The 110,453-nt window shown below is 70.2% G+C and carries 112 protein-coding genes and 4 tRNA genes (2 of these 116 running past the window's edge); 53 read left to right on the forward strand and 63 right to left on the reverse strand.

The window, feature by feature from the left end:
- On the forward strand, positions 1 to 269 hold the 3' portion of the coding sequence (locus tag ACFYZB_RS16015) for an RDD family protein (RefSeq protein WP_388758742.1). Its footprint begins 1,450 nt before the window's first position; the window shows 269 of its 1,719 coding nt (coding positions 1,451-1,719); its start codon lies beyond the left edge, outside the window; it ends in the stop codon at positions 267 to 269.
- Positions 270 to 409: 140 nt separating this feature from the next.
- The gene (locus ACFYZB_RS16020) at positions 410 to 1,177 is read left to right on the forward strand and encodes an RDD family protein (protein ID WP_388758744.1); all 768 of its coding nucleotides are present in this window, start codon (positions 410 to 412) and stop codon (positions 1,175 to 1,177) included.
- A gap of 81 nt (positions 1,178 to 1,258) precedes the next feature.
- Here ACFYZB_RS16020 and ACFYZB_RS16025 read toward each other — a convergent pair whose 3' ends face one another.
- On the reverse strand, positions 1,259 to 1,516 hold the full coding sequence (locus ACFYZB_RS16025; protein WP_388758746.1) for a hypothetical protein: 258 nt from the start codon (positions 1,514 to 1,516) through the stop codon (positions 1,259 to 1,261).
- 1,075 nt (positions 1,517 to 2,591) lie between these two features.
- Here ACFYZB_RS16025 and ACFYZB_RS16030 point away from each other — a divergent pair.
- Positions 2,592 to 2,915, forward strand: coding sequence for a hypothetical protein (locus ACFYZB_RS16030; protein WP_388758748.1), 324 nt, complete (start codon positions 2,592 to 2,594; stop codon positions 2,913 to 2,915).
- Positions 2,916 to 3,031: 116 nt separating this feature from the next.
- Here ACFYZB_RS16030 and ACFYZB_RS16035 read toward each other — a convergent pair whose 3' ends face one another.
- The gene (locus ACFYZB_RS16035; protein ID WP_388758751.1) at positions 3,032 to 3,625 is read right to left on the reverse strand and encodes a nicotinamidase; all 594 of its coding nucleotides are present in this window, start codon (positions 3,623 to 3,625) and stop codon (positions 3,032 to 3,034) included.
- Positions 3,626 to 3,721: 96 nt separating this feature from the next.
- Positions 3,722 to 5,068 carry a nicotinate phosphoribosyltransferase gene (locus ACFYZB_RS16040; protein WP_388758753.1) on the reverse strand — a complete coding sequence of 449 codons (1,347 nt, stop codon included), beginning with the start codon at positions 5,066 to 5,068 and terminating at the stop codon, positions 3,722 to 3,724.
- A 57-nt stretch (positions 5,069 to 5,125) separates the two neighbouring features.
- Here ACFYZB_RS16040 and clpS point away from each other — a divergent pair, with 57 nt between their 5' ends.
- The 9 genes from clpS (at position 5,126) to ACFYZB_RS16085 (ending at position 12,910) form a co-directional block, all read left to right on the forward strand.
- Positions 5,126 to 5,443: an ATP-dependent Clp protease adapter ClpS gene (clpS, locus tag ACFYZB_RS16045; protein ID WP_046423157.1), complete on the forward strand. Its 318-nt coding sequence runs from the start codon at positions 5,126 to 5,128 to the stop codon at positions 5,441 to 5,443.
- A gap of 42 nt (positions 5,444 to 5,485) precedes the next feature.
- On the forward strand, positions 5,486 to 6,091 hold the full coding sequence (locus tag ACFYZB_RS16050; protein ID WP_351207140.1) for a DUF2017 domain-containing protein: 606 nt from the start codon (positions 5,486 to 5,488) through the stop codon (positions 6,089 to 6,091).
- Between the two features lie 351 nt (positions 6,092 to 6,442).
- Positions 6,443 to 7,879, forward strand: a complete 1,437-nt coding sequence (locus ACFYZB_RS16055; protein WP_388758755.1) for an amino acid permease — start codon at positions 6,443 to 6,445, stop codon at positions 7,877 to 7,879.
- 159 nt (positions 7,880 to 8,038) lie between these two features.
- Positions 8,039 to 8,461, forward strand: a complete 423-nt coding sequence (locus ACFYZB_RS16060) for a Mov34/MPN/PAD-1 family protein (RefSeq protein WP_388758757.1) — start codon at positions 8,039 to 8,041, stop codon at positions 8,459 to 8,461.
- Positions 8,462 to 8,540: 79 nt separating this feature from the next.
- Entirely contained in the window at positions 8,541 to 8,636 is a 96-nt protein-coding gene (locus ACFYZB_RS16065; RefSeq protein ID WP_388758759.1) for a putative leader peptide, read from the forward strand.
- An 86-nt stretch (positions 8,637 to 8,722) separates the two neighbouring features.
- Positions 8,723 to 9,001: a MoaD/ThiS family protein gene (locus tag ACFYZB_RS16070; protein ID WP_153533642.1), complete on the forward strand. Its 279-nt coding sequence runs from the start codon at positions 8,723 to 8,725 to the stop codon at positions 8,999 to 9,001.
- A 17-nt stretch (positions 9,002 to 9,018) separates the two neighbouring features.
- On the forward strand, positions 9,019 to 9,969 hold the full coding sequence (locus ACFYZB_RS16075) for a PLP-dependent cysteine synthase family protein (protein ID WP_055708393.1): 951 nt from the start codon (positions 9,019 to 9,021) through the stop codon (positions 9,967 to 9,969).
- A 285-nt stretch (positions 9,970 to 10,254) separates the two neighbouring features.
- The gene (locus tag ACFYZB_RS16080) at positions 10,255 to 12,321 is read left to right on the forward strand and encodes a putative Ig domain-containing protein (protein WP_351207149.1); all 2,067 of its coding nucleotides are present in this window, start codon (positions 10,255 to 10,257) and stop codon (positions 12,319 to 12,321) included.
- Between the two features lie 139 nt (positions 12,322 to 12,460).
- Positions 12,461 to 12,910 carry a hypothetical protein gene (locus tag ACFYZB_RS16085; protein WP_388758762.1) on the forward strand — a complete coding sequence of 150 codons (450 nt, stop codon included), beginning with the start codon at positions 12,461 to 12,463 and terminating at the stop codon, positions 12,908 to 12,910.
- 1 nt (position 12,911) lies between these two features.
- On the opposite strand, the gene ACFYZB_RS16090 is transcribed toward ACFYZB_RS16085, so the two are convergent.
- Positions 12,912 to 13,370 (reverse strand): type II toxin-antitoxin system PemK/MazF family toxin, encoded by a 459-nt coding sequence (locus ACFYZB_RS16090; RefSeq protein ID WP_388758764.1) that lies wholly within the window; start codon positions 13,368 to 13,370, stop codon positions 12,912 to 12,914.
- 227 nt (positions 13,371 to 13,597) lie between these two features.
- On the opposite strand from ACFYZB_RS16090, the gene ACFYZB_RS16095 reads away from it, so the two are divergent.
- Positions 13,598 to 14,350, forward strand: a complete 753-nt coding sequence (locus tag ACFYZB_RS16095) for an MBL fold metallo-hydrolase (protein WP_351207155.1) — start codon at positions 13,598 to 13,600, stop codon at positions 14,348 to 14,350.
- A gap of 68 nt (positions 14,351 to 14,418) precedes the next feature.
- On the opposite strand, the gene ACFYZB_RS16100 is transcribed toward ACFYZB_RS16095, so the two are convergent.
- Together ACFYZB_RS16100 and ACFYZB_RS16105 are read right to left on the reverse strand one after the other, a co-directional pair.
- Complete coding sequence (locus ACFYZB_RS16100) at positions 14,419 to 15,684, reverse strand: PTS transporter subunit EIIC (RefSeq protein WP_388758766.1); 1,266 nt, start codon at positions 15,682 to 15,684, stop codon at positions 14,419 to 14,421.
- Positions 15,685 to 15,849: 165 nt separating this feature from the next.
- Positions 15,850 to 17,166: a PTS transporter subunit EIIC gene (locus tag ACFYZB_RS16105; RefSeq protein WP_351207159.1), complete on the reverse strand. Its 1,317-nt coding sequence runs from the start codon at positions 17,164 to 17,166 to the stop codon at positions 15,850 to 15,852.
- Between the two features lie 201 nt (positions 17,167 to 17,367).
- Between ACFYZB_RS16105 and ACFYZB_RS16110 the strand changes: the two genes are divergently transcribed.
- From ACFYZB_RS16110 to ACFYZB_RS16120, 3 genes are all read left to right on the forward strand, one after another.
- Positions 17,368 to 17,601, forward strand: coding sequence for a glucose PTS transporter subunit EIIB (locus ACFYZB_RS16110; protein ID WP_069780600.1), 234 nt, complete (start codon positions 17,368 to 17,370; stop codon positions 17,599 to 17,601).
- Between the two features lie 92 nt (positions 17,602 to 17,693).
- Complete coding sequence (gene rph, locus ACFYZB_RS16115) at positions 17,694 to 18,431, forward strand: ribonuclease PH (RefSeq protein WP_351207161.1); 738 nt, start codon at positions 17,694 to 17,696, stop codon at positions 18,429 to 18,431.
- A 122-nt stretch (positions 18,432 to 18,553) separates the two neighbouring features.
- Positions 18,554 to 18,943 carry a hypothetical protein gene (locus ACFYZB_RS16120; protein WP_388758769.1) on the forward strand — a complete coding sequence of 130 codons (390 nt, stop codon included), beginning with the start codon at positions 18,554 to 18,556 and terminating at the stop codon, positions 18,941 to 18,943.
- Positions 18,944 to 18,958: 15 nt separating this feature from the next.
- Here ACFYZB_RS16120 and ACFYZB_RS16125 read toward each other — a convergent pair whose 3' ends face one another.
- Genes ACFYZB_RS16125 through ACFYZB_RS16140 form a run of 4 tightly spaced genes read right to left on the reverse strand, consistent with a single transcriptional unit; the run spans position 18,959 to position 22,239 of the window.
- Positions 18,959 to 19,651 (reverse strand): DUF1707 domain-containing protein, encoded by a 693-nt coding sequence (locus ACFYZB_RS16125; RefSeq protein ID WP_388758771.1) that lies wholly within the window; start codon positions 19,649 to 19,651, stop codon positions 18,959 to 18,961.
- Positions 19,652 to 19,660: 9 nt separating this feature from the next.
- Complete coding sequence (locus ACFYZB_RS16130) at positions 19,661 to 20,623, reverse strand: ATP-binding cassette domain-containing protein (protein ID WP_388758773.1); 963 nt, start codon at positions 20,621 to 20,623, stop codon at positions 19,661 to 19,663.
- A gap of 1 nt (position 20,624) precedes the next feature.
- Positions 20,625 to 21,401 (reverse strand): ABC transporter permease, encoded by a 777-nt coding sequence (locus ACFYZB_RS16135; RefSeq protein ID WP_388759065.1) that lies wholly within the window; start codon positions 21,399 to 21,401, stop codon positions 20,625 to 20,627.
- Positions 21,402 to 21,438: 37 nt separating this feature from the next.
- A complete protein-coding gene (locus ACFYZB_RS16140) occupies positions 21,439 to 22,239 on the reverse strand; it encodes an ABC-2 family transporter protein (RefSeq protein WP_351207171.1) in 801 nt (266 codons plus the stop codon).
- A 1,374-nt stretch (positions 22,240 to 23,613) separates the two neighbouring features.
- Here ACFYZB_RS16140 and ACFYZB_RS16145 point away from each other — a divergent pair.
- On the forward strand, positions 23,614 to 26,145 hold the full coding sequence (locus ACFYZB_RS16145; protein ID WP_388759067.1) for a transglycosylase domain-containing protein: 2,532 nt from the start codon (positions 23,614 to 23,616) through the stop codon (positions 26,143 to 26,145).
- A gap of 12 nt (positions 26,146 to 26,157) precedes the next feature.
- Here ACFYZB_RS16145 and ACFYZB_RS16150 read toward each other — a convergent pair whose 3' ends face one another.
- The 3 genes from ACFYZB_RS16150 to ACFYZB_RS16160 form a co-directional block, all read right to left on the reverse strand.
- On the reverse strand, positions 26,158 to 26,478 hold the full coding sequence (locus ACFYZB_RS16150) for a multidrug efflux SMR transporter (protein WP_351207173.1): 321 nt from the start codon (positions 26,476 to 26,478) through the stop codon (positions 26,158 to 26,160).
- A 165-nt stretch (positions 26,479 to 26,643) separates the two neighbouring features.
- Entirely contained in the window at positions 26,644 to 27,003 is a 360-nt protein-coding gene (locus ACFYZB_RS16155; protein WP_031159553.1) for a co-chaperone GroES, read from the reverse strand.
- 43 nt (positions 27,004 to 27,046) lie between these two features.
- Entirely contained in the window at positions 27,047 to 27,376 is a 330-nt protein-coding gene (locus tag ACFYZB_RS16160; protein ID WP_388758776.1) for a DUF3618 domain-containing protein, read from the reverse strand.
- Between the two features lie 103 nt (positions 27,377 to 27,479).
- On the opposite strand from ACFYZB_RS16160, the gene bcp reads away from it, so the two are divergent.
- Together bcp and ACFYZB_RS16170 are read left to right on the forward strand one after the other, a co-directional pair.
- Positions 27,480 to 27,947 carry a thioredoxin-dependent thiol peroxidase gene (bcp, locus tag ACFYZB_RS16165; protein ID WP_388758778.1) on the forward strand — a complete coding sequence of 156 codons (468 nt, stop codon included), beginning with the start codon at positions 27,480 to 27,482 and terminating at the stop codon, positions 27,945 to 27,947.
- Positions 27,948 to 28,175: 228 nt separating this feature from the next.
- A tRNA-Leu gene (locus ACFYZB_RS16170) sits at positions 28,176 to 28,260 on the forward strand.
- Positions 28,261 to 28,301: 41 nt separating this feature from the next.
- On the opposite strand, the gene rdgB is transcribed toward ACFYZB_RS16170, so the two are convergent.
- The gene (gene rdgB / locus ACFYZB_RS16175) at positions 28,302 to 28,904 is read right to left on the reverse strand and encodes an RdgB/HAM1 family non-canonical purine NTP pyrophosphatase (RefSeq protein ID WP_388758780.1); all 603 of its coding nucleotides are present in this window, start codon (positions 28,902 to 28,904) and stop codon (positions 28,302 to 28,304) included.
- Between the two features lie 27 nt (positions 28,905 to 28,931).
- Complete coding sequence (locus ACFYZB_RS16180) at positions 28,932 to 30,266, reverse strand: SGNH/GDSL hydrolase family protein (RefSeq protein ID WP_388758782.1); 1,335 nt, start codon at positions 30,264 to 30,266, stop codon at positions 28,932 to 28,934.
- Between the two features lie 223 nt (positions 30,267 to 30,489).
- On the opposite strand from ACFYZB_RS16180, the gene ACFYZB_RS16185 reads away from it, so the two are divergent.
- Positions 30,490 to 31,806, forward strand: coding sequence for a DUF445 domain-containing protein (locus ACFYZB_RS16185; protein WP_388758784.1), 1,317 nt, complete (start codon positions 30,490 to 30,492; stop codon positions 31,804 to 31,806).
- A gap of 72 nt (positions 31,807 to 31,878) precedes the next feature.
- Positions 31,879 to 33,372 (forward strand): MFS transporter, encoded by a 1,494-nt coding sequence (locus ACFYZB_RS16190; RefSeq protein WP_388758786.1) that lies wholly within the window; start codon positions 31,879 to 31,881, stop codon positions 33,370 to 33,372.
- Positions 33,373 to 33,405: 33 nt separating this feature from the next.
- Here ACFYZB_RS16190 and ACFYZB_RS16195 read toward each other — a convergent pair whose 3' ends face one another.
- Complete coding sequence (locus ACFYZB_RS16195) at positions 33,406 to 33,852, reverse strand: hypothetical protein (protein ID WP_388758788.1); 447 nt, start codon at positions 33,850 to 33,852, stop codon at positions 33,406 to 33,408.
- A 161-nt stretch (positions 33,853 to 34,013) separates the two neighbouring features.
- Between ACFYZB_RS16195 and ACFYZB_RS16200 the strand changes: the two genes are divergently transcribed.
- Entirely contained in the window at positions 34,014 to 34,967 is a 954-nt protein-coding gene (locus ACFYZB_RS16200; protein ID WP_388758790.1) for a GlxA family transcriptional regulator, read from the forward strand.
- 48 nt (positions 34,968 to 35,015) lie between these two features.
- On the opposite strand, the gene ACFYZB_RS16205 is transcribed toward ACFYZB_RS16200, so the two are convergent.
- From ACFYZB_RS16205 to ACFYZB_RS16255, 11 genes are all read right to left on the reverse strand, one after another.
- Positions 35,016 to 35,327, reverse strand: coding sequence for a hypothetical protein (locus tag ACFYZB_RS16205; RefSeq protein ID WP_388758792.1), 312 nt, complete (start codon positions 35,325 to 35,327; stop codon positions 35,016 to 35,018).
- 343 nt (positions 35,328 to 35,670) lie between these two features.
- Positions 35,671 to 35,952, reverse strand: a complete 282-nt coding sequence (locus ACFYZB_RS16210; protein WP_388758794.1) for a hypothetical protein — start codon at positions 35,950 to 35,952, stop codon at positions 35,671 to 35,673.
- Between the two features lie 299 nt (positions 35,953 to 36,251).
- Complete coding sequence (locus ACFYZB_RS16215) at positions 36,252 to 36,719, reverse strand: hypothetical protein (RefSeq protein ID WP_388758796.1); 468 nt, start codon at positions 36,717 to 36,719, stop codon at positions 36,252 to 36,254.
- A gap of 79 nt (positions 36,720 to 36,798) precedes the next feature.
- Complete coding sequence (locus ACFYZB_RS16220; RefSeq protein ID WP_388758798.1) at positions 36,799 to 37,023, reverse strand: DUF397 domain-containing protein; 225 nt, start codon at positions 37,021 to 37,023, stop codon at positions 36,799 to 36,801.
- A 391-nt stretch (positions 37,024 to 37,414) separates the two neighbouring features.
- Entirely contained in the window at positions 37,415 to 37,630 is a 216-nt protein-coding gene (locus ACFYZB_RS16225) for a hypothetical protein (protein WP_388758800.1), read from the reverse strand.
- Between the two features lie 62 nt (positions 37,631 to 37,692).
- Entirely contained in the window at positions 37,693 to 38,541 is an 849-nt protein-coding gene (locus ACFYZB_RS16230) for a DUF5753 domain-containing protein (protein ID WP_388758802.1), read from the reverse strand.
- A 29-nt stretch (positions 38,542 to 38,570) separates the two neighbouring features.
- A complete protein-coding gene (locus ACFYZB_RS16235) occupies positions 38,571 to 39,083 on the reverse strand; it encodes a DUF6879 family protein (RefSeq protein ID WP_388758804.1) in 513 nt (170 codons plus the stop codon).
- Positions 39,061 to 39,288, reverse strand: a complete 228-nt coding sequence (locus ACFYZB_RS16240; protein WP_388758806.1) for a hypothetical protein — start codon at positions 39,286 to 39,288, stop codon at positions 39,061 to 39,063. Before ACFYZB_RS16240 ends, ACFYZB_RS16235 begins: the two co-directional genes overlap by 23 nt.
- 97 nt (positions 39,289 to 39,385) lie before the next feature.
- Positions 39,386 to 39,973 carry a DUF5753 domain-containing protein gene (locus tag ACFYZB_RS16245; protein WP_388758808.1) on the reverse strand — a complete coding sequence of 196 codons (588 nt, stop codon included), beginning with the start codon at positions 39,971 to 39,973 and terminating at the stop codon, positions 39,386 to 39,388.
- 191 nt (positions 39,974 to 40,164) lie between these two features.
- Positions 40,165 to 40,359: a hypothetical protein gene (locus ACFYZB_RS16250; RefSeq protein WP_388758810.1), complete on the reverse strand. Its 195-nt coding sequence runs from the start codon at positions 40,357 to 40,359 to the stop codon at positions 40,165 to 40,167.
- On the reverse strand, positions 40,359 to 41,219 hold the full coding sequence (locus ACFYZB_RS16255) for a helix-turn-helix domain-containing protein (RefSeq protein ID WP_388758812.1): 861 nt from the start codon (positions 41,217 to 41,219) through the stop codon (positions 40,359 to 40,361). Before ACFYZB_RS16255 ends, ACFYZB_RS16250 begins: the two co-directional genes overlap by 1 nt.
- 265 nt (positions 41,220 to 41,484) lie before the next feature.
- Here ACFYZB_RS16255 and ACFYZB_RS16260 point away from each other — a divergent pair, with 265 nt between their 5' ends.
- Positions 41,485 to 42,144 carry an ATP-binding protein gene (locus ACFYZB_RS16260; RefSeq protein WP_388758814.1) on the forward strand — a complete coding sequence of 220 codons (660 nt, stop codon included), beginning with the start codon at positions 41,485 to 41,487 and terminating at the stop codon, positions 42,142 to 42,144.
- A 100-nt stretch (positions 42,145 to 42,244) separates the two neighbouring features.
- On the opposite strand, the gene ACFYZB_RS16265 is transcribed toward ACFYZB_RS16260, so the two are convergent.
- The 9 genes from ACFYZB_RS16265 to ACFYZB_RS16305 all read right to left on the reverse strand — a co-directional run bounded on the left by ACFYZB_RS16265 (position 42,245) and on the right by ACFYZB_RS16305 (position 55,444).
- Complete coding sequence (locus tag ACFYZB_RS16265; protein ID WP_388758816.1) at positions 42,245 to 43,597, reverse strand: DNA cytosine methyltransferase; 1,353 nt, start codon at positions 43,595 to 43,597, stop codon at positions 42,245 to 42,247.
- Between the two features lie 9 nt (positions 43,598 to 43,606).
- A complete protein-coding gene (locus ACFYZB_RS16270; protein ID WP_388758818.1) occupies positions 43,607 to 45,451 on the reverse strand; it encodes a DUF6339 family protein in 1,845 nt (614 codons plus the stop codon).
- Entirely contained in the window at positions 45,451 to 46,347 is an 897-nt protein-coding gene (locus ACFYZB_RS16275; RefSeq protein ID WP_388758820.1) for a hypothetical protein, read from the reverse strand. Before ACFYZB_RS16275 ends, ACFYZB_RS16270 begins: the two co-directional genes overlap by 1 nt.
- Positions 46,344 to 48,323 carry a hypothetical protein gene (locus tag ACFYZB_RS16280; RefSeq protein ID WP_388758822.1) on the reverse strand — a complete coding sequence of 660 codons (1,980 nt, stop codon included), beginning with the start codon at positions 48,321 to 48,323 and terminating at the stop codon, positions 46,344 to 46,346. The genes ACFYZB_RS16275 and ACFYZB_RS16280 overlap by 4 nt, the downstream gene beginning before the upstream one ends.
- Positions 48,320 to 49,345 carry a PD-(D/E)XK motif protein gene (locus tag ACFYZB_RS16285; protein ID WP_388758824.1) on the reverse strand — a complete coding sequence of 342 codons (1,026 nt, stop codon included), beginning with the start codon at positions 49,343 to 49,345 and terminating at the stop codon, positions 48,320 to 48,322. Before ACFYZB_RS16285 ends, ACFYZB_RS16280 begins: the two co-directional genes overlap by 4 nt.
- Positions 49,342 to 51,897 carry a Z1 domain-containing protein gene (locus ACFYZB_RS16290; RefSeq protein WP_388758826.1) on the reverse strand — a complete coding sequence of 852 codons (2,556 nt, stop codon included), beginning with the start codon at positions 51,895 to 51,897 and terminating at the stop codon, positions 49,342 to 49,344. Before ACFYZB_RS16290 ends, ACFYZB_RS16285 begins: the two co-directional genes overlap by 4 nt.
- Positions 51,898 to 52,016: 119 nt before the next feature.
- Complete coding sequence (locus ACFYZB_RS16295) at positions 52,017 to 52,511, reverse strand: very short patch repair endonuclease (protein ID WP_388758828.1); 495 nt, start codon at positions 52,509 to 52,511, stop codon at positions 52,017 to 52,019.
- Between the two features lie 349 nt (positions 52,512 to 52,860).
- The gene (locus tag ACFYZB_RS16300) at positions 52,861 to 53,877 is read right to left on the reverse strand and encodes a hypothetical protein (protein ID WP_388758830.1); all 1,017 of its coding nucleotides are present in this window, start codon (positions 53,875 to 53,877) and stop codon (positions 52,861 to 52,863) included.
- A gap of 91 nt (positions 53,878 to 53,968) precedes the next feature.
- Positions 53,969 to 55,444 carry a beta-1,6-galactanase gene (locus tag ACFYZB_RS16305; RefSeq protein WP_388758832.1) on the reverse strand — a complete coding sequence of 492 codons (1,476 nt, stop codon included), beginning with the start codon at positions 55,442 to 55,444 and terminating at the stop codon, positions 53,969 to 53,971.
- Positions 55,445 to 55,649: 205 nt separating this feature from the next.
- Between ACFYZB_RS16305 and ACFYZB_RS16310 the strand changes: the two genes are divergently transcribed.
- On the forward strand, positions 55,650 to 56,438 hold the full coding sequence (locus tag ACFYZB_RS16310) for a class E sortase (RefSeq protein ID WP_388758834.1): 789 nt from the start codon (positions 55,650 to 55,652) through the stop codon (positions 56,436 to 56,438).
- Positions 56,439 to 56,444: 6 nt separating this feature from the next.
- Here the strand turns inward: ACFYZB_RS16310 and ACFYZB_RS16315 are convergent, their stop codons facing one another.
- On the reverse strand, positions 56,445 to 57,839 hold the full coding sequence (locus ACFYZB_RS16315; protein WP_388758836.1) for an MFS transporter: 1,395 nt from the start codon (positions 57,837 to 57,839) through the stop codon (positions 56,445 to 56,447).
- Between the two features lie 122 nt (positions 57,840 to 57,961).
- Here ACFYZB_RS16315 and ACFYZB_RS16320 point away from each other — a divergent pair, with 122 nt between their 5' ends.
- Entirely contained in the window at positions 57,962 to 58,489 is a 528-nt protein-coding gene (locus ACFYZB_RS16320) for a winged helix-turn-helix transcriptional regulator (protein WP_388758838.1), read from the forward strand.
- Between the two features lie 16 nt (positions 58,490 to 58,505).
- Here ACFYZB_RS16320 and ACFYZB_RS16325 read toward each other — a convergent pair whose 3' ends face one another.
- Positions 58,506 to 59,342 carry a serine hydrolase domain-containing protein gene (locus ACFYZB_RS16325; RefSeq protein ID WP_388758840.1) on the reverse strand — a complete coding sequence of 279 codons (837 nt, stop codon included), beginning with the start codon at positions 59,340 to 59,342 and terminating at the stop codon, positions 58,506 to 58,508.
- Between the two features lie 112 nt (positions 59,343 to 59,454).
- On the opposite strand from ACFYZB_RS16325, the gene ACFYZB_RS16330 reads away from it, so the two are divergent.
- The 3 genes from ACFYZB_RS16330 to ACFYZB_RS16340 all read left to right on the forward strand — a co-directional run bounded on the left by ACFYZB_RS16330 (position 59,455) and on the right by ACFYZB_RS16340 (position 61,579).
- Positions 59,455 to 59,766 (forward strand): DUF6412 domain-containing protein, encoded by a 312-nt coding sequence (locus ACFYZB_RS16330; RefSeq protein WP_351207222.1) that lies wholly within the window; start codon positions 59,455 to 59,457, stop codon positions 59,764 to 59,766.
- 101 nt (positions 59,767 to 59,867) lie between these two features.
- Entirely contained in the window at positions 59,868 to 60,593 is a 726-nt protein-coding gene (locus ACFYZB_RS16335) for a YidC/Oxa1 family membrane protein insertase (protein ID WP_388758843.1), read from the forward strand.
- Between the two features lie 128 nt (positions 60,594 to 60,721).
- Entirely contained in the window at positions 60,722 to 61,579 is an 858-nt protein-coding gene (locus ACFYZB_RS16340; RefSeq protein WP_351207226.1) for a fumarylacetoacetate hydrolase family protein, read from the forward strand.
- 129 nt (positions 61,580 to 61,708) lie between these two features.
- Here ACFYZB_RS16340 and ACFYZB_RS16345 read toward each other — a convergent pair whose 3' ends face one another.
- The 3 genes from ACFYZB_RS16345 to ACFYZB_RS16355 all read right to left on the reverse strand — a co-directional run bounded on the left by ACFYZB_RS16345 (position 61,709) and on the right by ACFYZB_RS16355 (position 64,257).
- The gene (locus ACFYZB_RS16345) at positions 61,709 to 62,581 is read right to left on the reverse strand and encodes an LLM class F420-dependent oxidoreductase (protein WP_388758845.1); all 873 of its coding nucleotides are present in this window, start codon (positions 62,579 to 62,581) and stop codon (positions 61,709 to 61,711) included.
- Positions 62,582 to 62,665: 84 nt separating this feature from the next.
- Positions 62,666 to 63,178 carry a heme-degrading domain-containing protein gene (locus tag ACFYZB_RS16350; RefSeq protein WP_351207230.1) on the reverse strand — a complete coding sequence of 171 codons (513 nt, stop codon included), beginning with the start codon at positions 63,176 to 63,178 and terminating at the stop codon, positions 62,666 to 62,668.
- Complete coding sequence (locus tag ACFYZB_RS16355; RefSeq protein ID WP_388758848.1) at positions 63,178 to 64,257, reverse strand: Gfo/Idh/MocA family oxidoreductase; 1,080 nt, start codon at positions 64,255 to 64,257, stop codon at positions 63,178 to 63,180. The genes ACFYZB_RS16350 and ACFYZB_RS16355 overlap by 1 nt, the downstream gene beginning before the upstream one ends.
- Before the next feature lie 184 nt (positions 64,258 to 64,441).
- Here ACFYZB_RS16355 and ACFYZB_RS16360 point away from each other — a divergent pair, with 184 nt between their 5' ends.
- Positions 64,442 to 65,596: an ROK family protein gene (locus ACFYZB_RS16360; RefSeq protein ID WP_388758850.1), complete on the forward strand. Its 1,155-nt coding sequence runs from the start codon at positions 64,442 to 64,444 to the stop codon at positions 65,594 to 65,596.
- 181 nt (positions 65,597 to 65,777) lie between these two features.
- Here ACFYZB_RS16360 and ACFYZB_RS16365 read toward each other — a convergent pair whose 3' ends face one another.
- Positions 65,778 to 66,188: a VOC family protein gene (locus ACFYZB_RS16365; RefSeq protein ID WP_388758852.1), complete on the reverse strand. Its 411-nt coding sequence runs from the start codon at positions 66,186 to 66,188 to the stop codon at positions 65,778 to 65,780.
- Between the two features lie 164 nt (positions 66,189 to 66,352).
- Between ACFYZB_RS16365 and ACFYZB_RS16370 the strand changes: the two genes are divergently transcribed.
- The 13 genes from ACFYZB_RS16370 to ACFYZB_RS16430 all read left to right on the forward strand — a co-directional run bounded on the left by ACFYZB_RS16370 (position 66,353) and on the right by ACFYZB_RS16430 (position 77,830).
- Positions 66,353 to 66,724, forward strand: a complete 372-nt coding sequence (locus ACFYZB_RS16370) for a hypothetical protein (protein ID WP_351207238.1) — start codon at positions 66,353 to 66,355, stop codon at positions 66,722 to 66,724.
- A gap of 84 nt (positions 66,725 to 66,808) precedes the next feature.
- A complete protein-coding gene (locus tag ACFYZB_RS16375; RefSeq protein ID WP_388758854.1) occupies positions 66,809 to 67,639 on the forward strand; it encodes a hypothetical protein in 831 nt (276 codons plus the stop codon).
- An 86-nt stretch (positions 67,640 to 67,725) separates the two neighbouring features.
- Entirely contained in the window at positions 67,726 to 68,481 is a 756-nt protein-coding gene (locus tag ACFYZB_RS16380) for a GntR family transcriptional regulator (RefSeq protein ID WP_388758856.1), read from the forward strand.
- 153 nt (positions 68,482 to 68,634) lie between these two features.
- Entirely contained in the window at positions 68,635 to 69,759 is a 1,125-nt protein-coding gene (locus tag ACFYZB_RS16385) for a TIGR03364 family FAD-dependent oxidoreductase (RefSeq protein WP_388758858.1), read from the forward strand.
- A gap of 8 nt (positions 69,760 to 69,767) precedes the next feature.
- Positions 69,768 to 70,478, forward strand: coding sequence for an HAD family hydrolase (locus ACFYZB_RS16390; RefSeq protein WP_388758860.1), 711 nt, complete (start codon positions 69,768 to 69,770; stop codon positions 70,476 to 70,478).
- A gap of 1 nt (position 70,479) precedes the next feature.
- Positions 70,480 to 71,523, forward strand: a complete 1,044-nt coding sequence (locus ACFYZB_RS16395; protein WP_388758861.1) for an ABC transporter ATP-binding protein — start codon at positions 70,480 to 70,482, stop codon at positions 71,521 to 71,523.
- The gene (locus ACFYZB_RS16400; RefSeq protein WP_388758863.1) at positions 71,520 to 72,302 is read left to right on the forward strand and encodes a 2-aminoethylphosphonate ABC transporter permease subunit; all 783 of its coding nucleotides are present in this window, start codon (positions 71,520 to 71,522) and stop codon (positions 72,300 to 72,302) included. The genes ACFYZB_RS16395 and ACFYZB_RS16400 overlap by 4 nt, the downstream gene beginning before the upstream one ends.
- Positions 72,289 to 73,086 carry an ABC transporter permease gene (locus ACFYZB_RS16405; protein ID WP_388758865.1) on the forward strand — a complete coding sequence of 266 codons (798 nt, stop codon included), beginning with the start codon at positions 72,289 to 72,291 and terminating at the stop codon, positions 73,084 to 73,086. Before ACFYZB_RS16400 ends, ACFYZB_RS16405 begins: the two co-directional genes overlap by 14 nt.
- 47 nt (positions 73,087 to 73,133) lie before the next feature.
- Positions 73,134 to 74,189, forward strand: a complete 1,056-nt coding sequence (locus tag ACFYZB_RS16410) for a 2-aminoethylphosphonate ABC transporter substrate-binding protein (RefSeq protein ID WP_388758867.1) — start codon at positions 73,134 to 73,136, stop codon at positions 74,187 to 74,189.
- 306 nt (positions 74,190 to 74,495) lie between these two features.
- Entirely contained in the window at positions 74,496 to 75,275 is a 780-nt protein-coding gene (locus ACFYZB_RS16415; RefSeq protein WP_388758869.1) for an HAD-IIA family hydrolase, read from the forward strand.
- A 170-nt stretch (positions 75,276 to 75,445) separates the two neighbouring features.
- Entirely contained in the window at positions 75,446 to 76,012 is a 567-nt protein-coding gene (locus tag ACFYZB_RS16420) for a hypothetical protein (RefSeq protein WP_351207258.1), read from the forward strand.
- Between the two features lie 9 nt (positions 76,013 to 76,021).
- Complete coding sequence (locus ACFYZB_RS16425; protein WP_388758871.1) at positions 76,022 to 76,684, forward strand: class F sortase; 663 nt, start codon at positions 76,022 to 76,024, stop codon at positions 76,682 to 76,684.
- A gap of 123 nt (positions 76,685 to 76,807) precedes the next feature.
- Positions 76,808 to 77,830: a glycoside hydrolase family 6 protein gene (locus tag ACFYZB_RS16430; protein ID WP_388758873.1), complete on the forward strand. Its 1,023-nt coding sequence runs from the start codon at positions 76,808 to 76,810 to the stop codon at positions 77,828 to 77,830.
- Positions 77,831 to 77,837: 7 nt separating this feature from the next.
- Here the strand turns inward: ACFYZB_RS16430 and ACFYZB_RS16435 are convergent, their stop codons facing one another.
- The 4 genes from ACFYZB_RS16435 to ACFYZB_RS16450 all read right to left on the reverse strand — a co-directional run bounded on the left by ACFYZB_RS16435 (position 77,838) and on the right by ACFYZB_RS16450 (position 83,009).
- A complete protein-coding gene (locus ACFYZB_RS16435) occupies positions 77,838 to 79,772 on the reverse strand; it encodes a galactose oxidase-like domain-containing protein (RefSeq protein ID WP_388758875.1) in 1,935 nt (644 codons plus the stop codon).
- Positions 79,769 to 81,739: a glycosyltransferase family 2 protein gene (locus tag ACFYZB_RS16440; RefSeq protein WP_388758877.1), complete on the reverse strand. Its 1,971-nt coding sequence runs from the start codon at positions 81,737 to 81,739 to the stop codon at positions 79,769 to 79,771. Before ACFYZB_RS16440 ends, ACFYZB_RS16435 begins: the two co-directional genes overlap by 4 nt.
- A 270-nt stretch (positions 81,740 to 82,009) precedes the next feature.
- Positions 82,010 to 82,759 carry a FadR/GntR family transcriptional regulator gene (locus tag ACFYZB_RS16445; RefSeq protein WP_388758879.1) on the reverse strand — a complete coding sequence of 250 codons (750 nt, stop codon included), beginning with the start codon at positions 82,757 to 82,759 and terminating at the stop codon, positions 82,010 to 82,012.
- Positions 82,760 to 82,935: 176 nt separating this feature from the next.
- A tRNA-Lys gene (locus tag ACFYZB_RS16450) sits at positions 82,936 to 83,009 on the reverse strand.
- Between the two features lie 185 nt (positions 83,010 to 83,194).
- Between ACFYZB_RS16450 and ACFYZB_RS16455 the strand changes: the two genes are divergently transcribed.
- From ACFYZB_RS16455 to ACFYZB_RS16475, 5 genes are all read left to right on the forward strand, one after another.
- Positions 83,195 to 84,334: a peptidoglycan-binding protein gene (locus ACFYZB_RS16455; RefSeq protein ID WP_388758881.1), complete on the forward strand. Its 1,140-nt coding sequence runs from the start codon at positions 83,195 to 83,197 to the stop codon at positions 84,332 to 84,334.
- Positions 84,335 to 84,341: 7 nt separating this feature from the next.
- On the forward strand, positions 84,342 to 85,520 hold the full coding sequence (locus ACFYZB_RS16460) for an SPFH domain-containing protein (protein ID WP_388758883.1): 1,179 nt from the start codon (positions 84,342 to 84,344) through the stop codon (positions 85,518 to 85,520).
- Positions 85,521 to 85,631: 111 nt separating this feature from the next.
- Positions 85,632 to 86,237 carry a lytic polysaccharide monooxygenase auxiliary activity family 9 protein gene (locus ACFYZB_RS16465; RefSeq protein WP_351207273.1) on the forward strand — a complete coding sequence of 202 codons (606 nt, stop codon included), beginning with the start codon at positions 85,632 to 85,634 and terminating at the stop codon, positions 86,235 to 86,237.
- A 119-nt stretch (positions 86,238 to 86,356) separates the two neighbouring features.
- Entirely contained in the window at positions 86,357 to 86,824 is a 468-nt protein-coding gene (locus tag ACFYZB_RS16470) for a DUF3592 domain-containing protein (protein WP_388758885.1), read from the forward strand.
- A gap of 40 nt (positions 86,825 to 86,864) precedes the next feature.
- Entirely contained in the window at positions 86,865 to 88,502 is a 1,638-nt protein-coding gene (locus ACFYZB_RS16475; RefSeq protein ID WP_388758887.1) for an AMP-binding protein, read from the forward strand.
- Positions 88,503 to 88,558: 56 nt separating this feature from the next.
- Here ACFYZB_RS16475 and ACFYZB_RS16480 read toward each other — a convergent pair.
- The 6 genes from ACFYZB_RS16480 to ehuB form a co-directional block, all read right to left on the reverse strand.
- Positions 88,559 to 88,632, reverse strand: a tRNA-Lys gene (locus tag ACFYZB_RS16480).
- 95 nt (positions 88,633 to 88,727) lie between these two features.
- Positions 88,728 to 89,486, reverse strand: a complete 759-nt coding sequence (locus ACFYZB_RS16485) for an IclR family transcriptional regulator (protein ID WP_388758889.1) — start codon at positions 89,484 to 89,486, stop codon at positions 88,728 to 88,730.
- Positions 89,487 to 89,696: 210 nt separating this feature from the next.
- Positions 89,697 to 90,479, reverse strand: coding sequence for an ectoine/hydroxyectoine ABC transporter ATP-binding protein EhuA (ehuA, locus tag ACFYZB_RS16490; protein WP_351207281.1), 783 nt, complete (start codon positions 90,477 to 90,479; stop codon positions 89,697 to 89,699).
- Complete coding sequence (ehuD, locus tag ACFYZB_RS16495) at positions 90,469 to 91,119, reverse strand: ectoine/hydroxyectoine ABC transporter permease subunit EhuD (RefSeq protein ID WP_351207283.1); 651 nt, start codon at positions 91,117 to 91,119, stop codon at positions 90,469 to 90,471. The genes ehuA and ehuD overlap by 11 nt, the downstream gene beginning before the upstream one ends.
- Entirely contained in the window at positions 91,116 to 91,835 is a 720-nt protein-coding gene (ehuC, locus tag ACFYZB_RS16500; protein WP_388758892.1) for an ectoine/hydroxyectoine ABC transporter permease subunit EhuC, read from the reverse strand. Before ehuC ends, ehuD begins: the two co-directional genes overlap by 4 nt.
- Entirely contained in the window at positions 91,832 to 92,758 is a 927-nt protein-coding gene (gene ehuB / locus ACFYZB_RS16505; RefSeq protein WP_388758894.1) for an ectoine/hydroxyectoine ABC transporter substrate-binding protein EhuB, read from the reverse strand. Before ehuB ends, ehuC begins: the two co-directional genes overlap by 4 nt.
- Before the next feature lie 47 nt (positions 92,759 to 92,805).
- On the opposite strand from ehuB, the gene ACFYZB_RS16510 reads away from it, so the two are divergent.
- A complete protein-coding gene (locus tag ACFYZB_RS16510; RefSeq protein WP_351207289.1) occupies positions 92,806 to 93,300 on the forward strand; it encodes a DUF3830 family protein in 495 nt (164 codons plus the stop codon).
- Here ACFYZB_RS16510 and ACFYZB_RS16515 read toward each other — a convergent pair.
- Positions 93,281 to 94,684, reverse strand: a complete 1,404-nt coding sequence (locus tag ACFYZB_RS16515) for an amidase (protein WP_388758896.1) — start codon at positions 94,682 to 94,684, stop codon at positions 93,281 to 93,283. The two genes, ACFYZB_RS16510 and ACFYZB_RS16515, sit on opposite strands and share 20 nt — an antisense overlap.
- 50 nt (positions 94,685 to 94,734) lie before the next feature.
- The gene (locus ACFYZB_RS16520; RefSeq protein ID WP_388758898.1) at positions 94,735 to 95,685 is read right to left on the reverse strand and encodes a D-2-hydroxyacid dehydrogenase; all 951 of its coding nucleotides are present in this window, start codon (positions 95,683 to 95,685) and stop codon (positions 94,735 to 94,737) included.
- Positions 95,686 to 95,868: 183 nt separating this feature from the next.
- Between ACFYZB_RS16520 and ACFYZB_RS16525 the strand changes: the two genes are divergently transcribed.
- From ACFYZB_RS16525 to ACFYZB_RS16535, 3 genes are all read left to right on the forward strand, one after another.
- Positions 95,869 to 96,669: a decarboxylase gene (locus tag ACFYZB_RS16525; protein ID WP_388758900.1), complete on the forward strand. Its 801-nt coding sequence runs from the start codon at positions 95,869 to 95,871 to the stop codon at positions 96,667 to 96,669.
- Complete coding sequence (locus tag ACFYZB_RS16530) at positions 96,666 to 97,403, forward strand: decarboxylase (RefSeq protein ID WP_351207297.1); 738 nt, start codon at positions 96,666 to 96,668, stop codon at positions 97,401 to 97,403. Before ACFYZB_RS16525 ends, ACFYZB_RS16530 begins: the two co-directional genes overlap by 4 nt.
- A gap of 63 nt (positions 97,404 to 97,466) precedes the next feature.
- Positions 97,467 to 98,573 carry an LLM class flavin-dependent oxidoreductase gene (locus ACFYZB_RS16535; protein WP_388758903.1) on the forward strand — a complete coding sequence of 369 codons (1,107 nt, stop codon included), beginning with the start codon at positions 97,467 to 97,469 and terminating at the stop codon, positions 98,571 to 98,573.
- Here the strand turns inward: ACFYZB_RS16535 and ACFYZB_RS16540 are convergent.
- Positions 98,552 to 100,354 carry a putative bifunctional diguanylate cyclase/phosphodiesterase gene (locus tag ACFYZB_RS16540; protein ID WP_388758905.1) on the reverse strand — a complete coding sequence of 601 codons (1,803 nt, stop codon included), beginning with the start codon at positions 100,352 to 100,354 and terminating at the stop codon, positions 98,552 to 98,554. The genes ACFYZB_RS16535 and ACFYZB_RS16540 overlap by 22 nt on opposite strands.
- Before the next feature lie 331 nt (positions 100,355 to 100,685).
- Here ACFYZB_RS16540 and ACFYZB_RS16545 point away from each other — a divergent pair, with 331 nt between their 5' ends.
- Positions 100,686 to 101,948 carry a M6 family metalloprotease domain-containing protein gene (locus tag ACFYZB_RS16545; RefSeq protein WP_388758907.1) on the forward strand — a complete coding sequence of 421 codons (1,263 nt, stop codon included), beginning with the start codon at positions 100,686 to 100,688 and terminating at the stop codon, positions 101,946 to 101,948.
- Between the two features lie 67 nt (positions 101,949 to 102,015).
- On the opposite strand, the gene ACFYZB_RS16550 is transcribed toward ACFYZB_RS16545, so the two are convergent.
- The 7 genes from ACFYZB_RS16550 to ACFYZB_RS16580 all read right to left on the reverse strand — a co-directional run bounded on the left by ACFYZB_RS16550 (position 102,016) and on the right by ACFYZB_RS16580 (position 108,357).
- Positions 102,016 to 102,089, reverse strand: a tRNA-Lys gene (locus tag ACFYZB_RS16550).
- A complete protein-coding gene (locus ACFYZB_RS16555) occupies positions 102,080 to 102,649 on the reverse strand; it encodes a bifunctional DNA primase/polymerase (protein ID WP_388758909.1) in 570 nt (189 codons plus the stop codon). The genes ACFYZB_RS16550 and ACFYZB_RS16555 overlap by 10 nt, the downstream gene beginning before the upstream one ends.
- Before the next feature lie 156 nt (positions 102,650 to 102,805).
- Positions 102,806 to 103,174: a hypothetical protein gene (locus tag ACFYZB_RS16560; protein ID WP_351207307.1), complete on the reverse strand. Its 369-nt coding sequence runs from the start codon at positions 103,172 to 103,174 to the stop codon at positions 102,806 to 102,808.
- 231 nt (positions 103,175 to 103,405) lie between these two features.
- Positions 103,406 to 104,743 carry an AAA domain-containing protein gene (locus ACFYZB_RS16565; RefSeq protein WP_388758911.1) on the reverse strand — a complete coding sequence of 446 codons (1,338 nt, stop codon included), beginning with the start codon at positions 104,741 to 104,743 and terminating at the stop codon, positions 103,406 to 103,408.
- Positions 104,740 to 106,338: a hypothetical protein gene (locus tag ACFYZB_RS16570; RefSeq protein WP_388758913.1), complete on the reverse strand. Its 1,599-nt coding sequence runs from the start codon at positions 106,336 to 106,338 to the stop codon at positions 104,740 to 104,742. Before ACFYZB_RS16570 ends, ACFYZB_RS16565 begins: the two co-directional genes overlap by 4 nt.
- On the reverse strand, positions 106,329 to 107,516 hold the full coding sequence (locus ACFYZB_RS16575; protein WP_388758915.1) for a hypothetical protein: 1,188 nt from the start codon (positions 107,514 to 107,516) through the stop codon (positions 106,329 to 106,331). The genes ACFYZB_RS16570 and ACFYZB_RS16575 overlap by 10 nt, the downstream gene beginning before the upstream one ends.
- A complete protein-coding gene (locus tag ACFYZB_RS16580) occupies positions 107,413 to 108,357 on the reverse strand; it encodes a phosphatase PAP2 family protein (RefSeq protein WP_351207313.1) in 945 nt (314 codons plus the stop codon). The genes ACFYZB_RS16575 and ACFYZB_RS16580 overlap by 104 nt, the downstream gene beginning before the upstream one ends.
- 186 nt (positions 108,358 to 108,543) lie before the next feature.
- Here ACFYZB_RS16580 and ACFYZB_RS16585 point away from each other — a divergent pair, with 186 nt between their 5' ends.
- Positions 108,544 to 109,140, forward strand: a complete 597-nt coding sequence (locus tag ACFYZB_RS16585) for a histidine phosphatase family protein (RefSeq protein WP_351207315.1) — start codon at positions 108,544 to 108,546, stop codon at positions 109,138 to 109,140.
- Positions 109,141 to 109,154: 14 nt separating this feature from the next.
- Here ACFYZB_RS16585 and ACFYZB_RS16590 read toward each other — a convergent pair whose 3' ends face one another.
- Positions 109,155 to 110,453, reverse strand: partial view of a hypothetical protein gene (locus ACFYZB_RS16590; protein ID WP_388758917.1) — the 3' portion only. It continues 165 nt past the right edge of the window; the window shows 1,299 of its 1,464 coding nt (coding positions 166-1,464); its start codon lies beyond the right edge, outside the window; it ends in the stop codon at positions 109,155 to 109,157.

Below are 110,453 nucleotides of genomic sequence, written 5' to 3' on the forward strand. Positions count from 1 at the left end.
GCGTCCTGCTGCTGGCCGGGGTCGGGTACGAGGTGGTGCCGACCGCCAGGTGGGGCCGCACCCTCGGCAAGAAGCTGCTCGGTCTCGAGGTCCGGGACATCGAGGCGCACGAGCCCCCGGCCTTCGGCGCGGCGCTGCGCCGCTGGCTGGTCTACAGCGTGCCCGGACTGCTCGGCATCGGGATCGTGGGCGTGCTGTGGTGCCTGTTCGACCGGCCGTGGCACCAGTGCTGGCACGACAAGGCGGCGCACACCTTCGTGGCGGGCTGAGCGCGTCCGCGACGGGCTGGGGCGCGGGGCGCGGCCGCCGTCCGGACAGCGGTACTCCGGACGGCGGTACTCCGGACGGCCGTACTCCGTAAGGCCGTCCGCCGGATGCGGAGCCGGGGCGTTCGCGGTCCACTCGGGCCATGAGCAGCGAACCGCCCCCCGGCTCCGGAGAGCAGCCCCCCGAGGACGACCCGTTCAGGAAGCGGCCCCCGTCGGACCAGGGGCAGGGCTCGCCGTACGACACCCCGTACGGCGGCGCCCAGCAGCCCCCGCCACCGGGCGGCGGGCAACCCCCGGGCGGCGGACAGCCACCCCCGTACGGGAGCGGCGAGCCCCCGCCGCCGTACGGCGCCGGCCAGCCCCCTCCCTATGGCGGCGCCGGCCCCTACGGGGGCGGGCCCTACGGCACGGGCCCCTACGGTGCGGGCGCCGGTGGTTACCCCGCCGACCCGCTCGCCGGTATGCCCCCGCTCGCCGACAGCGGCAGGCGGACGCTCGCGAGGATCATCGACATGATCCTCGTCGGTATCGTCGTGTGGCTGCTCACCTGGGCGTTCGGAGTGCGCGAGTACCAGATCAACGGCGATCACGTCTCGGTCGGCAAGACCGTGGGACAGTCCTTCATCACGGCCGTGCTGTACATCGCGTACGACACGTTCATGATGACCCAGTACGGCCAGACCCTCGGCAAGAAGTGGCTGGGCATGCGGGTGGCGAACCTGGACAACGGCGCCACCCCCTCGGCGCAGACCAACCTGATCCGCGCCGTGGTGCTGTGGGTGCCGTACGCCTTCTGCTGCTTCTGCATCTGGACGGCGATCTGCGGCGGCTGGAGCTACTTCGACAGGCCCTACAAGCAGGGGCTGCACGACAAGGCGGCCAAGACGGTGGTGGTCAGCACCGGTTGAGACAGGCGGTGGGGGTGCCCATACGAAAGCGGCGGGTCCGTGGGATCGGGGTCACGGGCCCGCCGCTTTCGTGCGCACCGTTCACAGCGCGGTGGACACCGGCTGCTCCTGGGGCGCGGGCTCGGCGGCTTCGGCCGTCGCCTCGGCCGGTGCCTCGGTCGTAGGGGTCCTCGGCAGCGGCACCGTCATCGCCACGAGCAGCCCGAGGGCCAGCGCCGCCAGGGCGATGACGGTGACCCCGAGGCCCGAACTCGTCTGGGACAGCAGCAGCATGGCGAGCGTCGAGAAGATCACGGTGCACGAACCGTAGACGAACTGTGCGGCAGTCGGACGAGGCATGACAATCGTGTCCTCGGAAGTCTTCGGGGATTCTTCGGATGGGGCGTGCCATTCGACTCTCTTCGCGTGCATGCCCGAAGGGCGCGCCCGGTAAGCGTGACCTAACCCACGGTACCGGTGCACAGGGGGCGCACGGAGTCATGGGTCCAGGAAGCGGTCGCCCTCTTGCGCTGGTTGAGCGGCGGGAGCTTTTCGTGAAAGAGAGTCAGCTCTTCATGATGCACTTGCCCTGAGCGCTGAAGACGGGCCCCTGCAACCCCGGCTTCGTGAGCCGTCCGGACTGGGTGGAGCACTACTGTTCCTAAGGTCCTTGGCCAGTGTCGGCCAATTCGCTGTGAACCAGACCAACGGTGGTCCGGTGGCCCTCCGAACGGTCTTGAGGGCCTGGGAACAGCGCGAGCTGGTCACTGCGGCACGGTCGGGTCTTGCCGCCCCGAAGGGGCGTGCCCGCTGTCCTGGATGGGCTCGCGGTCCCGCACGCCCTCGGCTGGGATACGGCCTGGCCGGTAGCTCTCCCCACGCTCATCCTCCGGTGGCGGGGACCTGACCGATCCTCACGCGCTCGGCCAGATCGGCCCGTTGATGATGGCCGAGAAACTCGCCCACCAGGCGCAGCACAGTCGTGTCCATCGAGCCCAGGTGCAGCCGGTCCCTGATGCGAGCCCCTGACGGCGGGGCCACCGTGAACGGATCTGCCAGTACACGCAGTTGCCGCCTCTGTCCCCGACTGCGTGCCACTGGCCACCCCCCTCCCTCGGGTCACCTAGAACTCAGCCAGCACTACCGATCATGAGTTCCAAAGGCTGGCGTGATCACTGAAACCATCCTCGTTCACCCATACCGAGGACGATTTGGATGCCGGGCTTCACTGACACCAACACCAAGATCGCGATCGTCAAGGAGGCCAGGGACGGCTCGACGATCTTGCTCAAGGTTGGTCCCGCGGTGAAGTAGTCGGCATTTCCGCAGGTCAGGCGCGTATCGGCGGCGACCCCTTGGCGGGTCGCCGCCGATCGTGTTTAGGTGCGTCCTGTGGACCGCTTATTGACACCGACCGAAACGGGGATGTGACCGCATGGCCGCTGGAGGCTTCTGCAAGCTGCCGAACGGCACGGTTGTGGTGGCGCTGAACCTGCCCTACGGCTCCGCCGGGGTGCGGGTGCTGGTGCACGCCCAGAACCGGGCCCGAGCCCTGACCAGGCTCCGCAACCTGGGGTTGCGCCCGATCTACCTCCGGGGGAACACCGCACCCCCGACGCCGGACGAGGTCACGGCGGTGCTGCACCACCCCGACGGCCTGATATGGCGCACGGCACCCGCCGACAACGGTGTCATCATGACCGAGCTGTGGCATCCGATCCGGGCGTTGCTGAGGCCTCCGGTGGTTCAGCAGGGGTGACGCAGGTTGCGGGGGTGGTGGCGGTGCGCGGGCGCCTGCGGGACCGTCGTGGTCGCTCGCGCCCGCGCGGCGGAGCCGCACATCGACACAGCCCCGCGCCCCTTCGGGGCGCTGCCCTAACCGCTCACCACGGGCTTGCCCGTGAGCTCCACGCCCGCCTCGCGCAGCTCCTCCAGGGCCCTCTCCGTCGTCTCCGGGGCCACGCCCGCCGTGAGGTCCAACAGGACCTGGGTCCGGAAGCCCTCTCTGGCCGCGTCCAGGGCGGTGGCCCGTACGCAGTGGTCCGTGGCTATGCCGACCACGTCGACCTCGTCGATGTGGCGGGCCCGCAGCCAGTCGGCCAGGGGCGTGCCGTTCTCCTCCTGGCCCTCGAAGCCGCTGTAGGCCGCCGAGTACTCCCCCTTGGAGAACACCGCGTCGACCGCGCCGGAGGCGACGGCGGGGGCGAAGTTGGGGTGGAAGCCCACCCCCTCCGTGCCCGCGACGCAGTGCGCGGGCCAGGAGCGGACGAAGTCGGGGTTGTCGGCGAAGTGGCCGCCGGGTGCGATGTGGTGGTCCCGGGTGGCCACCACATGACGGTATCCGGTGCCCGCCGCCTGGCCGATCAGCTCGGTGATGGCGGCGGCCACGTCCGCGCCCCCGGCCACCGCGAGGCTGCCCCCCTCGCAGAAGTCGTTCTGCACATCTACGACGATCAAGGCGCGGCGCATGGTGGGTGTCCTTCGACTGAGGATTGAGTAACTGAGCCTAGAGACTTACGGCCCCGTAGGGGAGGGGGCGTGGGCAGGACTGACGCTGGTCTCGCTCTAGCTACCCGAGCGCCCGTGGACGTACTCCGTCGGAATGACGGGTTCCCCTCGGGAGAGCTGGGTGGCGGAGAGCGGCAGGTTGGCGCGGGCGGCGATGTGGCGGTCCCGGGGCACGTCCAGGGGCTCGCGGGCGACGACGTCGCCGCCCTTGACCAGCTGCACGAGGAGCTGCCGGTCGGTGAGCTCCGCCGGGACCGCGCCGGTGCCGACGACCTCGGCCTCCGCCACCCCGTCCTCGTCCAGCCGCCGTGCCGCCCACTTGCGGCCCCCGATCGAGGTCTTGCCGCCGCTGGACTTCTTCGCGACCGGCACCAGGGGCGCGGCCGGGTCGCCGGACTCGGCGCGGGCGACCAGCTTGTAGACCATGGAGCAGGTCGGGTGCCCGGAGCCGGTGACCAGCTGGGTGCCGACGCCGTACGCGTCCACGGGGGCGGCGGCGAGGGAGGCGATGGCGTACTCGTCGAGGTCGGATGTGACGACGATCCTGGTGTCGGCGGCACCGAGCTCGTCCAGCTGCTGGCGCACCCGGTGGGCGACGAGCAGCAGGTCGCCGGAGTCGATGCGGACCGCGCCCAGCTCGGGGCCGGCCACCTCCACCGCCGTACGGACGGCCTCGGCGACGTCGTAGGTGTCCACCAGCAGCGTGGTGCCCCGGCCGAGGGTGTCGACCTGGGCCTGGAAGGCGTCCCGCTCCCGGTCGTGCAGCAGGGTGAAGGCGTGCGCGGAGGTGCCGACCGTCGGGATGCCGTAGCGGAAGCCCGCCGCGAGGTCGGAGGTGGTCGCGAAGCCGCCGACGTACGCGGCGCGCGAGGCGGCCACGGCGGCCAGTTCGTGGGTGCGGCGGGCGCCCATCTCGATCAGCGGGCGGTCACCGGCGGCGGAGGCCATCCGGGAGGCGGCCGCGGCGATCGCGGAGTCGTGGTTGAGGATGGAGAGGATCACCGTCTCCAGCAGCACGCACTCGGCGAAGGTGCCCTCCACGCGCATGATCGGTGAGCCGGGGAAGTAGACCTCGCCCTCGGGGTAGCCCCAGATGTCCCCGCCGAAGCGGTAGTCGGCGAGCCACGTCAGGGTCTCCTCGTCGACGATCTGCCGCTCGCGCAGGAAGCCGAGGACGCCCCCGTCGAAGCGGAAGTTCTCCACCGCGTCCAGCACCCGCCCGGTGCCCGCCACCACGCCGTAGCGGCGCCCCTCCGGCAGCCGCCGGGTGAAGACCTCGAACACGCTCCGCCGTTCGGCCGTACCGGCCTTCAGCGCGGCCTGCAGCATCGTCAGCTCGTACTGGTCCGTGAAGAGCGCCGTCGAGGGAACATCCACCGGCAGCCCAAGGTCCGCTGTGTTCATGGCAACGGATCCTACTCCCTTTTCGTCGGTGTGACGATTTCCGGGCCGCGTGGCAGCATGGTCACTGTGACGTCACCCGCGCCCGTAGAGATCGAACGCACCGAGTCGGCGGAGGAGGTCTTCGCCGTACCCGAGCCCGACGTCCCCTGGGTCACGATCGTGCACAACGACCCGGTCAACCTCATGAGCTATGTGACGTACGTCTTCCAGACGTACTTCGGCTACTCCAAGGACAAGGCCACCAAGCTCATGCTCGACGTCCACCACAAGGGCAGGGCGGTCGTCTCCAGCGGGACCCGCGAGGAGATGGAGCGCGACGTGCAGGCGATGCACGGCTACGGCCTGTGGGCCACCCTCCAGCAGGACCGGAAATGACCCGCCCCCGCTCGCAGGACCGGAAGTAGCTGACCCACTTAGATGCCCGGACACTTCGAACCGCTTCCCGGCGGCGGCGCGGCCGTCGCGCTCGACGACGTCGAGATCTCCATCATCCGCTCGCTGGCCGTCCAGCTGCTGGAGCTCATCGGCCCCGGGCCGGGCGCCGACAGTCCGAAGGACCCGCTCGCCGAACTGTTCGCGGAGGGCCCGAGCGAGCCGCCCGCCGACCCGGTGCTCAGGAGGCTCTTCCCGGAGGCCTACAGCGACCCCGAACAGGCCCCGGACTCGCCCGCCGAGGCCGAGGAGCAGCAGGCCCACTCCGCCGAGTTCCGCCGGTACACCGAGAACGACCTGCGGGCCGGCAAGCGCGAGAACGCACTCGCGGTGATCCGTGCCCTGGACGCGCTGTCCCCGGTGGACGAGGGCGGGGCCGTGCTGAAGCTGGAGCCGGGGCAGTCCCGGCAGTGGCTCGGCGCCCTCAACGACCTGCGGCTCGCGATCGGCACCCGGCTGGACATCACCGACGAGGACGACACCGATCTGCTCTACCGGCTGCCGGACGAGGACCCGCGCAAGCCGATGGTGATGGCCTATCTGTGGCTCGGCGGACTCCAGGAGACCTTGGTCAACACCCTTATGCCCTGACGTGCTGGGATTTGCGGTGCACGAGTGTTCGCTCAGCGGACGCTCAAATCCGGATAACGATCGCGTTACCGTTGCGGCCTGGTTTGCCGCATTCGCACGCTCTTTGTCCGCTTTTACCTGTGAACCGTGCCACAGCAACTCTCGGTGATCGACATTGCGGCCGTGATAAATCTTCACGACCGCCCGGCCGACACCACCCACGTCCGGCCGGGTGCGCCACCGAGCCGACGACCGTCGGCCAGGCAGGGGCGGGATCGTGAATCCCGCCCAGCTCCATCAATCCGGGGGGATCGAAACCCGATCCGCGGCCGACGAAGGCCCGGGTCGGCATGGAGAAAGGCGCACCAACACATGACCTCATCGCGGGTCGACCAGCTTCGCGACGGCAATGAGGCCGCACGGGTCGCGGACAGCGAGGGCGGCGAGGGCTACCAGCGGGGGCTCGGCTCCCGCCAGATCCAGATGATCGCCATCGGCGGTGCCATCGGCACCGGCCTGTTCCTCGGCGCGGGCAAGGGCATTTCCAAGGCGGGCCCCAGCCTGATCCTGGCCTACGCCATCGCGGGCCTCGTCATCTTCCTGATCATGCGGGCCCTCGGCGAGCTGCTGATGTACCGCCCGGTGTCGGGCTCGTTCTCGGAGTACGCGCGCGAGTTCATCGGCCCCTTCGCGGGCTTCGTGACCGGCTGGACGTACTGGCTGTTCTGGGTGGTCACCGGCATCACCGAGGTCACGGCCGCGGCCGCCTACATGACGTACTGGTTCGACATCCCGCAGTGGGTCTCGGCCCTGGTCTTCACGATCGTGCTGTACGGCGCCAACCTGATCTCCGTGAAGCTCTTCGGTGAGCTGGAGTTCTGGTTCTCCATGGTCAAGGTCACCGCGATCATCGGCATGATCCTGATCTGCGCCGGCATCCTCACGATGGGCTTCTCCGACGCCGGCAGGACCGCCTCGGTCAGCCATCTGTGGAGCGACGGCGGCTTCTTCCCGCACGGCGTCGGCAACACGCTGATGACCCTGCAGATGGTCATGTTCGCCTTCCTCGCCGTCGAGCTGGTCGGGGTCACCGCGGGCGAGTCCAAGGACCCCAAGAAGGTGCTGCCGAAGGCGATCAACACCGTGCCGTGGCGCATCGCCGTCTTCTACGTCGGCGCGCTGATCATGATCCTCTCGGTCGTGCCGTGGACCGAGTTCCACCCGGGTGTGAGCCCCTTCGTCGCCGCGTTCCAGAAGATGGGCCTGTCCGTCGGCGCCGGCATCGTCAACTTCGTCGTCCTGACCGCCGCGCTGTCCTCCTGCAACTCCGGCATGTACTCCACCGGCCGCATGCTGCGCGACCTGGCGCTCAACAGCCAGGGCCCGAAGGTCTTCACCAAGCTGACCCGCAGCGGTACCCCGCTGGTCGGCACGACGTTCTCCGCCGCGCTGATGCTGGTGGGTGTCTGGATCAACTACCAGTGGCCGGGCAAGGCGTTCGACTACGTCGTCTCCTTCGCGACCATCTCCGGCATGTGGGCCTGGATCGTCATCCTGGCCTGCCAGATCCGCTACCGGTTCAAGGCGAACCGCGGGCTGCTGCCGCAGAGCGAGTTCCGCGCGCCGGGAGCGCCGTACACGAGCGTCTTCGCGCTGGCGTTCATCTTCATGGTGATCGTACTCATGGGTATCGACAAGGACGCCCGGGTGTCGCTTTACTGTGCTCCGCTGTGGGCCGCGATCCTCGGCGTCTCCTACTGGGTGCTCAGGCGCCGCAACCCGGAGGCGGCGGCCTTCCGCAGGCGCTGACCCGCGCGAAAGCGACCGGAAAGCCATCGGAAAAACGGACGTCCGGCCGTCGGGAGCACTCGTGGCGCCCCCGGCGGCCGCCGCTCAGGACGTCCGCGATGTGGGCCGTCCCGTACCACACCTCGGTACGGGACGGCCCCTCTGCTTATCCTGACCGACATGCTGACCATCACCCAGGCCCTGTACGACCAGATCGTCGCCCACGCCCGCAAGGACCACCCCGACGAGGCGTGCGGGGTCGTCGCGGGCCCGGCGGGCTCGGACCGCCCCGAGCGCTTCGTCCCGATGCTGAACGCGGCCATGTCGCCCACCTTCTACGAGTTCGACTCCGGCGACCTGCTCAAGCTCTACCGCGAGCTGGACGACCGCGACGAGGAGCCGGTGGTCATCTACCACTCCCACACCGCGACCGAGGCCTACCCCTCGCGCACCGACATCTCCTACGCCAACGAGCCCGGCGCCCACTACGTCCTGGTCTCCACCGCCGACACCGACGGGCTCGGCGCATTCCAGTTCCGCTCCTTCCGGATCGTGGACGGCGAGGTCACGGAGGAGGAGGTCAAGGTCGTGGACGCCTACTGATCTCGCCCACCGGACGAAATCCGTCCGGCATACGGAATCACACTCCGAGACCCGGACCGGGAATCGATACGATGAGCCCATGGTTCTGTACGACGTGAGCGAGAAGGCGCCGGGCGTGCTGCTCGTGGCGCGGCTGCACGTCGACCTGTGCAGGCTGAACAGCGCCATCTGTTGACGTTTCCTGCCGCCGTACGGCCGTGTGCCGGGGCGCGCCGCCGCACGCCCGAATCGACGAACCCTTTCCGACAGGAGCCCTGAGCCATGGCCATCGAGGTCCGCATCCCGACCATCCTCCGCACCTACACGGACGGCCAGAAGGCGGTGGAGGGCAGCGGAAACACCCTCACCGAGCTGTTCGCCGACCTCGAGACCCGGCACGCGGGCATCCAGGCGCGCATCGTGGACGAGGGCAAGCTGCGCCGCTTCGTCAACGTGTACCTGAACGACGAGGACGTCCGCTTCATCGACGGCATCGACACCAAGCTGTCCGACGGCGACACCGTGACGATCCTGCCGGCCGTCGCCGGCGGCATGCGCTGATCGGTCGCTGAGCAGCGATGCGCTACGACTCCCCGCTGGCCGCGGTGGGCAACACCCCTCTGGTGCGCCTGCCGCGGCTCTCGCCGTCCGCCGACGTCCGCATCTGGGCCAAGCTGGAGGACCGCAACCCGACCGGCTCGGTCAAGGACCGTCCCGCGCTGCACATGATCGAGCAGGCGGAGAAGGACGGCCGGCTCACCCCGGGCTGCACCGTCCTGGAGCCCACCTCGGGCAACACGGGCATCTCGCTCGCCATGGCGGCCAAGCTCAAGGGCTACCGCATGGTGTGCGTGATGCCGGAGAACACCTCGCAGGAGCGCCGGGACCTGCTCGGCATGTGGGGCGCCGAGATCATCTCCTCCCCGGCCGCGGGCGGTTCCAACACCGCCGTGCGCGTGGCGAAGGAGCTGGCCGCCGAGCACCCCGACTGGGTGATGCTCTACCAGTACGGCAACCCGGACAACGCCGGCGCCCACTACGCCACCACCGGCCCGGAGATCCTGGCGGACCTGCCGTCGATCACCCACTTCGTGGCCGGCCTCGGCACCACCGGCACCCTGATGGGCGTCGGCCGCTATCTGCGCGAGCACAGGCCGGGCGTGCAGATCGTCGCCGCCGAACCGCGCTACGACGACCTGGTGTACGGCCTCAGGAACCTGGACGAGGGCTTCGTCCCCGAGCTGTACGACGCCTCGGTCCTCACCAGCCGCTTCTCGGTCGGCTCGGCCGACGCGGTCACCCGCACCCGTGAACTCCTGCAGCAGGAGGGCATCTTCGCGGGCGTCTCGACCGGCGCCGCCCTGCACGCGGCGATCGGCGTCGGGAAGAAGGCGGTCAAGGCGGGGGAGTCCGCCGACATCGTCTTCATCGTGGCCGACGGCGGCTGGAAGTACCTGTCCACCGGCGTCTACACGGCGGCCACCACGGAAGAGGCCATCGAGACACTGCAGGGCCAGCTCTGGGCCTAGCACGGTTTCCGTAACACCGCATTAACGCGGATCAAGCGGTCACCAGCCCCCTCCTATGAGGGGGCTAAGCCATTCCTATGGCAAGGCAAAGAAATTCTTTCACCACTGCCAGTGGTGCTCAGGCCAGAGCTACCGTCCTCCCGCACCCTGTCATGTCACGCTCACCAGGCGATGACAGGTGCCTGAGAATGTCATGCTCATGACTGCGCGGTCCTGCCGCCGCTACGCGCGTCACGGGCCTGCCAATCCAGTGCGAATCCCCACGTCAACCGGAGGCAGTACCCCATGCGTGAGTCACGCCCGAGCAGCCGGAGACGGAGTCTGCGAAGACTCGTCGCCGTCGCCTTCCCCGCCCTCGCCCTGACCGTCGCCGGATTCACCGCGGCGCCCACGGCGGGGGCGCAGCCCACCAGCGCGCACCCGCACACCACCAAGGTCACGCAGAACGCCAAGGCGCTGACCGCCCCCCAGCGGCAGACCTTCCACTCGACGGGCAAGGCCGGCCAGAAGGTGCCGACCCAGCACCTGTGCGCCAAGGCCGCGCCGGGCCACGCGTCCTGCTTCGCCCAGCGCCGCACGGACATCAAGCAGCGGCTCGCCTCGGCACTCGCCGCGGCCGCGCCCTCCGGCCTCTCCCCGGCCAACCTGCACAGCGCCTACAACCTGCCCACCACGGGCGGTTCGGGCATGACGGTCGCCATCGTCGACGCCTACAACGACCCGAACGCCGAGTCGGACCTGGCCACCTACCGCTCGCAGTACGGTCTGTCCGCGTGCACCAAGGCCAACGGCTGCTTCAAGCAGGTCAGCCAGACCGGCTCCACCACCTCGCTGCCGACGAACGACACCGGCTGGGCCGGTGAAGAGATGCTCGACGTCGACATGGTCAGCGCGGTCTGCCCGAACTGCAGCATCATCCTGGTCGAGGCCAACTCGGCGAACGACACCGACCTCGGCATCGCCGAGAACGAGGCCGTCTCGCTCGGCGCCAAGTTCGTCTCCAACAGCTGGGGCGGCTCCGAGTCCTCCTCGCAGACCAGCGAGGACACCTCGTACTTCAAGCACCCCGGCGTCGCCATCACCGTGTCCGCGGGTGACTCCGCCTACGGCGCCGAGTACCCGGCGACCTCGCAGTACGTGACCGCCGTCGGCGGCACCGCGCTGACCCAGTCCTCCAACTCCCGGGGCTGGAGCGAGTCCGTCTGGAACACCAGCTCCACCGAGGGCACCGGCTCCGGCTGCTCCGCCTACGACCCGAAGCCGAGCTGGCAGACCGACACCGGCTGCTCCAAGCGCATGGAGGCCGACGTCTCGGCGGTCGCCGACCCGGCCACCGGCGTCGCGGTCTACGACACCTACGGCGGCTCCGGCTGGGGCGTCGTCGGCGGCACCAGCGCCTCCTCGCCGATCATCGCGAGCGTGTACGCCCTCGCGGGCACCCCGGGCTCCAGCGACTACCCGGCGAAGTACCCGTACTCCCACACCAGCAACCTGTACGACGTGACCAGCGGCCACAACGGCTCCTGCTCCACCTCGTACTTCTGCACCGCCGGCACCGGCTACGACGGCCCGACCGGCTGGGGCACCCCGAACGGCACCGCCGCCTTCACCTCCGGCTCCAGCACCGGCAACACGGTGAGCGTCACCAACCCCGGCAGCCAGTCCACCACGACCGGCGGCTCGGCGAGCCTGCAGATCCAGGCAAGCGACAGCGCGGGCGCGACCCTCACCTACAGCGCCTCCGGCCTGCCTACCGGCCTGTCCATCAACAGCTCCACCGGCCTGATCTCCGGTACGGCGTCCACCGCGGGCACCTACCAGGTCACGGTCACCGCGAAGGACTCCACCGGCGCCTCCGGCTCGACCTCCTTCACCTGGACCGTCGGCTCCTCCGGCGGCACCTGCTCCGGCTCCCAGCTGCTGGCCAACCCGGGCTTCGAGTCGGGCAACACCGGCTGGAGCGCGTCCAGCGGGGTCATCACCAACGACACCGGTGAGGCGGCCCACGGCGGCTCGTACTACGCCTGGCTCGACGGCTACGGCTCCTCGCACACCGACACCGTGTCCCAGTCGGTGACGATCCCGGCCGGCTGCAAGGCCACGCTCACCTTCTACCTGCACATCGACACCGCCGAGACCGGCAGCACCGCGTACGACAAGCTGACGGTGACCGCCGGTTCGACCACCCTGGCGACGTACTCGAACGTCAACGCCGCCTCGGGTTACGCGCAGAAGACCTTCGACCTGTCCTCGCTGGCGGGCCAGACGGTCACCCTGAAGTTCAACGGCGTGGAGGACTCCTCGCAGCAGACCAGCTTCGTCGTGGACGACACCGCCCTGACGACCAGCTGATCCGCCGCCCGTGAGCACCGGATCCCGCATGCGGAATATTTCCTTCCGCGTGCGGGATCCTTTTTGGCGGCCGGCACGTCTCATCTGCACCAGGCGGCCGACCTCCCTCACGGCCACGCACGGCAGAAAGGCGAACCCCATGCGCCGTACGACCCTCTGCGCCCTCGCGGCGGCAGCGCTGCTCCTCGCCGGCTGCGGCTCCCAGAGCGGCAAGGCCGGCGCAGGCGGTGACAGCAAGGTGTCACCGTCCGCGTCCCCGACCGGCACCCGCTGCGCCCCCCTCGTCCAGCTCAAGGTCTCCGACAGCGGCCGTACCGTGTGCGTGGCCAAGGGCGGCGAGGTCCGCCTGGCCCTCAACGGCACCAAGTCCCGCCACTGGAAGCCGGTCATGGCCGAAGGCACCGCGCTGAAGGGCATCAACGCCGGTTTCGTCATCCAGCCGGGCCAGGCGACGGCGGCGTACCAGGCGGTGAACACCGGCACGGAGAAACTGACGTCCTCCCGGCCCCTGTGCGCCGAGCCGACGGCACCGGGCCAGGTCTCCTGCAAGGGGATCCAGGAGTGGACGGTCACGGTGACCGTGAAGTAGGTCAGCCTGCGAGGTGCCGCACCTGGTCCCACAGAACGGGGTCGACCACACCCACCCGGCGCCGGAAGTCGCCCACCGGCACCTCACGCAGCTCGTCCGTCTCCAGGAAGCTCGGCCGGCCCCGGGCGTCGCCGACCGCGCCCGGCGGCAGCGGGATCACGCCCGCGCGCTCGTCGTGGTACTTGCTGGTGATCTTGGCGACCGTGGCCCGGTTCCCGCGCACGGCCAGCACCAGACACGGCCGGTCCTTGGCCTCGGTCCGGTCCTCGTAAGGGACGTCCGCCCACCAGATGTCCCCGGGGGCCGGCCGGGCGGCCTCGGCCGGGCGCGTTCCCGCGCGGCCGAGCGGCCTCAGACGCCGTCCGGCGTACCGCCGGCCGCGCCCCCAGCCGTCGATGAGCGTGGCGACCAGCGCGAGCAGTATCACCGCCGCGAGTGCCAGCCACCAGGACGTGTCCATACGACGACGTTACCGGCGCGCGCCGATGAGCGCGCGCCCTCTGCGGAACCTTCTGCGCCCCCGGTCCAGCCGAACCGGTGACAGCACAGGTGAGTTCGCCCACAACGGCCCCTGGCGGAGGAGCGACCCGTGCTTTTGCGCCTTACGCTCGACAAACCGCACGACCCCCGTTCCCCGCCCTTTCGATCTTGCCGTTCGATCTTTCCGCCAACGGAGGTTTCTGCTTCATGAAGCTCACCGTCGTCGGCTGCTCGGGGTCGTTCCCGTCCGCGGAATCGGCCTGCTCGAGCTACCTCGTAGAGGCCGACGGCTTCCGGCTGCTTCTCGACATGGGCAACGGCGCCCTGGGCGAGCTGCAGCGCCACTGCGGTCTCTACGACCTCGACGCGATCTTCCTGAGCCATCTGCACGCCGATCACTGCATCGACATGCTCGGGTACTTCGTCGCGCGCTACTACCGCCACGACGGAGGCCGCTGCGACCCCATCCCGGTGTACGGCCCCGAGGGCACCGAGCACCGCCTGACCACGGCCTACGCCGACACGCCCTCCGCCTCCTCCATGAGCGAGGTGTTCGACTTCCACACCGTGAAGCCGTCCACGTTCGAGATCGGCCCCTTCACGGTGCACACCGAGCGGGTCCGCCATCCCGTGGAGGCGTACGCCATCCGTGTCGAGCACGGCGGGCGGTCGCTGACGTACTCCGGCGACACGGGGGTCACCGAGGCGCTGGACCAGCTGGCCCGGGACACCGACCTGTTCCTGTGCGAGGCCGCGTTCACGCACGGCAAGGAGACCATCCCCGACCTGCACCTCAACGGCCGTGAGGCGGGCGAGACGGCCGCCAGGGCCGGTGCCCGGCGCCTGGTGCTCACCCACATTCCGCCGTGGACCGACCCGCGGGCCAACCTGCGTGACGCGCGCGAGGTGTTCGGGGGGCCGGTGGAGCTGGCGGTGCCGAGGGCGACGTACGAGATCTAGCCGTCGCGGACGGCGCGAAGGCCCCGGAACCCATGCGTTCCGGGGCCTTCGACGTGTGCGGGGAAGGGCTACTTCGCCTCGGCCTTCTGCAGCTCGGCGAGTTCCTCGTCCGACTCCCGGCCCGGTGTGGGCAGGTTGAACCTGATGATCGCGAACCGGAAGACGCCGTAGTAGACCGCCGCGAAGCACAGGCCGACCAGGACCAGGCCCCAGGGGTTGGTCGCGATGCCCAGGTTCAGGCCGAAGTCGACCGCTCCGGCCGAGAAGCCGAAGCCGTCCTTCATGCCCAGCGCCCAGGTCAGCGCCAGCGAGACACCCGTGAGCACCGCGTGGATCGCGTACAGCACCGGCGCGATGAACATGAACGTGAACTCGATGGGCTCGGTCACGCCCGTGACGAACGAGGTCAGCGCGATGGAGAACATCATGCCGCCGACCACCTTGCGGCGCTCCGGACGGGCGCAGTGCACCATGGCCAGGCACGCCGCCGGCAGACCGAACATCATGATCGGGAAGAAGCCGGTCATGAACTGGCCCGCGTGCGGGTCGCCGGCCAGGAAGCGCGCGATGTCACCGCTCTTGCCGTGGTAGTCGCCCGCCTGGAACCAGGGGAAGGAGTTCAGCAGGTGGTGCATGCCGATCGGGATCAGCGCACGGTTGGCGACACCGAAGATGCCCGCGCCGACCGCGCCCGACTTGACCAGCCACTCACCGAAGTTGTGCAGGCCCGTGCCGAGGACCGGCCAGATGTAGCCGAAGACGATGCCGATGACGAGACCGGCGAAGGCGGACAGGATCGGCACCAGGCGGCGGCCGCCGAAGAAGCCCGCCCAGTCGGGCAGCTTGGTGCGGTAGAAGCGCTGGTACAGCAGCGCCACGACGATGCCCATCACCACACCGCCGAGGACCTTGGCGTCCACCGGGGCGTTGACCATGACGACCTTGCCGTCGACGGCGGTCGCCACCTTCGGCAGGTTCTTGTCGGTGAACGTGCCCAGCACGTTCTTGAAGACGAGGTAGCCGACGACCGCGGCGAGCGCGGTGGAGCCGTCCGACTTCTTCGCGAAGCCGATCGCGATGCCCACGGCGAACAGCAGCGCCATGTTGTCGAGGATCGCGTTGCCGCCGGCCGCCATGAACGACGCGATCTTCGTCAGGAACGTCGGGAAGGACGGGCGGCCCAGCATGTCGGTGTTGCCGAGGCGCACCAGGAGGGCGGCGGCCGGCAGCACCGCCACCGGCAGCATCAGGCTGCGGCCGATGCGCTGCAGCACAGCCATCACGCCGGCGCCCTTCTTCTTCTCGGCCGCGGGAGCGGCGGTCGCCGTGGTCACAAGTTCCTCCTGGGGGCATGCAAGGCGCCGCCCGTGGAATCATGGGGGAGGGGACGGCAGCGTCTCTGGTCTACACCACTTGGTGGTGTAGACCTGTTGTAGCACGATGAAGGCGGCGTAAGGAACCCGCGAATCCGCTACTGCTGTGCTACGCGCTGTAGACCCTCAGGCCTTGGTGATGTCCTCGACCTCGTCCTCCGGCTCGCGGCCCGGCGTCCTCAGGTCGAACCTGGTGATCGCGAACCGGAAGACGGCGTAGTAGACCGCCGCGAAGCACAGGCCGATCGGGATGATCAGCCAGGGTTTCGTCGCCAGCCGCCAGTTGATGACGTAGTCGATCAGGCCGGCCGAGAAGCTGAACCCGTCGTGCACCCCGAGCGCCCAGGTCACCGCCATCGAGACACCGGTGAGCAGCGCGTGGACGGCGTACAGCAGCGGCGCGATGAACATGAACGAGTACTCGATCGGCTCGGTGATGCCGGTCACGAACGACGTGAGCGCCACCGACAGCATCAGACCGCCGACCTCCTTGCGACGGCCGGGCCTCGCGCAGTGCGTGATGGCCAGCGCGGCGGCCGGCAGCGCGAACATCATGATCGGGAAGAAGCCCGAGGTGAACTGGCCCGCGTGCGGGTCGCCCTGGAGGAACATGTTGATGTCGCCGTGCACCACCGTGCCGTCCGGCTTGGTGTAGCTGCCGAACTGGAACCAGATGGGCACGTTCAGGAACTGGTGCAGCCCGACGACGAGCAGCGCCCGGTTCGCGACGCCGAAGACGCCCGCACCCCAGGAGCCCGCGTCCCGCAGCCACTTGCTGAAACCCTCCAGGCCGCTGCCGATCGGCGGCCAGATCCACAGGCACAGCGCCGCGAAGAGGATGGCGACGAACGCCATGATGATCGGCACCAGCCGGCGGCCGTTGAAGAAGCCCAGCCAGTCCACCAGCCTGGTGCGGTGGAACCGGGCCCACAGGAAGGCGGCCATCAGGCCCAGCACGATCCCGCCGAAGACGCCCGGGTTCTGGAAGGTGAAGGGCGTCACCGAACCCGTGCCCGCACCGACGGTCACCTGGCAGCCGACCTGCGGGATCGCCGTGGAGCCGCCGGGGCAGGACTGCGGGAACTGGTGCAGCACCCCGTAGTAGACGAGGAAGCCCGTCACCGCCGCCAGCGCCGTCGAGCCGTCCGCCTTCTTCGCCATGCCGATCGCCACGCCCACGCAGAACAGCAGCGGAAGCCCGATCGAGCCGTCGAGCAGGGCGCCGCCCGCGCCCGCCATGACCTTGGAGACGTTCGTCCAGCCCAGCCCGTCCTTGCCGAACACGTCCGGCTGGCCCAGCCGGTTGATGATGCCCGCCGCCGGCAGCACCGCGATCGGCAGCTGCAGACTGCGTCCCATCTTCTGCAGGCCCTGGAACAGGCGGTTCCAGCGCTCCCGCGCCGGGCCGGCCGTGCTGTCGGCGGGCGCGCTGTCGGCGCTCATGGCGTCCTCCCGGCCACTCGACTCGGACGCGGTTTGGCGACCGTACCGGCCGTGGTGTAGACCAGTTCGCGGGACGGCTCCGCTGTCGTGACTCGTGACCGCCATCATTCGGCACACACGGCAAGACCGCTCGCGAAGTTGGGCCAACTGTGGGTTACTGCGACAAAGCGGTTCGGATCAGGGAATTCAGGGAGACAGGACATGGCCAGCAAGGCTGAGAAGATCGTCGCCGGCCTCGGCGGTATCGACAACATCGAGGAGATCGAGGGCTGCATCACCCGGCTGCGCACCGAGGTGTCCGACCCCTCCCTGGTCGACGAGACCGCCCTGAAGGCCGCCGGCGCCCACGGCGTCGTCAAGATGGGCACGGCCATCCAGGTCGTCATCGGCACCGACGCCGACCCGATCGCCGCGGAGATCGAAGACATGATGTGAGCCCCGCCGGCTCGCCTCGGAAGGGGCTCCCCCCACACACAGGAACACCTGCGGGAGGAGCCCCTCCCACGGGTACGGCTAGGCTCCTTGCCATGTCTCGCATCGACGGCCGTACCCCCCAACAGCTCCGCCCGGTCACCATCGAACGCGGCTGGAGCAAGCACGCCGAGGGCTCCGTCCTCGTCTCCTTCGGCGACACCAAGGTGTTCTGCACCGCATCCGTGACCGAGGGCGTCCCCCGCTGGCGCAAGGGCAGCGGCGAGGGCTGGGTCACCGCGGAGTACGCCATGCTGCCCCGCGCCACCAACACCCGCGGCGACCGCGAGTCCGTCAGGGGCAAGATCGGCGGCCGCACCCACGAGATCTCCCGGCTCATCGGCCGCTCCCTGCGCGCCGTCATCGACTACAAGGCGCTCGGCGAGAACACCGTCGTCCTCGACTGCGACGTCCTCCAGGCCGACGGCGGCACCCGTACGGCAGCCATCACCGGCGCGTACGTCGCGCTCGCCGACGCCGTCTCCTGGGCCCAGGGCAAGAAGCTGATCAAGGCCGGCCGGCAGCCGCTGACCGGCACCGTGAGCGCCGTCTCGGTCGGCATCGTCGGCGGAGTGCCCCTGCTCGACCTCTGCTACGAGGAGGACGTGCGCGCCGAGACCGACATGAACGTCGTCTGCACCGGCGACGGCCGCTTCGTCGAGGTCCAGGGCACCGCCGAGGCCGAGCCCTTCGCCCGCGACGAACTGAACGCCCTGCTCGACCTCGCCGTCACCGGCTGCGCCGAGCTCACCGCCCACCAGCGCGCGGCCCTGGAAGCCACGCTCGCGAAGTAGACAGCCGGGTAAAGAGCCGGGTAAAGGGCGGACCAACAAAGGGAGGGCGTGCGGGCAACCCGCACGCCCTCCTCGGCGTCCTAGGGGTACAGCGCAGCCTTACCAGGGGAGGAACCACCACCATGGCCGTCAGCCGACGCCGTCTCACCGCCGTCGCCGTGGCGAGCGTCGCGCTCACCGCCGCACTCACCGGCGGATGCGACGCCGTGAACAAGGCCCTGGACTGCGTGCAGACTGCCGACTCCATCGCCGACAGCGTCACCGACCTGCAGCAGGCCGTGGAGAACGCAGCGAACGACCCCGCTCAGGCGGACAGCTCCCTGGACTCCATCGAGAAGAACCTCGACAAGATCGGCGACAAGACCGACAACGCCGACGTCAACAAGGCGGTCGACGACCTGCGCAAGGCCGTGGGCAACGTCCGTACGGCCATCAGGAACGGCGACCGGACCCCGGACCTGGGCCCGGTGACGGACGCGGCGGGCGAACTGACCAAGGTGTGCTCGAAATAGGCAGCCCGGCGCGCCTCAGTCCAGCTCTTTCCTGGACTTCCGCTCCAGCTTCTCCAGCCGGCGCTGCTCCTTCAGCCGCTGCTGCTCCGCCCGGGTGATCTTGCGGGTCACATCCACCCCGCCCCAGAACGCCAGACCCCCGATGATCACCCGCGGAGCGCCCGGTTCGGGCGGCCCGTCGTCCCGCGGATGGTCGAAGCCGCCCATGATGCCGATGCCACGGACGACGACCTCGACCCCCGGCGGCACGACGACCTGCACACCGCCCATGATCGCCACGCAGTTGATCTCGACCTCGCGGTCCGCGAAGTCCGCCTCCCGCAGGTCGATCTCGCCGCCGCCCCAGAACGCGAAGCAGTTGAACTGCTTCGGCACCGTCCAGCGCCCCTTGCGCTGGAAGCCGGACATGATGGCGACCGCACCCGCCGAGGACCCCTCGCCCCCCACGATCCGCCCCGCCCAACCCCCGCCCTGCGCCGGTTCCTTGGTGAAGGAGACCGCAGTGGGCGCCGGTGCGTGGGCCGTCGGCAGATCGCGGGTGAGCGGCGCGAGCTCGCCGTACGTACGCGCCTTGTACGCAGCCTCCAGCCGCTCCTCGAACTCCTGCATGTCGAGCCGGCCCTCGGCCAGGGCGTCCCGCAGGACTTCGGCGACCCGTTCACGGTCGGCGTCGGACGCCCGGAGGTCCGGACTTGCGTCGTCGGTCATGACAGAAGCCTACGAGACCGCCTTCTCCGCGTACATCTTGGCGATGACGGCCTCGATGTCCGGCTCCCGCACCGACAGGTCCACCAGCGGATACTCCGCCGCGAGATGCGCCACGAGCGGCGCCGCCGACTGCCCCGCCGGGAACGCCAGCCACTGCCGCGGACCCTCCACCCGCACCACGCGCGCCGACGGCACCCGGACCGGCGGCAGCTCCCGCTCCAGGTCCACCACCAGCGTCCGCTCGCTCTCCCCGGCCTCGTGCAGCCCCGCCAGCGGGCCGTCGTACACCAGCCGGCCGTGGTCGATCACCATCACCCGCGAGCACAACTGCTCGATGTCCTGCAGATCGTGCGTGGTCAGCAGCACGGTCGTGCCCCGCTCGGCGTTCAACTCCCGCAGAAAACCACGGACCTTCGACTTCGACACGACATCCAGGCCGATCGTCGGCTCGTCCAGGTACAGCACCTCGGGGTCGTGCAGCAGGGCCGCCGCGATGTCCCCGCGCATCCGCTGCCCGAGCGAGAGCTGCCGCACCGGCACGTCCAACAGGGCCTCCAGCTCCAGGAGTTCCACGCACCGGTCCAGGTTCTCGCGGTAACGGGCCTCAGGGATCCGGTACATGCGGTGCGCCAGCCGGTAGGAGTCCATCAGCGGCAGGTCCCACCACAGGGTCGTACGCTGCCCGAACACCACCCCGATCCGGTGCGCGAGGCGCCGCCGCTCCCGGGACGGGTCGATCCCCGCCACGCGCAGCCGCCCCGCACTCGGCGTCAGGATCCCCGTCAGCATCTTGATCGTGGTCGACTTCCCCGCGCCGTTCGGCCCGATGTACCCGACCATCTCCCCGCGCGCCACGGTGAACGAGATCGAGTCCACCGCCCGCACCCCGCGCCGCTCCCGCTTCAGGAACCCGGTCTTCCTGCGCACCTCGAAGACCTTCTCGACCCCGTCGAGAACGATGAAATCACCCACGCTAGCTCCCCGTGCTCCGGTACGAACGAAGTCCCGCCCGCCAGGCCAGCCCCGCCAGCGCACAGCACCCCACCGCCACCAGCGGAGGTGCGAACGCCGTCCACCGCGGCAGTCCCAGCGGATACGGCCGCCCCAGCACATAGGTCGCGGGCAGCCAGTTGACGAAGGCCAGCGGCAGCACGAACGTCACCCCGCGCACCAGCTCCTTCGCGAACACCGTCGGCGGATACTGCAGCAGCGTCGTCCCGCCGTAGGTGAAGGCGTTCTGCACCTCCGAGGCGTCCTGCGCCAGGAACTGGAACGCCGCCCCCGCCACGAACACCGCGCAGAAGATCCCGCAGCCGCTCACCAGGATCACCGGCATCAGCAGCAGCCTCAGCGGCGTCCAGTCGATGTCCAGCCGGGCGACCGCCCACCCCAGCACCAGCAGGCCCTGTGTCACCCGGCCCAGCCGCCTGAGGGCGAACTGGTCGGCCGCCACCTGCGCCAGCACCGGCGCCGGACGCACCAGCAGCGTGTCCAGCGTGCCGTCACGCACCCGCCGCCCCAGCCGCTCCATCGAGCCGATCACCAGGTCGGCCAGGCCGAAGGCCGTCCCCGACAGGCCGTACAGGAAGGCCACCTCGGGCAGCGACCAGCCGCCCAGGGCGTCCACCCGCGAGAACATCAGCATGATCGCGACGAAGTCGAAGAAGGTCGCCGCGAAGTTCCCGAACGTGGTCATCACGAACGAGGCGCGGTAGGCCATCGTGGACCTGATCCACATCCCGGCGATCATCAGATAGGCCCGCAGGCCCTCCCTCAGCCGACCGCTCTCACCCACCCTGGACCACCACCCGCCGCGTCGCCGCCGACTGCACCAGCCGCCCCGCACCCAGCAGCACCACCGCCCACGCCCCCTGGAACACATACGTGCCCAGCGGGTCCGCGTGCCCCAGCAGGATCTGCGCCGGCGCCTGGAGCAGCGAGGACCACGGCAGCACCCGTACGACCTCGCCGAGCGCCCCCGGGAAGATGTTCAGCGGCAGCAGCATGCCCGAGCAGAAATAGCCGACGAGCCAGGACATCTGCGTCACACCCGTACCGTCCAGGAACCAGAACGTGCTCAGCGCCACCAGATACCGGATGCCGAACCCGACGATCATCGCCAGCAGCACGGCGACGAAGAAGGCGACCCAGGTGCCCACGTCCGTCGGTAAGTAGACGGGGAAGCACAGCGCACCGAAGACGAAGGGAACGAGCCCCCGCCCGACCAGCTGGAAGAACGCCCGGCCCAGGTCCGTCGCCAGCCACCACAGCTGCAGATCGGCGGGCCGGTACAGATCGATCGCCACGTCCCCCGTACGGATGCGTTCCATCAACTCGTTCTCGACGCCCCCGCCGCCGATCGCGAGCGTCGACAGGAACGCCTGCCCCAGCCACACATACGTCACGACCTGCGCCTGATCCCATCCGCCGAGGTGGGGCCGCTCGTCCCACAGCGCGCGATAGGTATAGACGAGGATCAGTCCGAAGACCGTGTTCGTGAACACCCCTGCCGCAGTGGCGGCCCGATACGTCGCGTACCGTCTGAATCCCCCCGCCGCGACGGCCACGTACAACCGTCCCGCGCCCACGCCAGTCCACCTCCCGGGACCGCTCGACACCGAAGCGCAGGAGCCTAGTCCCGGGACCGCCGACCGGCCACGCAATTTCGTGCCCGAAGCGTGCTGGAATCCGGGAACGGAACGCCAGGTGCGAGAGTCTTCAAACGGGGGGCGCAGAAGCGTACGAGGCGTACGGGAACGTACGACGCGAAACAGGAGTCCGTGCACGACATGAGCGACGAGCCGCAGCCGCAGCAGCCGACCGAAGGCGTGCCGCCGAGAAGGCCGCTGCCGGCTGAAGGGCCCGGCGACCACGCCGAACCGGCCCCCGCCCAGGCCAGGCCGACCGACAAGCCGACCCGGCCCGAGGGGGCCGACGCATCGACGCGGCCCGACGAGGCGCCGGGTGCGGGGGGTACGGCGGGTACGGCTGCGGCGGGTACAGGGAGTACCGGGAGTACGGCGGAGGCCACGCGGTCCGGACAGGGCGAGCAGTCCCGTGAGGCCGGGCTCGGCCGGACGGGTGACCCTGCGGCGTCCCAGGACCGCCCGGCTCCGGCCGCCGCGTCGACTCCGGCCGACCGCTCGGCCGTGGACCGTACGGCCTCCATGGCCCGGGCCCGCCAGGCGGCCCGAGGTGGCCGGCCGGACCACCAGGGCACACCCGAGTCCAGCGGCGACACACCTCCGTCCGGGCCCTCGGCGCCCGGCGGGGCTCGGGGCTCCGGTGGGGGTACGGCGGCTCGCGGTGCATCGACCTCCGGCGGGGCTTCCGGTGAGGCTGCCGGTGAAGCGCCGACGGCCCGCGGGGGCTCGGCGTCCGGTGACGTCCCGGGTTCCGGTCGGAGCTCGCAGGACCGGGGAGCGCCGGAGACTCGCGGGGGCTCGGCGGGCCGGGGCGCGTCGGTGTCCGGCAAGGGGCCGGCTGCTCGGGAGAACGGCGCGGCGGCTGATGCCGCCTCGGCACCCGGCGGGGCTTCGGGCTCCGGTGAGCGTGCGGCGGCTCGCGGTGACGCGCAGACTCGCGGGGGCTCGGCAGGAGCGCCCACCCCCTCACCGGCCTCCGGTGCCTCGACCGGGTCCCAGGACTCCGGTCAGCCCCGTACCGATGCCGGGAAGCCGCAGGTCCCGGCCGCACGGGCCGGGTCCGAGCAGGCCCAGTCCGCCGAGAGCACGCAGGTTCTCCGGCGTGTCACCCCGCCCCGGGCGGAGCAGGGGGACCAGTCCGGCAAGGCGGCGGCACCCGAGACCACCCAGGTTCTCCGACGGGTCAACGCACCCCGAGCGGCCGAACCGGACGCCGCCGGGCGCACCCCTCGTACGACCGGCCCCGACACCGCCCCCCGCGCCCCCCGCCCGGGCCGCGGTGCCGACCGCACGGCCGGAGCAGTCGGTGCCGCCGGCCTGGCCGCCGGCGCCGCCGGTGCCGCCCAGGCCGGCCCGGCGGGCGCCGCAGCCGCAGCCGCCGCGGCCGGAGCCACCACCCGCGGCACCGGCACCGGCCCCCGCCTCAACGCAAGCACCGGCACCACCACGCCCCCTCCCGAGGACAAGACCAACCTCCTCGCCGCCACCCCCGCCGGAGGCAACGGAGGCAACGGCAAGCAGCCGAAGCGGCCCAAGCGGACCGGATGGCGACGGATCATCCCGACCTGGCGCATGGTGCTCGGCACCTTCGTCATCGGCATCCTGCTGCTCGTCGGCCTCTTCTTCCTCGGCTACTCGATGGTCAACATCCCGCCGGCCAACGCCCTCGCCACCAAGCAGGCCAACGTCTACCTCTACGCCGACGGCTCCCAGCTGGCCCGCGACGGCCAGATCAACCGGGAGAACGTCAGCCTCGCCCAGGTCTCCAAGGCCGCCCAGCACGCCGTACTGGCCGCCGAGGACCGCGACTTCTACACCGAGTCGGCCATCGACCCCAAGGCGATGGTCCGCGCCGCCTGGAACACCGCGACCGGCAAGGGCAAGCAGTCCGGCTCGACGATCACCCAGCAGTACGTGAAGAACTACTACCTGGGCCAGGAGCAGACGCTCACCCGCAAGGCCAAGGAGTTCTTCATCTCGATCAAGCTGGACCGCAACAAGACCAAGGACGAGATCCTCGAGGGCTACCTCAACACCAGCTACTTCGGCCGCAACGCCTACGGCATCCAGTCCGCCGCCCAGGCCTACTACGGCGTGGACGCCCAGAACCTCGACCCGGCCCGCGCCGCCTACCTCGCCGCGCTCGTCAACGCGCCCAGCGAGTACGACGTCGTCGCCCACCCCGAGAACAAGGCCGCGGCCGTCGCCCGCTGGAACTACGTCCTGGACGGCATGGTCAAGAAGGGCTGGCTCAGCGCGGCCCAGCGCGCCGGCATGACGTTCCCGATGCCGAAGGAACAGACCGTCTCCACCGGCATGTCCGGCCAGCGCGGCTACCTCGTCGAGGCGGTCAAGCACTACCTGACCACCAACAACATCCTCACCGACGACCAACTCGCGCTGGGCGGCTACCGCATCACCACCACCATCCAGAAGAGCAAGCAGAACGCCTTCGTCAAGGCGGTGAACGACCAGCTGATCTCCAAGCTGGACAAGAAGAACAACAAGGTCGACAACTACGTCCGCGCGGGCGGCGCCTCCGTCGACCCGAAGACCGGCAAGGTCGTCGCCATGTACGGCGGCATCGACTACGTCAAGCAGTACACCAACGGCGCCACCCGCGGTGACTTCCAGGTCGGCTCCACCTTCAAGCCCTTCGTGTTCACCTCCGCGGTGCAGAACGGCTCGACCACCCAGGACGGCCGCACCATCACGCCGAACACCATGTACGACGGCACCAACGAACGCCCCGTACAGGGCTGGAGCGGCGGCGCCTACGCCCCGCAGAACGAGGACCAGAAGTCGTACGGCCAGATCACCGTCACCAAGGCGACGGACCTGTCCGTGAACGCCGTCTACGCACAGATGGCCGTCGACGTCGGCCCGTCCAAGGTCAAGCAGACCGCGATCGACCTCGGCGTCCCCTCCAACACCCCCGACCTCCAGCCGTACCCGTCGATCGCCCTCGGCACCGCCACCGCCAGCGTCCTGGACATGGCGGAGTCCTACGCGACCCTCGCCAACCACGGTCAGCACGGCACGTACACGATGATCGAGAAGATCACCAAGGACGGCACGGAGGACGTCAAGCTCCCCGACCAGCCGGTCAAGCAGGTCGTCAGCCGGGAAGCCGCCGACACCACCACCTCCATCCTGCAGAGCGTGGTCGACAACGGCACCGCCACCACCGCACAGGCCGCGGGCCGCCCGGCGGCCGGCAAGACCGGTACCGCCGAGAACGACACCGCCGCCTGGTTCGCCGGCTACACCCCCGACCTGGCCACCGTGGTCTCGGTCATGGGCCAGGACCCGGTGACGGCCAAGCACATGCCCCTGTACGGCGCCCTCGGCCAGCCGCGCATCAACGGCGGCGGCGCGCCGACCTCGATCTGGGCCCAGTACACGGGGGCCGCGCTGAAGGACAAGCCGGCCTCCGACTTCGACCTCCAGCTGGAGCAGGGCGCCGACCAGCCGCAGCCGCCCAGCGCCACCGGCTCGGCCCAGCCCGGCACCACCGGCGGCCAGAACACCGGCGCCACCACCGGCACCCCGACCACCGGCGGTGGCACCCCCAGCCCGACCACCGGCGGCACCACCGGCACACCCACCACCGGCGGTCCCACCACCACCGGCGGCACCGGTACCACCGGCGGCACCACGACCGGCACCACCACCGGCGGCGGAACCACGGGCGGCGGCACGACCGACGGCGGCGGCACCACCGGCGGCGGCACGACCGACGCAGGGACCACCGGCGGCGGCACGACCACGGGCGGCGGAACCGATGCCGGCGCCGGCGGCACGACAGGCACGGCCGCCGGCGCCGGAGGCGGCGACCCAGCAGCCTGACGCCATGACGTGTCAGTGACCGCCGGTCGCCTTCAGCCCCACCACGGCGACCAGCAGCAGACACACGAAGAAGACCCGGGCGGCGGTGACCGGCTCACCCAGCACCACCATGCCGAGCACCGCCGCACCGGCCGCCCCGATGCCCACCCACACGCCGTACGCGGTACCGATGGGCAGCGACTTCGCCGCGTACGACAACAGCACCATGCTGGCGACGATCCCGGCACCGGTGAACACACTGGGCACCGGCCGGCTGAACCCGTCGCTGTACTTCATCCCGACCGACCAGCCCACCTCGAGCAGACCGGCGACGACAAGCAGAACCCAGGCCATGACAGGCACCTCCGGAAGGAATCTCTGAACGGGGGTGCGTCGTCTTCGCCTGAGGGTCGGGGATCCCGGTACGGCGCGTCTCGTCGGGCTGGCCCCTCCGAACATAGCAAAGGAACGACAAAGGGGCCGGTGACCACGGTCACCAGCCCCTTCACCGGAACGGACTCAGAGATACAGACCCGTCGAGTCCTCCGACCCCTCGAACCGGTCCGCGGCCACGGCATGCAGATCCCGCTCGCGCATCAGCACGTACGCCACACCCCGCACCTCGACCTCGGCCCGGTCCTCCGGATCGAACAGAACCCGGTCACCCGGCTCCACCGTCCGTACGTTCTGCCCGACCGCGACCACCTCGGCCCAGGCCAGCCGCCGCCCGACCGCCGCGGTGGCGGGAATCAGAATGCCGCCCCCCGACCGCCGCTCGCCCTCACCGGTCTCCTGCTTGACCAGAACCCGGTCGTGCAGCATCCGGATGGGAAGCTTGTCGTGATGGGGGGTGCTGTGCTGGTTTCTGTTCGCGCTCACGCCTCGAACCTACCTGTCTTCGCCACGCCGGTCCGCCCCCGGGTCAGCCCTTGCGCCGCTTACCACTGAAGGCGAGCAGCCCCACGACACCCACGGCGAGCAGCGCCACGGGCACGACCCGCTCCACCCGCAGCGAGCCCTCCTCGTCCACGAACTGCGCCCGCACCTCACTCACCACCCGGTTGACCTGCACATAAGCGCGCCCAACGGTGTGATCAATGTTGGCGACGACCTTGGCCTTGGCATCCCCGATGATCGTCTGCGGATGCACCCGCACCCCGATCTCGTCGAGCGTCTCGGCCAGCACCTCGCGGCGGCGCTTGATGTCCGCCTCGATCTGCGCCGGGGTCCTGGTGTCCGCCGTCTCCGCCACCGTACGGCCTCCGAAGTCTGCCGATGTCTGCTGTCACTGTTCCGAACAGTCTGTCAGCTTCTCCTCCCGGCGCACCGCAAGGCCCCCCGGTTACCCTGGCCCGATGAGCGAGCGACTCCAGCCGGGGGACGTGGCCCCCGCCTTCACCCTCCCCGACGCCGACGGCAACGAGGTCTCCCTGTCCTCCCACAAGGGCCGCAAGGTCATCGTCTACTTCTACCCGGCCGCCCTGACCCCCGGCTGCACCAAGCAGGCCTGCGACTTCACCGACAACCTCTCCCTCCTGGCCGACGCCGGCTACGACGTCCTCGGCATCAGCCCCGACGCCCCGGAGAAGCTGGCGAAGTTCCGCGAGAAGGAGTCCCTCAAGGTCACGCTCCTCGCCGACCCCGACAAAAAGGTCACCGAGGCCTACGGCGCCTACGGCGAGAAGAAGAACTACGGCAAGACCTACATGGGCGTCATCCGCTCCACGATCGTGGTGGACGAGCAGGGCAAGGTGGAACGCGCCCTCTACAACGTCCGCGCCACGGGCCACGTGGCAAAGATCATCAAGGACCTGGGCATCTGAGCGCCTGATCCTGCCGCTGGGCGGCTCACGCCTGAGTGATCGGGTGTGAGCTGCTTTCCTTCTCCCAGCGTGACTGTCCGACAAGGCGGCGCGTGAGTCTTCGGCTGCTGTGTCCCAACTGCCATGCGACCACGGGTACCTGGTGCCCAGGGGGAGCGGACGACGAAAGGCGCGGCCCCGTACACTGGGCGAGGCAAAACGGCCTCAAGGTTAATTGTCCGTTTTGGGGCGGTCGTGGCGAAATAGGCGATACGCGCGGGTTTTAGGTGCCCGTGGGAGAAATCCCGTGTGGGTTCGAGTCCCACCGACCGCACACGCGAGGGGCCGCCCGTCCAGGCGGCCCCTCCTCCGCTCTCAGCCCAACAACTCCCGAACCACCGGCACCAACGCCCGGAACGCCTTCCCGCGATGGCTGATCGCGTTCTTCTCCTCCGGGCTCAGCTCGGCGCACGTGCGCGTCTCGCCCTCCGGCTGGAGGATCGGGTCGTAGCCGAAACCGTTCGTGCCGGCGGGGGCGTGCCGCAGTACACCCCTCAGTCGGCCCTCGACCACCCGCTCGCGCCCGTCCGGCAGGGCAAGCGCCGCCGCGCAGGCGAAGTGGGCGCCGCGGTGTTCGTCCGCGATGTCGGCGAGCTGGGCCAGGAGGAGGTCGAGGTTGGCCTTGTCGTCTCCGTGGTGGCCGGACCAGCGGGCGGAGAGGATGCCGGGGGCGCCGCCCAGGACGTCGACGCAGAGGCCGGAGTCGTCGGCGACCGCGGGGAGGCCGGTGGCCTGGGCCAATGCGTGGGCCTTGAGCAGGGCGTTCTCGGCGAAGGTGACGCCCGTTTCCTTGACGTCGGGGATGTCGGGGTAGGCGTCGGCGCCGATCAGCTCGTGGGGGAGGCCGGCCTCGGCGAGGATCGCCCTGAGTTCGGTGATCTTTCCGGCGTTGCGGGTGGCGAGGATCAAGCGGGTCATGCCGGCCAGTATTCCTCGCTCGCAGACCTACAGTTCCGCCTGCCCCGCGCCGTTGAGCGTGCTCAGGTCGAAGATCTTGGCCATCTGGGCGAAGCCCAGGTCGCTGGGGTGGAGATGGTCGCCGGAGTCGTAGTCGGGGCGGAGGCGGCGGGGGTCGTACGGGTCGCGGAGGGCCTTGTCGAAGTCGACCGCGGCGTCGTACACCCGGCCGGCGCGGATCTCGGCGTTGACCTGTCGGCGGACGGTCTCCCGGGCCGGGCTCCAGCCGCGGTGGCCCTCGAAGGGCATCAGGGTGGCGCCGATGACCTTCAGGCCGCGGGCGTGGGCGTCGCGGACGAGGGTGCGCAGGCCGGTGATGATCTTGTTCGGGTCGGCGAGGCGGGGGTTGCGGAGGATGTCGTTGACGCCGAGGTCGATGACGACGACCTTGACGTTGGGGTGGGAGAGCGCGTCGCGGGCGAAGCGGCCGAGGCCGCTTTCGTTCTCGGCGGGTCGGCCGAGTCCGTCGGCGAGGACCTGGTTGCCGCTGATGCCCTCGTTGACGACGCTGTAGCGGGGCGTCTGGTGCCCGGTCTCGATCGCGGTGCGCAGCCGGCCGGCCAGGAGGTCGGGCCAGCGGCGGTTGGCGCCGGTGGTGGAGGTGATCCCGTCGGTGATGGAGTCGCCGAAGACGACGACGGTGCCGTCGGCCTCGTTGCTGAGGACGTCGAGGGCGGTCAAGTAGCGCCAGTAGGGGGTCTGTTGGGTGTAGGGGGTGCCGGTGGCGTCCTCGGTGGCGTCGCCGGCGGCGACGTACGAGATCTGCCGGGCGTGCGGGTGGTAGGTGACCGGGCCGGACGGGGTGGGGGAGTAGGTGGTGACCAGGACGTCGCTGTCGTGCGGGACGGCGAGGCGTACGGCGTCGCTGGCGATCTGTTCGCCGGCGGGTACGACCACGCTGGTGGCGCCGTTGAAGGTGAGGCGGCGCATGGAGTCCGGGTCGGCCGCGGGGGTGCCGTCGCCGGCGGAGAGCGCGATGGAGGCGTGGGTGATGGTCAGCGGTTCGTGGCCGTAGAGGTTGGAGAGCGTGATCCGGGCGCTGGTGCCGCCGGTGCTGGTGTGGACGACGTTGCGTACGGAGCGGCCCGCGAGGCCGGTGGTCTCGGTGCCGGGTTCGCCGCCGACGGGGGAGGCGGACCAGGCGCCGACCCAGGTGCCGGTGGAGGCGGGGGCGACGGGGGCGCCGTGGTGGGGGCGGTCGTCGGTGAGGGCGCCGCGCGGGGTGCCGCCGTCGGCCGCCACGGTGAGGTAGATGGCGGCGGACACGGCCAGGACCAGTGCGAGTAGCGCACCGATCACCGCATAACCACGACGTCTGGTCACGCTTGTGTTGTTCTCCTCGGGGATGGGAGCCCGGGGCTCCGATCATGATCAGCCCATGATGCGCCATGTGCCGCGGAGGGCTGACAGGGCCCTGCCCAAACCTCCCCTCCGGACAGACGCCGGGAACTCTTCTTCCGTTCCGGGAGTCGGTCAGGAAGGGACAATTGTGTGCGGGATCACCGATCGGGATCACCGTACGGGTGCGGCTGAACGGGTGGAGCTGATGGAACCGACCGAGACGGAAGCGGCGTCGGCGCGGGGTGTGTCGTACAAGACCATGACGGCCTTCACCCCGGCCGACGAGGAGCGCCGGCGCGGGGTGCGGCGCATGAAGCTCACGGCGACGAGCATGCTGCTGGTCGTGGCGGTGGTGTACGTCCTGGCCAGGCTCGCCTCGCACGAGGGTGCCGGGCCGTGGGCCGGCTATGTCGCGGCGGCCGCGGAGGCCGGCATGGTGGGCGCGCTGGCCGACTGGTTCGCGGTGACCGCGCTGTTCCGGCATCCGCTGGGGCTGCCGATCCCGCACACCGCGATCATCCCCACCAAGAAGGATCAGTTGGGTGTTTCGCTGGGGGAGTTCGTCGGTGAGAACTTCCTGTCCGAGGACGTCGTACGGCAGCGGCTGCGCGCGGTCGGCATCGGCAGCCGGCTCGGGGCGTGGCTGGCCGAGCCGGAGCACGCGGACCGGGTGACGGCGGAACTGGCGACGGCGCTGCGCGGGGCGCTGACCGTGTTGCGGGACAGGGATGTGCAGGCGGTGGTGAGCGAGGCGATCACGCGGCGGGCCAACACCAAGGAGGTCGCGCCGGGCATCGGCAAGATGCTGGAGGGGATCGTCGCCGACGGTGGGCACCGGCGGGCGGTGGACCTGGTGGTGGCGCGGGCGCACGACTGGCTGGTGCTGCACCGGGACGACGTGATGGTGGCCGTGGAGGGTGGCGCGCCGGGCTGGACGCCGCGGTTCGTGGACCGCAAGGTCGGTGAGCGGGTCTACAAGGAGCTGCTGCGGTTCTGTGCGGAGATGCGGGACATGCCGTCCCATCCGGCGCGGGGGGCGCTGGACCGGTTCCTGACCGACTTCGCGTCCGAGCTGCAGTCCGACACGGACACCCGGGCGCGGGTGGAGCGGCTCAAGGGGGAGGTGCTGGGCCGGGGCGAGGTGCAGGACCTGATCGCGTCCGCGTGGACGGCCGTACGGGCCATGGTGGTGGCGGCGGCCGAGGACGAGCGGAGTGAGCTGCGGATGCGGGTGCGGAGCGCGCTGTTGTCGCTGGGTGCGCGGATGGCGACCGAGGCCAAGGTGCAGGGGAAGGTGGACAGCTGGGTCGAGGGTGCGGCGGTGCACGTGGTGACGACGTACCGCAGGGAGATCACCTCGTTGATCACGGACACCGTGGCGAGCTGGGACGCCGAGCACACCACCCGGAAGATCGAGGCGCACATCGGCCGCGATCTGCAGTTCATCCGGATCAATGGCACGGTGGTGGGATCGCTGGCGGGCCTGCTGATCTATACGGTGACGCGGACGCTGGGCGCCTGAATTCGCGGGGTCCGGGCACCCGTCCGCCGTCCCCTGCGGTTCGGGGGACGTCCTTCGACGAGGAGGGAGCCAATGAGCGCAAGCGCCGAGGCGCCGTCGCCGCGGACCGGCCGTACCATCACCACCGACATCCCCGCCCGGCTGGACCGTCTGCCCTGGTCTCGCTGGCACTGGACGATCGTGGTCGGTCTGGGGACGGTCTGGATCCTCGACGGTCTGGAGGTCACGGTCGTCGGCAACATCGCCGGCCGGCTGGCCGAGCCGGGCAGCGGGGTGTCGATCACCTCGGGTCAGATCACCGGTACGGCGGCCGCGCTGTATGTGGCGGGCGCCTGCTCGGGGGCCCTGTTCTGGGGCCGTCTGACGGACCGTTTCGGCCGCAAGAGGCTCTTCATGATCACTCTGGCGGTGTATCTGGCGGCGACGGCCCTCACCGCGGTGTCCTGGGAGGCCTGGTGGTTCTTCCTGTTCCGCTTCCTGACGGGCTTCGGTATCGGTGGTGAGTACGCGGCGATCAACTCGGCGATCGACGAGTTGATCCCGGCCGAGCACCGCGGCCGGGTCGACCTGATCATCAACGGCAGTTTCTGGCTGGGTGCGGTGGGCGGTTCGCTGCTGTCGATCGTGGCGCTGAACACGGACCTGCTGGCGAAGAACGTCGGCTGGCGGCTGACGTTCGCCCTGGGGGCTGTCCTGGCCCTGGTGATCCTGCTGGTCCGCCGGCACGTCCCGGAGAGCCCGCGCTGGCTGCTGATCCACGGCAGGGACCGGGAGGCGGAGGAGATCGTCTCCGGTATCGAACGCCGGGTGGAGCGGGAGAAGGGCGTGGCGCTGCCCGAGGCCTGGGGCGAACTGGACATCCACCAGCGCGAGAGCGTGACGTTCACGGAGATCGCCCGCACGGTCTTCGGCCACTACCGCAGGCGTGCCGTGCTGGGCTTCTCCCTCTTCATCGGGCAGGCGTTCCTGTACAACGCGATCACCTTCGGCTTCGGTGCGATCCTGACCAGGTTCTTCAACGTGCCCGCCGACCGCACCGGCTACTACTTCGCGGTGATCGCGGTCGGCAACTTCTTCGGCCCGCTGCTGCTGGGCAGGCTGTTCGACACGGTGGGCCGCCGGGTGATGATCTCCTCGACGTACCTGCTGTCGGGCCTGCTGCTGTTCGGTACGGCGTGGCTGTTCGGCCGGGGCGCGCTGGGCGCGGGCACGTTGACGGCCTGCTGGTGCGCGGTCCTGTTCTTCGCCTCGGCGGGCGCCTCCAGCGCGTACCTGACGGTCTCCGAGATCTTCCCGATGGAGACGCGGGCGATGTCCATCGCGTTCTTCTACGCGCTCGGCACGGCGGCGGGCGGCATCAGCGGCCCGCTGCTGTTCGCCGACCTCACCGGTACGGGCAGGGTCGGCGACACGGTGCTGGCCTTCTCCATCGGCGCTGCCCTGATGTGTGCGGCGGGCCTGGTGGCCGCCTTCCTGGCGGTACGGGCGGAGCGCCGCTCCCTGGAGGACATCGCCCGCCCGCTGACGGCGGTGGCGGTGCGGTCGTCCGAGGCGACGGCTTCCTGAGCATCGGGCACCGGTGGCTCGGGTACCGGTGGCTCAGGCACCAGCGGTGGACCCGGGCCGCACGATCATCAGGACGGTCACGGCCGCCCACAGCAGGTTGAAGAGACCGGTGACCATGGCGAGCCGCGCGGGGTTCGCGGTGCCCCGCCCCTCCACCAGTGCGCTCTGGGCGGGCAGCACCAGTGCGCCGAGCACGACGGCGGCGAGGCCGGTGAGCGCGATCGACGTGATCAGCCAGCCACTCCCGAGCACGCCCATCTCGCTCGCGGTGGCGAACCCGAAGACCGGGACGACGACACCGACGAGGGCGTACACCCGGCAGATCCGGTGCAGCAGCCGCAGGGTCCCGGTGGCACCCGCGTCCTCCTGCGTGGCGAGGGCCCGGCGCGCGGCGGACGGGAACATGCTGGCGGCGACGGTCACGGGACCTACGGCGACGATGGCGGCGAGGACGTGGACGGCGAGGAGGAACTTGGTCACGCGGTGACGGTAGGCGCCGACCGGATCTTGCAGGAGTGGCGGAAGTGCCACTCTTCAACGGATTTCCGCCAACCCGTCGACGTGACAGCGAGGGACGCAGTTCGTTGTGACCCCCTGATGGCACAGTTGGCGGTAATCCGCCGTAGCTCTACGATCCCGCCATGCACACCGTGGCCGTACTGGCGCTGGACGGAGTCGTCCCCTTCGACCTCTCCGCCCCCATCGACACCTTCGGCTGGGCGCGGCTGCCCGACGGCCGGGTGCCGTACCGGGTGCGGGTGTGTTCGGTGCGGGGGGAGGTGAGTGCGGGGGCCTTCACGGTGCGGGCGCCGTACGGCCTGGAGGCGCTGGCGGAGGCGGACACGATCATCCTGCCGGGTGTGGCGGAGCCCCCGCGGGAGCTGCCACCGGGCGTGAGGGAGGCCCTCCGCGCGGCGGCGGCGAACGGCACCCGGATCGCCTCGGTCTGCGTGGGCGCGTTCCTGTTCGCGGCGACGGGCCTGCTGGACGGCCTGCGCGCGACGACGCACTGGCACGCGGCGGACGACCTGGCGGCGCGGCATCCGGAGGTGGAGGTCGACCCGAACGTCCTCTACGTCGACAACGGCCAGTTCCTGACGTCGGCGGGCGCGGCGGCGGCGCTGGACATGTGCCTGCACATGATCCGCAGGGACTTCGGCTCGGCGGTCGCGGCGCACGCGGCGAGGATGTCGGTGATGCCGCTGGAACGAGAGGGCGGCCAGGCCCAGTTCATCGTCCACGACCTGCCCCCGGCGCCGTCGGGTGCCACCCTGGAGCCGCTGCTGCACTGGCTGGAGGACCACTGCGACCGCGACATGACGGTGGACGAGATCGCGGCCCGGGCGGGCATGAGCACCCGTACCCTCAACCGCCGCTTCCGCGAGCAGACCGGTACGACGCCGCTGCAGTGGCTGCACCGGGCACGGGTACGGCGGGCGCAGCATCTGCTGGAGACGACGCCGTACCCGGTGGAGCGGATCGCCACCCAGACGGGCTTCGGCTCGCCGACGGCCTTCCGGGAGCGGTTCCGCAGGGTGGTGGGGACGAGCCCACAGGCGTACCGGAAGGCGTTCAGGGCGGGGGAGAGGGCGTAGCCGAGAGCGTATCCGCGTGTTTGGGTCGTTTGGGCCGTTTGGGGACATTCAGGCCTTTCGGGCCTTACGGTCGGCGACGGCCCAGGAGGCGAGGGCGACGGCACCGGCGACGCCGAGGACGGACGGCCAGGCGCCGACCTTCTTGGCGAGCGGGTGGGACCCGGCGAACGCGGCGATGTAGGCGGCGCTCAGCGCACCGGCGGCCTTCCCGCCGGCCCGCGCCCGCCACTGCTGGGCGGCGGCGACCCCGGCGACGGCCAGCACGGTCCCACCCAGCTGCCGCTTCTTGGTCCACCGGGCCACGCCGTACCCACCGACAAGCCCGGTGGCGGCAACAACCGCACTGGGAACCCTCGCCACAACTGCCTCCTCTTTCTCCGCTTTTGCGTGATGTCAGGGCCTGAGGCTAACGCGCGGCTTACGACGCTCCCCCGACCTGAGTCGGACCGTGTCAAGTTTCCGCCGCTTGACCGCAGAGAAGCCCCCCGCGGAACTCGCCGTCGTCGCGGGGGGCTTGGTCGGTTGACTCTGTCTTTCACCGGGATGTGCGTGGCAACCCCGTGCGCATGCGGGTTTCGCCAGGGTGCCCGTTCGCGAGCAGGGTCGCCACGCATCCCGTTACCGTCGGCGGGCGAGCCGGCCGGCCCACCGGAAGCCTGGCCGGCTCCCGCTTTCCGCCGTCCGGACGTCCCGAACAGCCCTCTTAGAAGGCGCTGTTGCTGCAGCCCATGGTCGACCCGATGTGGGTGTCCTGCGCGCCAGGGTCGCCCTCGCCGTTCAGCGCGTTGCCCAGCACGCCGTTGAGGATGCCGACCTCGCCGAGGACGTCCACGTTCAGGTCGTGCGACTTGCAGTTGGAGCTCTGCAGGACGCTGGCACCGCCGCCGCCCCCGCCCTGGCCACCCGCGTAAGCGGTGCCGGAGGCCAGAAGCCCGACGCTCCCGAGGGCGGCGACCAGGACGGCAGCCTTGTGAAGCTTGTGCATGTCATCTCCATGGCGAGAAGTGGATGCGATCTGTCACAGATCGACTTCGTTCAGTGACGGAGATTATGTGCAAATCCGCCAAAAATTGGGGCGACGCGCCGTTTACCACGAAACCGCCGGTTCCGCAGGTCGAGGGTCCCCTCCGGTGTCAGAGGGGTGACACGCGCGAGCCGACGGCAGCGCGCCCCCCCCCAACCCGGGCGCCCGGCGCAGCCGACCTGACGTCCCGTCAACCAGGGCCGCCACTTTCCCCGGACGCCCTACGGCAACGCGCCGCCTACGGCAAGCTCGACAGGGGGTCACCCGAGCGGGCAGGTCAGCTCGGGTTTGGACCGGTTCGGGGAACAGGTCACCACGGCGAGCGACAGATACGAGCAACGCTCGAGGTAGAACCCGAGCGACACGTCACCACCCGAACTCAAGGTCCGTGTCGCAGAGTTGACCAGCTCGGTGAGACTGAGGAGGTCGCGCTCCCGGTCAGAGGCGAACCGGCCCGCGTACGCGGCCACGCGCCCCCGGATCCAGGCAGCGGCATCCTTCGCCTCATCCCACGTGTCGCGAATCAGGGATCGCGGTTTGACGAGCCAGTACGCCGTCTCCAGCGGAGGAAGATCCACGGTTGGGAACTCCGCCGCGACCTCCCGGTACCGCTGGATCAGCTCGGGCTTGCTCCCGGACGGCGGTGGCTCCGGATGCGGGGGCCGCCGTAGGGCCTCCTGGTCGAAACGCTCTTTCGCCCCGGCCCATAGATAGCCGTGGTAGTGCACCAGTCATTCCTGTCGGGCGTCGAAGGACGAGCGGAACCGGTCCCGGCTTCCCACGGAAGCCGGGACCAGCGAGGGAGGATCAGACGGACAGCCCGAACCGCGCCGGATCGATGCCGGCCACGGCCAACTCCTCCGTCGTGAACCGCAGCGGCTCCTGATCCGGCCGCTTGCTGTCACCCAGCGCCCAGGCGCCGTCGCCGATCCGGGCGAGGGTCACGCACCCCTCCGTGCAGGGCCCTCCGCAGGCCTTCACGAAGGAGGCCCCGCTGATGTCCAGCCCGTACAGCTTGTTTCCGTCCAGCATTCCTGCACCTTCCTGCTCAACTGGTCACGGCCATGACTGACCGCCGCCGCCCATCTGGGGCGGGAGTTTGGGAGTGAAGGGATTTCTCAGCGGGAGCGAGGGCTCGCGCTTTGCGAGCGCTCCGATCCGCTCGCGGACCCGCGGAGCGCGGACGGCGTGGGTGAGGCCCACGCGCTGGTTACACGAGCGTGGTCGCTACACGTACGCCGGAACAGGTCATGGCCTGTCCTGGCTGTGTGCCGCATGGCCCAATCGGAGCACTGCTGCTCACGGTCGGAGACAAGGGAGTCTTCACAGCCATAGGTCGCGCAGAAGATCTCCCACGTCACACCGCCCTCGCTCATGTGGCAGATCGTGTAATTCACGAACCGCCACACAGAACGCTCGGGCATCAGAACCGCCTCGCGTTCATCTCGTTCACGCGTGCCCGCAGGCGTTCATTGGCGCCGGCCGGCCGCAGCTCGTCCGGGATCGCTTCCCATTCGATGCCCCCGCCACAGGGGCGCAACAGGGCCCGTCCCGCCTGGTATCCCATGACCTCGCCGACACGATCCCGCTTGGTGTCGTAGACGAGCTCACCCACGTCCGGAGTCACCGTTTCCGCCATGTGAATCACGCTAGAAAGCGGCCGGGTGTGCCCTCAACGAACGTGCCAGAACTTGCCGACGATCACCCGAGCGCGTCGATCGCTGACGTGATCAGTTCGCGGGCTTTCGAGCCGTATACGGCCAGCTCCTGGAGTGCCGCGAAGGTTTGCGCGTACAAGTCGATCTCATGGCTCTGCGTCACCGTGAGATGCGCTGAGACCAGCTCGACGTTGGCCACCTCGGAGTCGTACAGGAAGAAGCCCTCAACGGGCCAGATGCCGGACCGGTCGGCGGTCAGCGGGATGATTCCCAGCGAGACGGACGGGAGGGAGGCGGCGGTGAGAAGGTGGCCGAGCTGCCCGGCCATGACGTCAGGGCTGCCGATGCGGTAGCGCAGGGCCGCCTCCTCCAGCACTATCGCGAAGCTGTGGTTCCCTTCGTGGACGACGTGCTGTTTGGCGACGCGGACACACACGGCTTCTTCCACGTCGTCGTTCAATTGACGGCGATCGCGGATCGACTTCAGCAGCGCCTCAATGTAGGCAGCCGTCTGAACTGGGCCCGGAATGAGCCAGGACGAATAAATGCGAAAGCGGCGAGTGCGTTCCCAGAGCGGAACGACAGACTCCTGCGCGTGCCGCAGTCCGGACCGCTCCATGCGCCGCCACTCGACGTACATGCCGTCGATACCACGTGCCGTCGTGACGAGATCATCAGTCAGATGCGGCACACGACAGTGCAATGCCCACGCTTGAAGGTCGGCTTCAGAAGGGCTACGAGCCCCGCTCTCGTACCGGGAGCATTTCGATTCGTGCCAGCCTGCGAGCGCAGCCAACGCCCGCGCGGTGAGCCCGGCGTCGAGCCGGATCTCGCGCAGGCGCCGGCCGAGAGCCTTTCGGGCTTCTTGAACGCTGGAGGAAGGGGACGACATGGCTTTGCGTTGGACTCTTCCCCCGTGGATCAGACGGGCTGGTAGTCAGCGTGAGGAATGCCCACGTCCCACACCGCCTCGAAGGCGTCGGCACACAATTTGATCACCTGGGGGTCGGTGCTGAGAGACGGCTCCAGCCACTCGCCCTCGCCATCGAAGTGGTTCACGAGAAGCAGGGACGAGTCGAACAACCAGAAGTCGTTGCCGGGCAGGGCGATGCCGGTGGTTTTCCTGCGAGGCAGCCAGCGCACTTCCTCGCCGGCTGCGATGTTCAGGCCGTCGGTCACCTCGTGCTCGAAGCGGATGTACTTGCTCACCGGCTCGGACACGATCCGGGCACGGCGGACCCTCACTCCTCGGCTGGTTGCCTCGGAGACCAGGGCGAGCCAGTCGGTCCACCTCTCGGCGGGGTCGATCGCTGTGCCGGCATCCCAGTCGACGTACGCGGGGTCCGACTTCATGTAGGAGTCCCGCATCTCCAGATGCACTGCCGATTCACGGCAGCCACGGAACAGCTCCTCAAACGTCGGAACCGTGGTCACGCTGTACCTCCAGGAAGAACTGGACCATGCGTCGCGGGATCTCCACCACGGATTCATGGCCGGGGACGTCCATCTGGCTGAGACGCTCGTCGTCCAGCACTTTCCATCCCTGCACGAGATAGGTGTCCTTCTCCTCGTCCAGATACACCGTCGGCGAGCCGCCGCTCGGGCTCTCCGGGTCCTTGCCGAGCTTGCGCAGGGACATGGGTGTCCACCTCCGTCGTAGGTGACGATCCGTGTGCCAGAGCGTGCCCGACGAGGCGCCTCGCGGGACAGCAGCTTGCCAGAACTTGCCAACGTGACTATCCGGACGCTGAAGAGGTCGCCGCCCACTCGCTGAGCAACTGCCGTGCCGCGTTGCCGGTGTACGCGTGCTCGGCGAACACGCCGAAGATCCGGACGTAGTGCTCAATATCCTCTGCTTCGCGTACCACAACCCGCCCGGTGAAGACTTCCAACGTCGCCAGAGTTGTGTCGTAGAGGGTGAAGGTGTTGAACGGAATCTCGGAGACCCGAGCCGACAAAGGAAGCACCTTGAGATCTACATTCGGGCGACGTGAGAGGGAGACGAGATGCTCGATCTGCCGCTCCATGACGGCTGCCTCGCACAACTGCCACCGGATCGCTGACTCGGTGAGCAGGAACTCGAACTGCTTGTCGAGGTCATCGAGTACGGCTTGCCGTTCCAGCTTCAGCCCGATGACTCGCTCGACGTCCCTTGTCTCCGAGGCTGACGTCTTCGCCATGACGTGTCGCAGGTACTCGGGTGTCTGTATCAATCCCGTGGGAATCGCCGGGAGAAAGTACCGCAGGTGCGTAGCGTTCCTTTCCAAGGTAGCGAGTTCATGCTGGACGCCACTCACAGCGCTGGACTCTGGTTCCAGCTTCATTCGACCCCCAAGTCATCTCGGCAACCCCGTGTTCGAGCGATCCCCACCACCCCGGCAGAGCAATCCGGCGGACACCAGGGTACGCGGCATGTGAAGAGCGCTTCGATGCTGAAGCGCCGCTGGATGTGGCAGACCGTAGCAGCGGGATCGCATGAACAGGGTTCTGGACGATCCGAGGCAAGGCCGTGAGCTCAGCGCAGGAGGTGGTCCGCCCTACCTGCCTTGATGTCCCGAATCATGGTGCGCAGGGCGTCCCGAGTGTCAGTGATGAAACGGTCCTCCTGTCCGACCACCGCTATGTACGCGTTGCCGTCCTCATCGGTACCGATTCGGAAGCACGAGTTGCCCTCCCCGCAGAACGGCTCTTCCCACTGGATCTCGGTCATCACGCCTCCTGGAGTTCGTGTGTGATGGCGCGGATGAAGTCCTTCGAGTCGCAGGGGGACAGCGCAAGCTCCTCCATCCGGTCCATATGAGCACGGTACTTGGCCAGTTCGGCTTCGCCGTACAGGAAGTCCGGACCGTGGGAGTTGTCGATCTGCACCGTGTCCAGTTGCGCGGCCGGGCCCTCTGCATGCAGGACGGTCTGCCCTGCGCCGGGAAACCCACCATGGGTGAAGGGGACGACCATCACAGTCACACCGTCCTTCTCCGACTGCGCGAGGAGGTATTCGAGTTGTTCACGAGCGATCCGGGGCCCTCCGAACTGCATCCGAAGCGCCGCTTCGTGCACGATGGCGGTGAAGGCAGGAGCTGCCTCAGCCGAGAGAACCTCCTGGCGCCGGTTGCGATGGGCCGCCCTCATCGCCACCTCGTGTTCCGGAAGTTGTGGAAGGACGGCACGGAACACCGCCAGTGCATAGTCCGTCGTCTGGAGCAGCCCTGGGATGTGTACCGTACATGCAGCACGCATGCGAACAGCTCGGTGTTCCAACTCGGCGATGTCCAACAGCCCTTGAGGAAGAGCACCACGGTACTGCTCCCACCAGCCCTGAAAGCCGGGCGAGGCCATGTCGACAAGGGCGTTCACGTACTTCTCGTCGGTGCACCCGCAGTGATGGGCCAGGGTGCGCAGGCGTTCCTCGCTGATGTTGCGTACGCCGGACTCCATGTAGGAGATCTTCCCGCGGTCGACGCCGAGGAGCTTCGCCGCCTCTTCCGCAGACACGTCTGCTGCCACCCGCATTCTGCGCAACTCGTAACCAAGGCGCTTCTGCCGCTGGGTCGGAACTTGCTTCGGGGGCATGTCGATCCTTCCGTGTCTGCTCAGACGGCAGTCTGCCGTGTGCCCGCACCCTCATCCACGATCGAGCTAATTTGCTGGAACATGTGGCAAATTTACCTGCCAAGCTTCTAGGTTGAGCAGCGAGCCGCTGATCCATGGCGAACAGAAGTGCATCGCGCATGCCTGCCTGGTCTCTCCTGCCCTGGGAGAGGTGGGCTTGTGCCAGGGCGACAGGCCACTGCTTGCCGAGCAGTACAAGACGACGCGCAGGTGAAGGAGTCGAGACATGGAATGCAGTGCATGTACGTCAAGACGACCCTGGGAGTTGCCCTTTCTCGCCGTCCCGGAGGAGGTGGTCGCGCTGAGACGCGTGCTGAAGATCCATCTTCGTCTCTGGGGACTACCGGAGCTGATCGATAGTGTCCAACTCTGCCTCAGTGAGCTGGTTTCCAACGTGATCAGGCATGTTGGTCCAGGTACCCCTTCAACCCTCGTCGTCTCCATGTACGGCACCCGCCTGCACATCGAGATCCATGACCCCGACAGTCGGGCCTTACCGACGCTGATCGACGCGAACGGCGATGCAGAGTCGGGACGCGGCATGGCGCTCGTCGCTGCCTGCTCCGACCGCTGGGGCGTTCAACTCCTGCCCGATCGGAAGGTCACGTGGGTCGAGTTCGAGACCACCTCGAGCACGCCGAACGGCCACAGCCAGAACCTGCACGTCTCAAGGGCCGCGAGCGTCCTCAGCTTGTACAACATGCGGCAGCCTGCGCACCCGGCCGCATCGAGCCGACTGAGTGCCACCACGGCCGAGAGGGTGGTGGTCGCGGCCATCGCGGACCTTCTTCATTGGCTTCAGGCGCACGGCCATGATGTGGACCAGGCTCTGGACAGGGCTCAACTGCAGTTCGAGGCCGAGGCGGAACAGCTCGCCAAACGGTAACCAGGGGCCGGCCCGAACCTCAGCTCTGTGCCGCGCGACGACAGCCCGGACCTGGATTCGCAACAAGGTTCCGGGCTGTCGGACTCACGGGGTACGATGTTCAGCCGCGAAGATATGCGTGTATTGACGCAGCAATAGCCTTGCCGAGAGGGATCGGGACGGCATTTCCGATCTGTGTGGCGATTTCTGTCTTCGAGCCACACCAGCGAAAACTGAGCGGGAAGCCCTGAATGCGGGCGGCTTCGTAGTGAGTGATGGGGCGTGGCAGCTCAGGGTGCAGGTAGCGACCTTTTTCCGGTTTGAAGAACTCGGTACGAATGGTTACCGAAGGTTCGCCGTACCGGAGGCGGCCCATGACGTCACCGGTGCCGGTGTTGTGGTTGTCCCAGCTCTTCGTCGAAAGATATTCGACAGGTGTCCTCACGCCCGGGGGATTGGGCGTGTCGAAGACGTGGATCTCGTTGAACTCATCCACTGTGTACCACTTGTCGCGCAGGTCCTTCCGGTTACCACCCGGCGGGATGGCGCGATAGCGGGCTCTGGAGAGTGCTTCCGGGTTTCGGCCGAAGTGCAAGTCGAGAGTCGTGAAGATCCCCGGTTGTACGGAATTCACCTCGGGAATGAATTCCTTCCCGTCTGGAAGTTCGGTACCTCGTAGGTGGCACATCGCTGATTCGGTGAAAATGTCGTCCACCGCCTGCCAGTACGACACTCCTGAATCCAACCCAACGAACTGCTGGGCTGCGGCCGTGTGCAGGTGCTTCGGCCGCCGGAGGTGCGTTCTCGTGGGGTACGTCAACGTCCGGCCGTTTTCGAGATCGCGACGAACGCCGATGACGATGGCGCGACGACGCGCCTGGGCTGCACCGTAATCAGCCGAGTTGAGCAGGTAACGCCTGATCTTCTCTTCGCTGGTGTCGGAGGGTGCGTGACCAGGCGGATCCAGCAGTCGGTACTCGGAAAGCTTGCCGTCTGGCTCAACTTCGTTGAGCAGATTGCGAAACTCGTCCGACTTCAGGAAGCGGTCGACGTTCTCGATGACGAATACCTTGGGGCGGATTTCGGCAACGATTCTGACGTACTCTTCCCAGAGGCGATTGCGTTCACTGCCCTTCTTGTTGCGGTTCAGCGCAGAAAACCCTTGGCATGGCGGCCCTCCGACCACGACATCCGCGTGGAGAGCTTCCGGCGTCGGCTGCCACTCTTCGATGTCGCCCACGTGGACGCGGGCAGCGGGGATCCGCTCGTCGGGCCGGAGGCTTCCGAAGTTCACGGCGTACGTGGCAGCCGCGGCAGCATTGTGTTCGACGGCCGCGATGCTGTGGAAGACGGGCCTGTCCGCGGCTCCTCCTGCAGGGCGAAACTCGTGAAACCCCTGAGTAAACCCACCGCAGCCACTGAACAGGTCGATGACTGTGATGGGATCGTGAGCAACGGGACGAGACGTGACCATGGGGCGATTTTAGCCTCGGAGTGCGGCCGCGATGGCGAGACCTACAGCAGTGGCGAGGGGTGGAGGCATCGCGTGCCCCACCTGACGATACCGGGATGTCTTGCCACCGTGGAGTTTCCAATCGGCAGGGAACGACTGGATCATCGCGGCTTGTTCCACTGTGAGCTTGGGCTCATCGTCGACCGAGAAGTCCGGTCCTGGCGGTTCGTCACCGAGGCTGTTGCCGTTCACGCCCAGCGCAGCCCATGCCTTCTTGCTGCCGGTTGGGCCGAGGTCCGCGCCCCCTCGCCGGTCGGAGCCTCCGACCAACGCGGGGGCGATGCGATCCGCCCTCCGGATCCAGTGCCCTGCTCCCGGCCAGCCCCGGGCGGACATGGACGGGCCGAGGACTTGGCCCACGGTCGGAGCCGGCGCTCCGCTCGGCTCCGGCCAGGCGAAGCGAGCGAAGTAAGGGTCCCGGAGAGCTATCAGGAAGCCACTCTTGCGGTTCTGAGGGACGCTGAAGTCTGCAGCGTTGAGCACTTTCCAACTCGAACGTAGGCCTGCCCTGAGCAGTTCCTCCTCGATCCAAGCACGGTCAGCGTCGAATTCAGGATCGTCGATGAGGTCGGGAACGTTCTCGAAGAGCACTGCCTTCGGCTTGATCTCACACGCCAGGGAAATCGCTGCGCGCAGCACCCGGCGTTCCTCTGTGTCCTCTGCTCGGCCGACGGTCGCCAGGGACTTCACCCGTGGCAACCCGCCGCTGACGAGGTCAACTCCCGTGACGTCGGGACGCAGGCCGAGATGGAACTGAAGGACATCCATGCAGATAATGTCCCATTCAGGCCGGTTGAGCCCGATGGAGAAACAGGCATCGGCCTTGGTTTCTATGAGCATCACCGGGTCGAAGCCGGCACGTTCGAGCCCGAGTGCCTGTGCACCTGCACCAGCGCATATTTCCAGCGAGCTGAACCGCCCAGTGGCGATCCGAGGCCTGGAGACGGACTCCAAGACTGGTTGCTCGTCCTGGATCGGGGTCACCGAAAGAGAGGCGTCCCGGGCATCGCTTGGCACGACGTTCTGCCGCCGAGTCGCAGGTGTTTCCGTGGCGATTGGTGCGTCTTGACATTGCGCTTCGACAGACTCTCGGGCGACTGCACGGAGCTCGTCGTCGAGTGCATGCTCCTCGATACCGTCGAACAATACGAAGGGTGCGAGCCGAAGTAGTCGCTTGAGGAAATCACGGAGTGTGTCGCGTTCGTTCAGGCCTCTCAGATCCAGATCCTGCCACACGCGCAGGATCGCGCGGACGAGGTGGGGGCTGCCGCCGAGCACGGCGCGTCGGGCGTAGATCTGGTCGAACGCAGCCTCACCGAGGATCTTGAGAGCAGCGTACGGTTCCGGATCGTCGGTCGAGCGCACGAGCTGAGCGCGCCACCAAAGCCGGCCGAAAACGTGTCGTGTGAGGTCGGTGCCGAGAACGCGATCTTGCGGCGGCTGGGGATAGCGCCAGAAAGCGACGTCCGGGAGGACGATCAGCGCCAGAAAGGCCCAAACGTCCCGAGATGCGGCTTCAGCGGGCACCATGCCCATCTCGGCGTGGAGTAGCGCAGCCAACTGCAGATCGAACTCCGAATTGCGGGTTCGGTCGGAGTTGTCCGGGAAACCCGCCTGCTTCGCCAGGTCGAGAACGCCCTCCCTCAAGTCACGGAGTTGAGCAGGGGCGATACGGTCGCCGCCTGTGGCCACGTAGACGGCTGAGTCGTGTGCGAACGCCGCACGGCGGGACAGGTCGCCGACAGCGAGTTGCCGGTATTCGTCGAAGAGCGGTCTCGCCTGTGCGGCGAGGAGCCGAGGGTACAGGAAGCTCATCACGACACCTCGAAGATTCTTACGGCAGCTTGCAGGTCCGAGGCGAACAAGGCCGGTGACTGCCGTTGGCGCAGGCGTACGTCATTGATCGACTGCCCTGGAAAGAGCTGATCGAACAGGCTGAGCAGCGTGGTACCGAGCGAGCCGTCCGTGAAGTCGGCATTCTCTGCGAAATCGTCATCAGCGAGGGCGTGCTCGATCATGATTCTGGCTGCATCCGCGTAAACAGCGGACAGCACGATCCGGTCAATGGGGCGAGGCCTGGCTGCATTTTGGAACGCTGTGGCCGTGACCGCGTTTCGCTCGTTGACCAGCAGGAGCAAAGCCCCCATCGTGGCGTGCTCCATGCCACCACTGATCTGTAGGTGCCATGCGGCGTCATCCGGGAACGAAGTGCGGGCGAAGTCGATGACCGCCATCGGGAATTGGGGTGCATCGCCCTGCAGACGCAATTCCGCTCGGTCGCTCCAGAGCACGGAACCCGCTCGCCGCGGCGACGAGGGACGGGCGTCGCTCCTCCGATCGGCCAGCACGAGAGCTGTGTCCAGGAGCAGCAGGCCGCCGAGATCGGAACCACGCAGAAGCACGTCGAATTCCGTGGTGACGGTGCCTGTTCCCGTCAAACGCAGGTGCTGAGCCGGACCGCTCAGATTCGATCCGGTGGCCGTCCACACGGCGGAGATCAGGAGAGAGGCATCTTCCGGCAGGCCGGACTGCCGGCGCGCCTGGTCCACATCGATGCGGACGTTCCTCCGTACCCGCAGATCCATGTGATAGTCCCAGTCCGGCAATGCCTCGGGCAGTGCCACCTCACCGTCCTCGACGACGAGTTGCCACGAGTCGGCATTGACGACGTCCTCCGAGGGAACGCGATAGGGAAGGACGCGCCGAGTCACGGGCCCTTCACCGCCTCGACCTTGATGCCGATCTCAGTCATGGTGTCCGGCGCAGGCCGCACGACTGCGCGCCAGACGGAGTCGCCGCCGTCGAGTACCTGGGGATCCGCGGTGTGCAAGCGGCCCCTGTCGTCCTCCCAACCGACCAGCTCGGGCATGCTCGCACCGATGGGTGGATCGGTCTCGCGACCGCCGGTCCCGGGGAGAGTGACGGCAAGGTCGATCCGTACGCGTTGGGGTCCCGGTACGGGAAGTCGGAACTCCTGAATCAGCACGGAGCTGTTCCCGCGATCGTCGTAATAGGGCTCGCCGACGTACTGCACTCGCGGCCGGCGGGCAACGGCACCTCCAATGGCGAGTCCCGCGTTCCCGGAGAGTGACTGTTCGCTCGTGCCCTGGGATCCGAGGCCGTTGACCATTTCGGAATCGAGCCCTGCAGGTCCCTGTGCCTGACGGCCTGACGCCGCACGCTTCGGCTCGACGGCCTCCGACCTTGTGTCGCGCACCGCGGTACTGCCGGGTTTGGCGTAGGCCGTGGCCCCACCGATTCCCCAGGCGCCACCCACCAGGCCGGAGAACATCGAACTGGCCGCGCCAAGTGCCACGCTGCTTGCTCCCGGACGTGCCACGCCGCTGAGGGACAGCAGCCGTTCCAGAGCCTCGTTGATCCGCCGGAATGTCGTTTGCACGAAGGTGCTTTCCGGTCTTTCGAGGGATTGCGGGTTCCAGGCATCGTGCGTGGGCGGCTCCGCCTTGGCGTAAACATCGTCCATTGCCTCGTCGGCGCGGAAGACACCGGCATAGCCCTGATTCGTACTGGGCGGCTTGGGCCCTGGATGGTATGTGACCACGAGCTCAGCGGGGCGCATCAGGCAGACATGATGGATCAGGTCCTCTATGTCCAGCATGCGTGAGGCCCTTGTTGCTTCGAGCGGCGGCATGATGCGCTTTACCACACCGAGTCGCCCCAAATGCCGCTTGGGCCTCTGACATTCGAGGTCGGTCCCCTTCGGACCTGCCATCTCTTCGTACGCCACGACGAACATGTTCAACGGCCGGGTACTCCGAGGATCGGGTACCGGATGTGGTACACCGTCACACGTGACCGAGAAATGCATGGCGGCCGGCCTGTCAGCGGTGCTGATCATCTTGGGCCAGAGGTGCCAGGCAATGGTGTCGCACAAGTAGTCGGCTGCCTGGGGTGCTTCGAGTTCGTCGAGGCTCGGATCAATCACGACGACGGTCGTACCGGTCTCACGCGGGCCGAAGGCTTTGAGGCCGAGGCGCTGCGCGGTGGTCTCGGCCGCCTCGCCGACAAGCGGTTCGACGACGCTGCCCGAAGTGTCACCCCACCAGTGCCTACCCGTATAGCGACGTTCACCCCGGTCTGCGAGAGCCACGTAGCTCTTCCACAGGGTGCAGCCGATCAGGCGGGTCTCGTACCCTCCGTGCGGTGCGCGGCAGCGGGAATGGACCAGCACCGTGCCGGGCTTGGACAGCAGGTAGAAGATGCCTTTACCGAAGCCGTAGGTGCCGCCACCCAGAGCGGTGTCGCGAGGTTCCCCGATGTTGCGGATGAAGGAGACGAAGTCGCGGTCGGGGCCTACGGCATCGTCTGCGCGGGTCGGACCTCCGAGCCCGCGTGTACCCCGATCGGAGACCGCCAGTACACGGATCGAACCTCGCCTGAGCGTCTCCCGCAGTGGAAAATTGTCGCCGTTCGGGGCGGGAGCGCCTGAGAGCAGCAGCTCTCTCCACGCGCCGGTGTGGGCAGGGCCGACGGTCCACATGTCGATGCGATAGTCGACTGGAACGTCGGACTGCGGAAGGCGGGCATCCCAGCTGTTCTGAGCGGACTCACGTACGAGGATGGTGAGCAGGTCGAGTTCCGGACGTCCCAACTGGTTGCGGATGCCTTCAGCGGCACTTGCACCTTCCGGAGGATAGGGCTGGGAGAACCACCGAGGCATGGTCACACAGACTCCTGGATCAGACGGTCGAGCATTTGAACTGCCTCGTCGGCGGTCATGGGGGCGGGTATGTCGGCGGACAGGTCGATTGTGTAGTCGACGTCCAGAACGGACACCGGTACACCTGCGTTCAGAAGGGTTTGCTTCGTAAGCCGAGGGAAGTCGCACGACACCCGATACCATCTTTCCTCCTCGACTACGAAGCGAATGCCTCGATACTTCTCCGCATCGATGGGGCGGTAACCTGCCCCGGCGAGCATGGTGAGGAGGGCGGTCTCGTCGTCGCATGAATGAAGCGTCTGCTCCAGTAGCTCCAAGAACCCGAGTCCGGCATCACCTGCGCTGGGCGTCTCAAGCCGGAACCAAGCCAGGCAAAGCGTGCCTCCGGGCGGAGGGTCGAGCTGGTCGAGCCCGTGTATCCGGGGCTTTCGGCTTCCGGTCGCGGCACTTGCTTTGACTTCTACAGCAGCCTTCCCCGCGGCGAAGTCGTGGGTGTGCCCTTCAGGTCCTCGCCAGATCCGGTGGGCGCTCGAGTCGCGTGAAAGGAGCCGTTCCAGCACCAGCAGCTCACCGAACAGGCCGGCGATCTGTTTAGGGCCGAGTGGAGCACTTTGTGACTGGAAGAGAGCCTTCCAGCGGTCAAGGACCCCATAAAGGGCCTTGACCGGATTCTCGGGCAGGGCCGCTGTCGCGCTCAACACATCGACGCACAGATCGGTGAACAAGTCGTTGAGATCTGCCCGCAAGCAGGCGAGATCGGCATACGTCTGGTAGGTCTCATCGTCTTCCAACGGACGCTTCCGCAGCCGGAGTACGGGCCCGTCGGGACTGGTACGGATCTTCCGGTGCGTGTGTACCGGCACCAGCACATGACGGTACCCCTCGCGATCGACGCCCGCAGCCAGGGTCCCTTGTGCCGTCATGACTGGCAGCTGTGACACACGCAGGCGGCGTTCTCCGGTGGTCTGCTCGGTCTCGAGTGCAGCCCAATGGTCCTCGAGCAAATTTCGGAAGGCCTCGTCGTTCACGCGTCTTCGCCTTCGACAAGCAGGCTGTAGTCCTCGTCCTCTATCCGCAGCCCCGAGAGGTTGGCAGAGATGTACTTCTCAACGGTGCTGTCTCCATGCCCCTGTTTGGGGAAGACCAGACCCACACCTATGACGTGCTCTTCGGCGTTCAGCGGAGCGCGGAGCTTCTTGGTCGGGCTGGGTGCGGAAACCTTGTCGATCGGATAGAGAACCAACAGCCCAGTGTCTGGCAGAAGATCGCGCCGCCTGTCCATGATGACCTGCTCGGTCAGTTTCGCCGCGTCGCCGTCCAGGTCCACAGCGGCATCGCGGCGGCTCATGAGCGTCTTGATGTCGGCGAAGTACGGATCGGGATTGCTCACGGCAAGACGCGCACGGCTGTTGAGCCCAACGCTGATGCCGGGGGCGAGGTCGAACGACTCACCTGCGGGATTGCCGACGATCGCCACGTTCCACCGGCGGAGGGAGTCGGCCGTTTTGATCCGCTTCTGAATGTAGCCGATGATCAGGTCGGCGTCGTTTTCAGGGGATTTTTCGTGGAATTTGTACGTGGCCAGGAAATCAGTCACCACGTCATGTGGTACGTCGCGGAAGACGTAGCGCCCCTCCGACAACCGAGAGTCGATTTGAGTCGCACTCGACCGAGATGCGGTCACCAGGTCTCGTGCTGCGGTGATGTTCCCGCGGAGCCAGTCAGCGTCCGTCCGGAAGTAATGCGTCTGGACTCGCTTGCCGCCGTACGAAGAAGCCGCTGTGACAGCGTCGCGCATCTTGGCCGCCGCAGTGACACGCAGTGCCGGGTGTGTGCGCAGGCGTACGGCGAAGGTGAGTGGTGTCTCGGCCTCCGTCATGTATATGTCGATGTCCCGACGCATTTCCGTCTCGACGGTGGCGAGGTGGCGGAACCACTCGGCCAGTTCGTCGGTCATCCAGATCCGAGGCAGATCCGCGTAGCCGTTCCTGAAGCCGAACCAGCGTCCCATCTGCAACAACGTGTCATACGCAGAGACGGCACGGACGAAGTAACTGACCGACAAACCTTCGAGGGTCAGCCCACGGGAGAGCGTGTTGCCACCCACGGCGATTGCCACAACAGGGCCGTTCTCATAGTCCAGGCGATCCTCGCTGCTGGAGTTGTCCATGATGATGCGGCAGCTTCGAAGCACACCGGGCAGCTCGGCTGCCAAGTCGTCGAAGGGGACCTTCTTTTCTCCGAACTCCTCCGCAGGGACGCGAGCGGTCTCCTCGTCCCAGAGGTCACGCAGCCGGGAGAGGAAGCTCGCATCGGCGAGGGATTCACCGGCGCGCTTCAGCAAGTGTTCCAACGGACGTTTGAAGCTGTTGTGCACAGCCGTGTTGACGCTGGTGTGAACCAACATGGTGCTGTGCGGGTTGCCCTTACGGCGCACACGACGGGCTGCCGTGGTCAGCCAGAAGTACTCGACGGCCCTGCGGAGGGTGTCGGTGATGACCGGTTCGAAGCCTTCGACGTCGGCCCTCGTCTCCGGGCGGACGCAGGGCACATCCTCGTCGGGGACCGAACGGATCATGTCGTATCCGTCGTCGACCTGCTCGGGATCTTCGCCGTCGAGAGCATAGCGGCCGAACAGGACCTCCGTTCCGAAGTGCCCCTCCGGCTTGGGGAGGTTCACAACGAAGTCACGCGGATACAAGTCCTGTGCGCTCGGATCAATGAGCAGGTTGGCGAAAGGAGAAGCCGTGTAGCCCACGTAGGCGGAACGCGGCAGGCTGCTCATGATGTTGAGGATCAGAGGGTTGATGGACTTCGTGGCCACCGTCGCCTGATCTGCCTCGTCGTCGATGATCAACGCCGGGCAGTCCTGCAAGTAGTCCGCGGCCTTCTCCAGCCACTGCGCCAGTTTGCGAAGCACCGTCGCGTTCTTCTTGACCACGCACAGCACGTGTGTCTTGTTGCTCTTGCCGAAGTAGGCGGCCGGATTCTCCTGGGGAGTGAAGTCCTTCTCCAAGCCGGTCAGTTGGGACCACAGAGACGGGTTGGGTTCCACGAGTTGCTGGACCAGGCGGGCTTGGGTCTGGCGTCGGAGCCCGTTGTGGATGCCGGCCAGAACGATGAAGAGCTTGTAGCCGCGGTCGGCTGCCTTGGCCATGACGGAGGTGAAGTTGGTCGTCTTTCCGGACTGCACGTAGCCCACGACCAGACCGCGCGTCGAAAACGACTTCTCCTTCGGGTGGTTCAGCAGGGAAACCACGCGAGTCGAGGAGTCGTCGAGATTGCGGATGGCGGGTTCATCGGGCCAGCCGTCCTTCCGCAGCAGTTCAACAATCGCCGGCCAGCACTTGTCCTTGTCCTGCGGGCCGGTGTACCACGTGTCGCGGTTCCCGAGGATGACGGCATGGGGCTCTTCGAGTTCCTTGATGCGTATCGTGTGCCGTTCGTGGCGCTCGCGGATCTCCTGGACAATCTCCGGCCTGACTCCCAGCATCTCCAGCCGCTTGACAGCTTCGGAAGGCGGGAAGGCGTCCAGGAGCGCCTTGAACGTGTCATACATGCCGTCGAACTCGTCGGTCATAGGATCCGACCGCCCCCGCTCCCACTCGTTCACGTGTCTGGATCGGCAGGCCCTCGTGCTCCGGAAGCCCTAGCGTCCGGGAGGCGTCCCAGCGTCACCTTTACAAGGCCTACACATTATTAGGTCAGATGGTTGTCACTACCAAGGACCGTGTCCGGATTGATGCTTGGTGCGGCCCGGCCACCCTCTGGGGTGTGACCGCCCTTCGGTGCCACCGACCGTGCGATTCGGCGTGCCACCTCCTCGGGGGATTCGTGCTCCCAAAAGCGCAGCACCGTCCAACCCGAGGCCTGCAGGTGCTCCGTCGTCTCCAAGTCGCGCGTCATGTTCTTGTCGAGCTTGGCGCGCCACCACGCAGCGTTGGCCTTTGGATGCGTAGCGTGCTCGGGACAGCCGTGCCAGAAGCAGCCGTCCAGAAAGATCGCAACCTTGGCCTTGGTGAAGACGATGTCGATCGTCCGCCGAGGCATGCCCGGTACCGGCCGGTTCACTCGGTATCGCAGTCCTGCCGCATGGAGAAGCCGACGGACCGCGACTTCGGGCGCCGTGTCGCGCGATCCCTGTCGGCTCATGCGAGCGGAAACGGCGGCGGAGGAAGGCACGGCATGTGACACGCCAGCAATTCTGCCGGCGCAACTGGAGCGGTGTGGCCCTACCGGGGAATGGGTACGCCTCGGGATCGGATCTGTTGGGCACCGGCTGAGCCGCCCGCGTCTCGGCATTGTCGTGCTTCCGCGGCCCACCTCAGGGCGCGTCCGTTCCGCTGCGCTCCACTCCCTCGTCGGCTGACGCCGATGGCCGTGCGGGCCACCCTTGATCCGGGCCGCTCCAGCACGGGGGAGAAGCGAGCGGCCGGCCCGGGAAGGCGGGGCTCAGGTGGGTGGTCATCCGGTGGGCTGGATGGTGAGCCGGAGTGAGGGGCGCACCAGGCCGGGTTAGCGGCTTGCGGAGGGGCGCGCTTTCTTATGCGCCATGGCATGCCTCATAGCTCTGGGGCGCCCCACACCAACACTCCGCCCCCCGAACCGGCGGCCAAGCCACCGCCCGCCCCCGCGCAGCCAACGTCGTCGCGTACTGCGGCAGCAGTGCGGCATCGTCCGGGGACGAGCCCTCCGAGGCCGCGAAGGCCTCGTACGACGGGACCGTGCCCGTGACGATGCCGAGGTTTCCCGTGCCCGAGGCGGACAGCTCGCGCAGGGAGGACTCTATGGTCGACAGGTGGGTGTCGTGGGAGGGGTACTCCGTGGCGAGGGTCGGGTACGCCGAGAGGAGTTCCGTCAGCTCGCCCGCCGGCCAGTGGAGGACCGCCACCGGGAAGGGGCGGGAGAGGGCCTCTCGGTAGGCGCCCAGTTCGGCTCGGAGGCGGGAGATCTCGGCCACCAGTTCCGCCGGGTTGTCGGAGCCGAGGGACCAGACGCGTTTGGGGTCGTGGAGTTCGTCCAGGGACACGGGGGACGTGTGGAGGGTGTCGGCCAGGGTGTCCCAGGCGTCGTGGGGCAGGCCCAGCATGCGGCGGACGCGGTGGCGGCCGTAGAGGAGGGGGTGGGTGGCGGGCGCCGGTTCCGTGTCCTCCCCGGCCGGCAGGAGCAGGCCGGCTCCCTCCGTGAAGGTCTCCGCCGCCGCCTCCAGCTCGTCGTGCGACTCCAGGGCCTCCGCGATGATCACCCAGGGGGCCGGGTCCCGGGGAGCGGTCGTACGGATGCCGTCGATGATCGCCCTCGCCTCGGCCTCGTGGCCGTACTCCCAGAGGTTGGAGGCCTTCAGGGCGCGGACCAGGGCGGGGTTGTCCAGGCCGTCGGCAGTGGAGAGCAGGCGGTCGTAGAGGGTGGTGGCCGCGGGGCGGTCGCCGGACAGTTCCAGGTGGGCCGCGGCGCGCAGGAGGAGGGCCTCGGCGTCCTCGGGGTACAGTCCGGCGGTCCGCTCCAGGCGTGCCGCCTCGGCGGTGTGGTCGACGTTCTCGGCAGGCGTGTCGGGGCGCATGGGGGACACCGTACTGCCGAGCGGGACTGGGCGGGGTAAGGCCTGGTCAGGCTCCTGCCAGATCTTTCCCGCACCGTCACCCGGATCTCCCCTACACCGTCACTCCGTCCACCTGCAGCGTCTGGATCGACTTCGGCGCGAAGGGGACCGACAGGGTCTTGCCGGAGAGGTGGGTGTCGGAGTGGGGGGTGTAGAGGTCCGCGCCGCCCGTCGTCACCGTGTTCCAGCGGGGGACCAGGCCCCCCGAGCCGCCGGTCACCGAGGAGAAGCGGGAGAGGTCGAAGGTCAGGGTCTGGGCGGAGGATGCGGTGTTCGCGGCCACGATGACCAGGCGGTTCGCCTGCCGGTCCAGGGCCGCCGCCGCGTAGCTCGCTCCCGTGTCCAGGATCGTCATCCCCGGGCGGATGTGGCGGGTGAACTGTGCCAGCACGTAGTACTTCGTCTGCACCGCGCCCGGCTGCAGGGTGCTCGCGTCGTACGCGATCGTCGCCCAGCCCGCGCTCGGGTCCATCACCTGCCAGTACACCCACGCCGTGGGGTGCAGCCAGCGGAAGTCGTAGAGGAGGTTGCCGGCCAGGGTCAGGCCCGTGGCGTCGCCGTCCCCGGTCTCGGAGTTCCAGAGGGCCTTGCCGGCCGTGGTCACCACGTCCGTGTAGAGCAGGTCGCGGCGGCCGCCCGGGCCCTGGTAGCCGTGGACGTTCACCCGGTCCACGTAGCCCTTGGTCGTGGAGGAGAAGGAGTCCCAGGTGGTGCGGGCCAGGTCGTAGGTGTTCTCGTCCGAGGCGGAGATCTTCGTCGTCGTCAGGCCCCGTTTGTTCAACTCGCCGCGCAGGTAGGGGAGTACGGCCGACTGGACCGTGGCGTCCATGTGGCAGCCCTCCTGGGTGCCCGTCGCCGTCCACCAGGACGAGGACGGTTCGTTGAAGGCCTCCACCGTCGAGAAGGTCACGCCCCAGTTCTGCTGCGCGTACAGGGCCACCGACGCCAGGTGGGAGGCGTGCTGGCGGTAGTTCCAGGACTGGAGGTTGTTGCCGCCGTCCGAGGCGCCCGAGGGGTTGTGGTTCAGGCACATCCACCACATGGGGGAGTTGGCGAAGAGTTCGCTGATCGCGCCGCGTTGGGTCGCCTTCAGCAGCATCGCCCGCTGGGTCGCGTCCGCCGTCCACTTCCAGGACGACGACGTCGGGTCCTCGTTCGTCCAGTCCTGCCAGTAGCCCTCTATCTGCTTGAACTTCGGGATGTCGGGCGAGGCGACCATCGACTCGCCGTTCACGCTGTTCCAGCTGCACGCGCCCAGGTTGTAGCGGGCTATGTTCAGGCCGAGGCCGGGGAGCGCCGTGCCGTTGTACGTGGTCGTCCTCGTCGTGAAGAAGATGTCCGCGAAGTCGTCCCTCGCCCCGAAGACGTTCGCCCACCAGGCCAGTGACGTACCCCAGCCCTCCCACGTCCCGTAGGTCGTCGACGGGTTGACGGAGATCGTCGCGTCCGCCCGTGCCGTGCCCGTGGCCAGGGCGCTGCCCAGGATGCCGCCGCCCGCCGCGGCCAGCAGTGTTCTGCGTCGGATCATCGCTCTCTCCGCCCTCTCCCTCGCGGCTCCGGCAGCAGGAAGCATCGGGGGTGGCGGGTGGGGTTGTCGAGAGTTCTGACAGTGCTTTCTAAAACCCGTTGAGGAAGCGCTCCGAGGTTGCCGATTCATGTGCGGCTATGGCCAGTTGTGCCCGGTGCGCCTACCCTGCGGGCGGCTCCCGGGAGGCCCATGGAGGTGGGTGCGGATGCCGGCATGGTCGGGCGTGCGGGTCGTACGGCACAGCGATCGGCGCAGGCGCGCCCGGCGGCGGCGCGTGCTGTGGGGCGGGGCCGAGGTGCTCGTGACCGTCGGTGTGCTGCTCATGCTGCTGGTCGTGCACCAGCTGTGGTGGACCAACCGGGAGGCCCGGCGCGGCGCCGAGCGGCAGGTGGAGGCGCTGGAGCGGGAGTGGGGTCATCAGGGGTACGGCGCCGGGGGCGCGGCCCCGACGCCCACCGGGCCCGCCGCGTCCGCTTCGACCCCGGACACCTCCGCGTCCCCTGTGCCGCAGCGGTCGTACACGACCGTCAGCCTCCCCTCCCGCTCTCAGGCGTACGCCGTCCTCACCATCCCCCGGCTGGGTCTGCGTGTGCCCGTCGCCGAGGGCGTGAGCAAGGCCGACGTCCTCAACAAGGGGTACGTCGGCCATTACCGGGGAACCGGGCAGCCGGGGCAGGCGGGCAACTTCGCGCTCGCCGGGCACCGGAACACGTACGGCGAGCCCTTCCGGTACCTGCCCCGGCTGCGGCGCGGGGACGCCATCGAGGTGGAGACGCGGACGGCGACGTACACGTACGACGTCGACCAGGTCCTGCCGCAGACCTCGGCGACGGACTCGGGGGTCATCCGGCCCGTACCGCGCTCCCTGGTGCGGCCCGCGTACGGGTACTCCGAGCCGGGTTACTACATCACCCTGACCACCTGCACCCCCGAGTTCACCTCGCGCTACCGGATGGTGGTGTGGGGGAAGCTGGTGTCCATGCGGCCCAGGTGACAGCCGTCAGCGTTCCCGCAGCACCAGCACGCTCACCGCCCCGACCGCCGCCAGCCCCGCCGACACCAGCAGGGCGATGTTCGCGCCGTGGGCCAGGTGTCCGGTCGAGGTGGCGAGGGCGATGGTCAGGGCCACGCCGGCGCAGGAGCCGATGTAGCGGAAGGTCTGCTGGGCGCCGGAGCCCATCGCGGCGCGTTCGCGGGGGACCGACTCGACGGACAGCAGGGGCAGCGCGCCGTTGAGCAGGCCGCTGCCGATGCCGCCGACGATCAGGCCGGGCAGCAGCCGGGTCCAGGAGCCGGAGGCCAGGGCGCCGAGCATGGTCAGGACGGCGATGGTGTGCAGGGCGAAGCCGACGGCGAGCTGGGTGCGCGGGGCGATGCGGCCGACCAGGTGCTTGACCTGGAGGGCCACCGCGAAGCTGAGGCCGGACCAGAGGAGGAACAGCCAGGCCGTCTGCATCGGGGACAGCCGGAGCGTCTGCTGGAGCAGGGCCGGCAGGAAGCTGAACGTGCCGATCACCGCGAGGCCCGTGAACAGGCCGCCTGCCGAGGAGGCCAGGAAGCGGGCGTGGCGCAGCAGGCCGAGGTCGATCATCGGAGTGGCGGTCCGGTGTTCCACGGCGGCGAAGAGCGCGAGCAGGAGTACGGCGGCGGCCAGCAGCAGTCCCACCGGTGCGCGGAGCCAGCCGTCGCGGCCCAGGGTCAGGGCCGCGACCAGGGCGACCAGGGCGAGGCCGAAGGTCAGGGCGCCGAGGACGTCCGGGCGGCCGCCGCGCGGGGCGCGGGACTCGGCCAGCGCACGGGTGCCCAGCGCGGCCACGGCGACGGCGGCGGCGCCGAGCACGCCGTACGCCACCCGCCAGGTCGGCAGCGCGCCCGCGACCAGCGGGCCCACCGCGATGCCGCCGCTGACGAAGGCGCCCCACACGCCGGTCGCGTGCAGCCGGCCGCGCGCGGTGGGGAAGGCCGCCACGAGCAGGCCGAGGCTGCTCGCCAGGATCGCCGCGCTCGCCGCGCCCTGGGCGATGCGGGCGAGGGTGAACTGCCAGGTCGAGGTGGTGAAGGCGGCGAGGGCGGTGGTGATGCCCAGGGCCAGGGTGCCGGCGAGGAAGACGCGGCGGCGGCCGTAGTCGTCGGCGAGGCTGCCGGCCACCAGGAGCAGGGCGGCGAGGCCCAGCGGGGTGCCGTTCAGGAGCCAGGCCTGGCCGGAGAGCGGGGTGTGCAGGGCGGCCGCCGTGTCCGGGAGCGTGACCATCGGGGCCGTGTACGTCATCAGCGCCACGGCGGTGGCCGCGCTGGTCAGGGCGAGGGTGGCACGGGGGCGTGCGGGGACGTCCGGGGCGGTCGTGCCGCGCAGGGAGGTGGCGGTGCGGGTGGTGGCGGAGTCGAGCCCGGTCATGGCGGGGGTCCTGTCTTTTCCGGGGCATCGGTTCAATCATTGAACCTGCATGACTTCACCACCGTAGCATCATCGGTTCGGTCACCGAACCGAGATGTCGGAAAGTGGCTACAGTGGACGGCATGGCACTGGGCAAGGACTACGCGACACAGGAGTGCTCGATCGCCCGCGCGCTCGAGATCGTCGGCGAGCGCTGGACGCTGCTCGTCGTCCGGGACGCGCTCTACGGCGTGCGGCGCTACAACGACTTCCTGGTCCACCTCGGCATCCCGCGCGCCGTCCTGGCCGCCCGGCTGCAGACCCTGACCGCCGAGGGCATCCTCGAAAAGCGCCGCTACCAGCAGTCGCCGCCGCGGGACGAGTACGTCGTCACCGAGCGCGGCATCGCCCTGTGGCCCACCCTGCGCGCCCTCGGGCTGTGGGGCCGCGAGCACTTCACCGAGACCCGGCTGCGCGACTTCCGGCACGCGGACTGCGGCACGGAACTCGGGCCGTACGGCGAATGCCCCGCCTGCGGGATCGTCGTACCGGTCGGGGATGTGGTCATGGTGCCCGGACCGGGCCTCGACCCCGACCCGGCGGATCCCGTGAGCAAGGCCCTGCTGAAGCCGAAGCGGCTGCTGGAGCCGCTGGAGACGGAACCCGCCTGAGGGCGCGCGTCGCCGGTCACGAACTGCCCGGACCGGTGCCCCTGAGGATGTCGACGCCGACCTGGTCGGTCGCCTCCGGGCTGCCGCCCAGCCGGTGGACGACCACCCACCGGCCGTCCGCCACGGCTCCGGCGAAGACCGAGGCGTGACGGGTCGCGCCGTTGTGCCAGTGCAGCTCACCGGCCGTCTGCCACGAGGGCGCGGGATCTCCCAGCCGGCGCTCCAGCACCAGCCGGACGAGCAGCTCGGCGACCGCGCGCGGCGTCGCCCACAGGCCGCCCGCCGGAAGGATCGCCCCGTCCATCGTCCAGGGCCTGCGGCCCCTGCCGAGGAAGCCCGGCGCCAGCAGGCGCCGGTCCGGGTCGGGGCGTGCGCTCACCTCGTGGACGTCCAGCGGCCGCAGTACGTGCTCCGCGAGCAGTTCCTCGTACGGCGCACCGGCCGCGCGGACGAGTGCCGCGCCGAGGACGGCGTACCCGAGGTTGGAGTACTCCTCCTCCTGCCCCGGCGGCCGGACCACGACCCCGTCCAGCCGCCCGAGCAGCCGGTGCAGGGCGTCGCCGTCGAACGCGGCGTACGGATCCCGGCCCCCGGCGCCGGGCGGGAGGCGCGGCAGCCCGGACGTGTGCTCGGCCAGGTGCCGCAGCGTGATGCCGGTGCGCGGGGCGGCGGGGAGCAGGCGCTCGACCGGGTCGTCCACGTCGAGCAGGCCCGCGGCGGCCATGCGCATGAGCGCTGTACCGGTGAGCACCTTGGTGAAGGAGCCGATCTCGACGAACCGGTCCACCGCGTGACCGTCGGCGACGCGTGCGGGGATCGTGTCGCTCAGGACGCAGAGGGGAGTGCGAGGCATGCGGGGCCTTTCGGGTGTCCGGTCGGGTGTTCGGGCAGGGAAGGCGTTCGGGTATAAAGGGCAAGTAGACGTCGGTGGTTGAGACCGCGGGGAAGCGTTGGGGGGTTGCGAAGTGATCCGCAGGCTCGCGCGGTCGCGTGCGCTCGCCGCGCTGCTGCTCCTCCTGCTGCCGGTCCTGCTGCTCGACACCGGCACCCTCACCACCACCGTGGCACTGGCCGCGACCACCGCCGCCGGTTCCGCGCTCGCTCTCTGCTCCCTGCTCGCCGCCCGCTCCGCGCCCGCCGTCCCGCCCACCCGGGTGCGTACGGCGATCCGCGACCGAGCCCGGCGTACGGCCTTCCTGCCGCAGCGCGATCCCGACGCGCCCGGACGGCGCCGGCCCAGGGCACCCGGGCACGTCCTTCCGGCGACCGCCGCGTAGGGCACGAACTCCCGCGTCACCGTGGTGCGTGACCCCGCGCGGGTCGTCATGCCGTTGGTCCACTCCGTTCCGGCACGACGAGACCCCCGGAGGGCTCACCCATGTCCGTCTTCTCCCTCTTCGCCCGCCTGGTCGAGCAGCTCGCCGACCTGCTCCAGCCCCTCTTCCACGCCTCCGCGGCCGCCGCCGCGATCGTCCTGTTCACCGCGCTCGTACGACTCCTCGTCCACCCCCTCTCCCGCGCCGCGGCCCGCGGCCAGCGCGCCCGTACCGCACTGCAGCCGCGCATCGCCGAACTGCGCGAGAAGCACGCCGAGGACCCGCGGCGACTGCAGCAGGCGGTGCTCGAACTGCACGCCGAGGAACAGGTCTCACCGCTGTCCGGCTGCCTGCCCAGCCTGCTGCAGCTGCCCGCCTTCTTCCTGCTCTACCACCTGTTCTCCAGCTCCACGATCGGCGGTGGGAGCAACGGGCTGCTGGGCCACCGGCTGCTCGCGGCGCCGCTGGGCGGGCGGTGGGCCGACGCCCTCGCCGGCGGTGGGGTGTTCGGCCCGGCCGGGCTGGTCTATCTCGGGGTCTTCGCGATCGTCGCGGCCGTCGCCGTCTTCAACTACCGGCGCACCAAGGCCATGACGGCCGCGAACCCGGTCGCGGCCGGCCCCGCGGGCGGCGAGCAGGTGCCGGGGCTCGGCGCGGTCAGCAAGGTCATGCCGTTCATGTCCTTCTTCACGCTCGTCACCGTGGCCGTCGTACCGCTGGCCGCCGCCCTGTACGTCATCACCAGCACGGCCTGGACCGCGGTGGAACGGGCCGCGCTGTACCGGTAGCAGGCGCGGTTACGGTCCAGTACGTGAACAGGGTCTTGCGGAGTGGACTGGTCGATTGGAGGATCGACCAAGTCCTCCGATGGCTGCACCCATCGGTCGGGCGCCCGCGATCGAGGGAGATTGTGACCATGAAGCTGCTGCGAGTCGGTACGGCCGGGGCCGAGCGGCCCGCGCTGCTCGACGCCGAGGGGACCCTGCGCGACCTGTCGGGGATCGTGGACGACATCGACGGCGCGCTCCTAGCCGACGAGGCCGCGCTCGACCGGGTACGCGCGGCGGCCGAGTCCGGCGAGCTGCCCCGCCTCGACGCGACGGGGCTCCGCACCGGGCCGCCGCTCGGCCGCATCGGCAAGATCGTGTGCATCGGGCTCAACTACCACGACCACGCCCGCGAGACCGGCGCCGAACCGCCCGCCGAGCCGGTCGTCTTCTTCAAGGCGCCGGACACGGTGGTCGGGCCGGACGACACGGTGCTCGTCCCTCGCGGGTCGCGCAAGACCGACTGGGAGGTGGAGCTCGCCGTCGTCATCGGGCGTACCGCGCGCTATCTGTCGTCGGCCGAGGAGGGGCTCGCGCATGTCGCCGGGTACGCGGTGGCCCATGACGTGTCCGAGCGGGAGTTCCAGATCGAGCGCGGTGGCACCTGGGACAAGGGCAAGAACTGCGAGACGTTCAACCCGCTGGGGCCGTGGCTGGTCACGGCGGACGAGGTTCCGGATCCGCAGCGGCTCTCGCTGAAGCTGTGGGTCAACGGGGAGCTGAAGCAGGACGGTACGACGGCCGAGCAGATCTTCCCCGTGGGGGAGGTCGTGCGGTACGTCAGCCAGTTCATGACGCTGTACCCCGGCGACGTCATCAACACGGGGACGCCGGCGGGGGTGGCGATGGGGCATGCCGAGCCGAAGCCGTATCTGCGGGCCGGGGACGTGGTCGAGCTGGAGATCGCCGGGCTCGGCCGGCAGCGGCAGGAGCTCAAGGACGCGTAGACGCTCCGCTGGGGAGCGCCGGGGAACTGCGGTTTCGTCGCCGGGCGCGGGTGGTTCGTGGCTGGTCGCGCCCACGCGGCGGAGCCGCATATCACACACAGCCCCGCGCCCCTTCGGGGCGCGTTCCTCTCAGCCCAGTAGAGAAGCGAGGCGGCGCCATTCCTCCCTCGGCAGCGCGTCCCTTTCGGCGTCGGTGACGATCTGGAGGGCCACGTGGTCGGCGCCCGCCTGGTGGAAGGTGTCGATGCGGGCCCGGATGCGGCTCTCGTCGCCCCAGGCGAAGACCGCGTCGACCAGGCGGTCGCTGCCGCCGTCGGCGAGGTCGTCCTCGGTGAAGCCGTGCCGCAGGAAGTTGTTGGTGTAGTTCGGCAGGGCGAGGTACATCGCGAGGGTGTCCCGGGCGAGGGAGCGGGCACGGGCAGGGTCGGCCTCCAGGACCACCTTCAGCTCCGGGGCGAGCAGCGGCCCGGCGCCGAGGATCTCGCGGGCGTGGGCGGTGTGCTCGGGCGTGACCAGGTACGGCACGGCGCCCGCCGCCCGGTCGCGGGACAGCTCCAGGGTCTTCGGGCCGAGGGCCGCCAGCACCCGGCGGTCCGCGGGCACGCCGGCCGTGTCCAGGGCGTCGAGATAGGCGACCAGGGCCGAGTACGGCCGGCGGTACTGATCGGCGAGCTTGGCGTGGCTCACGCCGAGGCCGAGCACGAAGCGGCCCGGGTGGGCCGTCTCCACCTCGGCGAAGGCCGCCGCGCTCGCCTCGGCGTCGTACTGCCAGATGCTCTGGATGCTGGTGCCGACGGTGAGGTGGTCGGTCGCCTCCAGAAGGGGTACGGCGTGGCGGGCGGCGCTGCTGCCGCCCAGCCATACGGCGCCGTAGCCGAGCTCCTCCAACTCGGCCGCAGCGTCCGTCAGTTCGCCGCTCAGGGAGGGGTCCTCCGCGCGCAGGCCGAGGCTCCAGACGCCGTACCGGCCGATCCTGTCCTTCACGGTGTTCGAGGTGCTCATGGGGCCGTCCCTCCGGTGTGCCGCGATCATCACGTCTGCAGCCATTCCCAACCGGAGGGATCCCTCACGTAATCCCGCTCGGCGTCACACGTTCAGGAACTGCTCCAACGCCTCCACGACGAACCGGTGGTCCTGGAGCTGGGGCAGCCCGGACACCGTCACCGCACCGATCACGCCCGCGTTCTCGACGTTGATCGGGAACGAGCCGCCGTGGGCCGCGTAGGTGTCGGGGTCCAGGCGGGAGGAGTCCTCGAACGTCGTGCCCTTGGCGCGGAAGCGGGCGCCGACCAGGTAGGAGGAGGCGCCGTAGCGCTCGACGACCCGGCGCTTGCGGGCGATCCAGGCGTCGTTGTCGGGGGTGGAGCCCGGCAGGGCCGCGTGGAAGAGCTGCTGGCCGGCCCGGTGGATGTCGACGGCGACGGGGGCCTGGCGCTCCCGGGCCAGTTCGACCAGCAACGAGCCGAGGGCCCAGGCGTCTTCGTATGTGAACTGCCGGAAGACCAGGCGGCGTTCCTGCGCCTCCAGCTCCTCGACGGACGGGGTGAGTTCGGGGGTGGTCCTGGGCGTGATCTGCGGATGGTGCTGCTGGTGGGGCATCAGAGGGTCACCGTCACCTTGTCCGTGGCCGACCTGCGGGCCGCTTCCAGTACGTCGAGGGCGGCGGCCGCCTCCAGGGCGGTCACCGGGTTGGGGCCGGCGCCGGTCAGGGCGCGGGCGACGGCCGTGTAGTAGGCGGGGTAGTCACCGGGGAGGGTCGGTACGGGGGTGCCGCCGCCGGTCAGCGGGGACTCGCCGGCGCCGATACGGCCGTACAGCGCCTCGGGCTCCGCGCCCCACCGGGGGCCGGGGCGCAGGCCCTCGCGCAGGGCCGCCTCCTGCGGGTCGAGGCCGTACTTCACGTAGCCCGCGCGGGAGCCGAGCACCCGGAAGCGGGGGCCGAGCTGGGCGGCCGTCGCGGAGACGTGGAGGTGAGAGCGGACGCCGTTCGCGTGCGTGAGCGCGATGAAGGTGTCGTCGTCGGTCTCGGCGCCGGGGCGGCGGACGGCCGTCTCGGCGTACACCTCGGTGACCGGGCCGAAGAGGAGCAGAGCCTGGTCGACGACATGGCTGCCGAGGTCGTAGAGCAGACCTCCGATCTCTGCCGGGTCACCGGACTCGCGCCAGCCGCCCTTGGGCTGGGGGCGCCAGCGTTCGAAGCGGGACTCGAAGCGCCACACCTCACCCAGGTCGCCCTGGGAGACCAGCTTGCGGAGGGTCAGGAAGTCGTTGTCCCAGCGGCGGTTCTGGAAGACGGACAGGAGCAGGCCGCGCTCCTCGGCGAGGGCGGCGAGGTCGCGGGCCTCGGCCGCGGTGCCGGCCACCGGCTTGTCCACGACCACCGGCAGGCCCGCCTTGAGGGCGGCGGAGGCGAGCGGGACGTGCGTCTTGTTCGGGGAGGCGATGACGACCAGGTCCAACCCGTCCGCGCGGTCGAACAGCTCCTCGGCGGTGGCGGCGAGCGCCACGTCCGGGAACTCGGCGCGAGCCTGCTGCTGGCGCTCCGGGTTGGCGGTGACCACGGTGTGCAGGGCGAGGCCCTCGGTGGCGGCGATCAGCGGGGCGTGGAAGACGGAGCCGGCGAGGCCGTAGCCGATCAGGCCGACGCGGAGGGGGGTGGCGGTCGTGCGTCCTGTCATGGATCCCATGGCTCCCTACTTTCGCAACGCTGTTGCCAAAGTGCAAGCGGTGGGGACAATGGGTGGCGTGAACAGGACGAGGACGGGGACGGGCTCGCGGACGGGGAAGCGGACGCGGAGTGGGTCGTCGGCGGCGGGATCGGCGACGGGGTCGACGGGGTCGGAGCCGGGGGCCGGGGTGAGGATGGCCGGCGGCGGGTCGGCGGGGGCGAACCTCTTCGCGGTGCGGTCGCACAACACCGCGCTGGTGCTGGGGCTGTTGCGGGACGCCGGGACGGAGGGGATCAGCCGGCTCGAACTGGCCGAGCGGACCGGACTGACCCCGCAGGCCGTCAGCAAGATCACCGGGCGGCTGCGGGAGGAGGGGTTCGCCGCGGAGGCCGGGCGGCGGGCGTCGACCGGGGGCAAGCCGCGGACCGTGCTGCGGCTGGTGCCGGAGGCGGGGCACGCGGTGGGGGCACATCTGGACCGGGACGAGTTGCGGGTGGTGCTGGTCGATCTGGACGGGGCCGTGGTGCAGGAACGGCGCGCCGAACTGGACCTGGGCGCCGGGGCGGAGACCGTGCTGGCGGTGGTCGGGGACGCGGTGCACGGGGTGGTGCGGGAGGCCCTGGGCGCGTTTCCGGGCGAGGGAGGGACGGCCGGGGAGGAGCCGTCCGGGGCAGGTTCGCTGCTCGGGGTGGGGGTGGCGCTTCCCGGGCCGCTCGATCATGCGCGGGGGGTGCTGCACCGGGTGACCGGGTTTCCCGAGTGGGAGGGGTTTCCGCTGCGGGACGCCCTCGGGGAGCGGTTGGGGATGCCGGTCGTGGTGGACAAGGACACGAACGCCGCGGCGCTCGGGCTGTCGGTGGGGGGTGAGGGCGGCGAGGGCGGATCCTTCGCCTATCTGCATCTCGGTACGGGGCTCGGGGCCGGGTTGGTGATCGGTGGGCGCGTGCATCGGGGGGCGCGGACCGGGGCGGGGGAGTTCGGACACCAGGTGGTCCAGCTGGACGGGCCGCCGTGCGAGTGCGGGGACCGGGGGTGCGTGGAGGCGCTGTGCCTGGCGGCGGTGGGGCGCGGGGAGGCCGGGGAGGCGGCGCGTGTGCTGGGCGTGGCGGCGGCGAACCTGGTCGGGCTGCTGGACATCGATGCGGTGCTGCTCGGGGGGCGGACGGTCGCGGGGGCGCCGGAGGAATTCGTGCGGGGAGTCGGGGAGGTGCTCGATGCCCGGGCCCGCCGGGAGGGGGTGCGCGGGGGACCGGTGCCGGTGCGGGTCGCTCCGCGGGGGGAGCGGGTGGTGGCGGAGGGGGCCGCGCAGTTGCTGTTGGCGCGGGTGTTCGGGCGCGGGGATGTGTGAGGTGCGCTGCGCCGGGCTGGGGGCGCGGTGAGGTTGCCTTCCGGGTGCCCCGGCGCTCTGCCGGCGGCACTGCAGCGCCCTGAAGGGGCGCGGGGAACTGCGCGAGTGGCCACGACGGACCCGCAGCCGCGCACGGTCCCATGTGACCCGGTGGGTGGGCGTCGGCCAAAGGCACCAGCGCTCACTCGGACAGGTTCAGTTGCCAGGAGACGCCGAAGCGGTCGTTGAGCCAGGTGAACTTGGGGCTGAAGCCGTAGTTGCCCAGGGGCATGAGCTCCGTGCCCTGGTCGGAGAGGGCCGCGTGGAGGCGGTCGATCTCGGCCTCGTTCTCGCACTGCACGAAGAGCGAGACCGCGGGCGTGAACGTGAAGTCATGGTGCGCGGGGCTGTCGATGCACATGAAGTGCTGACCGGCGAGCGAGAAGGTGGCGTGCTGCACGCTCCCCTCCTCACCGGGGCCATCGGCACCGTAGCGAGTGATGCTGACGACCTCGGCGTCGTCGAACAGCGAGGTGTAGAAGGCCATCGCGTCCTCGGCGTTGCCCTCGAACATCAGGAACGTGGTGATCTTCTGTGACGTCGCGATCTTCATCGTGCATGCTCCTCGGATGCTGTCAGATGCTGTCAGGCGCTGTAGGGGGCCAGGGTGCGGAGCCCAGCCCCGCTCTCCACAATGGACTCAAGCGCATCGAACGAACCGATCGACACTGCCGTCTCACTGAACGCACGCACCGGTCGGTGCAGTGAGGAGTGAGTATGCGCTGCTCTCGCATCACCACCGCAGTCCTCGTCGGCGCCGGTCTCGTGGCCCTTGCCGGGACCGCCGCCGCCTCACCGGTGGGCACCGTCAGTCCCGCGAAGGTGAAGCCCGGTCAGACCGTATCCCTCACGCTCGCGGGATGCAGTGATCCCAGCCAGGGCGGCCGCGCCGAAGGAGAACAGGTCGGCGCGCACACCTCGGAACGCACCCCGATCCGGACCGTCGAACTCAGGCCGACGGAGAAGGGCGTGCTGGTCGGGATCGCCGGGATCGAGCGGAACACCCAGCCGGGCGTGGCGCACATCTACCTGGCCTGTGCCTCCGATCCCGACGCCGTGGTCACGGTGGACGTCACCATCATCCACTGACCCCCGCCGATCGAGCGGTCTTCGCGGTATGCACCGGATCGGCGGTCGCGGGTGTGCCGCCGCGACCGACATGATCATGTGTTTATGCGACTGTGCACACCGCTGTCCCTGTCCCACTGCCTCGCCGCAGCCGCCGCGTCCGCCTCCGCCTGTGTGGCCGTCCCCGCCACGCCCGCCGCCGCCCTCGCCGACCCGCCCCCGGCCTGCGTCGGCGGCAACCCGCGCGCCTTCCCGCTGGCCGCCCGGATCCGCGGCGGCCCGGCCTCCTACGAGGCGGGTGGCGGATACGGCACCTGGTACCTCGACCTCACCAACACCACCCGCCGGCCCTGCACCGGCATCCACCCGGTGATCGTCCTCGTCGACGACAGGCGCACGCTGCAGCCCGACCAGCCCAAGCTGGAGTTCTACGACGGCCCGACGGCCCGGCCGGTGACCTTCGAGAGCACCGACGAGCAGGAGCTGGTCGGCGTGCTCGACGGCGCCGGGTTCGACGGGTTCGCCGTACCGGCCGGCAGGACCGTCAGCGTCAGGATCAGGCTCGTGTTCCCCTCCGACACCCCTTCCGACCAGGTCACGGCCAACGCCGCCGTCGTACAGCGCCGGGGCGGCGACGGGGACTGGGTCGGGGAGTCCAATGCCTACCGGTTCGGGATCGGGGGGTATGCGTCGCCGTCGCCGGCTCCGGACACCACGCGGGGCGGCGGCGTGGCACCGAGCGCCCCCAGCGTGTCCGGCAGCCCGCAGGCCACACCCGGCACCGGTACCGCCACCCCCGCCGCGAAAGGGGACGCGGAGGAGGCCGGTGAGCTGGCGCGTACCGGCGCCGCCCTCGCCCGCGGGCTGCTCGCGGCCACAGTGGCGGGCCTCGTGGCCGGCGGCGGCGCGTTGCTGCTGACCCGCAGACGCCGCTGAGCGGCCGTACCCCGGATCCATACGACCGGCTCGTACGACGCGGGGTCAGTACGGCGGGCACCCCTGCCGTCTGCGACGATCCCTGCGTGGACTACCCGAACGACCAGGCCCCCGGCGCCCCCGTCCGCTCCGGCATCCCCGAGCACGGGCGCATCCCCAAGTACTACGCGGTGAAGGCACGCATCGCCGCGCTGCTGGAGGAGCTGGGGGAGGGCAGCGTCATCCCCACCGAGCGCGATCTCGCCGAGCGGTACGACGTGGCCCGGGAGACCGTACGGCAGGCCGTACGGGAGCTGGTGCTGGAAGGGCGGCTGCGGCGCAAGGGGCGGGGAACCGTCGTCGCCGGGCCCAAGCTCGCCCAGCCGCTGTCCCTCGCGAGCTACACCGAGGGCGTGCGCCGGCAGGGCCGTACGCCGGGTCGTACGCTCGTCACCCTCGACCGGTTCCCCTGCCCGGACGCGCTCGCCGCCGAGACCGGACTCACCCGGGGCGAAGCCGTGTGGCACCTGGAGCGCGTGCTGCTCGCCGACGAGGAGCGGGTGGGCCTGGAGAGCACGTACGTAGCCGTCGAGCGGGTGCCCCGGCTGGACGCCGACTTCGACCCCGACTCCTCCTTCTACGGCTATCTCGCCGGCCAGGGCATCTCCTTCGGCGATGCCGACGAGCGCATCGAGACCGTGCTGGCCACCCCCCGCGAAGCCCTGCTCATCGGCACCCCGCCCGCCCTGCCGATGCTGCTGATCCACCGCGTCTCCCGGGACACGGAGGGCCGGCCGCTGGAGCGCGTGCGCTCGCTGTACCGGGGAGACCGCTTCTCCTTCACCACCCACCTCAGGGGCTGAAAAACGCCGGGTAAGGGGTAAAAAGCGCCGGTTCCAGACCACCCTGGAGTGTCACGGAAAGATAACGGGTCTAGCCCAAACGTGATGGGTCGTTCACGCTCTCGTTGTCAGCCGGATGTCTCCGGTTCCCCGATCGCGAGGAGCGTTGCCGCCGTGAAAGTGACAGTCGTCGGAGCAGGCGTGGTGGGCACCATGCACGCCTGGCAGGCCGTGCGGCGCGGCCACCAGGTCGTCCAGATCGAGCGCGAGGCCGAGGCGCGCGGCGCCTCGCTGCGCAACTTCGGGCAGATCTGGGTCAGTGGCCGCGCCGGTGGAGAAGAGCTTCGGACCGCGCTGCGGGCGCGGGAGCTGTGGGAGGGGATCGGCGCCCGGGTGCCGGCGCTGGGCTTCCGGGCGAACGGGTCCCTGACCCCCGTCCGCGGCCCCCTGGAGCTCGCCGTCGCCGAGGCCGCCGTGGCCCGCGCGGACGCCGCGGCCCGCGGCTACAAGCTGCTCATCCCGAGCGAGGCCCGTGCCCTCAACCCGGCCCTGCGAGGCGAGTTCACCGCCGCCCTGTACTGCGAGCGGGACGCGGCCGTCGAGCCGCGCACCGCCCAACTCGCCCTCCGCGCCGAGCTGTTGAAGTCACCCCACTACACCTTCCTGCCGGGCCGGGAAGTGCGCGAGGTCGTCGGTGCCGGCACCGTCCGGGACGACCACGGGGACGTGCACCGCGCCGACGCGGTCGTCCTGTGCACCGGCGCCTGGCTCGGTGGCCTGGTCCGCGAGCTCGTGGGGCCGGAGCTTCCGGTGCGCCGGGTGCGCCTGCAGATGATGCAGACCGACCCGCTGGGCGAGCCGCTGCCGACCTCCGTCGCCGACGCCGACAGCTTCCGCTACTACCCGGCGTACGCCTCCCCGGCGCTGGAGGAGCTGCGCGCCCGGCAGCCGCAGCCGGAGACCGCCGCCACGCACCGGATGCAACTGCTGATGGTCCAGCGCGCCGACGGCGGACTGACCATCGGCGACACCCACGAGTACGAGCACCCCTTCGCCTTCGACACCGTCGAGGAGCCGTACGAGCACCTCACCGGCGTCGTCGAGTCCCTCCTCGGCCGGCCGCTGCCGCGCATCCGCCGCCGCTGGGCGGGCGTGTACGCGCAGTGCACCGAACCCGGCCGGGTGGTGCACCGGCAGCAGGTGCGCGAAGGGGTGTGGCTGGTCACCGGGCCCGGCGGGCGCGGCATGACCTGCGCCCCCGCGATAGCCGAGACCACCGCGAACGAACTGGGCTGGTGAGAACCCCGATGAACACCCCGGATACCTCGGACACCCCGGACGTCCGTCTCGTCGTCCTCGACATGGCCGGTACGACCGTCGCCGACGGCGGACTGGTCGAGCGGGCCTTCGAGGCGGCGGCCGTCGAGCTGGGCGTCGCACCCGGCTCGGCCGAGCACGCCGAGCACCTCGCGTACGTCCGCGCCACCATGGGCGAGTCCAAGATCTCCGTCTTCCGGCACCTGTTCGGCACCGAGGACCGCGCCCGGCGCGCCAACACCGCGTTCGAGAAGGCGTACGGCGACCTGGTCGACGCCGGTCTGATCGCCCCGGTGCCGGGCGCCCGCGAGGCCGTCGAGGCGCTGGCCGGCAGCGGCCGTACCGTCGTCCTGACCACCGGTTTCGCCCGGGTCACCCAGGACGCGATCCTCGACGCCCTCGGCTGGCGGGACCTCGTCCCGCTCACCCTGTGCCCGGCCGACGCGGGCGGGCGCGGGCGGCCGTACCCGGACATGGTCCTGGAGGCCTTCGTCCGCACCAAGGCCGCCGAGGACGTGCGCCAGGTCGCCGTCGTCGGGGACACCTCGTACGACGTGCTCAGCGGGGTGCGGGCCGGGGCGGGGGTCGTCGCCGGAGTGCTGACCGGGGCCCACGGGGACGCCGAGTTCCGCGCGGCCGGCGCCACGCACGTCCTCGACTCCGTCGCCGGCCTGCCCCCGCTGCTGCTGGGAGACCGCTGAGATGGGCATCCGCTTCGACTCCGTCACCGTCGCCTACGGCGGCAACGTCGTTCTCGACGCGCTCGATCTGACCGTCGAGCCCGGCGAGGTCATGGCGCTGCTCGGGCCGTCCGGCTCCGGCAAGACCACCGCACTGCGGGCGGTCGCCGGGTTCGTACGGCCCGTGTCCGGGCGGGTGCTCCTGGGCGGCAGGGACGTGACGGACCTGCCGCCGTACCGGCGGGGCATCGGGATGGTCGTCCAGAGTTACGCGCTGTTCCCGCACATGCGGGTGGACGAGAACGTGGCGTTCGGGCTCAGGGCACGCCGGACGGCCAAGAGCGAGATACGGCAACGGGTCGCCGAGGCGCTGGAGATGACCGGCATGGCCGCGTACGCCCGCCGGCATCCGCGTGAGCTGTCCGGCGGGCAGCAGCAGCGGGTCGCCATCGCCCGCGCGCTGGCCGTCCGGCCGGACGTGCTGCTCCTGGACGAGCCGCTGTCCGCGCTGGACGCCCGGCTGCGCTCCGGGATGCTGGCCGAACTCGCCCGGCTGCACCGGGAGTTGCCGGACGTGTCGATGCTCTACGTCACCCACGACCAGGTCGAGGCGCTGACGCTGGCCGACCGGATCGCGGTGATGGACGCGGCGCGGCTTCAGCAGTGCGGGACCCCTCGCGAGCTGTACCGGGCACCGCGGAGCGCGTTCACGGCCTCCTTCGTGGGCGGTGCCAACCTGTTGCCGGTGACGGTCGGTGCCGGGGGCGTCGACTTCGCGGGGACCGGGCTGAAGGTCGACACGGGGGAAGCGGCCGCGGGGGCGCGGGCCACGCTGTGCGTACGGCCGCATCTGATCGGGCTGGGGGAGGGGCCGAACCGGCTCACCGGCACGGTCAGCGAGATCCAGTGGCGGGGTGCCACGCACCGGCTGTACGTCGAGGTCGACGGGCACGCGGTGACGGCGGACGTACGGGAGCTGAAGGACCCGCCCCGGCGCGGGGACCGTGTGAGCCTGCACTTCGCCGCCGAGGACGCGGTGCTGCTGCCCGCGGGGGTGGGTTCATGAGCAGGCGGCTGCTGTGGGCCTTTCCGCCCGTGGCTCTCCTGGCCCTCTTCTTCCTCTACCCCCTCGCCCTCGTCGTCCAGCAGTCCTTCCGGCCCGACAGCGGAGGCATCTCCCTGCAGCCGTACGCGGACGTCTTCGCCTCCGAAGGCTTCCGGAACGCGCTGTGGACCACGGTCTGGCTGGCGCTGTCCGCCACCGCCGGATGCCTGGTCCTGGGATTCCTGCTGGCGCTGGTCATCGCGTTCGTACCGTTCCCCGGGGCGAGGGCGGTGGCGCGGTTCATCGACGTGTACCTGTCCTTCCCGTCCTTCCTCATCACGCTGGCACTGCTGTTCCTCTACGGCAGCACCGGCATCATCGGTTCCTTCCAGTTCCTCACCACCCCCTGGGGTGTGCTGCTGGCGGAGGTCACCTACTTCACGCCGTTCGTGATGCGGCCGCTGCTCGCCGCGTTCTCGCAGCTGGACACCGCACAGCTGGAGGCGGCGAGTTCACTGGGTGCGCGGGCACCCCGCATCGTCCGGCGGATCATCCTGCCGGAGGCGCTGCCGGCGCTCGCGGCGGGCGGGAGCCTCGTCCTGGTGCTGTGTCTCAACGAGTTCGGGATCGTGCTGTTCACCGGCGCGAAGGGGGTCACCACCCTGCCGATGCTCGTCTACGGCAAGGCGATCCTGGAGTCCGACTACCCGGGCGCGTGTGTGGTCGCCGTCGTCAACGTCCTGATCTCCGTGGGTCTTTACGGCCTCTACCGGGTGGTGAGCCGTCGTGCTGGTGCATAGCCGTGGGGCCAGGCGGGCCGTGTGGGCGGTGTTCCTCGTCCTGTTCGTGCCGGTGTTCGCCCTGCCCCTGCTCGTCGTGCTCGGCGCCTCCTTCGCCACCCACTGGTCCGGCGTCCTGCCCTCGGGGATGACCGCCGCCAACTACCATGCGGCGACCCGGGGCGAGGCCCTGCAGGCCCTCGCCACCAGCCTGCTCACCGCCACCGCGGCCAGTCTGTTCGCGCTGACCGCCGGGACCTGGGCCGCGCTGGCCGCCGCCGCCCTGAAGAGGCGGCACCGGCGGCTCATGGACGCCCTGTTCGTGCTGCCGGTCGCCGTGCCGTCGGTCGTGGTCGGCCTGTCCGTCCTGGTCGCCTTCTCCAGGCCGCCACTGCTGCTCAACGGCACCCGGTGGATCGTGATCCTCGCCCACACCGTGCTGGTCACCGCCTTCGCCCACCAGTCCGTGTCGGCGGCGATCACCCGCCTCGACCCGGCCTACGAACAGGCCGCCGCTTCCCTCGGCGCCCGGCCGTCGTACGTGCTGTGGCGGGTTCGGCTGCCGTTGCTGCTGCCCTCCCTCACCGCCGCCGCCGGCCTCTGCTTCGCCCTGTCCATGGGCGAGCTGAGCGCCACGATGATGCTCTACCCGCCGGACTGGACCCCGCTGCCCGTGCTGGTCTACGCGGCCACCGACCGCGGCGCCCTGTTCACCGGCTCCGCCGTCGCCGTGGTGCTGATGGCCGCGACCCTGCTCGTCCTGTTCGCCGTCTCCCGGGTCCGCACCCGGGCGTCGTACCGCTGACCCCCACCTCCCTCAATCCCCCGACACCGCCAGGAGTTCGCCTCGCCATGCCCGGAAACCGCCTCCCGCTCGCCGTAGCCCTCGCCCTGCTCGCCACCCCCGTGCTGTCCGCCTGCGGCGGCTCCTCCGCCGCCTCCGATGCCAAGTCCGTCACCGTCTACAGCGCCGACGGCCTCAAGGGCGAGAACGGCGACGGCTGGTACGACAAGGTCTTCGCCGACTTCACCAGGCAGACCGGCATCAAGGTCAAGTACGTCGAGGGCGGCTCCGGCGAGATGGTGCAGCGCGCCGTCCGCGAGAAGAGCAACCCGCAGGCCGACGTGCTGGTCACCCTGCCGCCGTTCATCCAGCAGGCCGACAGCAAGGGCCTGCTGCAGAAGTACGAGCCGAAGGACGCGGGCCGGGTCGGCGGCGCCGACAAGGCCGCCGACGGCACCTGGACCTCCGTCGTCAACAACTACTTCGGGTTCGTCTACAACACGAAGGATCTGAAGCGGGCCCCGAAGACCTGGGACGAACTGCTCGACGGCAGGTACCGGAACAAGCTCCAGTACTCCACCCCGGGCGTCGCCGGTGACGGCACCGCCGTCCTCATCAAGGCCGTCCACGACTTCGGCGGCAAGGAGCAGGCCCTCGCCTACCTGAAGAAGCTCCAGGCCAACAACGTCGGCCCCTCCGCCTCCACCGGCAAGCTCGCACCCAAGGTGGACAAGGGCGAACTGCTCGTCGCCAACGGCGATGTGCAGATGAACTACGCCCAGTCCAAGACCATGCCCCACCTCGGCATCTGGTTCCCGGCCGGGAAGGACGGCAGGCCCACCACCTTCGCCCTGCCGTACGCGGCCGGCCTGGTCACCAAGGCCCCGCACGGCGAGAACGGCAGGAAGCTGCTCGACTTCATGCTGGCGCAGAAGCAGCAGCAGGAGGTCAGCGGGATCGGCGGCGGTTTCGCCGCCCGCCGGGACGTCAAGGCCACCGACACCAACGCCGTCGCCCTCGCCCGGCTGATGGACGGCGTGGAGGTGTTCGAACCGGACTGGAACGACATCGACAAGAACCTCACGTCGTACGTCGAGGACTGGAAGTCGGCGACCGGAAGCTGATCCCTGCGGGGCTTCAGCCGTTGACAGGGGGGCCGCTCCGCCGTGTGTACGCGCCTCCGCCGTCGCGGCTGGTCGCGCAGTTCCCCGCGCCCCTGGGGAGTTGCCCGACCGCCGGCCACCAAGCACCGCATCCCACCCGCACCGCCCCTGGTCCCGCCGGGGGCGGTGTCACAGGTACCGGGCGATCGACGGGGTACGGATCACGCAGGTCTGACTAGGCTGAGGGGCGTCGGTACGCCGTGGTTCCGGCGCCCCCGCTTTCCCGCCCCGCTTTCTTGACCGTACGCACGCCAGGAGACGCACAGCATGGCAGACCGCAAGCCGATCGAGTCGTGGCTCACCGACATGGACGGTGTCCTGATCCACGAGGGCGTTCCGATCCCCGGCGCCGATGCCTTCCTGAAGAAGCTGCGGGAGTCCGGGCGACCCTTCCTGGTGCTGACCAACAACTCCATCTACACCGCCCGCGACCTGCACGCCCGGCTGCGGCGGATGGGCCTGGACGTGCCCGAGAAGAATATCTGGACCTCTGCGCTGGCCACGGCCCAGTTCCTCGACGACCAGCGGCCCGGCGGCAGCGCCTACGTCATCGGCGAGGCCGGTCTGACCACGGCGCTGCACGACATCGGCTACATCCTCACCGACCACGACCCCGACTTCGTGATCCTCGGCGAGACCCGCACCTACTCCTTCGAGGCGCTGACCAAGGCCGTACGGCTGATCAACGACGGAGCCCGGTTCATCGCCACCAACCCGGACAACGTCGGCCCGTCCACCGAGGGCGACCTGCCCGCCACCGGCTCGGTCGCCGCCCTGATCACCGCCGCGACCGGCAAGAAGCCGTACTTCGTGGGCAAGCCCAACCCGCTGATGATGCGTGCCGGGCTCAACGCCATCGGGGCCCACTCCGAGACCTCCGCGATGATCGGCGACCGCATGGACACCGACGTCCTCGCGGGTCTGGAGGCCGGAATGCGCACCTTCCTGGTGCTGTCCGGCGTCACCCAGCCCGACGACGTCGACCGTTACCCCTTCCGCCCCTCGCAGGTCGCCGACTCCATCGCGGACCTGGTAGACCTGGTCTGACCCGGATCTGACCAGGGCCTGGCCAGGATGTGACCTGAATCGACCAACCCCCGATCGGTTCTGACCTGGTTCTTTCAAACCTCCTTCCACCCGTTCGGAGCAATCGGGTGCCTTCCGAGGATGCGGAGGCGCCCGGCGCGGGGGAGCCTCCTGGTAACTGGAGGTTCACGATGGGCTCACTACGCCTCACTCTCTGTACCGGAATCCTGGCCGCCGCCGCGTTCGCCCCCGCCGCCCACGCGGCCGACTCGGGCTCGGTCTCCGTGACCCCCGCCGCCCCCGCGCCCGGCACCGACGTGTCCCTGCGGGTCCACGGCTGCTCCGGGCCGCAGGGCACCGCCGTCTCGGCCGCGTTCGTCACCGACGCCCGGCTGACCGGCGCACAGGGCACTCTGGCCGGCGAGACCCGCGTCCGCTCCTCCCTCAAACCGGGCGCCTACGACATCAGGATCACCTGCGCCGACTACGTGATCACCGGGAAGATCACGGTGGTCGGCAGGGGGACGGCGCCCGACCGGGGAACCGCGCAGTACGCCGATCCCGGCCGCCCGCCCGCCGGGGCCGCCTCGCCCGTCGCCCCCGTCCCCGCGGGCGGCGGCGGCACCGCCCACTTCGCCACCGTGGCCACCACCGAGTCCGGCCCCGACACCGCCCAGACGGTGACCGGCCTGGTCCTCGCCGGGATCGCGGCGGTCGCCGTCGGGCTCCGCGCCCGCCGGGGCCGCGGCACCCGCTGAGCCCGGCCCATGTCCGAGGACCAGGCGCGCACCACCGGCACCGAGCGCGCCGTCACCTGCCTGACCTGGGCGGTGCTGCTGCTCGGGCTGTGGCTGTGGGGGCGCGGCCTGACCGGCGTACCGCACACCCCGGACGGCCCCGCCACGGGGAACCTGTTCGCACCCGCCGAGACCGCCCGGCTGCCCAGCCCGGCCAAGCCGCTCGGCAGCGCCGTGCCCCAGCGCGTCGACATCCCCCAGCTGGGCGTTACGGCACCGGTGGTGAGCCGGGGCCTGGACGCCCAGGGCGCCGTCGACCCGCCCCCGTTCGACCAGCCGGGCGTGGTCGGCTGGTACGGCGCCGGCACCGCACCCGGCGCCAGGGGCACGGCACTCCTGGTCGGGCACGTCGACACCACGACCCGGCCCGCGGTCTTCTACAAGCTCAGCACCCTCAAGCCCGGCGAGACGGTCCGGGTGGTCCGCTCCGACGGCCAGGTGGCCCGGTTCACCATCGACGACGTCCGCGTCCTGCCCCGCGCCGGCTTCGACGCCCACCAGGCCTACGGCCCCCACCGGCCGGGCCGCGCCGAGCTCCGCCTGATCACCTGCGGCGGCTCCTTCGACCGCACCACCCACAGCTATATGGCCAACGTCGTGGTCTCCGCATACCTCACGGGAACCACCCGCTGACCCCCGTACAACTCCACCCCGTACGCCCCGCCGCGCGACCTCGCGACCTCGTGACGGAGCGGGTGGATATGCCAGGATTGGCACCCGGACCGGTGCGCCCAGGGGGGACCAGGGGGGATTCGCATGTACGACAGCAGGGGGGCCCGTGCTGCCGCGCGGGCGTCGGCGGCCGGGGTGCTGGGGGCGGCACTGCTGCTCACCGGATGCTCCTCCGGCGGCGGGGACGACAGCGGCGACCCGGGGGCCCGGATCACCCAACAGCCCAAGGCCGCCGACCCGTTCTGGGTCAACCCGGACGGCACCGCGGCCCGCTGGCTCGCCGCCTACGAGAAGTCCGGCAGGAAGACGGAGGCCGCGCAGATCCGCAAGATCGCCGAGCAACCGGTCGGGGAGTGGATCGGCCCGGAGAACCCGGAGAAGGAGGCGCGCGGCTTCACCGAGGCCGCCCAGCAGTCCGACCGCACGGCCCTGCTCGTCCTCTACGACATCCCGCACCGCGACTGCGGTCAGTACTCCGAAGGCGGAGCCGCCGACGGCAACGCCTACCGCGCCTGGATCGACGGTGTGGCCCGGGGCATCGAGGACCGCCCCGCCATCGTGATCCTGGAACCGGACGCCGTACTCCACCTCGTCGACGGCTGCACCCCGGACCGGTTCCACGAGGAGCGCTACGACCTCCTCAAGGGCGCGGTCGCGCGGCTCAAGTCCCTGAAGAACACCAAGGTCTACCTGGACGCGGGCAACGCCGGCTGGGGCCACCCCGACCAGATCTACCGGCCCCTGGAGCAGGCCGGCATCGACCAGGCCGACGGCTTCTCCGTCAACGTCTCCAACTTCTACTCCACCCAGGACTCCATCGCCTACGGCAAGCAGCTCTCGGCGAAGGTGGGCAACAAGCACTTCGTCATCGACACCAGCCGCAACGGCAACGGCCCCTACACCCAGGGCGACCCGGCCCAGCGCTGGTGCAACCCGCCGGGCCGGGCCCTGGGGGAAACCCCGACGACGAAGACGGCCGACCCCCTGGTGGACGCCTACCTGTGGGTCAAGCGCCCGGGGGAGTCGGACGGCACGTGCAAGGGGGGCCCGAAGGCGGGGGACTGGTGGGCGAGTTATGCGCTCGCCCTCGCCGAGAACAGCAAGTGACCCGGCCCTAGGGAACCCTCACCCACTGCGCCTTGCTCGGCGTCCCCTGGTCGTCGTCCACGAACAGCATGTACCACCCGGAGGTCACCAGGTTCCGGTTCTTCGGCACCGTCACCGTGATCTTGTTCCCGGAGGTCCTGAAGTCCAGGGCGATCGACCGCTGGTCGACGTCCGTCACGTGCGTCGACGCGCTCGGCCGGATCAACCGCACCTTCTTGATGCTCGACGCGTGATCCGAGGTGAACGTCCCCGACGCACCCCGCGCGACGGTCTGGGGGCCACCGCTCAGCGTCGGCCGCGCATCCCGGTACAGATACGGCGGCGTGTAGATCTCGATCCGCTGCTCGAACCTGCCCGGCTTGGTGTTCGCCCTGTCGCCGTACAGCGAGTCGGAACCGAAGAACATCACCCGTCCGTCCGGCAACAGGATCGACCCGGAGTGGTAGTTCCGGCCCACCAGCGGATCGGCGACCTCGGTGAAGCTGTTGCTGTCGGGGTGGTACAGCCGCGCCTGGAGGATGTTGGAGTCGCCGCGCCCCCGGTAGTCCTCCGAACCGCCGGAGACCAGCACGGTGTCGTCGGGCAGGATCGAGGTCTGCGGATACCGCGTGCCCTTCTCCAGCTCCGGCCCGTCCACGAAGTGCGGGTTCTTCGCCTGCAGGTCGATCAGCCGGGTCTTCTTGCTGGACAGCTTCGACTCACCGACGCCACCGCCCCCGATCACCATGAACTTCTCGTTCTGCGCCGGAGGCAGCAGCACCGTCCCGGACGTCTCCATCACGTTCGGGTCGCTCAGCCCGGGCAGCTTGGTGAACGTGTTGGTGTCGACGTCCCAGATGCCCGGCTCACGGCCCACGTTGTCCGGTCCGTACCCCGCGTTCGAACCCGAGTAGAAGATCTTCCCGTTCTGCATCAGGAACAGCGCCGGATACGTGGGGAACTGCCGGACCGTCCTCGTGTACGTCCACTTCTTCGTCCTCGGGTCGAAGACCTCGTTCTTGCCCGGCACCAGCTGACCGATGTCGTCCAGGCCGGAGACGCTGAGGATCCTGCCGTCCGACAGCGTGGTGAGCGTCGGGTACCAGCGGGCCTCGTTCATCGGGTCGACCTTGATGTACCGCTCGGCGACCGGATCGAACTCGTAGGCGTCCTTGATGCCCTCGAAGTCCTTCTTGTCGAGGGCGAGCTTCTGCGCGATGCCGTAGGTGTTGCGCGCGTCGGCGCCGGTCAGGCCCTGGATCCGGTAGTTGTCCTGGGTGCCGGTCTCGTACTGGGTGCCCTCGCGCGGGGCCTCGACGTAGACCCGGCCGTAACCGGGGTTGTTCCGCAGCCACTTGCCGCTCCTGTCGAAGACCTTCGTGGCGCGCGGGACCAGGACCGGGTCCTGGGAGACGAACGTCCTGCCGTTCTGCCTGCCGGTGAACCTGCTGCCCGCCGGCAGCGTGATCGGTTTGTCCGGGTTCTCGTTGTAGAGGATCATGACGCCGCCGGCCTTCTTGACGTCGCCCTTGAGCTTCTCGTACCGCTTGGTGCCGCCCGCGATCAGCAGATTGCCGTTGGCCAGTTGGGTGTGGCCGGTGCAGAACAGGTCGTTGGGCGTGGGGATCTTCTTGATCGTGCCCTTGACCGGGTCCCAGATCCGGGTGTCGAACTTCTTCTGATTGAAGTTGTCCTGGTTGTTGCCCGAGCCGGCGACCAGCAGCACCTTGCCGGTGTGCAGGAGCGCGGCGTGGATGGTGTCCTGGCGGTACTCCGGCGGGAACTCGATGATGTCCCAGTGGCCGTTCTCGGCCTTGTACTCGGGTCTGTTGATCTTGTACTGGTGGTACTGCGCGGTCGCGAAGCGATAGACCCACGGCCCGTTCATCCCGGCCAGCGCGAGTACCACCGCCGCACCGATCGCGAGCCTGCGAGCGCGACGGCGGCCGGCCTGGTCCTTCATTCCTTAGGTCCCCCCAGTCCGCCCAGGGCGATCTGCATGGTCTGTTCGTCCTGCCCGCCGCGGCCCCCGTCCGCCCAGGTGGGCCGCTTGGGCGGCAGGTGGGCCGCGTACGGTGCGGGCACCGCGTCCTGCGGTTCGGCGACCGCGGGGGCCGGCGCCGCCGGCTTCGGCCGCTTCTTCTCCTGCCGCAGCGTGTACCGCCAGGCGAGGATCGGCGAGGCCGTGATCAGCAGGGCGAAGCACGCCCAGGTGATCATCGCGGGGTGGGAGTGCCCGAACGCGAAGCCGGCGGCGAGCGAGCCGGCGAAGACCAGGATGAAGAACCAGTGGACCCGGAACGTCCCGAACAGCGTGTCGGGGCTTGCCGACTCGCCCTTGGGCGTCACCACGAATTTGCTCTTGCGGCGCAGTACGGCGTCCATCAGGGAGCGTGCGTAGATCGGCGCGGACAGGGCGGACATCACCATGCCCGCGACACCGCCGGAGCCCTCCGGCTCGTGCGGGGAGACGTTGTGCCGCCGGTTCCAGATGTAGAGGCCGATCTGCAGCGCGGAGGCGTTGCCGTACAGCATCAGCCACACGGTCGGGTCGATGTTCACCCCCGAGGCGCCCAGGCCCAGGAAGAGCGCGCAGCTCAGGGCGGCCAGGATCCAGTTGAGGGCGGACATCGGGTAGAAGATGATCATCATCGTGTAGTTGAAGAGCTTGCCCGGCCCCAGCGTGAACAGGCCCTTCCAGTACTGCTTGAGGATCGTCTCGTACGTGCCCCGGGACCAGCGCAGCTGCTGGGTGAAGAAGTCCGTCCAGGCGTTCGGGCCCTCGCCGACCGCGAGCACGTCCGGGGTGTAGACCGACTTCCACTTCCGGCCCGTCGCGGGGTTCTTGGCGCGGTGCATCTCGAAGCCCGTCGCCATGTCCTCGGTGATGGAGTCGTACAGGCCGCCGATCTGCTTGATGGCGCTGATGCGCACGGCGTTGGAGGTGCCGACGAACATCGGGGCGCCGTAGCGGTTGCCGGCGCGCTGGATCAGGGCGTGGAAGAGGAACTGCTGGGACTCGGCGGCCTTGGTGACGAACGTGTCGTAGTTGCCGTACACCTGCGGGCCGATGACGAAGCCGACGTCCGGGTCGCGGAAGTAACCGAGCATCCGCTCCAGGTAGTTGGGCAGCGGCACGTGGTCGGTGTCGACCGAGGCGAAGAAGTCGTAGTCGTCGCCGTGCGCCTCCAGCCAGGCGTTGTAGTTGCCGTGCTTGGTCTTCGCGCGGTGCGGCCCCTTGGGCCGGTTCCACCTCTCCACTCCCTTGCGGGTGAAGTGGTGCACGCCGAGCCGGGCGCAGACCTCCTTGACGGCCGGGTCGTCGCCCTCGTCCAGCAACCACACGTGCAGCAGCCCCCGGTGACGCAGCCTGACCGCGGCCTCCAGGGTCTTCGTCACCATCTCCAGCGGCTCCTTGCCGGGCACGAAGGTGGTGATGAAGGCGACTCTGGTACCGGTCTCGGGGACCACCGGGACCGGGTCGCGGGCGACGAGGGTGGCGTGCGCGTTGGACAGTACGTTCATGCAGCGGAAGAACTCGATCAGGCCGATCGAGACGAGCATGACGACGTCGAGCGCCGGCAGGAAGTCGTGGGCGGGATAGTCGCGTTCGGTCCAGTGCTCGGGCTGCAGCAGCCAGAACAGCAGGACCAGGGAGAGGATCGGGGCCGCGCCCAGCATGAGCGCGGCACGGAGGCGGTGCGGCTCCTGCGAGAGCAGCGACCGGTACCGCACCCGGTACGGCGTGCTCGGGTCGGGCTGGGTGAGGGGGCCCGCGAGCCGGCTGTAGTGCTCGTAGTCGTATCTCGGCAGGCTCTTCCTGATCCGGTGTAACTGGCCCGTCCGGTGGCCGATCACCCTGAGCTGTGTGGTCTGTGACGGGTCGTCGTGAACGTGGCTCTGTCCGGCGCCCGTCGGCGTCGACGTCATGGGTCATTCCCCCCACACGCAGGTCACCGCGTGTTCTGTCGCTGTGGTGGCTCGCCGTCCCCACGCCTTCCCCACCTCATGGACAGGGAACGGCGACCTTTCGGTCGCATCGATGCCCCCCTCGGCATCGGTTCATGAGCGGGGCCCCCTCCCCGCCGTCCGGCAACCGTTTGCATCCCCCCAACTCCCGCCAAACAGCGGCAGCTTGGACACCCAAGGGTTCTACGGCGCTCCGCATGATCGCAAGACGCGAAACACCGTGTTTACCGGTCAAACCCGTTCATTGTGGCGCGCGTGGGGCTCGGGAGACGGGGACGCGCCGGTGGTCCCGGACGGCCGGGGTGTGCCGGTGGCGGAGAGGCGGACGCGGATGTTGCCGAAGTGATCCCTTATGGCCTCCTCCGCGCGCAGCGCGTCGCCGGACCGGACCGCGTCCAGGATCTCCCGGTGCTGGCGGCAGGTGACCCTGGGGTCCTGCGGCACGTCCACCAGATCCCGCTGCACCCGGTGGAAGGCGTCCCAGAACGCCTCCAGCACCTCGCTCAGCAACACGTTGTCCAGCCCCCGGTAGAGGGTGGCGTGAAAGGCCCGGTCGGTCTCGGCGAGTCCGGCTCCTTCCGCGGCCTGCTGTTCCATGCGTCGGACGAGGGCGTCCAGTTCGACGAGGTCCGCCTCGGGCAGCCGCCCGGCCAGCCGCGAGACCAGCCCGGTCTCCACGGCCTCGCGCAGCTCCAGCAGCTGCAGCAGGGAGTCCTCGCCCCGGTAGTGCCCGGCGACGGTGCGGAAGGCCAGCCCCTCGATCATGGGCGCGAACGACATCGAACCGACGTACGTCCCGAACCCGTGCCGGATCTCCACGATCCCCATCGCCTGCAGCGCCTTCAGCGCCTCGCGCACGGAGTTCCGGCTCGCGCCGAGGTACTCCATCAGCTCGGGCTCGGTCGGCAGCGGGGCGCCCGAGGGCAGCCGCCGGTCGACGATCAGCTTCTTGATCCGCTCCTGGAGGTCCCGGGCTGCCATGGCGAGAGGGTATCCGGCCAGTCGGGGGGAGGGCCCTGTTCCGGCCGCACGGTGCCGGCCACTGCAGTAGGGGGTGTGGGTGGCGAAGCCCCCACTTCGCGCGGCGCAGCCGCGCAAAAACAGAGATGGCGAGCCAGGTCCGCGCTTTTTGCGGACGTGGCTCGCCATCGTCATCGTGCGCCGCCAGGGACTCGAACCCCGGACCCGCTGATTAAGAGTCAGCTGCTCTAACCAACTGAGCTAGCGGCGCCTGCTGACGGAGACAACTCTACCTGACGTCTGCGGGTGCCTGTGACCACCCCGGATGGCCGACCGGTGGCCCGGAGATGTGTGTACATCATTCGGACCGTCAAAGTGGCGGAGCCATGGGCCATTGGGAAACTGATCTTCGTGGACACTCACGGACAAATCCCCCATGAATGTGAGGTAGATCGCATGACGGCTCCGGTGTTCGAAGAGATCGACCCCGCCGCCGACTGCGACTGCCCCGGCTGCGTCGAAGGGCGCCTGACCCGCCGCGGCCCGTCGTCCGGCCGTACCGGCGCCCGCTCGGTGGCCTGTGCGATCGTGGCCGTCGCCGCCGCGTCCGCCGTGCTCGGCGCGACCGCCCCGGCCGCCGCCCTCGCCCCTGGCCACCCCGCCGCGGGGCGCGCCCACGCTCCCGGCGACGGCGACGGCGACGACGGCGGGACCGACACCCCCCAGGGCGGCCGGGCCCGGCTGCACGGCGAGGCGGGCAAGCCGGCCGATCCCGGCGCGGTCCCCATCCCCGCCACCACCCGGGCCCAGATCATCGACCGGGCCAAGGTCTGGGTGGCGGCAAAGGTGCCGTACAGCATGGAGAAGTACTGGTCCGACGGTTACCGGCAGGACTGCTCCGGCTATGTCTCCATGGCCTGGAACCTGGGGACCAACGAATGGACGGGCAGCCTCGACCAGTTCGGCACGAAGATCACCAAGGATGAGCTCGAACCCGGCGACATCCTGCTGTACCACAACCCCGACAACCCCGAGCAGGGCTCTCACGTGGTGATCTTCGGTGGCTGGACGGATGACAAGCACACCACCTACACGGTCTACGAGCAGACACCCCCGCACACCCGGAGCCAGGCCACCCCGTATCCCTACTGGAGCAACACCGACAAGTACGTCCCCTACCGCTACAAGGGTGTGACCGTCGGCAAGGAGGGCCCGCAGTCGGCATCGCAGGGGTCGCTCGAGCCGCAGGATGCGCCCGACGTGCAGGGAGCGCTCGCCCCGCGGGGGGTGCCTGCCTCGCGGGTGGTGCCCGCCTCGCACGGGGTGTCCGGCTATCCCGGCCGGGGCTACTTCCGTCCGGGCCAGGAGAACGCGTACATCACGCAACTGGGCCGCCGACTGATGGAGAAAGGTTTCGACACGTTCTATGCCGCCACCGGTCCCGGCCCGCGCTGGGGCGAAGGGCACCGCCGCGCGGTGGAGGCCTTCCAGCGCGCCCAGGGCTGGCGCGGCGGCGCGGCGGACGGCCACCCGGGCCCGGAGACCTGGCGCCGCCTGTTCGCCGACGCGAACCTTGACGACGTGACGAGCGCCTGAGGTACGCATGGGTACGACCACGTCGCACACACCGCCCGAATCCGAGGGGCAACCGGAGGACGCCCTGGAGTCGGTCGGGCGTCCGGCCCGGCTGCTCCCGGGAGGGTCGACCACCGAGATCCCCGTCCATCTGCTCTTCCGCGACGACCCCGACCCGCTGAACCCGGTGAAGGTGCCGCTCAAGCCCGCCGTGGTGGCCCGTCGGCGGGCCACCGGTGAACAGCCGTGCCCCAAACACACCAAGCACACCAAGCACAGCAAAAGCTCCGAACACCCCGAGCCGGTGTGCCGCCGGTCGCTGCCCGAGGTGGACCCGGAACTGGTGGAGCGCCCGGCACGGGTGCTGCCGGGGGCGGCCGGCGTGCTGGCCGGGGCGTCCGGGATCACCGGCTGTCTGGTGACCTCCTGGTGGGCGGGGCTGCTGCCGCCGGCCGTGGTGGAGGCGTTGCGGCTGCCCGCATCCCTGGGTGCGGGGCTCGGCCCGGCGCAGTGGGCGGCGTACGCGGGGGCGGGGGCGCTGGGGATGCTCGGCTTCGGCGGGCTGGCCAGGGGGCGGACCGGGCGGGCCTGGGTGCTCGGCCTGTGCGGCGGCTACCGCGGGACGGTACGGCGCACCGGGCTGCTCTGGGTGAACCCCCTGTTGTGGCGGCGCCGGGTCGATGTGCGGCTGCGGCACTGGCGCAGCGAGGCTATCCCGGCGGCGGATCCCGACGGGATGGCGCTCGGAGTGGTGGTGCAGGTGGTGTGGCGGATGCGGGACACCGCGCGGGCGGTGCTCGGCGTCGAGGACCACGAGGCGTATCTGCGGGAGTGCGTGGAGGCGGCGCTGGCGCGGGTGCCGGTGGAGCCGGTGGCCGCGACGCAGGGTGGGCTGACGGCGGCCGGGGACGCGCTGACCCGGCTGGTGGCGGAGGAGACCGCGCCGGTCGGCATGGAGGTGCTCTCGGTGCGGCCGCTCCGGGCGGAGTACGCCCCCGAGGTCGCGGCCGCGATGCACCGGCGCCGGATCGCCCGGCTGGACGCCCAACAGCGGGCCGACACGCTCAGTGCGGTGGTGGACTCGGTGGAGGACATGGTGACCCGGCTGACCGCGCGCGGTCTGGTCGCACTCGACGACTACGAGCGGAAGGCGCTGGTGCGGGACCTGACGGTCGCCTTCTGCTCGGGGCGCGGGGAGGCGTTGTAGCGAGGGGCGGAGTTGGTATGGACATGTTCAACTAACGGCAATAATCTGGGACTTGGTCTAGACCTACCTGCACAGCTCACCGAACTCCCCACGTTCTCCAGGAGCGGCAGTATGCACACCAGGACCAAGTTGTCCGCGGTCGTGCTGGGCGTGATGACCGCCGGAGCGTTCGCGCTCTCCACCGGCGGCGCCAGCGGGCACGGCTACACCGACCTCCCCATCAGCAGGCAGAAGCTCTGCGCCAACGGCACGGTGACGGGCTGCGGCGACATCCAGTACGAGCCGCAGAGCGTCGAGGGCCCCAAGGGATTCCCGGCCGCGGGGCCCGCCGACGGCCAGATCTGCAACGGCGGCCTGAGCCGGTTCGCCCAGCTCAGCTCGCCGACCACACCGTCCGGCGCGGCCTGGCCCACGACCAGGGTGACGGGCGGCCAGACGTACACCTTCCGCTGGCAGTTCACCGCCCAGCACGCCACGACGGACTTCAAGTACTTCGTCACCAAGCAGGGCTGGAACCAGAGCCACGCCCTGTCCCGCTCGGATCTCGACCTCACCCCGTTCCTGACCGTCCCGTACAACGGCCAGCGACCGCCGGCCACCCTCAGCCACACCGGCACCCTGCCGACCGGGCTGAGCGGGCACCACGTCATCCTCGCGGTGTGGACGATCGCCGACACGGGCAACGCGTTCTACGCCTGCTCGGACGTCACCTTCTGAGGCCCGTTCCGCCACGGCACGGAAACTGAGGTTCCCTTGAGGCCGGGCGCCCCTACCGCCGGGTACGTTCCTCGCACGCCGACCGAGGGGGACGGCGTACCGGACCTCGGGGGAACCGCATGTTCGAGCTCTTCTTCTACGCCCTGCCCACCGTCATGATCGTCGGCCTCGGGCACGCCGCCTTCCTGATGCTGCGCCGCGCCCGGCGGATCGGCAGGACCTGGGCGCACGGTCTGACCGCCGAGGCCCGCTGCCTGCGGATGTACACGACGACCAGCGGGGGCGGCGGGGACACGTCCGTGCGGACGACCCTGCACCACGTCTACGAGTTCACCACTTGCGAAGGCCACGCGGTCCGCTTCGAGGAGGAGGGCGGCCCGGCGACCGTCATGGAAGGCGACTTCGTCACCGTGCGGTATCTGCCGGAGCAGCCCCAGCGGGCCACCGCGCGCCCGCCGGCGCCCGCCAGGCTGGCCGCCGGCACCGGCTTCGGGGTGGCCTTCCTCGGGGCGGCCATCGCCTTCTGCGTCTTCTTCCTCGCCACCGCCCACACGATGTTCTCGGACTCCGGCGTCCCGACGCCGTGACCCTCCCCATCTGACACAGCGTCAGCTACCGTGCGCTGTCATGGAGTCCACGGCACGCACGGTCGCGGAGCTGGTCGCGGCGCGGTGGGGGGATCACCGCCCGGGACTCAAGAGCGACGAACGAGCGCTGACGCAGCACCAGTTCGCGGCGGGCGCCGCCGCGCGGGCCGCCCTGCTGGCCGACCTGCTGCCACCGGGTGCCGTACCGCATGTCGGCGTGCTCCTGGACAACACCGAGGAGTTCCCGCTCTGGCTCGGCGCCGCCGCCCTGGCCGGCGCGGCCGTCGCCGGGATCAACCCCACCCGCCGCGGATCCGAACTGGCCCGGGACATCCTGCACACCGAGTGCCCGCTCCTGGTCACCGAGCGGGCCCACCTGCCCCTGCTCGCCGATCTCGAGCTGCCGGGGGTGCGGGTCCTCGTGACGGACGGCGAGGAGTACGGCACCCTCCTCGCCCCCTACGCCGGTGCCGTACCCGATCCGTCGCGCGCCGCGCCCGCCGACCGGCTGCTGCTGTACTTCACCTCCGGGTCGACCGGCGCCCCCAAGGCCGCCCTGTGCTCCCAGGGCCGGCTGGCGGCGGCCGGACAGGCGCTGGTGCGGCAGTTCGGGGTGGGCGCGGACGACGTGCACTACGTCTGCATGCCGATGTTCCACGGCAACGCCGTGATCGCCGACTGGGCGCCCGCGCTGGCCGCCGGCGCGGGGGTCGCGCTGCGGCGGCGGTTCTCGGCGTCCGGGTTCCTGTCCGATGTGCGCCGGTACGGGGCGACGTACTTCACGTATGTCGGGCGGGCCATCCAGTACGTCCTCGCCACCGAGGAGCGGGCCGACGACCGCGACAACCCCCTGCGGCTCGGCTTCGGCACGGAGGCCGGCGCGGTGGACGCGGCGGCCTTCGAGCGGCGGTTCGGGGTCCGGCTGGTCGAGGGCTACGGCTCCTCCGAGGGCGGCGCGGCGATCCAGTGGGCGCGGGGGACCCCGGCGGGTGCGGTGGGACCGGCGAAGCCCGGACTCGTGGTCCTCGACCCGGCCACCGGGCGCGAGTGCCCGCCGGCCGTGTTCGACTCCGCCGGTCGCCTGCTCAACGGGGAGCGGGCGATAGGCGAGCTGGTGAACCGGGGCCCGAACCCCTTCGAGGGGTACTGGCGGAACCCGGCCGCCGAGGCCGAGCGGCGCAGGGGTGGCGCGTACTGGACCGGTGATCTGTTCTACCGGGACGCCGACGGCTATCTGTACTTCGCGGGCCGTACGGATGACAGGATCCGTGTCGACGGGGAGAACCTGGCCGCCGCGATGATCGAGAACATCGTCGCCCGGTACGAGGGCGCGGTGGCCGTCGCCGTCTACGGGGTGCCGGACCCGGTGACCGGGGACCAGGTGATGGCGACCATCGCCGGGAGCTTCGATCCGGCGGGCTTCGCGGAGTTCCTGGCGGCCCAGCCCGATCTGGGGACGAAGATGGCGCCCCGGTTCGTGCGGGTGGTGGAGCGGATGCCGGTGACGGCCACGAACAAGATCCACCGGGCACTGCTCAGGAGGGAGGGGTACGCGTGCGCCGATCCGGTGTGGTGGCGGCCGGCGGGGGAGGGCGGGTACCGGCTTCTCGCCGCTGAGGATGCGGAAGGGGGTGTGGGTGGCGAAGCCCCCACTTCGCGCGGCGAAGCCGCGCAATAACAGAGATGGCGAGCCAGGTCCGCGCTTTTTGCGGACGTGGCTCGCCATCGTCATCGTGCGCCGCCAGGGACTCGAACCCCGGACCCGCTGATTAAGAGTCAGCTGCTCTAACCAACTGAGCTAGCGGCGCATGACTCCCGCCGACCTCGGATTTTGTCTTCCTCGGCTGGCGACGAAGAAAATACTACCTGGTCCGGAGGGGTGCTTGTGACCACCCCGTGGGAACTAGATCGTGAGCGAGAGGAGGACCGGCGCGGCGTTGCGGTTCAGGGTCTCCGCCGCCTGCTTCAGCCGGTGCGCGTGCTCCACGGGAAGCGACAGTGCCAGGCAGCCCACCGACGAGCCCGCCGTGATCGGGACCGCCGCGCAGACCGTGCCGATCGCGTACTCCTGGAGGTCCAGGACCGGCACCGTCGGCGGCTGGGACTCCAGACGGGAGAGCAGGAGCTTGTCGCTGGTGATGGTGCGCGAGGTGAGGCGGGCCATCTTGTGCCGGGAGAGATGGTCGCGGCGGCCGTTGTGGTCGAGCTGGGTGAGCAGGCTCTTGCCGACCGCCGTGGCGTGGGCGGAGTAGCGGAAGTCGACCCACTCGTTGACCGCCGGGGTGGTGGGCCCGGCGGCGTACTGGGTGACCCTGACCTCGCCGTCGACGTAGCGGCTCATGTAGACCGCCGCGCCGACCGAGTCGCGCAGCCGGTCCAGGGTGTGCTGGAGCTTCTCGCGCACGGCCCGCTCCCGGTCGTGCGCGGAGGTGAGGCGGCGCAGGGTGTCGCCGGTGACGTACGCCCCGTCGGTGATCTGCTCGACATAGCCCTCCCGGCGCAGCATGCGCAGCAGGGCGGTGAGCCGCTCGGGGCCGAGGCCGGTGTGGCGGGCCAGTTCGGTGTCGGTGATGCCGGCGGAGTGGCGGGCGACGGTCTCCAGCACGCGCAGGGCGTCCTGGGCCGAGTGGTACGGGGCGGTCGGCTCGTTCATCAGCGCCACGGTGGTCCCCCTGCGCTCGCCTTTTTGGGCCGCGAGATCCGGTCGGCGGATCGCTACCACGATAACGGGCAAACCCGGTGCAGGGAGAGGGGGTTGGCGAGATTCTTCGCCCGCCTGACCCCTCCCAACTGCGGCGCAGACCCTCTGGCATATGCCAAAGTCATGACCCAGCGGCTGGACCTCGGGATCTGCCGGATTCACGCCCCGTGGTCACAGGACCGCGCTGAGGAATTCCCGGGTGCGGTCCTGCTCGGGCTCGGTGAAGATCTTGTCCGGGGAACCCGATTCGATCACCCGGCCGCCGTCGAACATCAGCACCTGGTCGGAGATGTCCCGGGCGAAACCCATCTCGTGGGTCACACAGAGCATGGTGATGTCGGTGCTGCGGGCGATGTCCCTGAGCAGGTCGAGCACGCCCGCGACCAGCTCCGGGTCGAGCGCGGAGGTCACCTCGTCCAGCAGCAGCACCCGTGGCCGCATCGCCAGCGCACGGGCGATCGCGACCCGCTGCTGCTGTCCGCCGGAGAGGCGGGTGGGCTTCGCGTCGCACTTGTCGGCCAGCCCGACCAGCTCCAGCAGCTCCCGGGCCCGCTCCTCGGCCTCGTCCTTGGACATGCCGAGGACCTGCACCGGCGCTTCGGTGATGTTCCGCAGCACGCTCATGTTCGGGAACAGGTTGAACTGCTGGAACACCATCCCGATCTTCTTGCGGACCTCCCGGACCTGTTTCTCCGGCGCCGGGAACAGCTGCTCCCCGTCGACGGTGATGGTGCCCTCGTCCGGCTTGGTGAGGGTCATCAGCAGTCTGAGGATCGTGGTCTTGCCGGAGCCGGAGGGCCCGATCAGGGTCACGTGCCGGCCGGCGTCGACGGAGAAGTCCAGCCGGTCGAGCACGGTGTTGGCGCCGAACCGCTTGGTGACGTTCTCCAGGCGGATCAGCTCGGTCGGCTGGGAGTCGGTGAGGGAGGGCTGCGGACGGGTCTCAACGGACAAGGCGTCGCTCCAGGGCTCGCATCAGAAGGGAGGCCAGGTAGGAGATGAGGATGAAGGCCACCCCGATCACGGTCAGGGGCTCGGTGAACTGGAAGTGCTGCTGGGAGAAGAGCCGGGCGCGCCCGAGCATGTCCAGCACGGTGATCGTCATCAGCATCGGGGTGTCCTTGAGCATGGCGATCACGTAGTTGCCGAGCGCGGGGACCACCCGGCGGATCGCCTGCGGCAGGATCACCACGGTCCAGGTCCGCCGCCGTGGCAGGTTCAGCGCGGTCGCCGCCTCCCACTGGCCGGCCGGCACCGCCTCGATGCCGGCCCGGTAGACCTGCATCGTGTACGTCGAGTAGTGCAGGCCGATCGCGAAGACGCCGGTGGTCAGCGCCGAGAAGGTCACGCCCCACTCGGGCAGCACATAGAACAGGAAGAACAGCTGCACCAGCAGCGGGGTGTTGCGCACGAACTCCGTGACCACACCCACCGGCCAGCGCACCCACCGGCTCGGCGTCCGCATCAGCAGCGTCCACACCAGACCGAGGGTGAAGGAGAGCAGCGAGCCCAGGGCCACGGCCTCCAGGGTGACCAGCAACCCCTGCCAGAAGTCCGGCATGAAGTCGCTCACGGCGTTCCAGTCCCACTTCATGCGACCCGACCCCCCACTCCGGTCGTCTGCGCGCGCTTGAGCTCACGCGCCGCCGAGAACGTTCCGGCGTCCTTGCCGATCCCGGCCTTCAGCCGCTTCTCCAGCGAGCGCATCAGCCGCGTCAGGACGAAGGCGATCGCGAAGTAGATCAGCAGCACGTACGTGTAGATCTCCGCGCTCTGCTGCAACGCCAGCCGCACGAGGTTCGCGCTGAACGTCAGATCGCCCATGCCCATGAGCGAGACCAGCGCGGTGCCCTTGAGCAGCTCGATCAGCAGGTTGCAGAAGGACGGGATCATCTCCGGCACCGCCTGCGGCAGCACGATCAGCCGCAGCCGCTGCCAGGGCGTGAAGCCGAGCGCGATGCCGCCCTCCTTCTGCGCCGGGTCCACCGCGTTCAGCGCGCCGCGCACGATCTCCGAGCCGTACGCGCCGTACGTCATCCCGAGCGCCAGCGTGCCGGCCCACATCGGCACCAGCTGCCAGCCGAAGGCGACCGGCAGCACGAAGAACACCCAGAAGATCATCACCAGCGCCGAGGTGCCGCGGAACACCTCGGTGTAGAGGCCGGCGAGGAAGCGCACGATCCACAGGCGGTGCGTGCGCGCGATACCGACGACGAAGGACACGGCGGCGGCCAGCAGGGCGCCGAACACCAGCAGCTGGACGGTCGTCCAGACGCCCTTCAGTACGAGTTCCCACAGTCCCGAGGTCATCCGCCGCACAGCTCCTTCGCGGTGAGGTCGGTCATCTCGGCCTTGGTGAACCCGAAGGGCCGAAGTATCCGGAACAGCTCGCCGCTCTTCTTCAGCTTGCGCAGCTCCACGTTGAAGGCGTCCCGCAGCTTGGTCTCGGTCGGCCGGAACGCGAACGCGCCGCCGTCGACGTGCGGTTTGCCCTTGACCAGCGGCGCGAAGGGCGCGGTGGCCTCCGTCCTGGCCGACTTCTTCACCACTTCCCGGGTGGTGAGCGCCGTACCGGCGAAGACGTCGACGCGCCCCGCCTCGACGGCGTTCAGCCCGGCGACCTGGTCCGGGACGATCAGGATGTCGCCCTGCTTGTACCCGGCCTCGACCGCGTACTGGATCTCCGCGTATCCGGTGCCGGTGGCGAACTTCGCCTTCTTCGCGACGACGTCCTTGTAGGAGTGCAACCCCAGCGGGTTGCCCTTGCGGACGATGAACGAGTCCAGCATCTGGTAGTCCGGATCGGCGAAGATCACCTGCTGGCAGCGCTCCGGATTGACGTACATCCCGGCCGCCACGACGTCGAACTGCTGCGAGTTGAGTCCCGGGATCAGCGAGCCGAACTCGGTCGGCACCGGCTGCACCCTGCCGACGCCGAGCCGCTTGAAGATCACCTTGGCGAGCTCGGGTGCCTCACCGGTGAGATGGCCGTCCTTGTCGATGTACCCGAAGGGGATCTCACCGGCGATCCCGAGCCGTACGACGCCCTGGGCGCGGAGGCGTTCGAGCAGGTCGCCGCCCTCCTTGCCGGACACCTCGGCCACCCGGGAGCAGCCCGCCGCGCCCAGCACGCCGAGGGCGGCGAGGCCGCCGAGCACCGAGCGCCGGGTGTGCCCGCTGTGTCTGAGTCCCGACCGGAATGTGTGTGCGTCGTTCCCAAGTGGTGGAGCCATGGCGGCGCGGCTACCCAAGCGGATCCGGGCTATGCACCCTGGTTTCCATGGCCGATCGATTCGTCACCGTCTCGCTCGAGAAGCGGGACGTGCACTGCACGGCACGACTGCTGACCGACCGTGCGCCCCTGACCTGCGAGGCGGTATGGCAGGCGCTCCCCCTCGCGGGCGACGTCTACCACGCCAAATACGCCCGCAACGAGATCTACGCCCTCTTCCCTCCGTTCGCCTCCACGGAACCCCCACTGGAGAACCCCACGGTCACCCCGATCCCCGGCGACCTCTGTTACTTCTCCTTCGCCGGCACCGAGCTGGGCACCAGGGCCTACGGCTACGACCGCGAGGTCCGCCCCGGCACCACCGTGGTCGACCTGGCCCTGTTCTACGAACGCAACAACCTTCTCCTCAACGGAGACGTGGGCTGGGTGCCGGGGATCGTGTGGGGCCAGGTGGTGGAGGGCCTGGAGACGATGGCCGAGGCCTGCAACGACCTGTGGCGCGGCGGGGCGGCGGGGGAGACGCTCAGTTTCCGGCGGACATGATGCCGGAGAGCGGAAGGCCGGCTTCGTACAGCGCGTGCGCCGCCCGCAGGACCAGGTCGTCCCGGTGCCGGGCGGCGACGAGTTGGAGACCCACCGGCAGGCCCTGGTCGTCTTTCCCGACCGGGACCGTGGCAGCCGGCTGCTGGGTGAGGTTGAACGGGTAGGTGAAGGGTGTCCAGCCCGTCCAGCGGTGGTGGGTCGAGCCCCTCGGCGCCTCCACGCCCGCCTCGAAGGCCGTCAGCGGCAGGGTCGGGGTGACCAGAAGGTCGTAGCGCTCGTGGAAGCGGCCCATGCGCCGGCCGAGGTCCATGCGGACGTCGACGGCGGCCAGGTAGTCCAGGGCGCTGTAGCGGGCGCCCCGCACGCAGATCTCCCGCAGGCCGGGGTCCAGCAGCTGCCGTTTGCGCGGGGAGAACCGCTCGGTGACCCGGGCCGCGCCGCTGAACCACAGGGTGTGGAAGGCGTCCACCGGCTCGCTGAAGTCCGGGTCGGTCTCCTCGACGTACGCGCCGAGGTCGGCCAGGCGGGCCACCGTACGCCGTACCGCCGCCGCGACCGCCGGCTGGACCGCGACCTGGCCGCCCAGGGACGGGGAGTACGCCACCCGCAGGCCGTGCACGCCGCCCCTCAGCGCCTCCGTGAAGGAGCCCGGCGCGGGCGGCAGGCCCGACCAGTCGCGTGCGTCCGGGGCGCCGATGACGTCCAGCAGCAGGGCCGCGTCGGCCGCGTCCCGGGTCATCGGGCCCGCGTGGGAGAGCGTGCCGAAGGCACTGGCCGGGTACAGGGGCACCCGGCCGTACGTCGGCTTCAGCCCGAAGATGCCGCAGAACGCGGCCGGGATACGGATGCTGCCCCCGCCGTCCGTGCCCAGCGACAGCGGGCCCGCGCCGAGCGCCACGGCCGCAGCGCTGCCCCCGCTGGAGCCGCCGGCGGTGCGGGAGTGGTCGTGCGGGTTGCGGGTGATCCCGGTCAGCGGGGAGTCCGTCACGCCCTTCCACCCGAACTCGGGGGTCGTCGTCTTGCCCAGGAACACCGCTCCGTGCTCGCGCAGCCGGGCCACCGAGGGGGCGTCCTCCTCCCACTCGCCCTGCTCGGAGATCGTCCTGGAGCCCCGCAGGGTCGGGTGGCCGCGCAGCAGGAGGATGTCCTTCACCGTCACCGGGACGCCGTCCAGCAGCCCGGCCGGTTCGCCGCGCCGCCAGCGCTCCTCCGACGCGCGCGCCCGGGCCAGCGCGTCCTCCTCGGTGAGCCGCACGAACGCGTTCACCTCCGGCTGGATCCGCCGGGCCCGCTCCAGGGCCTGCCCGGTCGCCTCCACGGGACTGAACTCGCCCTTGCGGTAACCGTCGAGGAGCGCTACGGCGGTCAGGTCGGTGAGCTGCATGCACCCTCCAAGAGGCCAAGGGGTCCCAGCGGACCGGGAGGTCCACGCGGTCAGTGACCGGGGACGTAACCCCGTTTCTTGTCGACCACGTTCACCAGAGATCTGCCCGTCGCCCACCGCTCGTACAACTCCACGAACTGAGCACCCAGTTCGTCCCGCCAGCCGGCCGTGTCCCCGCTCATGTGCGGGGAGACGATCAGCCCCGGCAGCCCCCACAACGGACTGTCCGCAGGGAGGGGTTCGGCGGTGAAGACGTCCAGGGCCGCGCCCGCGATCCAGCGCCGGGTCAGGGCGTGGGCGAGGGCCTCCTCGTCGACGAGCCCGCCCCGGCCGACGTTGACGAAGAAGGCGGAAGGCTGCATGACGCCGAAACGGTGGCTGTCGAACATGCGGTACGTCGCCTCGGTGAGCGGCGCCGCCGCGATCACCCAGTCCGCGCGGGAGATCAGCCGGTCCAGGTCGGCCGGCCCGTGGATGCCGGTCCGTGGGACCCGCCCGACCAGCGCCGTCGTCACGCCGAGGGCCTTCAGGGTGCGGACGATCGCCCGGCCGATCGGGCCCGAGCCGACCACGCACGCGCGCGTCCCCGCCACCCGCCGGCCCTCCCGGTGCCGCCAGGTCCGCTCCCGCTGGTACTCCAGCGTGCGGGGCAGGTCCTTGGCGACCGCCAGCACCAGGGCCGCCACGTACTCGGCGATCGGCTGGTCGAAGATCCCGCGCGCGTTCGTGACCACCGTGTCGGACGCGGCCAGCTCCGGGCCCAGCAGATGGTCCACGCCCGCGCTGGCCGTGTGCACCCAGCGCGGCCGGTGCCCCTCCCCGGGCCAGGCCTCGCGCACCGCGTGCGAGGTGAAGTCCCAGACCAGCAGGACGTCCGCCTGCGGCAGCCGCTCGGCAAGACGGGCGGCATCCGTGTGCACGATCCGGGCGCGGCCGGTCAGCCGGCCGAGGCGGGGCGGCGGGTCGGCGTTCAGGACGAGGAGGGTGGGCAGGGTCGTCATACGGGGCGGCTCCGAGCGTCCGACGTGCGCGGATCAGGCAGTCCGGCATGCGCGGACCAAGCGTCTGACATGCGCGGTTTATCCGCGGATTGACCACGCTCGCACCCGAACCTACCTTCGTCAACACGGGCGTACTCGCGATCCGTTGCCCGCTCGTCTCCCAGCGTGAGGCCGGTGCCAGCCATGGACGTCTCCTTTCTCGGCGGCCCCCGCCCCCAGCGCGGTGTGGGAGTCGTCGCCCCCTTCGACTTCGCCCTGGACCGCGAGCTGTGGCGCTGGGTGCCCGACGAGGTGTCGCTGCATCTGACCCGGACCCCCTTCGTGCCGGTCGAGGTGAGCCTGGACCTGGCCCGCCTGGTGAGCGAGCACGAGACCCTCGGCGACGCCGTCCGCGCGCTGACCGCCGTCGCGCCCGAGGTCGTCGCCTACGCCTGCACCTCCGGCAGCTTCGTCGGCGGGATCGCCGGGGAACGGGCGATGTGCGCGGCGATGAGCCTCGCGGGCGCGCCGCCCTCGGTGACCACCTCCGGAGCGCTGCTCCAGGCCGTGGCCGAGCTGCGGGTACGACGCCTCGCGCTGGTCACGCCGTACACCGTGTCCGTGACCCGGGCGCTGGAGGACTTCGTGGCCGAGGCCGGCGTCGAGGTCACCGGGTGCGCCTTCATGGGCCTGACCCGGCAGATCTGGCAGGTGCCGTACCGGGACGTCGTCGCCATGGCCCGGCAGGCGGTCCGTCCCGGCACCGCCGACGCCCTCTTCATCTCCTGCACCAACCTGCCGACGTACGACGTGATCCCCCAGCTGGAGGCCGAGCTGCGCATCCCCGTGCTCTCCGCCAACCAGGTCACGATGTGGGCTGCGCTGCGCCGGCTGGGTACCCGAGCCGTGGGGCCGTACCAGGCGCTGCTGGACGAGTCGGCGCGCGCCTGGCCCTCCGCACTGCCGGAAGCGACGCCGGAAGAGACGCAGGAAGGCTGGACATGACCGCACTCGGATTCCTCTACCCGGGCCACTCCGCCGAGGACGACTATCCACGCATCGAGCAGCTCCTGGGCAGCGACATCCGGGTGGACCTGGTCCACACCGACATCGGCGAGGACGCGCACCGGGTGGCGGCGCTGCGCGAGATGGGTTCCGCCGAGCGGCTCGCGGCGGGCATGGAGACCCTGCGGCTGACCGGGGCCGAGACGGTGGTGTGGGCGTGCACCAGCGGTGGCTTCGTGCACGGCTGGGAGGGTGCCCAGGAGCAGGTGCGCACGCTCGCCCGGCTGGCCGGGATGCCCGCCTCCTCGACGTCGTTCGCCTTCGTGCACGCGGCCCGGGAGATCGGGGTGCGGCGGGTCGCGGTCGGCGCGACCTATCCGGACGACATCGCCGCCCTGTTCGCGGACTTCCTGCGGGCCGGCGGGCTCGAGGTGACCGGGATGCGGTCCTCGGGGATCGTCACGGCGGCGGAGGTCGGCACGTGGGGCGAGGAGGACGTGCTGACGCTGGCCCGGGCGGCGGACGTCCCCGACGCGGAGGCGGTGCTGCTGCCGGACACCGCGTTGCACACGGCGGCGCATCTGTCGCTGCTGGAGAAGGCGCTGTCCAAGCCCGTGCTCACGGCGAACCAGGTGACGGTGTGGGAGGGGCTGAGGCTCGCCGACCGGCGGGTCAACGCGCCGACGCTGGGGACGCTGTTCACCCGGGAGCCCCTGGTCCAGGTACGGGAATAACCGGAGACTGCCTCCTGTTAGTGGCCCAAGGACAGCCCACGCCACACACAGGAGGCCCACACCGTGTCCGCAGACGAGGCAGACGAGGCAGACGAGATCCGGGGCACGGCGTACGGGACCGCCCCCGTCCCCCTCTCCGTACTGGACCTGGTAACCGTCGGCGCGGGCAGCACCGCCACCGACGCGCTGCGCACCGGTGTGGCGCTGGCCCGGTTCGCCGAGGCCCGCGGCTTCCACCGGTACTGGGTCGCCGAGCACCACTCCATGCCCGGCGTCGCCTCCTCCTCGCCCGCGGTGATCCTCGCCCACCTCGCCGCCCACACCGAGCGCATCCGGCTCGGCTCGGGCGGCGTCATGCTGCCCAACCACGCCCCGCTGGTGATCGCCGAGCAGTTCGGCACGCTGGAGGCGATGGCGCCCGGCCGCATCGACCTCGGTCTGGGCCGCGCCCCCGGCACGGACGGCGCCACGGCCGCGGCCCTGCGCCGTACCGACACCCTGAACGAGGGCGCCGACGACTTCCCGGAGCAGCTCGCCGAGCTCATCCGCTTCCTGGACGACGACTTCCCCGACGGGCACCCCTACCGCAGGATCCACGCGATTCCCGGCCCCGTGCAGGCCACCACCCCCGGCGGCGTCCAGTCCCCGCACCGCCCGCCCGTCTGGCTGCTGGGCTCCTCCGGCTTCAGCGCCCGCCTCGCCGGAATGCTGGGCCTGCCGTTCGCCTTCGCGCACCACTTCTCCGCGCAGAACACCATCCCGGCCCTCGACCTGTACCGGCAGACCTTCCGGCCCTCGGCGGTCCTCGCCGAGCCGTACGCCCTGATCGGCGTCTCCACCCTCGCCACCGACGACGCGCGCGAGGCCCGCCGCCAGACCCGGGCGATGGCCCTGAACATGCTCCGGTTGCGCACCGGCCGGCCCGGCCTCTTCCCCGACCCGGACGAGGCCGAGAAGCACGAGTTCAGCCCCATGGAGGAGGAGTTCATCGCCTCCTGGACGGCCAACATCGTGCACGGCACCGCCGACGAGGTCCGCACCGGCCTGGACGACCTCCACAAACGCACCGGCGCCGACGAGCTGATGCTGGTCTCCCACGCCCACCGAGGCGAACTCCGCCTGCGCTCCTACGAGTTGATCGCGGACGCCTACGGCTTGCCGACCGCGTAGGTCTGCTCGCCGAGCAACTCGGAGATACGATCCGGCGGCACCGGCCGGGAGTACAGCCAGCCCTGACCGGTGTCGCAGCCGATCCGGCGCAGCCGGGTGGCCTGCGCCGAGGTCTCCACGCACTCGGCGGTGACGGTCAGGCCGAGCCGGTGGGCCAGCTGGATCATCGCCTCCACGATGACCTCGTCGGCGGGGTTGGGCGGAACGCCCTTGGGCGCCTCCTCGTACTGGAAGCCGCGCACGAAGGAGCCGTCCAGCTTCAGGACCTTCACCGGCAGCCTGCTCAGGTACGCCAGGTTCGAGTAGCCGGTGCCGAAGTCGTCGATGGCGATGCGCACGCCCATGTCGCTGAGTGCCTGCAGGGCCTGGAGCGGGCGGCCGGCCGAACCCATCACCGCCGACTCGGTCAGCTCCAGCTGGAGCAGGTGCGGGGCGAGGCCCGTCTCGGCCAGGACCTCCGCCACGTCGGCCACCAGGTCGGAGTCCCACACCTGCCGTACGGCCACGTTGACGCTGACGAAGATGGGCGGCTCCGTGGGGTGGTCCAGCTGCCAGCGGCGGGCCTGGCGGCAGGCGGTGACGAGCGCCCAGCGGCCGAGCTGCACGATCGAGCCGTCCTCCTCGGCCAGTCCGATGAACCGATTCGGCGTCAGTGTGCCGAACTGAGGATGATTCCAGCGGATCAACGCCTCGACCCCGGAGAGGCGTCCGTCCTCCATGCCGACCAACGGCTGGTATTCGAGCGCGAATTCGCCTCGGTCGATGGCGGGGCGCAAAGTGGACGACAGGGCCTGACGGGTCATCCGGTGCGCGTTGCGCTCGGGGTCGAACAGGGTCCAGCGCCCCTTGCCGTCGGCCTTCGCCCAGTACAGGGTCGTGTCGGCCGCCTGCATCAGGCCCGTGGCCGTCGTACCCGCCGCGTGCCGCTCGACGACCCCGATGGACGCGGTCAACGACAGCCGCTGCCCGGCCAGATCGAAGGGCTCCTCCAGGGCCTTGAGCACCGACTCGGCGAGATCGGCGAGCTGTTCGGTGCCGGTGGAGTCCTCCACGAGCAGCGCGAACTCGTCGCCGCCCAGCCGGGCCACCAGCGGGGTCACCGCGCGGGCGTAGCCGGCCTCGTCGGCCACCCGGGTCAGCCGCTCGGCAACGGCCGCGAGCAGCCGGTCGCCGACGCGGTGGCCGAGGGTGTCGTTGACCGCCTTGAAGCCGTCGAGGTCCAGGTAGCACAGGCCGATCCGGCCGGTGCCGCTCTGCTCGTACGACTCCGCCTCCAGCGCCACCGTCAGCCGCTCGAAGAACAGCGTGCGGTTGGGCAGCCGGGTCACCGGGTCGTGCATCTGCAAGTGCCGCAGCCGCGCCTGGAGTTCGCGGCGGGCGCTGATGTCCGCGACGGACAGCAGCACCCCGGGCTCCCCGCCGAGCGGGGACACGGTCACCTGCACCCACACCGAGTGCCCCTCGGGGTGCTTCAGCCGGCGGGTGCAGCGCAGCTTCGCCTGCCGGCCGCGCAGGACCTCGCGGTAGGCGTGCCAGCTGCGCGCGTCCGAGGCCAGGTCGACCAGGTCGGCGGCGACCCGCCCGGTCAGGGTGTCCGGGTCGGCGCCGAGCAGCTCGCCGAAGGCCGCGTTGGCGCCGGTCACGAGCCCGGCGCGGTCCACGACGGCCATGGCGATCGGGGCGGCCCCGAAGACACGGTGGTAGGTGGTGTGGTCACTGTCTGTGACGGCTGACCGGTCGAGGTCTGCCGCGGGCGTCGGCCCTTCGGACGTTCCGCTCACCGCTCGCTCCCGCAGTGCACTCGATCTGTGTCCGTGCCTGTCCGTGCCGGAAAGTGTGCCGATCATAGAGGCTGGCCCCGGGCCCTTCCAGCCACTGTCCAGTGTCCCGGACGGAGCACAGTTTCTGACAGATCGTTTCTGCCCGCACGTGGACGGGTTCTTCAGGCCCCCGACCAGTTGTGACGTTGCGTGAGTGTTTCGGGGTGTCGAGCGCCGGAGCGCGTCGGAGCATCCAGAGGGCGCACTCACCCTTGTGGTGCAGGCGAACAGGGCATAATGCGACAAACGCCAGCAATCTGGAGGCGGGTCCCGCGAACCGCGTCCGGAGGTCATGGCCGTGCCCAAGCTGCGCAGCACCGCCGCCGTGTGCACCACGCTGTCGGCGCTCGCCGCGACCTCGATCCTCGGCGGCCCGTCGGCCGCCGAGCCCTTCTCCACGGCCCCCTGCGCCCTGCACCGGACCGACGCCCACCACTCCGAGGGCGCGGACACCTGGAACGCCGACTACACCCGCCCGACCGGCACGCTCGACGCCGTGCTGGTCTTCCTCTCCTTCCCGGACGCCACCCCGCGCACCACCCCCGCCGAGCTGACCGCCGACCACTTCCCGGCCACCAGCAGCTTCTACGAGCAGGCCTCCTACGGCAGGTTCACCCTCCGCCCGCACCCGCTGCAGCACTGGCTGCGCATGCCCCGGCCGTCCACGGCGTACGCCATAAAGCGGGACTGGGACGTGGAGGACCGGGCCGCCTATCTGCGGGACGCGTTCGCGGTGGCCGACAAGGAGGTCGACTTCTCCCGCTACCGGGTCGTGTACTTCGTCGCCGACCCGGACGCGCCCGGCGTCGACTCGGACGCCACGAAGGTCGTCAACCTCGACACGCCCGCCCACGTGGACGGCACCGACGTCCGCCGGGTCGTCACGGTCTTCGAGAAGCACCCGCCGGACCGCCTGGTCCTCGCCCACGAGACCGGTCACGTGTTCGACCTGCCCGACCTCTACCACCGGCCGGTCGACGGCAAGGGCGACTGGGACACCTACGTCGGCGACTGGGACCTGATGGGCAGCCAGTTCGGGCTCGCACCGGACATGTTCGCCTGGCACAAGTGGAAGCTGGGCTGGCTGGATCCCCGCCAGGTGGTGTGCGTGCGCGGCGCGCGGCCGACCCGGCTGACCCTGGAGCCCCTGGAGGCCGGACCCGGCATCCCGATGCAGGGCACGGCGGGCGCGCCGGCCTTCGGCCTGGGGCACGGGGTGAAGCTGGCGATCGTGCGCACCGGGCCCGACAGCGCGCTGGGCTTCGAGGCGCGCGGTCCGGCCGGCAACGACCGGGCCGCCTGCCGTGAGGGCGTCCTGGTGTACCGGATCAGAAGCGGAGCGGAGTCCGGCGGCGGCCCCGTCGAGGTCGTCGACGCCCACCCGCACACCGAGGCCTGCTGGGAGACCTCGGTCTACCCACCCCTCGCCGACGCCCCGGTCGCCCTCGGCGAAAGCTTCACCGTGCCCGGGGAGGGTGTACGGGTGGAGGTGGAGGGGAGGACGGCCTCGGGGGCGTGGACGGTCAAGATCACGCCGGGGGTGGGTGGTGACTGAGTGCCTGGTGTGCATACGAAAACGGCGGGCCTGATTCTTTCGAACCAAGCCCGCCGTTTCCTTCGCGTGCGCCGCCAGGGACTCGAACCCCGGACCCGCTGATTAAGAGTCAGCTGCTCTAACCAACTGAGCTAGCGGCGCCTGCTGACGTCGTAGACCTTAGCATCCTGGTCGGCGGGAGGAAAAATCGATATGCGCACCGCCGCGCGGGCGGCTCGCACGGCCGCCCAGAGCACGACCTCGGGCCCCGGCAGCCAGGGGTGACGGGTGTCCGGGGCGACCAGCCAGCGCGAGTCGCCGGGAGTGTCACAGCCGGCCGGCGCCGGGACGGTCACCGCGTCACCCATGCCGTGACACAGCAGCGGCGGCACCGCCTCCGTACGGTTCGAGCCCCACTCCTCCCAGGCCAGCAGCGAGGGCAGCCGATGGGCCGTGCCGGGCGCGGTGAACAGCAGCACGCGGCCCCGGAACACCGCGACCGGGCCCGAGCCCGGCCCGTCGTCCCACAGCCGGTCCAGCATCCGGCGGCCGAAGATCGCCGGGGCGCTCACCACGTCGAAGACGGTGCCGCAGGGCAGGACGACCGGGGCGTCCGGGCGCTCCTCCCACAGGGCCAGGGTGCTCCGCGGATACGCGCCCGCCGAGGCGAGCCAGTCGACGCCGTCGGAGGTGATGCGGGTGACGTTCGGTGCGCTGCTCATGCCACCCAGATGTACCGGGCGTGAGGGGGCGGTTCTTCTGAGTTGCCGAAAACCGGGACAGAGGCGGTGGGGGAGGAGTATCTTGCCCGCCTGGCATATGCCAGGCGGGTTACTCAAGGGATGGGCGTTGACGACCGGGCTTGACGTGGCCGGGGGTCACACGGGATCGGGGTACGTCCGCCCCTCGGCGTTGCCCCGCATCAGGTCCCGCCCGAACTCGACCATCTTCTTCGCGTAGTCCTCGGTCCACTCCGCCCGCTCGGCGATGTCCCCCGGGGTCAGCCGGTCGAACCGGCGCGGGTCGGCGAGCTGGGCCGCCGCGATGGCCTGGAACTCCACGGCCCGGTCGGCGGCCGCACGGAACGCCTGCGTCAGCTCCGTGGCTCTGGCCAGCAGCGCCCGCGGATCCTCGATCGACTCCAGGTCGAAGAAGTGCTCGGGATCGCCGGCCGCCTCCGCGGGCTCGAAGATCAGAGGCGCGGGGCGTAGCCGCGGTTCGTTACGACGCGGCGTGGGCTCCGCCATGTCCTGTCTCCTCCTCGTACGGTTCGCTCGGCACCGCCTTCAGGTGGTCCACCGTCCATTGTCCCGCGCCCATGCAAGGGGCCCTCATGGACGAAGGCTCACCCGGTGTTCCGCCAGATGTGCCAGCACCGCGTGGTTCGCCTCCCAGCCGTCCGGGCTGTTTTCGTCGGCCGCCTCCGGCGGCGTGCCGGACTCCGTCCGGCGAGGTGGCGGTGATGGGCTGGGCGCGCGTCAGGGGTGCCAGCTCACCCGGTGTTCCGCCAGATGTGCCAGCACCGCGTGGTTCGCCTCCCAGCCGTCCGGGAACTTCACCAGGGTGCCCAGCTGGACCGGTTCCGTGGACGGGTAGGCGTCCAGCAGGTCGCCGACGCCCGCGCGGCAGACCACGATGCAGGCGTGGCGGTGCCGGGAGGCAAGGACGCACAGGCGGCCGGTCTCCAGGTGGAACGCGGTGGCGTCGGGGCGGCCGGAGAGTGGGTGCAGGACGACCGTGACGTCGTACTCCCGGCCCTGGAGGCGGTTCGCGGTGTCCACCGTGACGTCCGCCACGCCCAGCTCGGCGAGCGCCGCGCGCACCGCCGCCGCCTGGTCGCGGTGGGCCGTGCCGACGGCGATGCGGTCGGCGGTGAGGGGGGCGGGCCCGTCCGAGCGCTCGGAGAGCGCCGCGCCGCCCCTGTCCAGCATGCGGCGGACGACCGTCGCCACCGCCCGCACCGCCTCCGGATCCGTGCGCGGGGTGTGCCGGGCGGGCAGTTCCAGCAGGCCCCAGCCGGATTCGGCCGCCTCGTCGATCACCCGGTCCGGGCCGGAGCCGTCCGAGGGCACCGCGAAGGCCAGCCTGCGGTCGCCGTGGCCGGTCCCGCTGCGGAACGGGGTGTACGGGTAGAACGCGTCCGAGACCAGCGGCGCCGCCGAGGCGGGCAGACGCCAGGAGACCGGCAGGCGGTGCTGGGGCAGGCCGGGGTTGTGGGCCAGCAGGGTGGTCACGGCGGAGGCCGAGGGGTCGTACGACAGCCCCGCCCACTGCTCGCTGCCGACGATCGCGAACGGGTCCAGCTGCCCGGGGTCGCCGACGAACAGCGCCCGCTCGAACAGGCCCGCCACGGCCAGCAGGGAGTCGGAGCGCATCTGGTACGCCTCGTCCACGATCGCGTGCCGCCAGGGCTCGTCCACCGTGACGTGCGCCCACTTCGCGGCCGTGGAGAGGACCACCGGCAGGGCGTTCAGCTCGGCCGCCTTCGCCGACGTGCGGACCTGCGGCAGGTCGTCCAGCGCCTTGTCGTAGGGGTCGGTGTCGCTGCTGTGCAGGCGGCCGACCGGCAGCTCCGGGTTCTTCTCGGCGAGCCGCAGGACGAGGTCGTCCACCTGGGCGTTGGTCTGTGCCACCACCATCAACGGGCGCCCGGCGTCGGCCAGTTCGAGGGCCGCGCGGACCACGAGGGTCGACTTGCCGGCACCCGGCGGGGAGTCCACGACCACACCGCGCTCGCTGCCGTGCAGGGTGTCGTGGAGGATCGCGTCGGTGGCGCGGGCGGCAGCCGCCCCGGGGTCGAAGCCGACCGTCGTCACAGCACATCCTCCTCGGTCACCGTGTCGGGGGCCTCCGGTACGGCCTCGCCCGGCGGGCCGCCGTGCGTCCACGGGGTCTCCTCCGGGTCGGGCAGCTTCGCGCCGCCGCGCTGCTCGTGCTCGAAGAGGGTGAAACAGAGCCGGTCGCCCTTCTCCGGCACCGAACCGGGCTCCGGCTCCTTGCCGCGGCCCATCTTGTCCAGAATGCGCAGCACCAGCACACCCCCGTCCGAGGAGCCCTCGTACCCGACGAACTCCGCCGACTGCGGCTTGCCGCCCAGCGAGCGGTACGCCTTCGCACGCTCGGCGAGATGCGGCCGGTCGTCCGTGCGGACCGTCACCAGCGGGCGCGGGCTCGGCCGCTTGCCCTCGCTGTACGCCATGACGACATCGGTCACCTCGCCCGCGAACGCCTCCCCGGCCAGCCGCCGTCCCGCCATCACCAGCGGGTCGTCCAGCGCCTCCTGCGCATCGAGGCGGGCCTGCTCCCGCTCGTGCGTGGCCAGCTTGTTCGCCGCCGTCACCGCGTCGTCCCGGCGCGGCTGCGGGGGCTCGCCCGCCAGCACCCGGTCGCGGTGGCCGGTGAACGACCAGCGGTCCCGGGTCCAGCGCTCTTCCACGCGCGCGCCCTCCGGCAGCGCCCGCAGCAGGTCCAGGCCCCGCCAGACCGCGTCCCAGGTGGGCCGGGTGCGGCTTTCCACCAGGTCGCGGATCTCCCGCTCGGCCGCCGTGAGCGCGGCCAGCCGGTCTTCGGCGGCCAGGGCGTCCTCGGCGGCGGCGAGGGCGGTGCGTGCCCGGTCGTAGCGCTCGATCGCGGGGGCCAGCAGTCTGTTGTCGAACGCCGGGTCGGTGGCGGGCCCGGCCGGCGGGCACAGCAACTGGCCGGCGGGATCCCGCGCCAGCTCGGCCCGCCGCGCGGCCTCGGCGCCGTTCGCTCCCTCCGGAGGGTCGATCCAGGCGAGCAGCGCGCCCAGGTGCTGGTCCTCCAGGCTGGACTGGCCGGTCGCCCAGTGCCGGGACAGCACGTCGGTCAGGGCGAGCAGGAGGGAGGAGCCGGGGACGCGGGACCGCTCGCCGTAGTGGGTCAGCCAGCGGCCGAGCAGCGGCACCCGGGGCGGCGCCGGATAGGGGGCCTCCGGTTCCTGCTCGGCGGTCCGGCGGAAACGCATCGAGCGGCCGAGGAGCCGTACGAAGTCCAGGCCGGCCCGGCTCGGCACGATCAGCTGGGGAGCGTCCGCGCACAGCTCCACCTCGACCTTGACCCGCTTGCCGGTCTCCGGGTCCGTCTCGGTGCGCTCGGCCGCCTCCACGGACCCGGCGTAGGAGTCGAGGTACGGCAGGACGACGTCGGCCAGGTCGGCGAGGAAGGAGAAGCGCAGGTCGCGGTCGCGGGGCTGGGGTACGACCAGCAGGCGCGGCGCGTCCCGGTCGGTGCCGACCAGCGCGCCGAGCGGGGCGCCCGCCTCACCGGCGGTGGTGAGCGGCACGAACACCAGCGGGCGGGCCGAGAGATGCCGGTGCCGGACGGTCGCGACGGGCTGGGCGCGGCCGCTGCTGACGGCCTCGAGGCGGGCGAGGGTGGCGATCAGGGACACGGGGCGGCCTCCCGGGCGGACTCCAGGGCCTCCGCGCGCAGGGCCGCCGCCCGGCGCAGGGCCGCGACCGCCGGGTCCTCCGGGTCGCCGCGCTCACCGCGGGCCGCCGCGAGGACGTCCTCGACCGTGGTCAGACCGCCCAGTTCCGCCCGCACCGGCCGGCCCAGGCGGGTGACGGCACCCTCCTCGCGGGAGCGTTCCCGGCAGTGGAAGGCCAGTTCGCACGCGGACAGGCACTCGGGCGCGTACGCCGCCGGTACCGCCTCGACGGCCGCCGTCAGCTCATCGGCGCTCCGGTCGGGCGCGAAGCACGTGCCCTCGGGCAGGGTCCGGGCGATCTCCTCGATCCGGGTGAGCCGGGCCAGCTGGCGGGCGGTGACCGCGCGCTGCTTGCGGATGTCGACGGCGGAGGCCGCGGGCAGGTTGGAGAAGTCCTTCGGGCACACCAGCAGCACCCGGTGGTGCACGCGCGGGGGAGGATCCAGCCGCGCGGCGACCTCCTCCAGGGCCAGTACGTACACCGCGGCCTGCCGGGCGGCCGCGCCGACCTTCGCCGGGTCCGCCGAGCCGTCCAGCATCGGGAAGGACTTGATCTCCACCACCGACCAGCTGCCGTCCGGGTGCACGACCACCGCGTCCGGCTCCAGGAAGGCGAGCGAGCCGGCCACGTCCAGGGCGAGCATCGGGTGGTCCAGCAGGGTCCAGCCGCCCGCCTGCGTGGCCTCGCGCAGCGCCAGCGCCGTACGGGCCGTACGCCCCTCGGGGCCGTGCGCGGTCAGGTCGGGTACGGCGGCCCCGGCCGGCGGTTCGGCGCCCGGGTCCAGCCGGGTGTGCGCCAGCCGCAGCAGCTCCGCGCCGCCGTCGGCCTTCACCTTCGCCTCGAACGCGTTCCCGCGCGTCAGCGCGAACTGCGACTGACCGAACCCGGACGGGGCGCCCAGCGCGCTCGCCAGCCGTGCCTTGTCCACGCCGGCGCCGTCCAGGATCGCCCGCCGCGCGCACCCGGGGTTCGCGGCGAGCGCCGCGAGGGCGCGCGCGTCCAGGGCCTTGGCCGGTACATCGGGACCGCGCAGCTCAGCGAGCCGGTGCCGCAGCCCCTTCTCCCGCGTCGCTGGGGGAGGCGTCGGGTTCGGCCCCGGCGTCGAGTTGCGACTCGCGCTGCCGTGGAATTCGCTCACCCGCGGAAGTCTGGCATCCGGCACTGACAATCGGGGAACCCGTGCCCTCCGTGACCGGTGTGCGGCGCGGGAACAGGCGGTCCCGGACGAGGTCCAGGACCCGCATGACGTACGGCGCGAGCAGGGCGCCGACGCCCATCACGGCGATGCCCGCGACCGCGTCGAGCAGGTAGTGGTTGGCGGTGCCCATGACCACGAGGGCGGTGCCCAGCGGATAGAGGACACCGAGGATCTTCGCCACGCGCGTGCCGCCGTGCCGCCACAGCATCAGCCCGCACCACAGCGCCCAGCCGACGTGCAGGCTCGGCATGGCCGCGTACTGGTTGGTCATGCCGCCCATGCCGCGCGGCGCGCTCGCCTCGCCGCCCCACCAGCCGTAGGAGCTGTAGTGCGCCATGGTGTCCACGAAGCCGTTCCCGGCGGACAGCAGCCGGGGCGGGCAGGTCGGCAGCAGCGTGAAGCCGATCAGGCCGATGAACGTGGACGTCATCAGCCAGGTGCGGGCCCGCCGGTAGTGCTCGGCGTGGGCCCGGAACAGCCACACCAGGATGACGGGCGTGACCAGGTAGTGCAGCGAGGCGTACCAGAAGTCGGCCGGCACCCCGAGCCAGGGCTCGCGCGTGAAGAGCCGGTTGAGCGGGTGCTCGGCGTTGAGGCTCAGGGCCTTCTCGATGCGCAGGATCGCCAGGCCGTGGTCGACGGCGGAGGAGACGTCACCGCGGGCGAGGAGGCGGCCGGCCGAGTAGCAGCCGTAGACCAGGAGTATCAGGGGCAGCTCGGTCCACCAGCGCAGCCGGGTACGCGGGACCACCTCGGTGCCCGGTGTCTCGGTCTGCGGCATCCGATCGCCCTCCCCCTTCTCGCTGTACGGCGCGCCCCGGAGGGCGACCGTGACACTTTACGGTGTCCGTATCCCCGCCCATGAGGGCGCTCCGGCCCACAAAGACGCCGAGATCGCCCGCCGGGTTGCCCCGGAACCGGTTGAGCGATGATGGGACGGTCCCCTTCGCTTCCGGAAAGGTCTCTCATGGCACCGCGCATCCTGCTGGCCCGGCACGGACAGACGGAATGGTCACTGTCCGGAAGGCACACCGGCAGGACCGACGTGCCGCTGCTGGAAGAGGGCCGGCGGGGAGCCAAGCTGCTCGGCGAACGACTGCACCGGGCCCCGCTGGACGGGCTGCCCGGGGCGGAGGTGCGCACCAGTCCGCTGGTACGCGCGCGTGAAACCTGCGAACTGGCCGGCTTCGGCGACCGGGCCACCGTCTGGGACACCCTTATGGAGTGGGACTACGGCGCCTACGAGGGCATGACCCCGGCCGAGATCCAGGCCGTGCGGCCGGGGTGGCTGATCTGGCGGGACGGGGTGCCGCAGGGGGAGAGCCTCGCCGACGTGACCGCACGCGCGGACGAGGTGGTCTCCTGGGCCCGCTCGGCCGACCGCGACGTCCTGGTCTTCGCCCACGGCCACATCCTGCGCTCCATAGGCGCGCGGTGGCTGGGCCTGCCGCTGGACTTCGCGGCCCGGATCCGCCTCAACCCGACCTCACTGTCCGTACTGGGCTGGGCGTACGGCGAACCGGCGATCGAGAGCTGGAACGACCTGGGGCACTTGGCGCCCTGAAGCGGTGACCACGGTCAGGCCCTCCCCGTCCTCGGCATGGAGGCATGCCGGTCCAGGAAGTCGGACACCCCCGACGCCCGCCGGTGAGGCAACAGCACCCGCGCCGTCCCCGCCAGCATGCTCTGGATACGCGAGGACTGGACCTGGTCCAGCAGGGAGAGCACGCGCATGCCGGCGGCCGCCGCCTCGTCCGGCCGCCCCTCACGGGCGAGATCATCGGCCAGCTCGGCGGTGTACAGCGCGATGTTCCGGGTGAAGTGAGGATCCTGCAGCTCGGCCGCGCGATGCGCGTGCCGTGACGCCCGCCGCCAGTCGCCCAGCATGGACCAGCACTGCGCCTCCAGCCCCTCCAGCTCGGCCTCGCCGTAGAAACTCATCCACTCGGGGTCGGCCTCCGAGCGGCCCCGGACGAAGAGCGTCTGGGCCCGCACGAGGGCCTGTTCACACCCCGTGCGGTCGGCGAGCCCCGCCCAGCCGCCGGCTTCGCGCAGCGCGAGCAGGGACATCAGGCGCGCCGAACCCAGCGGAGCGGCCGCGCGCTGGGCGGCCTGCGCGGCGCGGACCGCCTCGCGGGGGCGGCCGGCGTCCCGCGCCAGGAACGCGGTGTTGCAGAAGGCGTGCGCCTCCAGCGCCGCGTCCCCGGTCATCCGGGCCGTGGCCAGCGCCTCCGCGTAGTGCGAGCGGGCGTCGTCGAAGCGGCCGGAGTCGTGCGCCAGCCAACCCACGGAGATGGCCAGTTCACCGGCGCCCGAGTGCAGCCGTTCGGCGGTGGTCTGCCGGGTCGCGCCGGCGTCCAGCAGTGCGTAGGCCGCGCGCAACGGAGCCGCCGCGCGCCGGTAGAGGCCGTCCGCGCCGTGCCGGTCGTCGAGCAGCCGGATCCGGCGGACGGCCTCCTCCAGGGCGAGCGCCTCCGGGGTTCCGGGCCGGCGAGCGGTCCGGACCGCGGCCGCGGCGTCCGTGGTGAGCCCCAGTGGGCTCAGCGTGGCGGCGGCCACCGTGGCGCCTCCGCCGGTCATGAATGCGCGACGCAGCACGTCGCTCTCCTCGTGGTTCAGATGGTCTTTCGCGTACGGTTCTGGCGCGCCGCACGGGTCCTGCGTGTCATACGGTTCGAAGGCCCCCCGTGACTCACCGGGCGGCTGTGCGGCGACGGGTTCCCCGGGCACCGCCGCCGCCGTACGCGCCGTGCGGCCGCGGACGGCCGAGCGGGGCGCGAAGCCGAGGTCGGTGAGCGTGCGGCCGGGGAACATGTGCAGGAACACCCGTTCGTACGCGTAGTTCGGGCAACGGATCTCGCCCGCCTCGACCCTGCC

The organism is Streptomyces sp. NPDC001852 (genome assembly GCF_042891825.1).
Classification (GTDB): domain Bacteria; phylum Actinomycetota; class Actinomycetes; order Streptomycetales; family Streptomycetaceae; genus Streptomyces.

Coding starts and splice junctions, on each gene's coding strand:
- ACFYZB_RS16020 (WP_388758744.1), top strand. CDS start 410: ATGAGCAGCGAACCGCCCCCCGGCTCCGGAGAGCAGCCCCCCGAGGAC.
- ACFYZB_RS16025 (WP_388758746.1), bottom strand. CDS start 1,516: ATGCCTCGTCCGACTGCCGCACAGTTCGTCTACGGTTCGTGCACCGTG.
- ACFYZB_RS16030 (WP_388758748.1), top strand. CDS start 2,592: ATGGCCGCTGGAGGCTTCTGCAAGCTGCCGAACGGCACGGTTGTGGTG.
- ACFYZB_RS16035 (WP_388758751.1), bottom strand. CDS start 3,625: ATGCGCCGCGCCTTGATCGTCGTAGATGTGCAGAACGACTTCTGCGAG.
- ACFYZB_RS16040 (WP_388758753.1), bottom strand. CDS start 5,068: ATGAACACAGCGGACCTTGGGCTGCCGGTGGATGTTCCCTCGACGGCG.
- clpS (WP_046423157.1), top strand. CDS start 5,126: ATGGTCACTGTGACGTCACCCGCGCCCGTAGAGATCGAACGCACCGAG.
- ACFYZB_RS16050 (WP_351207140.1), top strand. CDS start 5,486: ATGCCCGGACACTTCGAACCGCTTCCCGGCGGCGGCGCGGCCGTCGCG.
- ACFYZB_RS16055 (WP_388758755.1), top strand. CDS start 6,443: ATGACCTCATCGCGGGTCGACCAGCTTCGCGACGGCAATGAGGCCGCA.
- ACFYZB_RS16060 (WP_388758757.1), top strand. CDS start 8,039: ATGCTGACCATCACCCAGGCCCTGTACGACCAGATCGTCGCCCACGCC.
- ACFYZB_RS16065 (WP_388758759.1), top strand. CDS start 8,541: ATGGTTCTGTACGACGTGAGCGAGAAGGCGCCGGGCGTGCTGCTCGTG.
- ACFYZB_RS16070 (WP_153533642.1), top strand. CDS start 8,723: ATGGCCATCGAGGTCCGCATCCCGACCATCCTCCGCACCTACACGGAC.
- ACFYZB_RS16075 (WP_055708393.1), top strand. CDS start 9,019: ATGCGCTACGACTCCCCGCTGGCCGCGGTGGGCAACACCCCTCTGGTG.
- ACFYZB_RS16080 (WP_351207149.1), top strand. CDS start 10,255: ATGCGTGAGTCACGCCCGAGCAGCCGGAGACGGAGTCTGCGAAGACTC.
- ACFYZB_RS16085 (WP_388758762.1), top strand. CDS start 12,461: ATGCGCCGTACGACCCTCTGCGCCCTCGCGGCGGCAGCGCTGCTCCTC.
- ACFYZB_RS16090 (WP_388758764.1), bottom strand. CDS start 13,370: ATGGACACGTCCTGGTGGCTGGCACTCGCGGCGGTGATACTGCTCGCG.
- ACFYZB_RS16095 (WP_351207155.1), top strand. CDS start 13,598: ATGAAGCTCACCGTCGTCGGCTGCTCGGGGTCGTTCCCGTCCGCGGAA.
- ACFYZB_RS16105 (WP_351207159.1), bottom strand. CDS start 17,166: ATGAGCGCCGACAGCGCGCCCGCCGACAGCACGGCCGGCCCGGCGCGG.
- ACFYZB_RS16110 (WP_069780600.1), top strand. CDS start 17,368: ATGGCCAGCAAGGCTGAGAAGATCGTCGCCGGCCTCGGCGGTATCGAC.
- rph (WP_351207161.1), top strand. CDS start 17,694: ATGTCTCGCATCGACGGCCGTACCCCCCAACAGCTCCGCCCGGTCACC.
- ACFYZB_RS16120 (WP_388758769.1), top strand. CDS start 18,554: ATGGCCGTCAGCCGACGCCGTCTCACCGCCGTCGCCGTGGCGAGCGTC.
- ACFYZB_RS16125 (WP_388758771.1), bottom strand. CDS start 19,651: ATGACCGACGACGCAAGTCCGGACCTCCGGGCGTCCGACGCCGACCGT.
- ACFYZB_RS16135 (WP_388759065.1), bottom strand. CDS start 21,401: ATGATCGCCGGGATGTGGATCAGGTCCACGATGGCCTACCGCGCCTCG.
- ACFYZB_RS16150 (WP_351207173.1), bottom strand. CDS start 26,478: ATGGCCTGGGTTCTGCTTGTCGTCGCCGGTCTGCTCGAGGTGGGCTGG.
- bcp (WP_388758778.1), top strand. CDS start 27,480: ATGAGCGAGCGACTCCAGCCGGGGGACGTGGCCCCCGCCTTCACCCTC.
- rdgB (WP_388758780.1), bottom strand. CDS start 28,904: ATGACCCGCTTGATCCTCGCCACCCGCAACGCCGGAAAGATCACCGAA.
- ACFYZB_RS16185 (WP_388758784.1), top strand. CDS start 30,490: ATGGAACCGACCGAGACGGAAGCGGCGTCGGCGCGGGGTGTGTCGTAC.
- ACFYZB_RS16190 (WP_388758786.1), top strand. CDS start 31,879: ATGAGCGCAAGCGCCGAGGCGCCGTCGCCGCGGACCGGCCGTACCATC.
- ACFYZB_RS16200 (WP_388758790.1), top strand. CDS start 34,014: ATGCACACCGTGGCCGTACTGGCGCTGGACGGAGTCGTCCCCTTCGAC.
- ACFYZB_RS16210 (WP_388758794.1), bottom strand. CDS start 35,952: ATGCACAAGCTTCACAAGGCTGCCGTCCTGGTCGCCGCCCTCGGGAGC.
- ACFYZB_RS16220 (WP_388758798.1), bottom strand. CDS start 37,023: ATGCTGGACGGAAACAAGCTGTACGGGCTGGACATCAGCGGGGCCTCC.
- ACFYZB_RS16225 (WP_388758800.1), bottom strand. CDS start 37,630: ATGGCGGAAACGGTGACTCCGGACGTGGGTGAGCTCGTCTACGACACC.
- ACFYZB_RS16230 (WP_388758802.1), bottom strand. CDS start 38,541: ATGTCGTCCCCTTCCTCCAGCGTTCAAGAAGCCCGAAAGGCTCTCGGC.
- ACFYZB_RS16240 (WP_388758806.1), bottom strand. CDS start 39,288: ATGTCCCTGCGCAAGCTCGGCAAGGACCCGGAGAGCCCGAGCGGCGGC.
- ACFYZB_RS16245 (WP_388758808.1), bottom strand. CDS start 39,973: ATGAAGCTGGAACCAGAGTCCAGCGCTGTGAGTGGCGTCCAGCATGAA.
- ACFYZB_RS16250 (WP_388758810.1), bottom strand. CDS start 40,359: ATGACCGAGATCCAGTGGGAAGAGCCGTTCTGCGGGGAGGGCAACTCG.
- ACFYZB_RS16255 (WP_388758812.1), bottom strand. CDS start 41,219: ATGCCCCCGAAGCAAGTTCCGACCCAGCGGCAGAAGCGCCTTGGTTAC.
- ACFYZB_RS16260 (WP_388758814.1), top strand. CDS start 41,485: ATGGAATGCAGTGCATGTACGTCAAGACGACCCTGGGAGTTGCCCTTT.
- ACFYZB_RS16265 (WP_388758816.1), bottom strand. CDS start 43,597: ATGGTCACGTCTCGTCCCGTTGCTCACGATCCCATCACAGTCATCGAC.
- ACFYZB_RS16270 (WP_388758818.1), bottom strand. CDS start 45,451: ATGAGCTTCCTGTACCCTCGGCTCCTCGCCGCACAGGCGAGACCGCTC.
- ACFYZB_RS16290 (WP_388758826.1), bottom strand. CDS start 51,897: ATGACCGACGAGTTCGACGGCATGTATGACACGTTCAAGGCGCTCCTG.
- ACFYZB_RS16300 (WP_388758830.1), bottom strand. CDS start 53,877: ATGCGCCCCGACACGCCTGCCGAGAACGTCGACCACACCGCCGAGGCG.
- ACFYZB_RS16305 (WP_388758832.1), bottom strand. CDS start 55,444: ATGATCCGACGCAGAACACTGCTGGCCGCGGCGGGCGGCGGCATCCTG.
- ACFYZB_RS16310 (WP_388758834.1), top strand. CDS start 55,650: ATGCCGGCATGGTCGGGCGTGCGGGTCGTACGGCACAGCGATCGGCGC.
- ACFYZB_RS16315 (WP_388758836.1), bottom strand. CDS start 57,839: ATGACCGGGCTCGACTCCGCCACCACCCGCACCGCCACCTCCCTGCGC.
- ACFYZB_RS16320 (WP_388758838.1), top strand. CDS start 57,962: ATGGCACTGGGCAAGGACTACGCGACACAGGAGTGCTCGATCGCCCGC.
- ACFYZB_RS16325 (WP_388758840.1), bottom strand. CDS start 59,342: ATGCCTCGCACTCCCCTCTGCGTCCTGAGCGACACGATCCCCGCACGC.
- ACFYZB_RS16335 (WP_388758843.1), top strand. CDS start 59,868: ATGTCCGTCTTCTCCCTCTTCGCCCGCCTGGTCGAGCAGCTCGCCGAC.
- ACFYZB_RS16340 (WP_351207226.1), top strand. CDS start 60,722: ATGAAGCTGCTGCGAGTCGGTACGGCCGGGGCCGAGCGGCCCGCGCTG.
- ACFYZB_RS16345 (WP_388758845.1), bottom strand. CDS start 62,581: ATGAGCACCTCGAACACCGTGAAGGACAGGATCGGCCGGTACGGCGTC.
- ACFYZB_RS16350 (WP_351207230.1), bottom strand. CDS start 63,178: ATGCCCCACCAGCAGCACCATCCGCAGATCACGCCCAGGACCACCCCC.
- ACFYZB_RS16355 (WP_388758848.1), bottom strand. CDS start 64,257: ATGACAGGACGCACGACCGCCACCCCCCTCCGCGTCGGCCTGATCGGC.
- ACFYZB_RS16360 (WP_388758850.1), top strand. CDS start 64,442: ATGGCCGGCGGCGGGTCGGCGGGGGCGAACCTCTTCGCGGTGCGGTCG.
- ACFYZB_RS16365 (WP_388758852.1), bottom strand. CDS start 66,188: ATGAAGATCGCGACGTCACAGAAGATCACCACGTTCCTGATGTTCGAG.
- ACFYZB_RS16370 (WP_351207238.1), top strand. CDS start 66,353: ATGCGCTGCTCTCGCATCACCACCGCAGTCCTCGTCGGCGCCGGTCTC.
- ACFYZB_RS16375 (WP_388758854.1), top strand. CDS start 66,809: ATGCGACTGTGCACACCGCTGTCCCTGTCCCACTGCCTCGCCGCAGCC.
- ACFYZB_RS16390 (WP_388758860.1), top strand. CDS start 69,768: ATGAACACCCCGGATACCTCGGACACCCCGGACGTCCGTCTCGTCGTC.
- ACFYZB_RS16395 (WP_388758861.1), top strand. CDS start 70,480: ATGGGCATCCGCTTCGACTCCGTCACCGTCGCCTACGGCGGCAACGTC.
- ACFYZB_RS16400 (WP_388758863.1), top strand. CDS start 71,520: ATGAGCAGGCGGCTGCTGTGGGCCTTTCCGCCCGTGGCTCTCCTGGCC.
- ACFYZB_RS16410 (WP_388758867.1), top strand. CDS start 73,134: ATGCCCGGAAACCGCCTCCCGCTCGCCGTAGCCCTCGCCCTGCTCGCC.
- ACFYZB_RS16415 (WP_388758869.1), top strand. CDS start 74,496: ATGGCAGACCGCAAGCCGATCGAGTCGTGGCTCACCGACATGGACGGT.
- ACFYZB_RS16420 (WP_351207258.1), top strand. CDS start 75,446: ATGGGCTCACTACGCCTCACTCTCTGTACCGGAATCCTGGCCGCCGCC.
- ACFYZB_RS16425 (WP_388758871.1), top strand. CDS start 76,022: ATGTCCGAGGACCAGGCGCGCACCACCGGCACCGAGCGCGCCGTCACC.
- ACFYZB_RS16430 (WP_388758873.1), top strand. CDS start 76,808: ATGTACGACAGCAGGGGGGCCCGTGCTGCCGCGCGGGCGTCGGCGGCC.
- ACFYZB_RS16435 (WP_388758875.1), bottom strand. CDS start 79,772: ATGAAGGACCAGGCCGGCCGCCGTCGCGCTCGCAGGCTCGCGATCGGT.
- ACFYZB_RS16440 (WP_388758877.1), bottom strand. CDS start 81,739: ATGACGTCGACGCCGACGGGCGCCGGACAGAGCCACGTTCACGACGAC.
- ACFYZB_RS16445 (WP_388758879.1), bottom strand. CDS start 82,759: ATGGCAGCCCGGGACCTCCAGGAGCGGATCAAGAAGCTGATCGTCGAC.
- ACFYZB_RS16455 (WP_388758881.1), top strand. CDS start 83,195: ATGACGGCTCCGGTGTTCGAAGAGATCGACCCCGCCGCCGACTGCGAC.
- ACFYZB_RS16460 (WP_388758883.1), top strand. CDS start 84,342: ATGGGTACGACCACGTCGCACACACCGCCCGAATCCGAGGGGCAACCG.
- ACFYZB_RS16465 (WP_351207273.1), top strand. CDS start 85,632: ATGCACACCAGGACCAAGTTGTCCGCGGTCGTGCTGGGCGTGATGACC.
- ACFYZB_RS16470 (WP_388758885.1), top strand. CDS start 86,357: ATGTTCGAGCTCTTCTTCTACGCCCTGCCCACCGTCATGATCGTCGGC.
- ACFYZB_RS16475 (WP_388758887.1), top strand. CDS start 86,865: ATGGAGTCCACGGCACGCACGGTCGCGGAGCTGGTCGCGGCGCGGTGG.
- ehuD (WP_351207283.1), bottom strand. CDS start 91,119: ATGAAGTGGGACTGGAACGCCGTGAGCGACTTCATGCCGGACTTCTGG.
- ehuC (WP_388758892.1), bottom strand. CDS start 91,835: ATGACCTCGGGACTGTGGGAACTCGTACTGAAGGGCGTCTGGACGACC.
- ehuB (WP_388758894.1), bottom strand. CDS start 92,758: ATGGCTCCACCACTTGGGAACGACGCACACACATTCCGGTCGGGACTC.
- ACFYZB_RS16510 (WP_351207289.1), top strand. CDS start 92,806: ATGGCCGATCGATTCGTCACCGTCTCGCTCGAGAAGCGGGACGTGCAC.
- ACFYZB_RS16515 (WP_388758896.1), bottom strand. CDS start 94,684: ATGCAGCTCACCGACCTGACCGCCGTAGCGCTCCTCGACGGTTACCGC.
- ACFYZB_RS16520 (WP_388758898.1), bottom strand. CDS start 95,685: ATGACGACCCTGCCCACCCTCCTCGTCCTGAACGCCGACCCGCCGCCC.
- ACFYZB_RS16525 (WP_388758900.1), top strand. CDS start 95,869: ATGGACGTCTCCTTTCTCGGCGGCCCCCGCCCCCAGCGCGGTGTGGGA.
- ACFYZB_RS16530 (WP_351207297.1), top strand. CDS start 96,666: ATGACCGCACTCGGATTCCTCTACCCGGGCCACTCCGCCGAGGACGAC.
- ACFYZB_RS16545 (WP_388758907.1), top strand. CDS start 100,686: ATGGCCGTGCCCAAGCTGCGCAGCACCGCCGCCGTGTGCACCACGCTG.
- ACFYZB_RS16555 (WP_388758909.1), bottom strand. CDS start 102,649: ATGAGCAGCGCACCGAACGTCACCCGCATCACCTCCGACGGCGTCGAC.
- ACFYZB_RS16560 (WP_351207307.1), bottom strand. CDS start 103,174: ATGGCGGAGCCCACGCCGCGTCGTAACGAACCGCGGCTACGCCCCGCG.
- ACFYZB_RS16580 (WP_351207313.1), bottom strand. CDS start 108,357: ATGCCGCAGACCGAGACACCGGGCACCGAGGTGGTCCCGCGTACCCGG.
- ACFYZB_RS16585 (WP_351207315.1), top strand. CDS start 108,544: ATGGCACCGCGCATCCTGCTGGCCCGGCACGGACAGACGGAATGGTCA.